Source organism: Arthrobacter pullicola (genome assembly GCF_014836875.1).
GTDB classification, from domain to species: Bacteria; Actinomycetota; Actinomycetes; order Actinomycetales; family Micrococcaceae; genus Arthrobacter_B; species Arthrobacter_B pullicola.
The window spans coordinates 313848-427812 of sequence record NZ_JACSQC010000002.1 but is presented as its reverse complement, the minus strand read 5'-3'; the positions used below and the strand labels follow the sequence as shown (position 1 = coordinate 427812).

Annotated in this window: 107 protein-coding genes, 1 tRNA gene and 1 riboswitch (2 of these 109 only partly in view); of the genes, 60 read left to right on the top strand and 48 right to left on the bottom strand. The window is 65.5% G+C overall.

Features of this window, described 5'->3' with window-relative positions:
- Positions 1-237 carry the 3' portion of an HNH endonuclease gene (locus H9638_RS05265; protein ID WP_191746144.1) on the top strand. It extends 1677 nt beyond the left edge of the window, so the window shows 237 of its 1914 coding nt (coding positions 1678-1914); its start codon lies beyond the left edge, outside the window; the stop codon is at positions 235-237.
- Positions 238-440: 203 nt separating this feature from the next.
- Positions 441-1763 (top strand): cell division protein PerM, encoded by a 1323-nt coding sequence (locus H9638_RS05260; protein ID WP_191746143.1) that lies wholly within the window; start codon positions 441-443, stop codon positions 1761-1763.
- 96 nt (positions 1764-1859) lie between these two features.
- On the opposite strand, the gene H9638_RS05255 is transcribed toward H9638_RS05260, so the two are convergent.
- Complete coding sequence (locus H9638_RS05255; protein WP_191746142.1) at positions 1860-2303, bottom strand: hypothetical protein; 444 nt, start codon at positions 2301-2303, stop codon at positions 1860-1862.
- Positions 2304-2342: 39 nt separating this feature from the next.
- Between H9638_RS05255 and purN the strand changes: the two genes are divergently transcribed.
- Positions 2343-2930: a phosphoribosylglycinamide formyltransferase gene (gene purN / locus H9638_RS05250; protein ID WP_191746141.1), complete on the top strand. Its 588-nt coding sequence runs from the start codon at positions 2343-2345 to the stop codon at positions 2928-2930.
- A gap of 179 nt (positions 2931-3109) precedes the next feature.
- Here the strand turns inward: purN and H9638_RS05245 are convergent, their stop codons facing one another.
- The 9 genes from H9638_RS05245 to H9638_RS05210 all read right to left on the bottom strand — a co-directional run bounded on the left by H9638_RS05245 (position 3110) and on the right by H9638_RS05210 (position 10981).
- A complete protein-coding gene (locus H9638_RS05245) occupies positions 3110-4462 on the bottom strand; it encodes an MFS transporter (protein ID WP_191746140.1) in 1353 nt (450 codons plus the stop codon).
- Positions 4463-4699: 237 nt separating this feature from the next.
- Positions 4700-5704: a helix-hairpin-helix domain-containing protein gene (locus H9638_RS05240; RefSeq protein WP_191746139.1), complete on the bottom strand. Its 1005-nt coding sequence runs from the start codon at positions 5702-5704 to the stop codon at positions 4700-4702.
- Complete coding sequence (locus tag H9638_RS17140) at positions 5704-5913, bottom strand: ComEA family DNA-binding protein (protein WP_404799637.1); 210 nt, start codon at positions 5911-5913, stop codon at positions 5704-5706. Before H9638_RS17140 ends, H9638_RS05240 begins: the two co-directional genes overlap by 1 nt.
- A gap of 26 nt (positions 5914-5939) precedes the next feature.
- Positions 5940-6236, bottom strand: coding sequence for a hypothetical protein (locus tag H9638_RS16790; protein ID WP_225217120.1), 297 nt, complete (start codon positions 6234-6236; stop codon positions 5940-5942).
- Positions 6237-6733: 497 nt separating this feature from the next.
- Entirely contained in the window at positions 6734-7204 is a 471-nt protein-coding gene (locus tag H9638_RS05230) for a hypothetical protein (protein ID WP_191746137.1), read from the bottom strand.
- Positions 7201-8154, bottom strand: coding sequence for a 4Fe-4S single cluster domain-containing protein (locus H9638_RS05225; RefSeq protein ID WP_191746136.1), 954 nt, complete (start codon positions 8152-8154; stop codon positions 7201-7203). Before H9638_RS05225 ends, H9638_RS05230 begins: the two co-directional genes overlap by 4 nt.
- The gene (locus tag H9638_RS05220; protein ID WP_191746135.1) at positions 8135-8347 is read right to left on the bottom strand and encodes a DUF2997 domain-containing protein; all 213 of its coding nucleotides are present in this window, start codon (positions 8345-8347) and stop codon (positions 8135-8137) included. The genes H9638_RS05225 and H9638_RS05220 overlap by 20 nt, the downstream gene beginning before the upstream one ends.
- A gap of 87 nt (positions 8348-8434) precedes the next feature.
- Positions 8435-10066 (bottom strand): AAA family ATPase, encoded by a 1632-nt coding sequence (locus H9638_RS05215; protein ID WP_191746134.1) that lies wholly within the window; start codon positions 10064-10066, stop codon positions 8435-8437.
- Between the two features lie 54 nt (positions 10067-10120).
- Positions 10121-10981 carry a hypothetical protein gene (locus H9638_RS05210; RefSeq protein ID WP_191746133.1) on the bottom strand — a complete coding sequence of 287 codons (861 nt, stop codon included), beginning with the start codon at positions 10979-10981 and terminating at the stop codon, positions 10121-10123.
- A 253-nt stretch (positions 10982-11234) separates the two neighbouring features.
- Between H9638_RS05210 and purH the strand changes: the two genes are divergently transcribed.
- Positions 11235-12848: a bifunctional phosphoribosylaminoimidazolecarboxamide formyltransferase/IMP cyclohydrolase gene (gene purH, locus H9638_RS05205; RefSeq protein ID WP_191746132.1), complete on the top strand. Its 1614-nt coding sequence runs from the start codon at positions 11235-11237 to the stop codon at positions 12846-12848.
- A gap of 169 nt (positions 12849-13017) precedes the next feature.
- Positions 13018-14238, top strand: a complete 1221-nt coding sequence (locus H9638_RS05200; protein ID WP_191746131.1) for an NADP-dependent isocitrate dehydrogenase — start codon at positions 13018-13020, stop codon at positions 14236-14238.
- A 101-nt stretch (positions 14239-14339) separates the two neighbouring features.
- Here H9638_RS05200 and H9638_RS05195 read toward each other — a convergent pair whose 3' ends face one another.
- Together H9638_RS05195 and H9638_RS05190 are read right to left on the bottom strand one after the other, a co-directional pair.
- Complete coding sequence (locus H9638_RS05195; RefSeq protein WP_191746130.1) at positions 14340-14885, bottom strand: Hsp20/alpha crystallin family protein; 546 nt, start codon at positions 14883-14885, stop codon at positions 14340-14342.
- A gap of 237 nt (positions 14886-15122) precedes the next feature.
- Entirely contained in the window at positions 15123-16592 is a 1470-nt protein-coding gene (locus H9638_RS05190) for a glutamate--cysteine ligase (RefSeq protein WP_191746129.1), read from the bottom strand.
- 170 nt (positions 16593-16762) lie between these two features.
- Here H9638_RS05190 and H9638_RS05185 point away from each other — a divergent pair, with 170 nt between their 5' ends.
- Entirely contained in the window at positions 16763-16957 is a 195-nt protein-coding gene (locus tag H9638_RS05185) for a hypothetical protein (protein ID WP_191746128.1), read from the top strand.
- A gap of 41 nt (positions 16958-16998) precedes the next feature.
- Here the strand turns inward: H9638_RS05185 and H9638_RS05180 are convergent, their stop codons facing one another.
- The 5 genes from H9638_RS05180 to purU form a co-directional block, all read right to left on the bottom strand.
- The gene (locus tag H9638_RS05180; RefSeq protein ID WP_191746127.1) at positions 16999-18123 is read right to left on the bottom strand and encodes a Gfo/Idh/MocA family protein; all 1125 of its coding nucleotides are present in this window, start codon (positions 18121-18123) and stop codon (positions 16999-17001) included.
- A 134-nt stretch (positions 18124-18257) separates the two neighbouring features.
- On the bottom strand, positions 18258-19625 hold the full coding sequence (locus H9638_RS05175; protein WP_191746126.1) for an MFS transporter: 1368 nt from the start codon (positions 19623-19625) through the stop codon (positions 18258-18260).
- Between the two features lies 1 nt (position 19626).
- Entirely contained in the window at positions 19627-20283 is a 657-nt protein-coding gene (locus H9638_RS05170) for a winged helix-turn-helix domain-containing protein (RefSeq protein WP_191746125.1), read from the bottom strand.
- 63 nt (positions 20284-20346) lie between these two features.
- A complete protein-coding gene (locus tag H9638_RS05165) occupies positions 20347-20871 on the bottom strand; it encodes a gamma carbonic anhydrase family protein (protein ID WP_191746124.1) in 525 nt (174 codons plus the stop codon).
- A gap of 32 nt (positions 20872-20903) precedes the next feature.
- Complete coding sequence (gene purU, locus H9638_RS05160) at positions 20904-21779, bottom strand: formyltetrahydrofolate deformylase (protein ID WP_225217088.1); 876 nt, start codon at positions 21777-21779, stop codon at positions 20904-20906.
- Positions 21780-21848: 69 nt separating this feature from the next.
- On the opposite strand from purU, the gene H9638_RS05155 reads away from it, so the two are divergent.
- From H9638_RS05155 to H9638_RS05130, 6 genes are all read left to right on the top strand, one after another.
- Positions 21849-22427, top strand: coding sequence for a GNAT family N-acetyltransferase (locus H9638_RS05155; protein ID WP_191746122.1), 579 nt, complete (start codon positions 21849-21851; stop codon positions 22425-22427).
- Between the two features lie 17 nt (positions 22428-22444).
- Positions 22445-22534: riboswitch (ZMP/ZTP riboswitch) on the top strand.
- Between the two features lie 52 nt (positions 22535-22586).
- Positions 22587-23903 carry a serine hydroxymethyltransferase gene (gene glyA, locus H9638_RS05150; RefSeq protein WP_404799636.1) on the top strand — a complete coding sequence of 439 codons (1317 nt, stop codon included), beginning with the start codon at positions 22587-22589 and terminating at the stop codon, positions 23901-23903.
- Positions 23904-23953: 50 nt separating this feature from the next.
- Complete coding sequence (locus H9638_RS05145) at positions 23954-24856, top strand: bifunctional methylenetetrahydrofolate dehydrogenase/methenyltetrahydrofolate cyclohydrolase (RefSeq protein WP_191746356.1); 903 nt, start codon at positions 23954-23956, stop codon at positions 24854-24856.
- A gap of 117 nt (positions 24857-24973) precedes the next feature.
- Positions 24974-25933: an ABC transporter ATP-binding protein gene (locus H9638_RS05140; RefSeq protein ID WP_404799635.1), complete on the top strand. Its 960-nt coding sequence runs from the start codon at positions 24974-24976 to the stop codon at positions 25931-25933.
- Entirely contained in the window at positions 25926-26798 is an 873-nt protein-coding gene (locus tag H9638_RS05135; protein ID WP_225217005.1) for an ABC transporter permease, read from the top strand. The genes H9638_RS05140 and H9638_RS05135 overlap by 8 nt, the downstream gene beginning before the upstream one ends.
- Positions 26799-26893: 95 nt before the next feature.
- Positions 26894-27697, top strand: coding sequence for an ABC transporter permease (locus H9638_RS05130; protein ID WP_191746354.1), 804 nt, complete (start codon positions 26894-26896; stop codon positions 27695-27697).
- A gap of 86 nt (positions 27698-27783) precedes the next feature.
- Here the strand turns inward: H9638_RS05130 and H9638_RS05125 are convergent, their stop codons facing one another.
- Both H9638_RS05125 and H9638_RS05120 read right to left on the bottom strand, forming a co-directional pair.
- On the bottom strand, positions 27784-28431 hold the full coding sequence (locus tag H9638_RS05125; protein ID WP_191746119.1) for a response regulator: 648 nt from the start codon (positions 28429-28431) through the stop codon (positions 27784-27786).
- A complete protein-coding gene (locus tag H9638_RS05120; RefSeq protein ID WP_191746118.1) occupies positions 28428-29723 on the bottom strand; it encodes a sensor histidine kinase in 1296 nt (431 codons plus the stop codon). Before H9638_RS05120 ends, H9638_RS05125 begins: the two co-directional genes overlap by 4 nt.
- A gap of 125 nt (positions 29724-29848) precedes the next feature.
- Here H9638_RS05120 and H9638_RS05115 point away from each other — a divergent pair, with 125 nt between their 5' ends.
- Positions 29849-30715: a GAP family protein gene (locus H9638_RS05115; RefSeq protein WP_191746117.1), complete on the top strand. Its 867-nt coding sequence runs from the start codon at positions 29849-29851 to the stop codon at positions 30713-30715.
- Between the two features lie 28 nt (positions 30716-30743).
- Here the strand turns inward: H9638_RS05115 and H9638_RS05110 are convergent, their stop codons facing one another.
- Positions 30744-31262: an O-acetyl-ADP-ribose deacetylase gene (locus H9638_RS05110; protein ID WP_191746116.1), complete on the bottom strand. Its 519-nt coding sequence runs from the start codon at positions 31260-31262 to the stop codon at positions 30744-30746.
- A 137-nt stretch (positions 31263-31399) separates the two neighbouring features.
- Between H9638_RS05110 and H9638_RS05105 the strand changes: the two genes are divergently transcribed.
- From H9638_RS05105 to H9638_RS05090, 4 genes are all read left to right on the top strand, one after another.
- Positions 31400-31912 carry a hypothetical protein gene (locus H9638_RS05105; protein ID WP_191746115.1) on the top strand — a complete coding sequence of 171 codons (513 nt, stop codon included), beginning with the start codon at positions 31400-31402 and terminating at the stop codon, positions 31910-31912.
- 96 nt (positions 31913-32008) lie between these two features.
- Complete coding sequence (locus H9638_RS05100; protein ID WP_191746353.1) at positions 32009-32857, top strand: exodeoxyribonuclease III; 849 nt, start codon at positions 32009-32011, stop codon at positions 32855-32857.
- 13 nt (positions 32858-32870) lie between these two features.
- Positions 32871-33911 (top strand): tryptophan--tRNA ligase, encoded by a 1041-nt coding sequence (gene trpS, locus H9638_RS05095; protein ID WP_191746114.1) that lies wholly within the window; start codon positions 32871-32873, stop codon positions 33909-33911.
- Between the two features lie 119 nt (positions 33912-34030).
- Positions 34031-34498, top strand: a complete 468-nt coding sequence (locus H9638_RS05090) for a 2'-5' RNA ligase family protein (RefSeq protein WP_225217086.1) — start codon at positions 34031-34033, stop codon at positions 34496-34498.
- On the opposite strand, the gene H9638_RS05085 is transcribed toward H9638_RS05090, so the two are convergent.
- From H9638_RS05085 to sdhC, 5 genes are all read right to left on the bottom strand, one after another.
- A complete protein-coding gene (locus H9638_RS05085; RefSeq protein ID WP_191746112.1) occupies positions 34495-35331 on the bottom strand; it encodes an alpha/beta hydrolase in 837 nt (278 codons plus the stop codon). The two genes, H9638_RS05090 and H9638_RS05085, sit on opposite strands and share 4 nt — an antisense overlap.
- 197 nt (positions 35332-35528) lie before the next feature.
- A complete protein-coding gene (locus H9638_RS05080) occupies positions 35529-36305 on the bottom strand; it encodes a succinate dehydrogenase iron-sulfur subunit (RefSeq protein WP_191746111.1) in 777 nt (258 codons plus the stop codon).
- On the bottom strand, positions 36305-38071 hold the full coding sequence (gene sdhA, locus H9638_RS05075; protein WP_191746110.1) for a succinate dehydrogenase flavoprotein subunit: 1767 nt from the start codon (positions 38069-38071) through the stop codon (positions 36305-36307). Before sdhA ends, H9638_RS05080 begins: the two co-directional genes overlap by 1 nt.
- 63 nt (positions 38072-38134) lie before the next feature.
- Positions 38135-38599: a succinate dehydrogenase hydrophobic membrane anchor subunit gene (locus tag H9638_RS05070; RefSeq protein ID WP_191746109.1), complete on the bottom strand. Its 465-nt coding sequence runs from the start codon at positions 38597-38599 to the stop codon at positions 38135-38137.
- Positions 38600-38602: 3 nt separating this feature from the next.
- Positions 38603-38983: a succinate dehydrogenase, cytochrome b556 subunit gene (gene sdhC, locus H9638_RS05065; RefSeq protein ID WP_066298792.1), complete on the bottom strand. Its 381-nt coding sequence runs from the start codon at positions 38981-38983 to the stop codon at positions 38603-38605.
- Positions 38984-39222: 239 nt separating this feature from the next.
- On the opposite strand from sdhC, the gene H9638_RS05060 reads away from it, so the two are divergent.
- From H9638_RS05060 to H9638_RS04975, 18 genes are all read left to right on the top strand, one after another.
- Complete coding sequence (locus tag H9638_RS05060) at positions 39223-40374, top strand: mannose-1-phosphate guanylyltransferase (RefSeq protein ID WP_191746108.1); 1152 nt, start codon at positions 39223-39225, stop codon at positions 40372-40374.
- A gap of 114 nt (positions 40375-40488) precedes the next feature.
- Complete coding sequence (locus tag H9638_RS05055; RefSeq protein ID WP_225217084.1) at positions 40489-41679, top strand: amidohydrolase; 1191 nt, start codon at positions 40489-40491, stop codon at positions 41677-41679.
- A 239-nt stretch (positions 41680-41918) separates the two neighbouring features.
- Positions 41919-43046, top strand: a complete 1128-nt coding sequence (locus tag H9638_RS05050; RefSeq protein ID WP_404799628.1) for a BMP family lipoprotein — start codon at positions 41919-41921, stop codon at positions 43044-43046.
- A 133-nt stretch (positions 43047-43179) separates the two neighbouring features.
- Entirely contained in the window at positions 43180-44724 is a 1545-nt protein-coding gene (locus H9638_RS05045; protein ID WP_191746105.1) for an ABC transporter ATP-binding protein, read from the top strand.
- Complete coding sequence (locus H9638_RS05040; protein WP_191746104.1) at positions 44721-46076, top strand: ABC transporter permease; 1356 nt, start codon at positions 44721-44723, stop codon at positions 46074-46076. The genes H9638_RS05045 and H9638_RS05040 overlap by 4 nt, the downstream gene beginning before the upstream one ends.
- On the top strand, positions 46073-47362 hold the full coding sequence (locus H9638_RS05035; protein WP_191746103.1) for an ABC transporter permease: 1290 nt from the start codon (positions 46073-46075) through the stop codon (positions 47360-47362). Before H9638_RS05040 ends, H9638_RS05035 begins: the two co-directional genes overlap by 4 nt.
- A 13-nt stretch (positions 47363-47375) precedes the next feature.
- On the top strand, positions 47376-47840 hold the full coding sequence (locus tag H9638_RS05030; RefSeq protein ID WP_191746102.1) for a cytidine deaminase: 465 nt from the start codon (positions 47376-47378) through the stop codon (positions 47838-47840).
- On the top strand, positions 47837-49123 hold the full coding sequence (locus tag H9638_RS05025; RefSeq protein WP_191746101.1) for a thymidine phosphorylase: 1287 nt from the start codon (positions 47837-47839) through the stop codon (positions 49121-49123). Before H9638_RS05030 ends, H9638_RS05025 begins: the two co-directional genes overlap by 4 nt.
- A 202-nt stretch (positions 49124-49325) precedes the next feature.
- Complete coding sequence (locus H9638_RS05020) at positions 49326-49979, top strand: DedA family protein (protein ID WP_191746352.1); 654 nt, start codon at positions 49326-49328, stop codon at positions 49977-49979.
- 33 nt (positions 49980-50012) lie between these two features.
- Positions 50013-51164 carry an adenosine deaminase gene (locus H9638_RS05015; RefSeq protein ID WP_191746100.1) on the top strand — a complete coding sequence of 384 codons (1152 nt, stop codon included), beginning with the start codon at positions 50013-50015 and terminating at the stop codon, positions 51162-51164.
- The gene (locus H9638_RS05010; RefSeq protein WP_318241784.1) at positions 51157-51873 is read left to right on the top strand and encodes a MazG nucleotide pyrophosphohydrolase domain-containing protein; all 717 of its coding nucleotides are present in this window, start codon (positions 51157-51159) and stop codon (positions 51871-51873) included. Before H9638_RS05015 ends, H9638_RS05010 begins: the two co-directional genes overlap by 8 nt.
- A gap of 117 nt (positions 51874-51990) precedes the next feature.
- Positions 51991-53271 carry a phosphopyruvate hydratase gene (gene eno, locus H9638_RS05005; RefSeq protein WP_191746099.1) on the top strand — a complete coding sequence of 427 codons (1281 nt, stop codon included), beginning with the start codon at positions 51991-51993 and terminating at the stop codon, positions 53269-53271.
- A 106-nt stretch (positions 53272-53377) separates the two neighbouring features.
- Positions 53378-54172 (top strand): FtsB family cell division protein, encoded by a 795-nt coding sequence (locus H9638_RS16785; RefSeq protein WP_225217003.1) that lies wholly within the window; start codon positions 53378-53380, stop codon positions 54170-54172.
- A gap of 131 nt (positions 54173-54303) precedes the next feature.
- Positions 54304-55941 (top strand): DUF501 domain-containing protein, encoded by a 1638-nt coding sequence (locus tag H9638_RS17065; protein WP_191746098.1) that lies wholly within the window; start codon positions 54304-54306, stop codon positions 55939-55941.
- On the top strand, positions 55938-57374 hold the full coding sequence (locus tag H9638_RS04990) for a S8 family serine peptidase (protein ID WP_404799627.1): 1437 nt from the start codon (positions 55938-55940) through the stop codon (positions 57372-57374). The genes H9638_RS17065 and H9638_RS04990 overlap by 4 nt, the downstream gene beginning before the upstream one ends.
- Before the next feature lie 77 nt (positions 57375-57451).
- On the top strand, positions 57452-58834 hold the full coding sequence (locus tag H9638_RS04985; protein ID WP_191746097.1) for an NAD(P)/FAD-dependent oxidoreductase: 1383 nt from the start codon (positions 57452-57454) through the stop codon (positions 58832-58834).
- Between the two features lie 165 nt (positions 58835-58999).
- Positions 59000-59072 (top strand) — tRNA-Leu (locus tag H9638_RS04980).
- A 279-nt stretch (positions 59073-59351) separates the two neighbouring features.
- Complete coding sequence (locus H9638_RS04975; RefSeq protein ID WP_191746096.1) at positions 59352-60746, top strand: ABC transporter substrate-binding protein; 1395 nt, start codon at positions 59352-59354, stop codon at positions 60744-60746.
- 401 nt (positions 60747-61147) lie between these two features.
- Here H9638_RS04975 and H9638_RS04970 read toward each other — a convergent pair whose 3' ends face one another.
- The 4 genes from H9638_RS04970 to H9638_RS04955 all read right to left on the bottom strand — a co-directional run bounded on the left by H9638_RS04970 (position 61148) and on the right by H9638_RS04955 (position 65298).
- Positions 61148-61894 (bottom strand): ABC transporter ATP-binding protein, encoded by a 747-nt coding sequence (locus tag H9638_RS04970; RefSeq protein WP_191746095.1) that lies wholly within the window; start codon positions 61892-61894, stop codon positions 61148-61150.
- Complete coding sequence (locus tag H9638_RS04965) at positions 61891-62835, bottom strand: ABC transporter ATP-binding protein (protein WP_191746348.1); 945 nt, start codon at positions 62833-62835, stop codon at positions 61891-61893. The genes H9638_RS04970 and H9638_RS04965 overlap by 4 nt, the downstream gene beginning before the upstream one ends.
- Before the next feature lie 131 nt (positions 62836-62966).
- A complete protein-coding gene (locus H9638_RS04960) occupies positions 62967-63947 on the bottom strand; it encodes a branched-chain amino acid ABC transporter permease (protein WP_191746094.1) in 981 nt (326 codons plus the stop codon).
- Between the two features lie 10 nt (positions 63948-63957).
- Positions 63958-65298 carry a branched-chain amino acid ABC transporter permease gene (locus tag H9638_RS04955; protein ID WP_191746347.1) on the bottom strand — a complete coding sequence of 447 codons (1341 nt, stop codon included), beginning with the start codon at positions 65296-65298 and terminating at the stop codon, positions 63958-63960.
- Positions 65299-65649: 351 nt separating this feature from the next.
- On the opposite strand from H9638_RS04955, the gene H9638_RS04950 reads away from it, so the two are divergent.
- From H9638_RS04950 to H9638_RS04925, 6 genes are all read left to right on the top strand, one after another.
- The gene (locus H9638_RS04950) at positions 65650-66501 is read left to right on the top strand and encodes a Bax inhibitor-1/YccA family protein (protein ID WP_191746093.1); all 852 of its coding nucleotides are present in this window, start codon (positions 65650-65652) and stop codon (positions 66499-66501) included.
- A 150-nt stretch (positions 66502-66651) separates the two neighbouring features.
- Positions 66652-67371, top strand: a complete 720-nt coding sequence (locus H9638_RS04945) for a GAF and ANTAR domain-containing protein (protein ID WP_191746092.1) — start codon at positions 66652-66654, stop codon at positions 67369-67371.
- A gap of 43 nt (positions 67372-67414) precedes the next feature.
- A complete protein-coding gene (locus tag H9638_RS04940) occupies positions 67415-68338 on the top strand; it encodes an aldose 1-epimerase family protein (RefSeq protein ID WP_191746091.1) in 924 nt (307 codons plus the stop codon).
- Positions 68339-68395: 57 nt separating this feature from the next.
- Positions 68396-69661: an AI-2E family transporter gene (locus H9638_RS04935; protein WP_191746090.1), complete on the top strand. Its 1266-nt coding sequence runs from the start codon at positions 68396-68398 to the stop codon at positions 69659-69661.
- Positions 69658-70899 (top strand): threonine ammonia-lyase, encoded by a 1242-nt coding sequence (ilvA, locus tag H9638_RS04930; protein ID WP_191746089.1) that lies wholly within the window; start codon positions 69658-69660, stop codon positions 70897-70899. The genes H9638_RS04935 and ilvA overlap by 4 nt, the downstream gene beginning before the upstream one ends.
- 3 nt (positions 70900-70902) lie before the next feature.
- Positions 70903-71493 carry a rhomboid family intramembrane serine protease gene (locus H9638_RS04925; RefSeq protein ID WP_191746088.1) on the top strand — a complete coding sequence of 197 codons (591 nt, stop codon included), beginning with the start codon at positions 70903-70905 and terminating at the stop codon, positions 71491-71493.
- Between the two features lie 30 nt (positions 71494-71523).
- On the opposite strand, the gene greA is transcribed toward H9638_RS04925, so the two are convergent.
- Together greA and H9638_RS04915 are read right to left on the bottom strand one after the other, a co-directional pair.
- Positions 71524-72036: a transcription elongation factor GreA gene (gene greA, locus H9638_RS04920; RefSeq protein ID WP_191746087.1), complete on the bottom strand. Its 513-nt coding sequence runs from the start codon at positions 72034-72036 to the stop codon at positions 71524-71526.
- A gap of 208 nt (positions 72037-72244) precedes the next feature.
- Positions 72245-72703 (bottom strand): DUF4307 domain-containing protein, encoded by a 459-nt coding sequence (locus H9638_RS04915; protein ID WP_318241783.1) that lies wholly within the window; start codon positions 72701-72703, stop codon positions 72245-72247.
- A 59-nt stretch (positions 72704-72762) separates the two neighbouring features.
- Between H9638_RS04915 and mca the strand changes: the two genes are divergently transcribed.
- From mca to H9638_RS04900, 3 genes are read left to right on the top strand one after another with little or no spacing between them, the layout of a single operon-like run.
- Positions 72763-73674 carry a mycothiol conjugate amidase Mca gene (gene mca, locus H9638_RS04910; protein WP_225217002.1) on the top strand — a complete coding sequence of 304 codons (912 nt, stop codon included), beginning with the start codon at positions 72763-72765 and terminating at the stop codon, positions 73672-73674.
- Positions 73675-73725: 51 nt separating this feature from the next.
- Positions 73726-74076: a hypothetical protein gene (locus tag H9638_RS04905; RefSeq protein WP_191746085.1), complete on the top strand. Its 351-nt coding sequence runs from the start codon at positions 73726-73728 to the stop codon at positions 74074-74076.
- Positions 74077-74081: 5 nt separating this feature from the next.
- Positions 74082-76181, top strand: a complete 2100-nt coding sequence (locus tag H9638_RS04900) for a thioredoxin domain-containing protein (RefSeq protein ID WP_191746084.1) — start codon at positions 74082-74084, stop codon at positions 76179-76181.
- 32 nt (positions 76182-76213) lie between these two features.
- Here the strand turns inward: H9638_RS04900 and trhA are convergent, their stop codons facing one another.
- On the bottom strand, positions 76214-76864 hold the full coding sequence (gene trhA, locus H9638_RS04895; protein WP_318241800.1) for a PAQR family membrane homeostasis protein TrhA: 651 nt from the start codon (positions 76862-76864) through the stop codon (positions 76214-76216).
- 243 nt (positions 76865-77107) lie between these two features.
- On the opposite strand from trhA, the gene H9638_RS04890 reads away from it, so the two are divergent.
- Positions 77108-77869 carry an isoprenyl transferase gene (locus tag H9638_RS04890; protein ID WP_191746082.1) on the top strand — a complete coding sequence of 254 codons (762 nt, stop codon included), beginning with the start codon at positions 77108-77110 and terminating at the stop codon, positions 77867-77869.
- A gap of 234 nt (positions 77870-78103) precedes the next feature.
- The gene (locus tag H9638_RS04885) at positions 78104-79444 is read left to right on the top strand and encodes a PhoH family protein (RefSeq protein ID WP_318241782.1); all 1341 of its coding nucleotides are present in this window, start codon (positions 78104-78106) and stop codon (positions 79442-79444) included.
- Between the two features lie 104 nt (positions 79445-79548).
- Here the strand turns inward: H9638_RS04885 and H9638_RS04880 are convergent, their stop codons facing one another.
- Positions 79549-80868, bottom strand: coding sequence for a hypothetical protein (locus H9638_RS04880; RefSeq protein ID WP_225217001.1), 1320 nt, complete (start codon positions 80866-80868; stop codon positions 79549-79551).
- Positions 80869-81051: 183 nt separating this feature from the next.
- Here H9638_RS04880 and H9638_RS04875 point away from each other — a divergent pair, with 183 nt between their 5' ends.
- A complete protein-coding gene (locus tag H9638_RS04875; protein WP_191746081.1) occupies positions 81052-81564 on the top strand; it encodes a prepilin peptidase in 513 nt (170 codons plus the stop codon).
- Positions 81565-81568: 4 nt separating this feature from the next.
- Positions 81569-82039, top strand: coding sequence for an NUDIX hydrolase (locus tag H9638_RS04870; RefSeq protein ID WP_191746080.1), 471 nt, complete (start codon positions 81569-81571; stop codon positions 82037-82039).
- Between the two features lie 147 nt (positions 82040-82186).
- Here the strand turns inward: H9638_RS04870 and H9638_RS04865 are convergent, their stop codons facing one another.
- From H9638_RS04865 to H9638_RS04845, 5 genes are all read right to left on the bottom strand, one after another.
- A complete protein-coding gene (locus tag H9638_RS04865) occupies positions 82187-83929 on the bottom strand; it encodes an MDR family MFS transporter (protein WP_191746079.1) in 1743 nt (580 codons plus the stop codon).
- Positions 83926-84591 (bottom strand): TetR/AcrR family transcriptional regulator, encoded by a 666-nt coding sequence (locus H9638_RS04860; RefSeq protein ID WP_191746078.1) that lies wholly within the window; start codon positions 84589-84591, stop codon positions 83926-83928. The genes H9638_RS04865 and H9638_RS04860 overlap by 4 nt, the downstream gene beginning before the upstream one ends.
- A gap of 101 nt (positions 84592-84692) precedes the next feature.
- Positions 84693-86114, bottom strand: coding sequence for a class II fumarate hydratase (locus H9638_RS04855; RefSeq protein WP_191746077.1), 1422 nt, complete (start codon positions 86112-86114; stop codon positions 84693-84695).
- 70 nt (positions 86115-86184) lie between these two features.
- Positions 86185-86862: a carbonic anhydrase gene (locus H9638_RS04850; protein ID WP_191746076.1), complete on the bottom strand. Its 678-nt coding sequence runs from the start codon at positions 86860-86862 to the stop codon at positions 86185-86187.
- A gap of 102 nt (positions 86863-86964) precedes the next feature.
- Positions 86965-87561 (bottom strand): DUF4245 domain-containing protein, encoded by a 597-nt coding sequence (locus tag H9638_RS04845; RefSeq protein ID WP_191746075.1) that lies wholly within the window; start codon positions 87559-87561, stop codon positions 86965-86967.
- 211 nt (positions 87562-87772) lie between these two features.
- Between H9638_RS04845 and glpX the strand changes: the two genes are divergently transcribed.
- Entirely contained in the window at positions 87773-88801 is a 1029-nt protein-coding gene (glpX, locus tag H9638_RS04840) for a class II fructose-bisphosphatase (protein WP_404799626.1), read from the top strand.
- A 99-nt stretch (positions 88802-88900) separates the two neighbouring features.
- Here glpX and H9638_RS04835 read toward each other — a convergent pair whose 3' ends face one another.
- Positions 88901-89746, bottom strand: a complete 846-nt coding sequence (locus H9638_RS04835) for a tryptophan-rich sensory protein (RefSeq protein WP_225216999.1) — start codon at positions 89744-89746, stop codon at positions 88901-88903.
- A gap of 109 nt (positions 89747-89855) precedes the next feature.
- Between H9638_RS04835 and H9638_RS04830 the strand changes: the two genes are divergently transcribed.
- A complete protein-coding gene (locus H9638_RS04830) occupies positions 89856-90887 on the top strand; it encodes a lipid II:glycine glycyltransferase FemX (RefSeq protein WP_191746073.1) in 1032 nt (343 codons plus the stop codon).
- Here the strand turns inward: H9638_RS04830 and manA are convergent.
- From manA to H9638_RS04810, 4 genes are all read right to left on the bottom strand, one after another.
- Positions 90884-92209, bottom strand: coding sequence for a mannose-6-phosphate isomerase, class I (manA, locus tag H9638_RS04825; RefSeq protein WP_191746072.1), 1326 nt, complete (start codon positions 92207-92209; stop codon positions 90884-90886). The two genes, H9638_RS04830 and manA, sit on opposite strands and share 4 nt — an antisense overlap.
- 62 nt (positions 92210-92271) lie before the next feature.
- Positions 92272-93894: an LCP family protein gene (locus tag H9638_RS04820; RefSeq protein WP_191746071.1), complete on the bottom strand. Its 1623-nt coding sequence runs from the start codon at positions 93892-93894 to the stop codon at positions 92272-92274.
- Between the two features lie 9 nt (positions 93895-93903).
- A complete protein-coding gene (purE, locus tag H9638_RS04815; RefSeq protein ID WP_191746070.1) occupies positions 93904-94431 on the bottom strand; it encodes a 5-(carboxyamino)imidazole ribonucleotide mutase in 528 nt (175 codons plus the stop codon).
- The gene (locus H9638_RS04810) at positions 94428-95564 is read right to left on the bottom strand and encodes a 5-(carboxyamino)imidazole ribonucleotide synthase (protein WP_404799634.1); all 1137 of its coding nucleotides are present in this window, start codon (positions 95562-95564) and stop codon (positions 94428-94430) included. Before H9638_RS04810 ends, purE begins: the two co-directional genes overlap by 4 nt.
- 225 nt (positions 95565-95789) lie before the next feature.
- Here H9638_RS04810 and H9638_RS04805 point away from each other — a divergent pair, with 225 nt between their 5' ends.
- Positions 95790-96356: a GtrA family protein gene (locus H9638_RS04805; protein WP_191746068.1), complete on the top strand. Its 567-nt coding sequence runs from the start codon at positions 95790-95792 to the stop codon at positions 96354-96356.
- Here the strand turns inward: H9638_RS04805 and H9638_RS04800 are convergent.
- A complete protein-coding gene (locus tag H9638_RS04800; RefSeq protein ID WP_191746067.1) occupies positions 96334-97041 on the bottom strand; it encodes a TIGR03089 family protein in 708 nt (235 codons plus the stop codon). The two genes, H9638_RS04805 and H9638_RS04800, sit on opposite strands and share 23 nt — an antisense overlap.
- A 264-nt stretch (positions 97042-97305) precedes the next feature.
- Here H9638_RS04800 and H9638_RS16935 point away from each other — a divergent pair, with 264 nt between their 5' ends.
- Genes H9638_RS16935 through H9638_RS04785 form a run of 3 tightly spaced genes read left to right on the top strand, consistent with a single transcriptional unit; the run spans position 97306 to position 103363 of the window.
- Positions 97306-97848 (top strand): WhiB family transcriptional regulator, encoded by a 543-nt coding sequence (locus H9638_RS16935; RefSeq protein ID WP_263599407.1) that lies wholly within the window; start codon positions 97306-97308, stop codon positions 97846-97848.
- A 29-nt stretch (positions 97849-97877) separates the two neighbouring features.
- The gene (locus tag H9638_RS04790) at positions 97878-101762 is read left to right on the top strand and encodes a glycosyltransferase (protein WP_191746066.1); all 3885 of its coding nucleotides are present in this window, start codon (positions 97878-97880) and stop codon (positions 101760-101762) included.
- On the top strand, positions 101762-103363 hold the full coding sequence (locus H9638_RS04785) for a DUF5719 family protein (protein WP_191746065.1): 1602 nt from the start codon (positions 101762-101764) through the stop codon (positions 103361-103363). The genes H9638_RS04790 and H9638_RS04785 overlap by 1 nt, the downstream gene beginning before the upstream one ends.
- A 71-nt stretch (positions 103364-103434) precedes the next feature.
- Here H9638_RS04785 and H9638_RS04780 read toward each other — a convergent pair whose 3' ends face one another.
- Positions 103435-103941, bottom strand: coding sequence for a metallopeptidase family protein (locus H9638_RS04780; protein ID WP_191746064.1), 507 nt, complete (start codon positions 103939-103941; stop codon positions 103435-103437).
- A 208-nt stretch (positions 103942-104149) separates the two neighbouring features.
- On the opposite strand from H9638_RS04780, the gene H9638_RS04775 reads away from it, so the two are divergent.
- The 3 genes from H9638_RS04775 to ahcY all read left to right on the top strand — a co-directional run bounded on the left by H9638_RS04775 (position 104150) and on the right by ahcY (position 106361).
- Complete coding sequence (locus H9638_RS04775) at positions 104150-104551, top strand: DUF3499 domain-containing protein (protein WP_191746063.1); 402 nt, start codon at positions 104150-104152, stop codon at positions 104549-104551.
- A gap of 98 nt (positions 104552-104649) precedes the next feature.
- Positions 104650-104880 carry a Trm112 family protein gene (locus tag H9638_RS04770; protein WP_191746062.1) on the top strand — a complete coding sequence of 77 codons (231 nt, stop codon included), beginning with the start codon at positions 104650-104652 and terminating at the stop codon, positions 104878-104880.
- Positions 104877-106361, top strand: coding sequence for an adenosylhomocysteinase (gene ahcY / locus H9638_RS04765; RefSeq protein WP_191746061.1), 1485 nt, complete (start codon positions 104877-104879; stop codon positions 106359-106361). The genes H9638_RS04770 and ahcY overlap by 4 nt, the downstream gene beginning before the upstream one ends.
- 66 nt (positions 106362-106427) lie before the next feature.
- On the opposite strand, the gene H9638_RS04760 is transcribed toward ahcY, so the two are convergent.
- Positions 106428-107234: an RDD family protein gene (locus H9638_RS04760; protein ID WP_191746060.1), complete on the bottom strand. Its 807-nt coding sequence runs from the start codon at positions 107232-107234 to the stop codon at positions 106428-106430.
- Positions 107235-107407: 173 nt separating this feature from the next.
- Here H9638_RS04760 and H9638_RS04755 point away from each other — a divergent pair, with 173 nt between their 5' ends.
- Together H9638_RS04755 and H9638_RS04750 are read left to right on the top strand one after the other, a co-directional pair.
- A complete protein-coding gene (locus H9638_RS04755; protein WP_191746059.1) occupies positions 107408-108403 on the top strand; it encodes a stage II sporulation protein M in 996 nt (331 codons plus the stop codon).
- A gap of 132 nt (positions 108404-108535) precedes the next feature.
- Complete coding sequence (locus H9638_RS04750) at positions 108536-110143, top strand: lipoprotein intramolecular transacylase Lit (RefSeq protein ID WP_225216998.1); 1608 nt, start codon at positions 108536-108538, stop codon at positions 110141-110143.
- A gap of 71 nt (positions 110144-110214) precedes the next feature.
- Here H9638_RS04750 and H9638_RS04745 read toward each other — a convergent pair whose 3' ends face one another.
- Positions 110215-112029 (bottom strand): AMP-dependent synthetase/ligase, encoded by a 1815-nt coding sequence (locus H9638_RS04745; protein WP_191746058.1) that lies wholly within the window; start codon positions 112027-112029, stop codon positions 110215-110217.
- A 44-nt stretch (positions 112030-112073) separates the two neighbouring features.
- On the bottom strand, positions 112074-113750 hold the full coding sequence (locus H9638_RS04740) for a dolichyl-phosphate-mannose--protein mannosyltransferase (RefSeq protein WP_191746057.1): 1677 nt from the start codon (positions 113748-113750) through the stop codon (positions 112074-112076).
- A gap of 70 nt (positions 113751-113820) precedes the next feature.
- On the opposite strand from H9638_RS04740, the gene rsmI reads away from it, so the two are divergent.
- Positions 113821-113965, top strand: the start of a protein-coding gene (gene rsmI / locus H9638_RS04735; protein WP_318241799.1) for a 16S rRNA (cytidine(1402)-2'-O)-methyltransferase. 752 nt of this gene lie beyond the right edge of the window; the window shows 145 of its 897 coding nt (coding positions 1-145); the start codon lies at positions 113821-113823; its stop codon lies beyond the right edge, outside the window.

The following is a 113965-nucleotide window of genomic DNA, read 5'->3' as shown; positions in this document are numbered from 1 at the left end:
TATCTTGGCCGTGAGCCTGCGGGGCCAGGTGCGGGGCCAGGTGCGGGGCCAGATGCGGAGACAGGTGCAGGTGTAGGCGGAGCTGCGGTGACAGGTACAGACGTGGATGCGGGCACAGCTGCAGGTGACGGCCACGCCTCAGGCCTTGGTGCTAGCAACAAACGTGGTGCCTGGGTGAGTGCAGGCACAGGCGCAAGACCTGACGAGCGGGAAGATAACGACCCACCACCGTTTTAAGGTTCGTCTGGAGCCTGGAGCCTGGAGCCTGGAGCCTGGAGCCTGGAGCCTGGAGCCTGGAGTCTGGAGTCTGGAGTCTGGAGCCTGGAGCCTGGTGCCTGGACTTCACCGGAGCCGAGCGCCATGCGCCCCCGACACTATGCGCCGACTCACACCTGGTACCTGAAGGGTGCGCATGGCCCCCAATGGCACGATAGAAGGCGATGAAACTCTTTAAACGCCCGAAGAAGCCGGGTGTGGTGCCCATGCCACTCTGGCTGCAGGGAATGTTCGAACTGGGGCAGGCCGCCGTGCTGTCAGCCCTGGTGGTCATCCTGCCGCTGAGCGGGGTCTGGGCCGCGAACGGATTCTCCGACCGAGACTACGCCTCCCTTGCCCGGTTGAGCGGCCAGGCCTGGCTGCTCCTCCATGGAGTACCGCTGTCCCTGACGTTCCCAGCGGGGACTGTCGGGCCGGATGAGACGGGAGGGCTTCTCTCTCTCATCCCACTGGGCCTGACCCTCATCCCCTTCTTCCTCGCCTGGCGCGCAGGCCGCCGCCTGGCCCGGGCGTCCTACACGGACCAGCTGTGGCAGGCCCTGCTGGGTGCGCTCGGGATCTACGCCCTCGTTGGAACGGCGGCCGCTTACTTTTCGGCGAATGACGATGTCAGAATCTCGCTCGTTGCCGGCGGACTGGTGCCGCTCGTCCCGGCTGGTTTGGGCCTCATTATCGGCGCACGCCGGGAAGCCGGTTCCTGGGTACGGCTGATCGGGGTGGACCTAACCGACTGGATCGCGCGGACCAGCCAGCATTCCCGCTGGGCCGGCTCCTATCTCTGGGCCGCTGTACGCGCCGGCGTTGTGGGAATCAGTGCAGCACTGGGCCTGTCGGCACTGCTGCTGGTCGCAGCGCTGGCACTGAACTGGGCACAGATGGTTGCTATCTATGAACGGCTCGACGCCGGAATCATCGGCGGAGTGGTGCTCACCGTGGCCCAGCTGGGCCTGATCCCCAACTTTGTCGGCTGGACCCTATCCTGGGCCTCGGGTGCTGGCTTCGCCCTCGGTACCGGCAGCACGATCAGCCCGTTGGAGACAACGGTCGGGCCGCTGCCGGCCTTGCCCGTGCTGGCTGCGCTGCCCGGCGGACAGATGGAATTCGCCTACGCCGCACTGCTGATCCCGGTTGCGGCGGGAGTCCTCGCGGGTTGGTGGTTCCTCCGTGAGGGGGAGAACCATTTCGATGAGTGGCTGGCTATCAAGATCCATGCCCGTTGGTTCACCGCCCCGGTCTCGACCATCGCGCTCGGTGGAATCATCGGAATTGCTTCCGGATTGTTTGCCATGGCGGTTGCCTTGATATCCAGGGGATCTCTCGGGGTCGGACGCTTCGCGGAGATCGGCCCGGAACCGCTCTGGACCGGCGTCTGGGTGGCTGCGGAAGTCGCCGTCGGCGCCGTCATTGGCTATGCGGCGGGTCCCTGGCTGGAACACGAAAAGCGGCCCCGTCCGGCGGCATCAGAAGACGTCCTGGACCACGTCTAAGCACTTTCGACACAGCGCCTCCAAAACAAAGCACCTGCCAGACGTCGGCACCGGCTCTGGTAAACCGCCACGGCCCACAGGCCGGCGCTCGGCTGCTTACGGTTCGGGGATCATTCCGCCGAAGGTCATGTAGTCCTGCACGCAGCTCTCCGTAGCCTGGACGGTCAGCGCAGACTGCATGCAGGTTTCGTACTTGGCGGTCATCGGCCACAATGCCACCATGGCGGCGAGCCCCAGGGTCATGAAGGCAGTTGCGGCCAGGCCCATGGACACGAGGACCCGGAGCATCCGGTGCATGCCGAAACGAATGATCTTGACCATGGCCATGATGCCAACCACCAGGGCGGCAACGCCCAGTGCCAGGGGGAGGAGCTTCCACGGCAGGGCCAGTTCGGAGCTGATCAGCATGGCCGCGAGTAGAGCGATAAACACCCACAGGAAGGACCTGGCTTCTTTGGTCTGCGCCTCGGTCGGTTCGGGCTTGCGGGCAGCCGGAGGAAACGGCGGTCGCGCGTTGAGTGGAGGGCCGTCGTTGTTCATGGATTAAGCCTAGGCGACGCTTGGACTTAAGGTTGACACATGCGAATTGTTGTTCTGGTCTCCGGCACCGGCTCTAACCTCCAGGCCGTCATCGACGCCATAGCCGCGGGGGACCTGAACCTCGAGATCGCCGCCGTGGGGGCCGACCGTCCGGATACCTACGGTGTCGAACGGGCCGCTGCGGCAGGATATGAAACCTTCGTCGTGAATTTCCGCGATTATTCCGTCCGCGCTGACTGGAACCGGGCACTGACGGAGAAGGTCGCCTCCTATTCGCCCGACGTCGTTCTGTCCTCGGGGTTCATGCGGATTGTCGACGAGCACTTCATCGACGCTTTTGCCGGCCGCTACATCAACACCCACCCGGCGCTGCTGCCCTCCTTCCCCGGCGCGCACGGCGTCCGCGACGCCCTGGCCTACGGTGTGAAGGTGTCTGGCTGCACGGTGCACATTGCCGACGCCGGCGTGGACACCGGCCCGATCCTGGCACAGGCAGCAGTGGAGGTGCTCGACGGCGACACCGAGGAATCGCTGCACGAACGGATTAAGGTCCAGGAACGCCGGCTGCTGATCGAAACCCTGCGGCAGCTGAGCGCCGCGGGCGTTCCTTCCCTCCCGCAGCGCTGACCACCAGCCTGTGGGACCTCCCGCGGGCACCGGCCGTTGCAGCAGACTTGTTCCGCTGACTGGCGGGCACTGACCGGCCGAACGTTCGATCCCGCGGGTCCTGCCGGTCTTCGCCCCTGCCAGCCGCTGACGCGGAACCGGCCGGAGACACACGTCCCCGGCCGGCACCTGCAGAACGGTTAGTCCAGTGCCGCGCCCCGGGTCTCCGGAGAAAAGCGGGCCATCCACAGCACCGAAGCCAGGACCAGCACGCCAGCAACGGCAAAGGACAGCGGCAGGCCCAGATACGGCCAGAGCACCGACACGAAAAGCAGCGGGCCAAGCCCTGCCCCAACCCGCGACGCCGTGGACGCCCACCCGAAACCGCTGGCACGCAGCCTGGTCGGGTACAACTCGGACACATACGTGTAGAGCACCGGTATGGCCACCTGCACCACGAACCCGTAAATCAGCAGCCAGGTGGTTGCCGCAGCCGGAACATCCACGACGAGTGCCACCACCACCAGGGATGCTGCGGCGGCGGGACCGGTGACGGCGAGCAGCCACTTGCGGCCGACACGTTCCACAAGCAGTGCAGCTGCGATCACGCCCAAGAGACCGACAGCGGCCATGCCCGACGTCGTCAGGAAAGCCTTGTATTCGGCGAACCCGGCATCAACCAGGATCTTCGGCATCCACTGCAGGGCCAGGTAGTAGACCAGCAGGAGGGTCACAAACAACGACCACGCAGTCACTGTCGATTTCGGATTCGAGCGCCACAGTTCCGTCAGCTGGCTGCCCATGGTCTTCAGCGAGAACTTCGCTGCAGGCTCGGGTTCGGGAAGCCGCCATTCGGTCTGGGTCCCGCCGGTGCGCTCGATCAGGTCGTTAATGACCGCCTTGGCCTCTTCCGTGCGGCCCTTGCGGACGAGGAAGAGTGGCGATTCGGGCACTGAGCGGCGCACCCAGAAGACCAGCAGGGCGGGCGCCACCATGATCAGCATGGTCCAGCGCCAGTCCGCGACGGTCGCCATGATCACCGCGGAGGTGATGCCGCACAGTGCAGCGCCGACCGGCCACCAGCCATCCATCGCCGTGAGTACCCGTCCGCGCTGCTTTCGCGGGGTGAACTCACCGACCAGCGCGTAGTCCACCGGCACACAGCCTCCGAGCCCGATGCCGGCGAAGAACCGGAAGACGCAGAACCAGGCGATATCGGGAGCGAATGCACCCAGAACAGTAAAGATCGAAAAGATCAGCAGCGTGGCTGTGAAAGCCCGCTTGCGGCCGATCGCATCGGCGATAGAGCCCCAAAGGAACGCCCCGATCGCCATGCCCAGCAGGTTGGCCGTTCCAATCCAGGCCGCCTGGGCTGGCACCAGGTCCCATTCCTTGGAGAGCAGCGGAATCAGAACGCCGTTCAGCGTGACGTCCCAGGCGTCGAACATAAAACCAAGCCCGCCGATGATGAAGATCCTGCCTTGGACCCGCCAGCGCCAAGGCAGGTTCTGGACTACCTCGTCACCCGCCGGGAGGGTGTGTGTTGTGGTCATGGGGGAGGGCCTTCCGCCGCAGGAGGGGGAGTTATAGTCAATTTCGTCGAAACTCGTGCAACTGTACAACGAATTTGACAGAATCGCCCCCCGACGCCGGAACATCGTGACTTTTTTCGGCTCGCCTCAAGTCCCGGTGCAGAGGTCGACGAAGGGCCAGGCGCAGGGTCGGGCAGAGGCCCCCGCGGAGTTGAGGGGAGGTGGGGCGCGGCCCGGGAGGTGGCTCCGGAGGCCGCCTCAGTAGTCGACCCGGCGCCCTAATCCTGGCTGAACGGAAGCAACCCGGCAGGACAGACGGTTCCGGATGCGCAGGAAAACATGGGGCTGGAGCGCGAGTCTTTCGGCAAATTGCTCGACAGACGCATAGGGCCGTCCCTGCCGCAGACTCACCGCACGGGCCGCCAGCCCGGCGTCAAAACCAGGCAGAGCGGCGAACGCCGCCGCAGAGGCACTGTTGACTTCCACCGGCTCCATTTCAGGACCTGCCCCGGCCGCCAGCGGTTCCCGCTTGGGGGCGGAACCGGGGGCGGCGTTGGGTGCAGATGCGGGTCCAACGCCGCCCGGGGCACGTGGTGACTGGCTGTGTGCGGGGCCGGGGCTGTGTGCCGGGCCGGGGCCAGAGACAGAGTCCTGGACGCTGCTTGCCCCCTGCCATGCGCCGCGTTTGGCCGCCGCAGGGGTACCTGCCTGAGGCTGTGGGGCATGCTGGCGGCTCCCAGGCGGCGTGCTTGCGCCGTCTGGACCCGGTCCCCGCCGATGCGTGGCCGCTCCGGTGCTCACCCTGCCGGAGCCCTGGGGCTTACCCCGTTGCCGGCCCGCCGGGGTGCCGGTGCGGGAGGTCTTCGCTGCTCCACCCCTGGTCCGCCTGGCCGGGATCGACGGTGCCGCGGGGAAGGCGGCGTTGACATCCTTCCGGGCCGCCCACTTGATTCGCAGGTACTCCCGGTTGGCTCCTGCCGCGAAGGCGCTGCCGCCCAGCCAGACGGCCATAAGCAGCCAGTCGGAAGCCTCACGCTGCCAAATGGCAGCACCGCTCAGCCAAACCATGGAAGTAAGGGAGGCAGCAGCCAGCCCAGCGCCGAAGGCCATCCAGGCCGGGCGCCGGGAAGCGACGGCTACATAAAGGATGATCCAGGGTGCCGCCAGTCCGAAGGTACCCACGCACATAAACACCCAAAGACTGTTCCGGATCTTCCACGCGGTGGTGGGCTGCTCGGATTCGCCGGCACTGGCAGCGCTCATCAGTAGTCCACCTTTCGCCCGAATCCGTTGGCCGAGGACCTGCCGGGTCCGTCGCCGAAGCGTACCCGGCCGCGCAGCCGGTCGGTTACCTGAGGTCCAAGATTAAGCCGTTGACCATAATCCTCAAGCGACAGGAAGGGCCCCTCCTGCATACGCAGGCGGACCGTCTGGGCGGCGCGCTGGCGCCCGATCCCCGGAAGCTGCCGCAAATCCCGCTCCGATGCGGCATTAACGTTCAGCAACAGGGCGCCAACGTCAGCGCCGGAATGCGGCGCTCCGGCAGGGACGGCACCCCCGAAACTCCCTGATCCGGGGCGCGCGGATGCGCTCCCCGTACCGCGCGTTCCCGCACCGCGGCCTCCCGTACCGCGCCCTCCCATGGAACCGGAACCGGAACCGGAACCGGCACCGGAGCCGGCACCGACCCGAGCAGAGGCACGGCCACCCGCAGCCTGTCCATCGTTACTCCCAGCGAAAACACCAGCGTCATGGCCACCGGCACCACCATCGGAACCACCGCTTCCAGAAACACTGTCCTCCGAACTGCCGGCGTAGAACGCCCCTGCCTGGATACCGGGATCTGACAGCAGGAGAGCTGCCGGGCTCCCGGGTGGCCCCGCGAGTCCAGCTGCCGGAGCTGTCCCGGCACCCTGATCAGCTCCCGCAGTCTCGCCCCGTGCTTTTCGGGACGAGGACACGGGAGCCGCCCACCAGCATCCGCGCAGCCAAGCCGGAGTGATGATCAGGCAGTGCATGGTCCCAAGGATCCAGATGAGGGTCCGCAGGATAGGCCCAGCGTCCTCGTTCATCAGGAAGGAAACCGCTGCGGCTCCGGTGTAGACAGCACCGGGCCAGAGAAAGTTCGACGCCCTGGCCCGCCAGCCGAGAAGCAGCAGCACCGGTCCCGTGAGCAGTCCCATGGAGAGGACAGGGGCCAGGATCCAGAGACTGCGCCGCAGCATCCATCCGTAGCCCGGGGCTGCGGGAACCGAATCCGCCGGTGGTGCAGACATGGCCGGTGCAGACATGTCAGGCGCGGACGTTCAGGACCAGAGTGACAGTGTTGTCTTCCTCCACCGTTTCGGACTGCAGCTGGAGATTCGCGCCGCCGGCCCGTTCCTTGAGGCGCTGGACCACGGCCGACTGCACCCGGCGGGCATAGGCAGAATCGAGATCCTGGAGGATCGTTTCAGCCTGTTCCAGGCTCGCTTCGGGACCGTCGAAGTGGACTGCCCAAACGCCGTCGTCCCCGCAGGTGAACATGGCTACGTGCTCCTGCCAGGCCGCGGTAATTCGCCCAGGGCCGGCTTTCCGGACGACTCCGCCGGTATCGCCAATGGCAAGCTGCAGCAGGCCGATGTCCTTCATGCGCGTCTGCACACGGAAATGCGCTGTGTCATCAGCGGGATTGACGGCCTTCTCCATGGCTGCGGCGGCAGCTGACATCGCCGCCGGCAGGGCCGCCATAGCCGCGGGAATCAGCAACAGGGATACGCTCATGGTGCCTCTTTCGATGCAGCGCCCGAAGGCACGGTGGGGGATGGGCTGCGGGCGGGAACCGGCCGGTTCAGCCCGTAGAGGAGGTACTCCAGCGCTGCCGTTTCGGCCCAGCCGTTAACGGCGACCGTCCCGTCCGGAGCGACCCGGACTTCCAGCCGGTCACCGCCGTCCGGGGAGCTGGCCGGCGAAGAACTGGGATTGCCGTCCGCACCGGGAATCCTGCCGCGGTACCGGTCGGTGAGAGCCCGCAGGCCCTGGTTCGTCGAGCCGATCCAGGGGCGGATCCGTTCCGGCCGGCCGGCGAGGTACGGTCCGTCAGCGAGCAGGTCGGTAGCTTCCAGCAGCGCCGAGATATCGGGGCGTTCCTGCGCCCACCGCTGCAGGTCCGGATAGGTGTAGCCGGTGAATGTCATCACGCCCAAGCCCGCCCTGCGGAACGCGGAGGCGACGACGGCGGCAGCGGCCGCCTGCTCGAATGGTTCGCCGCCCAGCAGGGTCAGGCCCTCGGCACCTGCCCGGACGGCCTGCTCCACAAACAGCTGGGCTTTCTGTGAGGTATCCGCTTCCTTGCCTCCGCGGGCGCTCCACAGGTGGGGATTGAAGCACCCGGGACAATGGATGGAACAGCCCTGCAGCCACAGCGCAGCCCGTTTGCCTGGTCCCTCCGCCTCCGTGGCGGCAAGGAAGCGGGCATAACGCAGGACGCCGGCGGGGCCGGCTGGGGGAGCGGAGGAATTGTGGGGCGCGGCGATAGTGAGGGGCGCGGAGGAGTACTGGGGCGAAGCTGACTCAAGCAGCGCCGCTGCGTTGCGGGGCGCGGAGGTCTTAAGAGCCTGGGCGGTATCCAGGGGTGCTGCGGAACCGCGAGCCGCATCCCCGCGCAAAGCGCGCCCGGGAGCACCATTACGGTCCCCGGACCCGACCGCCGGGTCAGGAAGCCGAGTGCTCATTGCGCGCCTCCACAACGGCGTCGACTGCCGTGCGCGTGTGGTCCTCCGTATAGCTGCTGGACTCAGTTGTGGCGTCGAGCAGGTCCTCGAGGACAGTGATGTAGTCCAGGCACTCATCACCGTAAATGTTGCGGGTGTCAGCGAAGACGCTGCCATCGGGCCGGACGCTGACGATCAACTGCTTGTTGTGCATTGTTGGCTCCTTACAAAGTCCGGCGAAAAGGGGAAAAGCCAGCCTGGATTCCGGGTAGATCGAGATGCTCCAGCAAGTCGGCAACTCCTAGAAATCGACGGTTCGTCCTCCACGGTCCGGCACCGGTTGTCCGTGAGCGGCCGCGGGAACCGGCTGGGACGCAGCGTGTGCCGCGTCGTCGTCGAGGTCTCCGCTGGCCGTGGCACCCACGGCGCGCAGCCGTGCCCACGAACGGATGCGGCCGATCTCCTCTGCCTGGGTAACCGACAGCGGAATCATGTTCAGTACGGCCCGCTCCAGGTCCGGGACCGTGACCGGGCGGTGTTCGGCGAACGCATCGTAGAGGGCGGCGACCACAGCCTGCTCGATTTCGGCACCGGAGTAACCCTGGCTGGCGGAGATCAGGGGTCCCAGTGCCTCCGGGGCCACGGCCACGGCAGCCAGCCCGTTCGCGGGGGTTGCCCGGCCCTGAAGCTGAAGCTGCCAGATGGCCGTGCGTTCGGCCTCGGTGGGCAGATCGACAAAGAAGATTTCATCGAACCGGCCCTTCCGCAGGAATTCCGGCGGGAGCCGGTCGATGTTGTTGGCCGTGGCCACCACGAACACCGGATGCTTTTTCTCCTGCATCCAGGTGAGAAAGGCAGCGAAGACACGTGAGGCAGTTCCGGAGTCACCGTCTGAGGAGGTTCCGGCGAAACCTTTCTCGATCTCGTCAATCCACAGCACACAGGGGGAAATCGCCTCGGCGGTGGCCAGAGCGCTGCGCATGTTCTGCTCGCTGGAGCCCACCAGCCCGGCGAAGACCCGGCCAATGTCGAAACGCAGCAGCGGCAGGCCCCAGGAGGCAGCTGTCGCCTTGGCCGTCAGGGACTTGCCACAGCCGGGAACCCCGGTGATCAGGGCACCGCGGGGAGACGGCAGGCCGAAGGCCGCTGCCTCTTCCAGCCAGGAACCCTGGCGCCGGGAGAGCCAGCTCTTGAGATTGTTGAGGCCGCCGACCTTGTCCAGATCGATGCCGGCGTCGACGTAGTCCAGCACCCCGGACTTGCGCACCGCCTGCCGCTTTTCCTCCAGCACCGTCTGGATGTCCGCGGCACAGAGCCTGCCGTCGTTGACCATCGCCCGGGCGAAGGCATTTTCGGCCTCGGCCATGGTCAGTCCCAGAGCGGCCTGGACGATGCCCTCATGGTCCGCGGGGCTGAGGTCAACCGTAATGGGACCGCCGTTCTGCGCGATCATGGCGTCCAGCATGGCCGCGAGCTCTGCCCGTCCCGGCAGCGGGAAATCGACGATGGTGAGCGCTTTTTCCAACTCGGGCGGGATCCGCAGCACCGGCCCGGTGACGACCAGTACCCGGGGGTGTACACCGGTCCGGAAACCGGCGGCGACGTCGCGGACCCGGCGGACCACCTCGGCGTCGGCCGGGCGGTGGTCGCTGCCGAAGAACGCGTGCAGGTCACAGAAGAGGTAGATCGCGGCTTCCTGGGTGCCAAGGGCCTCCTCCAGTGCGCGGGCGGGTGCTGCCGTACCTCCCCGACTGCTGCCATCCGGGCGGGTCAGGCCGGTGGCGGCGTTCCAGGTCCACACCGTGCGCGGAGTGCGCTGTGCTTCAGCGATGCGCAGAATCTCGGCCTGCAGCCGGTGTTCCTCATGTGTCTGCACATAAATCACAGGAACACGGGCCTTCAGGGCCTGCTCAAAATTCTCACTAAAAGTCATCTATCCCCCCTACACCACTACTTTAGCCCGGGAGCCGGCGGGCACGGCCTTGAATCAAGCCGCGGGATCAGAGTCCGGCGGGTCGGCAAGGAAAGGCAGGTCGGCCGGGAAAGCCGGGTCGGCCGGGAAAGGCGGGTCGGCCGGGAAAGCCGGGTCGGCCTGGAAAGTCCAGGGTCCGCTCGCGTAGACCTGAAACCAGATGGGTCCGTCCGTGTCCCATTCCAGCCGCCCTTCTTCGTCGGGGACACCCAGGAAATCCGTTCCGGCCGCGGAGTGCGCCAGGACGTAAAGCAGCGGGTCACTGCGGCCGGCGGTGTCGAACCGCCCGGAAGCGGCAGCGCCGTCGTAGCGGAAGATCCCGGACCCGTTGCCCTGCGTGCTTCCGCCCGCCGCAGCCGGAAGGAGCGGAATTTCCGCCTCCACCGTCCACTGGCCGGACGCCTCCACATAGAACCGGTTGTCCTTGACATCCAGCAGCACGAAGGAAGGGTCAGGCGCCCACGTCTGGCCGTCCTCCGGTTCATCTGCGGTGAGGACCGTGCTCGGGTAGGAGGCCCCGGAGGTGGCTTCCAGCATCCGAACGAGCCGCATCAGGCCTTCGGAGGTTCCCTCTAGGAGCACCGGCAGCGGTTCCCCGCTTCCGGCCCGGGCCAGGAGTTCGTCCGGAATATCCAGCTGTGCACTGTCTGATCCCGACCATCGGTAACTGCCGTCTGAGGTCTCTGCGTGCACCAGGGGATCGTTGGTCCCGGGTTCCCACGGCCGCGGCTGCGGAGCCAGGGGAGTTGTCTGCCAGCCCACGGCTGCAGCGGCGGTGGAGAAGGCCGCGTAGGGGGCGGGCAGGAGAAGTACGCCAAGCAGCACCACTGCAACGAGCCCCGACAGCACCGAGAAGATCCTGATGCGCCGCTTCATCTAAGCCCCTGATTCCTGCCCACGGATGGTGATTTCTGCTGCCGTGCCGCGTTCCGGAAGGCAGGCTCCCGGACATCTGCGATGGCACCACAGGAAGGATATCGGTTCGAATGAGTCCGCAGACCCGAGGACTGTTACCCGGGATCGGCGATCGCCGCCGCCCGGAGCATAAACTGGTCCCGGGCCCGCCCGGCCGCCATGCGCGGACGTCACGGCTCGATCTGCCGAAACCACGTCACCTGGAGTGCCTTCCGTGAAACACACCCCCCTCGACCGTGTCCCCATCCGCCGGGCCCTGATCTCGGTTTATGACAAGACCGGACTGACGGAACTGGCCCAGGGCCTCTCCGCTGCCGGCGTCAGCATCGTCTCCACCGGCTCCACCGCCAAGCAGATCGCTGCAGCCGGCGTACCGGTCACCGAGGTCGCAGAGGTCACCGGCTTTGCCGAATGCCTGGATGGCCGGGTCAAAACCCTGCACCCGCGCGTGCACGCCGGCATCCTCGCCGACCGCCGCCGCCAGGACCACCGTGACCAGCTCGAGGAACTCGGCATCGAAGCCTTCGACCTGGTGGTCGTCAACCTCTACCCGTTCGTGGAAACCGTGAAGTCCGGCGCAGCCCAGGATGATGTTGTGGAGCAGATCGACATCGGCGGACCCTCCATGGTCCGCGCCGCGGCGAAGAACCACCCGTCGGTCGCCGTCGTCGTCGACCCGGCCAAGTACGCAGCCGTCACCACGGCCGCCGCTGAAGGCGGTTTTGACCTGAATGAACGACGCCGGCTGGCTGCCGAGGCTTTCGCCCACACCGCCGCGTACGACACCGCCGTAGCCAAGTGGACTGCCGCGCAGTTCGGCGACGGTTCTGAAGAAGGATCCACCTGGCCCGCGTACTCCGGCATGGCACTGGAACGCTCGGAGGTGCTGCGCTACGGCGAAAACCCGCACCAGGCCGCAGCGCTTTACGCTGACCAGGACTCGATGCCCGGCGTTGCCCAGGCAGATCAGCTGCACGGCAAGGCCATGTCCTACAACAACTACGTCGACGCCGATGCCGCCCTGCGCGCCGCGTTCGACTTCGACGAACCCGCTGTCGCCGTCGTCAAGCATGCCAATCCCTGCGGTGTGGCCGTGGCCTCCCCGGGCGCAGCGGACCCCATCGCCAACGCCCACCTGAAGGCGCATGCCTGCGATCCGGTCTCCGCCTACGGTGGAGTGATCGCCGCCAACCGCACCGTCACCGCCGGAATGGCCGAGACCGTGAAGGACATCTTCACCGAGGTGGTCATCGCCCCCGACTTCGAGCCCGAAGCCGTGGAAATCCTGACCCGTAAAAAGAACATCCGCCTGCTGACGCTGCCCGACGGCTACGGCCGCAACCCGGTGGAGTTCCGCCAGGTCTCCGGCGGTGTGCTGATGCAGCAGCCCGACACCGTTGAAGCCGAAGGCGACAACCCCGCCAACTGGACGCTGGCCGCCGGTGAAGCTGCGGACGAAAAGACGCTGGCGGACCTGGTCTTCGCCTGGACCGCGGTCCGCGCCGCCAAGTCCAACGCGATCCTGCTGGCCCGCGACGGCGCTTCCGTCGGCGTCGGCATGGGCCAGGTCAACCGGGTGGACTCCTGCAAGCTGGCCGTTGAGCGCGCCAATACGCTGGCCGGTGCGGACGACGAGCGCGCCCGCGGCGCGGTGGCCGCCTCCGACGCGTTCTTCCCCTTTGCCGACGGCCTGGAGATCCTGCTGAACGCCGGCGTCCGCGCCGTCGTCCAGCCCGGCGGCTCCGTCCGCGATGAAGAGGTCATTGCGGCAGCCAACGCCGCCGGCGTCACCATGTACTTCACCGGCGCCCGCCACTTCTTCCACTAAACCCCTTCCGGCCATGCCGGAGCGCGGGGCGCGTGTTACCGCGCGCGCCCCGCTGTTTATGGGCCCCAAGGGGCGCTGTGGCATAGTTGGACACAGAAATCAGACCCAAAAAGCCGGGTCCCCGCATGTCAAAAGCCATGTCCGGACCCCCATTCCACAAGGAGACCGTGTGGCTGACAAAATCAAGGTTGTGGGCTCTGTCGTAGAGCTCGACGGCGACGAGATGACACGGATCATCTGGCAGTTCATCAAGGACCGCCTGATCAACCCGTACCTCGACGTTGACCTCAAGTACTACGATCTGTCGATCCAGAACCGTGACGCCACGGATGACCAGGTCACCATCGACGCCGCCAATGCCATCAAGGAACACGGTGTGGGCGTCAAGTGCGCCACCATTACTCCGGATGAGGCGCGCGTTGAAGAATTCGGCCTGAAGAAGATGTGGGTTTCCCCGAACGGGACCATCCGCAACATCCTCGGCGGCGTCGTTTTCCGCGAACCGATCATCATCTCCAACATCCCGCGCCTGGTGCCGGGCTGGAACAAGCCGATCATCATTGGCCGCCACGCCCACGGCGACCAGTACAAGGCCACCAACTTCAAGGTTCCCGGTGCCGGCACCCTGACCCTGACCTTCACCCCGGCTGACGGCGGCGAAGAGATCAAGACCCAGGTTGTCACCTACCCCGAAGAGGGCGGTGTGGCCATGGGCATGTACAACTTCAACGAGTCTATCAAGGACTTCGCCCGGGCATCCTTCGCGTACGGCCTGCAGCGCAACTACCCGGTGTACCTCTCCACCAAGAACACGATCCTGAAGGCCTACGACGGCCAGTTCAAGGACCTGTTCCAGGAAGTCTTCGATGCCGAGTTCAAGGACCAGTTCGAAGCAGCCGGCCTCACCTACGAGCACCGCCTGATCGATGACATGGTTGCCTCCGCGATGAAGTGGGAAGGCGGCTACGTCTGGGCCTGCAAGAACTACGACGGCGACGTCCAGTCCGACACCGTTGCGCAGGGCTTCGGCTCGCTTGGCCTGATGACCTCCGTGCTGATGACCCCGGATGGCAAGACCGTCGAGGCTGAAGCTGCGCACGGCACCGTGACCCGTCACTACCGCCAGCACCAGCAGGGCAAGCCCACCTCCACGAACCCGATCGCTTCGATCTTCGCGTGGACCCGTGGCCTGATGCACCGCGGCAAGCTGGACAACACCCCCGAGGTCATCAACTTCGCCGAAACCCTTGAAGACGTTGTCATCAAGACGGTCGAATCCGGCAAGATGACCAAGGACCTGGCAATGCTGGTCGGTCCCGAGCAGTCCTACCTGACCACCGAAGAGTTCCTCGCCGCACTGGATGAGAACCTCAAGGTGCGCCTGGGCTAGAACCCGGTATCACGTACTAAACAAACAGGCAGCCCCGGTCCGACTGGACCGGGGCTGCCTGTTGTTTCGGGCTCTTTCGGGCGTCAAAAATCCCCAGCCAATTAGATGCCTGCGCCGTCCGAATAACCCTGCTGGGCGGAGCCGGAAGAACCGGTTCCGGAACCGGAGCTGCCGGAAGCACCGGTCCCCGATGAGGAACTGACCGGGGCCGACGTGGACTGGCCCTGGATGATGTTTCCGCTGTCCTGGGAAGAGGCCGAGACCTGGATCTTCCGCGGCTTGGCCCGCTCACTGACGGGGATGAAGACGCTCAGCACACCGTTTTCGTACTTCGCGGAAATACCGTCGATATCAATGCCCTGACCAAGGTTCAGCTGCCGCAGGAAGCTGCCGGACTCACGCTCCCGGGTCAGCCACGTGGCGCCTTCAGGAGCCTGGATAGTGCGCTCAGCACGGATCGTCAGGAGCTGGCCGTCAACGTCAACATCGACAGAACCAGGATCGATGCCCGGCAGGTCCGCGTTCATGATGTAGTGGTCACCCTCGCGGTAAAGGTCAATCGGCATCAGCCGCAGCCGCTGCCGGGGATCCAGCAGAGCGCCTGCCACACGGTCCAACTCACGGAAGGGATCGAATTTCATCGCCATTCTCATCAACTCCTTTTCACCGTCCCGCCGGGGCGGGCGGTTGTGTTCGTCACTGATAGAAATAGAACAACCAGAAATGAAAAAACGAAGGGTCGACAACTTGAGCCAACTACGCTCAAGAATGGAATTAGATTAGCACTCTCATGGGGAGAGTGCCAGTGATCACATCGAAACTCCAGCTGGCTGTTTCCAGTGTTCGCCACCGGCCGTGCCCCTGCCTAGCCCGTGCGCCCCTGCCTAGTCCAGCGGCCACAAATGCACCGGTTCGTTGCTGTGCATGTGGTGCCAGTACCGCCTGGTCATCTCCGACAGGGCCGCTGCCCGGCCATAGCCTGCGGCCTCAAGCTTCCCCAGTACCGCGATCTGCCAGGAGGCACCGTTCTGCTCGCTGCGCGCCCGTTCCCCGATGACGCCGAGGTAGCGGGCGATGCAGGCATCGTCCACACCGAGTTCCCGCAGCCCGTCCGCGGCCATCGGCACCAGATGCCGCACAACAAGTTCCGCCACGGGAATATCACCAATACCCGGCCAGTAGACCGCGGCATCCAGTCCCAGGCGGGAACACGCCAGGAAGTTGTCGGTCGCCGTCTTGAACGACATCCTGGTCCACAACGGGCGGTCGGCCGTCCGCAGGGTGTGGAGGAGACCATAGAAGAACGCGGCGTTGGCGGTGACATCCAGGACCGTGGGCCCGGCAGGCAAGGCACGGTTTTCCAGCCGCAGGTTGGGTGTGTCGGTGCCGGGATCATAGATGGGCCGGTTCCAGCGGTAGACAGTGCCGTTGTGCAGGCGAAGTTCCGGCAGCAGCGGGGCGCCGGATGAAGTGGACCCGGAACCCGTTGCGGAAACCTCGGGGAGCAGGGCCGGGAAATAGCGTACGTTTTCCTCGAAAAGGTCGAACATGGAAGTAATCCACCGCTCACCGAACCAGACCCTTGGCCTGACGCCTTGATTCCGCATTTCCGGTGGCCGGGTGTCGATGGCCTGTTTGAACAGTTCAATGCGCGTTTCCTGCCACAGGACGCGCTCCATAAAGACGGGGGAATTGGCGGCGAGCGCCACCTGCGGGCCGGCGATCAGCTGGGCAGCGTTCCACGCCGGTGCGAAATCGGCAGGACTGACTTCCAGGTGAAGCTGCAGCGATGTGCAGGCAGCTTCCGGAGCGATGTTGGCGGCGTACAGGGACAGCGTTTCCACACCGGTGAGGGACAGATGGACATCCTCCCCGCGGGCCTGAAGGACTGAAGTGTTCAGGGCTGCATACCGGGCCCCGGAACTGATCCAGGCGTCTCCGTCGAGGACGGAGGGGGTGAGGGTTGGAAGAATGCCTACCATCAGGATGTTTGCCTCGGCCTTCGCCGCCAGTTCGTCCGCCCGGTTCAGCTGGCGCCGAAGACTCTCCTCCAGCTCCTTCAGGCCCGCGCCCCGGATAGAGAGCGCTGGATGGTTCATCTCGATATTGAAGGCACCCATCTCTGTCTGGAACGCCGGATCGGCGATTTGTTCCAGGACAGAGGCATTGCGCAGGGCAGGGGTGAAGTCATCGTTGGTCAGGTTGAGTTCAAGCTCGACGCCGATGGTGGCGGAGTCAGCGAAATCCGCGGTCCCCAGGAACCCTGCGAATCTATCCAGGTTCTCCAGCAGCCGGGCACGGTAACGGGTCCGCTGTTCGCGGCTGAAGGACTTGGAGGAGACTTCTGCGCCCATGGATGAAGGTAACCACGGCTTCTGGAAGTTGTATAGCCTGCCCGCCGCTGGGCCTGGCTTGATTTGTCCGGGGGCTGTTCTGCGGCAGGTGCGTGTGCTTACCCTCGTGGAAGGGGAGCAGAGGCATGGCCCCTCGAGGCCTGGCGCCACATCACTGTAAGGAGCTGGAGATGCAGATCGGAAAGCAGCAGATTATCGACTTCTTGAAGAGCAAGGGCAGTAATGACCAGGCTAGCCAGGCTGAATCCGAATTGCCGGACCAGGTGGACACGGACAGGGACTCGGGCCTCCTGAGCAAATTCGGAATCAACCCGCAGGATTTGATCGGTAAGTTCTCCGGCGGTCTTGGCGGCCTGGTCGGCTGACAACCACCAGTAAGGAAGCCAGACCCCCTGCCACGGCGAAACTAAGCGGAGCCGGGGAGCTTGCTCAGAGTGTGCAGCGCAGACGGGAGGGCGTCGTCGTTGGGGTAATGAACGCCCAGCTGTGCCCTCACCTCGTCAAAGAGCTGCATGGTCTTGAGCGAATCCGCCCACGGCATGGTGGGGCTCTCCTGCAGCCCTTCCTGAATGCAGCGGGTAACTTCCCGTAGCTCGTAGGTGTAGCCGTTGCCTACCTGCTGGAAACGTTCCACCCGTGCCTGCCCCAGATGCTGCTGGACATGCAGTTCCACGGGGTTGTGCAGTGGTGCCCCGGTGCGGACCCAGCCCTCGCTCCCGGAGATCGTCGCCGTGCGGGGGCCGGAGGACAGCAGGGAAGAGGTCAGCTGGGCCTGGGCTCCGGAAGCGTAATTCAGGGTTAGGGCGTTCTGGGCGTCAACACCGTCCTGGTTCAAGGACCCAGTCGCCTGCACACTGTGCGGGAAGCCCAGTGCCCCGACGGCGAGGGTCAGGGGGTAGACCGTGAGATCCAGGAGCGCCCCTCCGCCGGCTGCCGGATCCCACAACCGGCTCGCCGGGTCGTAGGGTGCCGGAAAACCAAGATCGGCCTGCACCCAGTGGATGGTGCCAAGTTCACCGCTGGACAGAATTTCCCACAGCCGGTTGATGCAGGGGAGGAACCGGGTCCAGACCGCTTCCATCAGGAACACTCCGTTGTGGGCGGCGACCTCCAGCAGGTCGGTCAGCTCGGCAGCGTTGATTGTGATCGACTTTTCGCAGAGCACGTGTTTCCCGGCTTCGAGTGCTTCCCGGGTCAGCTCGTAGTGCTGGGCGTGCGGAGAGGCAATGTAGACGACGTCGACGTCCGGATCATCGAAAAGCTGCCGGTAGCCTTTCCCCCGGACCGGGTCATCGTAGTAGCTGGCCGCGAACCCGAAGCGGTCTGCGAAGTCCACCGCCGTGGACTGGGAGCGCGAACTGACGGCCTGCAGGACAGCGTCCTCGAGGCGGGCGATGTCCTCGGTGACCCGGCCGGCGATGTGCCCGGTGGCTACGACACCCCATCTCAGGATGCGGCCGGTGGCCTGGACCGGGCTGGGCGCCCCTTGAAGGACACACGGCGGTGTGTGAATGTACTGCGGGGCGCTCATAGTCCTCGGCTCTCAATCAGTGACTGAATCAATGGCTTGATCAGTGGCTCAATTAGTGGCTTGGCCAGCTAGTGTCTCGGCAATAGAACTACCTTATGGTCCGCGGGACCTGCTGCCCAGCCCCTGCGGATTACTCAGTGCTGGCCGGGTCCGCCGCCTGGGTGGTCTCCGGGACCGGCGGCCCGGGCTCCGGGTCCGATGGCGTGGTTTCCGGTGCCAGGCGTCTGCGCGGATGCGCGGCGCGGCAGGAGGGGCAGAGTTCCTGCCAGACAGACGACGCTCGTGGTGATGATGAGGGCCCGGTAATCAATCGAACTGATCAGCGCCGCAGCGATCATGTTCGCTCCGACTTGGGGAACGTTTATGAGCATGCTGGTTGCGGCTGAGGTTCTCCCCTGCAGGCGGGCGGGGCTTTCGGTTTGCCGCAGGGTGATAAAAGCAATGACGGTCCAGGTGACGCCGAGTCCGGTCAGGACGGAACCCGTCAGGACGACAGGCACGGACGGTACGGCGGAAGCCAGGACAGCGGCGGCGAGCAGCGTCACTCCGAGGATAATGACGGTGCGGATACCGAATTTTCGAATGAGGATGCTTGCGGTGAACCCTCCGGCGATAGCCATGGCGCCTTGGACGCTGACCAGCACGCTGAGGAATTCGGGTGGCATGCCAAGGCCCTGCTCTACGGTAGCGAAAATAGTGACGTTCAGGATGCCGGTGGCGCCGATGGCGATGCTGAGGCAGAGCATGGCTGGTGCCAGGAGCTGATGGTGGGCCAGGAAACGCAGGCCGGCTGTTGTGCTCTGCCAAAAATTCTCTTCAGCGTTCGCACCGGGGTCGGATTCGTGAACTTTCAGTGTCATGAGGATCAGAGCCGTCACTATGAAGCAGAGGCTGGTCAGCAGTACCACTGCCTGCATGCCCCAGAGGGTGAGCATGCCCGCCCCGATGAGCGGAGAAATAATCCTCAATCCTTGATTGACGCTGCTCAGGAGCCCATTGGCTGGTGCCAGAAGCCGGTCGGTGAGCATATCGCGCAAAAGGCCGGATTGGGCTGCGGTAGTCACGTAGTTTGACGTCGCGTAGGTGAAAATGACGAGGTAGACCAGCCAGAGGTGGGCGGACGTCTGGACGCAGAGGAGAACCAGCACCACGGTTGCCGAACAGAAGTTGTTGATGACCAGCAGGGGCTTCCTCCTGAACCGGTCTGCAAGCTGACCTATCAGGGGTGCCAGGAGCGCCGGGAGGCCGAGGGCCACGAACACAAGTCCAGCTGCCGCGTCACTTCCGGTGAGCTGCTTGACCCAGATGGCCGCCGTCAGGAAGAGGGCCGAGTTGCCGAAGTTGGTGAATACCCAGGCCAGGGTGAGACGGCGGAAGGCAGGGACCCTCAAGGCGTCGCGGTTTGTGCCGACATCCTTTGCTTCCGGTCCCTGGGCTGCCTTGGCCGCCGTCGGGCCAGCAGCGGGTGCTGGGTGCTCTGAGCCCGTGCTGCCGGCAGCCATGTCAGCCCGCTTCCCGATTGGCTTGATGCGCCGGCTGGTCCGGGTCAATGTTGACCACGGCGAAGAGCTGTACGGGCACCGACCCTTCCGGTCGCAGCTCCGGATGCTCCCGCCGTTCGTCGAAACGGCGGGCGAGTTCCCAGACCTCTTCCCGAAACTGGCGGATCTCCTCATGGGTGGCATGGAACCGTGAGCTGGTAATGGTAGAGACATCAATGTCTTCCACCGGCAATTCGGGAGCACGCTGCAGCCACGACTGAATGCGGTCCAGCTGGCGATGGATGAACATACCCGCCATCGCAGAGACAGCGTGCACGGACCCCGGCGCATTCCGGTCAATGACGGAAGATCTGCCGCGGGAAACCACCTTCCACGGTTTTTCCCGCCCTTGCTGGTCAGCCTGCTCGATGTATCCATGTTTGGCCAGCATGCGCAAATGGTAGGAGCAGCTCGCGACGGACTCACCGGTTGCCGCTGCGCATTCCGTCGCGGTGGCTTGCCCTGCGTCGTCCAGATAGTCGAGGAGTTCCAAACGGACGGGGTGGGCAAGTGCACGAATGCGGATGGGATCGCTGATGACCTGCTCGGTGGACGGGCCACGATAAGTGACGCCTTCGGGCGGCAGTGGAGCTGAGGGGCCAGATGGTTCCGGGGACATTGCTAAAGCATTATTGATAAAGAAGTCTTTAGCAAGGTTTCTTTAGGAACAGTCGTGCGGGGGTTAGTGTGCCTCCATGGCTTCCCGGTGGGCGGCAGCTGTTTCCAGATAGTGCGCGGCGTTGCGCTGGACCGAGGCGAATTCCTCATCGGTGAGCGGGCGCCGGACCTTGGCTGGAACTCCGGCCACGAGGGAACGCGGCGGAACCTGGGTGCCCTCGAGGACCACGGCTCCGGCAGCCACCAGCGAGCCGGCGCCGATCACGGCCCCGTTCATGATCGTGGCACTCATGCCAATCAGGCAGTCATCTTCCACCGTGCAGCCGTGGACGACGGCGTTGTGCCCTACGCTGACCCGTTCACCCACTGTCGTGGGGAAACCCGGATCGGCGTGCAGCACCACGTTGTCCTGCAGGTTCGTTCCCGCCCCGACACGGATCGAATTGGAGTCGCCGCGGACACAGGCGCCGTAGAAGGCGCTGGCGCCCTCGCCGAGTTCGACGTCGCCGATCAGTGACGCCGTCGGGGCCAGGAATACGGTGGGAGCGGTGACGGGCGTATTTCCGCGGAAGGTAACAATGTGAGCCATGCGACAACTGTAGCGAGGCGGGCAGCGTGCCCCTAGTTGAAGACGATGGTGCGTCTGCCGTCGAGCAGGACGCGGTGCTCCGCGTGCCACTGCACGGCTTTGACCAGGGTTCGGCCTTCGACACCCGCGCCCAGTGCGGCCAGGCGGGCGGCCGTGCGGGAGTGGTCCACCCGGATGACTTCCTGCTCGATGATCGGGCCCTCGTCCAGATCCGCGGTGACGTAGTGCGCTGTGGCGCCAATCAGCTTCACGCCGCGCGTGTGCGCCTGGTGGTAGGGGCGGGCACCCTTGAAGGAGGGCAGGAACGAATGGTGGATGTTGATGGCGCGGCCGGAAAGGTCGCTGCACAGCTCATTGCTCAGGATCTGCATGTAGCGGGCCAGGACAACCAGTTCGATGTCCAGTTCCTCCATCAGCGCCCGGAGCTGGTCTTCGGCGGCAGGTTTGGTGTCTGGGGTTACCGGGATGTGGTGGAACGGCACGCCGTAGAACTCCGCCAGTCCAGCCAGGTCCTTGTGGTTCGAAACGATCGCCGGAATCTCGATGGGCAGGTTGCCGGCCCGCTGCTGGAACAGCAGGTCATTGAGGCAATGCCCGTCTTTGGAAGCCATGATCAGCGTTCGGACCGGAGCTCCGGCGCGGTGCAGCTCCCATTCCATCCCGAATGCTTCCGCGACCGGTTCCAGGGGAGCGCGCGTTGATTCATAAGAGCCCGGTGCGGTGAAATCGACCCGCATGAAGAAGGAACCGGTGTCCGGGCTGCCATACTGCTGCGATTCGGTAATGTTCCCCGCCGCAGCCGCAAGGGCACCGGAAACGGCATGCACGATTCCCGGGCGGTCCGGGCAAGACAGCGTCAGCGTGTAGGAAGCAGGTCGGGATTCGGCGGCTGAGTCGGTTGCCGGCAGTCCGGCGGAAGCATTTACGGTCACCCTTCCAAGGTTACCGCCCGGGAAGGGCTGGCCTACGCTGGGTGAATGGACGTTACTTTCGCCCCGCTGTCGGACAAGGACGAGGAAGAGCTGGTGCGGTTCCTGACCACCAACCGCTTCCCCTACCACCTCATTACCGAGCCATCCGAAGACCTGGTCCGCAGGCTGCTGCTTGAAGGCAGGTTCGAATCCGACGGCGTGCGCACGTTCTGGGTCTTTGGCGAAAACCAGCGCCTGGGCCTGGTGATCCTGGAGGACCTCGAAAGCGACTGTGCTGTTTTCGACCTGCGGCTGGTCGAGGAGCACCGCGGCGAGGGTAAGGGCGTCCCGGTGCTTCAGGCGCTCACCGGAAAAGTCTTCACGGACTACCCCCGGCTGCGCCGCCTCACGGGTAAAACGCGGGAGGACAACATTGCGATGCGCAAGACGCTGCTGCGCTCCGGATTCGTCAAGGAATCCCACCTCCGCGAGGACTGGCCGCTTGATGACGGGCGGCGGATTGCCTCAGTGACCTACGGACGCCTGCGGACAGACTGGGAATCCGGTGTCGTCACGGATTTCCGCTGGGAAGACCTTGCCTCGCCGGCTCCGGTGTCCTCCCCGGAACCGGAGCCGGGCCAGTGACCATCTGCGCGGTAACATGGTTACGTCGCAACTGGCGTTGGGTGGGTAACCACCAGGAAGCGGCACAAGCAGAGCCAAACCACGGATCGCACGCCTGGGCCGGGGTCACGTAGTCATCTGTCTGTCATGCCCGGAAATCGGGGGTGCCCGGCAGGTAGCCTGACCTATAGCCATCTTTCCCAGGAGATCCACGTGAAACTTTCCACCCAGCCCGTCACCAACGCACCCCTCTCGGAGGTAGATCCCGAGATTGCGGCCGTCCTTGAGGGCGAACTCGCCCGCCAGCGGAACACGCTGGAGATGATCGCCTCCGAGAACTTCGCACCGCGGGCGGTCCTCGAAGCGCAGGGTTCGGTCCTGACCAACAAGTACGCCGAGGGCTACCCGGGCCGCCGCTACTACGGCGGCTGCGAGCAGGTCGACGTCGCCGAGAACCTGGCCATCGAGCGGGTCAAGGCCCTGTTTGGTGCTGAGTTCGCCAACGTCCAGCCGCACTCCGGCGCCCAGGCCAACGCCGCCGCCCTGGCCGCGATGATCAAGCCCGGGGACAAGATCATGGGACTGAACCTCGCCCACGGCGGGCACCTGACCCACGGCATGAAGCTGAACTTCTCCGGCAAGCTGTACGAGGTCGCCGCCTACGGTGTCGACGAGAAGACCTACCGCGTGGACATGGACAAGGTCCGCGAGCAGGCCCTGGCCGAACGTCCGCAGGTCATCATCGCCGGCTGGTCGGCGTACCCGCGCCAGCTGGACTTCGCTGCCTTCCGCTCGATCGCCGATGAGGTCGGCGCCTACCTGTGGACGGACATGGCCCACTTCGCCGGCCTCGTGGCAGCCGGCCTGCACCCGAGCCCGGTTCCATACTCCGACGTCGTTACCTCCACCGTGCACAAGACCCTGGCCGGCCCCCGCTCCGGTGTCATCCTGGCCAAGGAAGAACTTGGCAAGAAGATCAACTCGAGCGTTTTCCCGGGCCAGCAGGGCGGACCCCTGATGCACGTCATCGCGGCCAAGGCCGTCGCCTTCAAGGTGGCTGGCTCTGAGGAGTTCCGCGAACGGCAGGAACGCGTCCTGGAAGGTGCCCGGATCATCGCCGACCGGCTGACCGCGCCGGATGTGGCCGAACACGGTGTCTCCGTCCTGACCGGCGGCACCGACGTGCACCTGATCCTGGTGGACCTGCGTAATTCGGTGCTGGACGGCAAGCAGGCCGAAGACCTGCTGCACTCGGTCGGCATCACCGTGAACCGCAACTCCATCCCGTTCGATCCCCGTCCGCCGATGGTCACCTCCGGCCTGCGCATCGGCACCCCCGCATTGGCCACCCGCGGTTTCGGCGCCCAGGAGTTCACCGAGGTCGCCGAGATCATCGCCGCAGCACTGAAGCCGTCACCCGACGCTGATGACCTGCGCCGCCGTGTCTCGGTCCTTGCCGAGAACTTCCCGCTGTACTCCGGACAGGAAGAATGGTGAGCATGGAACAGGGAACGAACATGGTAGGCAACGTTGAGGCCCCCGAAGAGATGCCGGAAACCGCACAGCGCCTCGACGGCCTGAAGGCAGCCCGGGAAATCAAGGAGGAACTGGCCGAACGCATCCAGGTCCTGGTGGACGAGCACGGCATCACGCCCGGACTCGGAACCGTGCTGGTGGGAGACGATCCGGCCAGCCACTCCTACGTGGGCGGCAAGCACAAGGACTGCGCCCAGGTGGGCATCAACTCCATCCGGCGGGACCTGCCGGAGGACATCAGCCAGGAAGACCTGGAAAAGGTCATCGACGAGCTGAATGCCGATCCGGCGACCACCGGCTACATTGTGCAGCTGCCCCTGCCCAAGCACATCGACACCAACCGGATCCTCGAGCGCATCGCGCCCGAAAAGGACGCCGACGGCCTGCACCCGGTGAACCTCGGACGCCTGGTGCTCAACGTGGCGGACGCGATGTCCTCGCCGCTGCCCTGCACACCGCACGGCATTGTGCAGCTGCTGGTCCGCAACGGCATCAGCCTCAACGGCAAGAACGTTCTTGTCGTTGGCCGTGGCGTCACCGTCGGCCGCCCCCTGGGACTGCTGCTGACCCGCCGACCCATCAACGCCACGGTCACACTGGCCCATACGGGCACCGTGAACCTGCCCGAGCTGCTGCGGGAAGCGGACGTCGTTGTGGCCGCCGCCGGGTTCCCCGGGATGATCAAGGCCGCTGAGCTGAAGCCCGGCGCGATTGTCCTGGATGTGGGCGTCACCCGCGTCACCGACCCGGAAACCGGAAAGACCACTCTCATGGGCGACGTCGATAAGGACGCGGCGGCAGTCGCATCATGGATCTCGCCGAACCCCGGCGGGGTTGGTCCGATGACCCGGGCCATGCTCCTGTCCAACGTGGTTGAAGCCGCTGAACGCCAGGCCGGAATCCTGGTCGAATAAGCCGCCGGCCCACGCACCCAGGCCCGTCCGCCCTCCGGCGGGCGGGCCTGCGCCGTTCTCCGGGCCTGCCTGCACTGGTCCTTGCGGTGCCTGCACTATGATTGCCGGGTGCCGCAGATCACAGCCTCCTCCCCGCCTGCCCAAAAAGCCTTCCAGGGACCCGTCATCACCGCCGCGAACCTGACGAAATCCTATGGAGATTTCACCGCCGTCAACGGCATCAGCTTCGACGTTCCCGCAGGGGAGTCCTTCGGGCTGCTCGGCCCCAACGGTGCCGGCAAATCCACCACCATGAAGATGATCGGCGGCGTCTCCAAACGCACCTCCGGCGAACTGCGGATCATGGGGCTGGACCCGGACCGCAACGGTCCCGAAGTGCGGGCACACCTGGGCGTGGTGCCCCAGCAGGACAACCTGGACGAAGAACTGAGGGTGCGGGACAACCTCCTCGCCTACGGCCGCTATTTCGGCCTGCCCAAAAGCTACCTGCAGCCCAAGGCGGACGAACTGCTGGAATTCGCCCAGCTGACCGATAAGGCCAAGGCCCGCGTTGATGACCTCTCCGGCGGAATGAAACGCCGCCTCACCATCGCCCGGTCCCTGATCAACGATCCCAAGATCCTGCTGCTGGATGAGCCAACCACCGGGCTGGATCCACAGGCCAGGCATATTCTGTGGGACCGCCTGTTCCGGCTCAAGGAGGCCGGTGTGACCCTGATCCTGACCACCCACTACATGGACGAAGCGGAGCAGCTGTGCGACCGGCTGATCGTCGTGGACAAGGGAACCATCATGGCTGAGGGATCGCCGGCGGCGCTGATCCGCGAATATTCCTCCCGGGAAGTAGTGGAACTGCGGTTCGGCTCGGAACGCAACACCACCGTCGCGGCGGAACTGGGCGGGATCGGAGAGCGGATCGAGACGCTGCCGGACCGCGTCCTGATCTACGCGGAGAACGGGGAGCACGCACTCGAGGCGGTCGCCTCCCGCGGTTTGCACCCCATTACCTCACTGGTCCGCCGCTCCTCCCTGGAGGACGTGTTCCTCCGGCTGACGGGAAGAAGCCTCGTTGACTGAGCAGCAGACCCACGCCGTCCTGGGGCTGCGTTCACCCTTGACGCCTGAAGAATCGGCGCGCCGTGCCCGGAGGTTCGGCGCCGTCTATTACGCCGAGCACTGGCTGCGCCGGATGCGCGGTTATGGCTGGACCGTGCTGGTGACGGCGATCGGGACTCCGCTGGTCTACCTCTTCGGCATGGGAGTGGGTCTGGCTTCCCTGGTTGATACCGGGACCAATGCAGCGTTCGACGCCGGTGACGGCACCTCGGTCTCCTACCTGCTGTTCGTCGGGCCGGCCCTGCTGGCGACCGCGGCGATCATGGTCTCCAGCGAAGAGAACACCTACACCGTGATGTCCGGGTTCAAATGGCGGCGGACCTACTACGGCCCCAATGCTTCGCCGTTGAGCAGCGCACAGCTGGTGGACGGACACGTCCTCGGACTGGGAACCCGGCTGCTCATTACCTGCGGGGCCTACTTCGGCTTCCTGCTGCTCTTCGGTGCGGTGGGAAACCCTGCGACCGCCTGGCTGATGGTGCTGACGGCCATCCTAGGTGGACTGGCCTTCGGCCTGCCCCTGATGGCCTACAGCGCCTCGATCACCGAGGACAGAGGCCAGTTCGCAATGGTCCAGCGTTTCATCGTGATGCCGCTGTTCCTTTTTTCGGGAACCTTCTTCCCCCTGGATACCCTGCCGTTGGTGATCCGCTGGATCGGCTGGATCTCACCGCTGTGGCATGCCTCCGAACTGGGCCGGATGGTCAGCTACGGACTGGCTGAACCTGTTGTCCTGACCGTTGCCCATGTGGCGTACCTGCTGCTCCTGGCGGTCGGCGGCTGGCTGCTGACCCGGCGGAACTTCACCCGGAGGCTGGGAAAATGAGCGCCGCTGGGAAAATGCCCGCACGCCGCACCGGGAGCCCGGAGGACACCGTGGCCGAGCAGGAAAGGGAGACCGCGCACCAGAGCACAGCGGTCATGCCCGAGCCTCGGCAGCGTTTCCTCGGTTCCCTGTACGGCCGGAACATCCGGGCCGTCTTTGCCCGCGGGCTCAAAGCTACGTGGGGCACCAACTGGTCCATCATGATCAGCGGGTTCGTTGAACCCGTGCTGTACCTGCTGGCCATGGGCATCGGCCTCGGTTCCCTCATCGGCACGGTGGCCGGACCCGGCGGAGAGCAGATCAGCTACGCGGCCTACATCGCACCGGCGCTGCTCGCGGTTTCCGCCATGAACGGCGCCATCTATGACTCCACCATGAACGTTTTCTTCAAACTCAACTTCGCCCGGCTGTACGAGGGAATGCTCGCGACCTCCCTCGGGCCGCTGGACGTGGCTCTCGGCGAAATTCTCCTTGCCCTGCTGCGCGGCGGAATGTACGCAACCGGGTTCACAGCCGTCATGGCCGCCATGGGGCTGGTCACATCACCGGCCGCGCTGCTGATGATTCCGGCGGCGGTGGTGATTGCCTTTGGCTTCGCGTCCATCGGCATGGCCATCACCAGCTATATGAAGACCTTCCAGCAGCTTGACTGGGTCAGCTTCGTGATGCTCCCAATGTTCCTGTTCTCTGCCACCTTCTACCCGCTCAGCGTCTACCCGCAGGGGATTCAGCTTGTCATCCAGGCGCTGCCGCTGTGGCACGGCGTGGAGATGCTGCGGCAGATCAACGCGGGAGCCTTCGGACTGGATACTGCGGGGCATCTGCTCTACTTCGTGGTGATGATCGCCTTCGGCCTGGTGATCACAACGCGGCGGCTCGAAGCCCTCTTCCAGAAGTAGCAGCGGACTCAAGCGGCACCGTTCTAATGCGGTCCTAAACCTCTAAAGCGGTCCTAAACGGCGGCGTTCCTCATGAGCAGCGTCTCTCAGGTTGAGAGGGCACGTGCTGCCAGGGCGGCCTGCAGCCTGGACTCGACGCCGAGCTTGGCCAGGACATGGGACACGTGCGTTTTCACCGTGGTTTCGGAGATGCCCAGCCGGCGGGCAATCCGGACGTTACTCAGTCCTTCGCCCAGGCAGTCCAGGACTTCGCTTTCACGGACGGTGAGCTCCACCGCGGGAGGGGGAGGGACCGCACCGGAGGCTTGCCGGCTGACCGCCGCGGCGACCAGACGGCCGGCGACCTCGGGGGCAATGACAGTGCCGCCCTCGTGGACGCGGCGCAGCGCCGTCGTGATTTCTGCCGGTTCGGCGGTTTTCAGCAGGAACCCGGCGGCTCCTGCGGCCAGAACCCCAAAGAGGTAGGAGTCATGGTCGAAGGTGGTCAGGGCCACCACCTTCGCCAGACCCTCCGCAATGATGGTTCCGGTTGCTTCCACTCCGTCCATCACCGGCATCCGCAGGTCCATCAGGACGACGTCGGGCCGCAGGGCCCGGGCCATGGAAACGGCGGTGGCGCCGTCGCCTGCCTCGCCGGCTACTTCAAAGCCAGGTTCCACCTCGATGACCATCCGCATTCCCAGCCGGATCGCCGCGTGGTCATCGGCCAGCAGGATCCTGAGTGCTCCGCTCATGCTTCGGTACCCCCGCGGGCTGCGGAGTCGGCGCTGGCCTGGAACGTCAGGGGCGGCCCGCCGGCCAGCAGGGGAGTGTCCGGCAGAACTGCCTCCACAGCCCAGCCGCTTCCCCGCGGCTCTGCGGACGCCCATCCGCCAAGCTGTTCGGCCCGGGCCAGCATGCTGGGGATGCCGGTGCCGGTACCGCCGCCACGGCCCGCCGCGGAGAGGGACACGGCGGTGGCGGACCCACCAGCGGTGCGCACACCACTACCTTCGCCGCCGTCGTCCTCAACAAGCAGGCGGACCCCGGACGGAGCGGGTTCCAGCGACACCCGGACGGCTGCACCCGGCGCATGGCGGCCCACGTTGAGGAGCGCTTCCGTGACGATCCGGTAGAGGGCAGCCTGCACCGGCCCGGGGAGCCCGGTTCCGCCGTCGGGCAGGGCATTGATCCACCCGATCTCCAGCCCGGCAGTCCGGTGCCCTTCCACCACGGCGTCCAGATCCATGACGTTCCCCGCCAGCGGGCGGGGCTCACCGGTGCTGAGCATCCGGATCATGCCGTTGAGTTCTTCCAAACCTTCCACACTTTCCCGCCGCACATGCGAGAGGACCTGCCGTGCCAGCCCATCGTCAGGACTGCGAAGCGCCGCGCCGGACTGCAGTGCAATGGCCGAGAGGCGGGACGAAAGGACGTCATGGAGTTCGCGGGCCATGTCCTGGCGTTCCGCTGCCAGCGCCAGCTCGTGCTCCCGGGAGGCGAGGCTGGCCTGGTCGCGGGCTGCCTGCCGGATCGCCGCCGCCCGGGCAGACTCACTTTCGGCCAGCTGGCCTGCCTTGCGCAGGTTGCCTGCCCACTCGGCGGGCAGCAGCAGGATCATGCCGGTGAACAGAAGCGCTACGACGCCGTCGCTGAGGTTCCGGGCCGCGGCCCAGGCCGCGAGCCCCGAGGCAGCGCTCAGGACGAGCACCGTGATTTCAGCAGCTCTGGCCGCTTTGGCTGACCCGAAAAGCACCAGGGAAAAGACGGCTTCGAAGGCCAGGAACAGTCCGGCGGCGCTGCCCGCGAGCACAAGAGCCACTGCCAGGACTGCACTGGCAGTTACCATCAATGCCGTCCGGGTGCGGCGCAGCACCACGGCACCGCACCCCGCCGCCGTAAGGACAGGCCACCAGGGTTCGAGCCAGGCAACCAGGGGCTGGCCGGTGGCGGTGATATCCACGGAGTGCAGCAGCACAGCCAGTGCCGCATAGCCCAGGGCCAGCACCACGTCCTCGCGGCGGATCCGGCCCGAAGAAGAGTTCATACCTCCATCCTGAAGGCCCGGACCACCGCAGCCAAGCAGGCCGCACCGGCCTGAGACGAAAGGATGAGGCCCCGCTCCTCCGACTGCCGGATGCCCGCTGCCGGGACACCCGGAAGAGTGAGGTCATGACCTTGGAACTCCTGGCCCAGCTGGCCATTCTCGCGCTCATCGACAGCACCAGCATCGGCACATTGGTCATCCCTGTGTGGCTGCTCCTTCGCCCGGGCGCCCGCCGGACCGGCGGGAAGGTTGCCGTGTACCTGGGTGCGGTCGGAGTGTTCTATTTCCTGGTGGGGCTTGTCCTGCTGTCAGGGGCCACCGGGATCGCCGGTGTCCTGGGCGGCGGCAGCATCGGGTCAGTGCTGGAGTTGCCGGCGGTGCAGGCCGTGATGGTGGCGGCCGGGGCAGGCATGCTGATCTGGTCTTTCAAGGACTCAATCGGCCTCGCCAAACCCAGCCGCACAAAGGTCCCAGCGGCAGGCAGCGCCACAGTCGCAGCCACCGGCACCCCACCCACCGCCAGCCCAACCGCGGTTTCGGGAAGCCCGGCCGTGGCCAGCGGATCAAAAGCAGCAGCAGCCGAGCGCTCCGAAGCCACCGAACGCCGGTGGCAGCATCGGATCGGCAGGGCACTGGACACCCGCGGTGGGCTGCTTGGCCTGGCTGTGCTCGCCGGTCTCCTCGAGCTGCCGACCATGCTGCCCTACCTCGCGGCTGTAGGCCTGCTGACCGGTTCCGGCACGGAGTGGCAGGCATCTGCCGGACTCCTGGGACTCTACTGCCTGGTGATGCTACTGCCGGCAGGACTCCTGCTGACGGGCCGGCTGCTGCTGGGACGGCTGCTGGATTCTCCGCTGGAACGGCTTGGCGCCTGGCTGTCCAGGGTCTCCGGGGAGGCGGTGCTGTGGGTGGTGGGAATCGTCGGTTTCCTCATCCTGCGGGCTGGGCTTTCCGGGCTTTTTCCAGGGGCGGCCTGGAACCCGTTCGGCTAAGCCCCGTTCACCGCCCAGTAAACGTTCATCAGTCTCCAGCGTCCAGCGCCGAGCGGAAGACCCGGGTTACGGCGTCGTTGAACAGGACGAACTCGACCGTGTGGATCCCCGTCCCGGGATGCTTCCGGATGGTCCGGACCGCAATCTCCGCCACGGTTGCGGGCTCCCACCCGTAGACACCGGCGCTGATGGCCGGGAAGGCAACGGATGCCGCCCCCAGAGAGACCGCCATGTCCAGGCTGTTGCGGAACGCCGCTTCGAGCAGGCCGGGATCTGTTTGGCCGGCGTGCGCATTGGGGCCAACGGTGTGGATCACCCAGCGCGCCGGTAAGGCAAAACCCTCCGTGGCGACAGCCTGGCCTACTGCCAGTCCGTCCCGGTAGGCGCCCGCCCGCAGGGCCCGGCACGCCTCGAGCAGTTCCGGTCCGGCGGCCCTGTGGATCGCACCGTCGACACCGCCGCCCCCAAGCAGGGAGGAGTTCGCCGCGTTGACAATGGCGTCCACGGACCGCCGGGTGATGTCACCGGTGACTACGTGGATCTCCATGGCATCAGCCTCCCCGCCTGGTCCGCCGCCGGCCGCCGCAGGGCCTGCGCAACCGTAATCACACCATTCCACGGCTCCCGGTTTCGCCGTGGGGGTAAGCGGAATCGATCCGCATGAATTTTTGAGAGAATATATCCATGCAGTCCATCCCTAACGGCAAAACGCCGCCAGCATCCAGCCCCGGCAGGGGAATCAGCCGCAAGATGGCCACCATCGGCACCACTCTTATGGTGTTTGTGTTCATCGTGGCCGTGATCTTCGCCGCCAATGAGAACGACGTCGTTGGCTGGCTGGTGGTGATTATATCCCTCGGATGGCTGCTCCTGTTCGCCTTTGTGGTCTTCAGCATCCGCGGCGCGGCCCGGAAGGCCGGCGCGAAGCTGGCAGAAGCCCAGGACTCGCTGAACCGTGCAGCTGGCGGAGCTCCGTCTGTACAGGTGATGGATGAGGCAACCACCATGCGCGACCAGAAGCTGGACCACAGCTTCAAGATCATCCAGGTGCAGTCCCGGGTGATCCGCGAGAACCTCGGCAGTGACGAGGGCCAGGTGGAGAGGGCGATCGAGACGATCGAAATCACCGCGCACAATGCCCGCGGCATGATGAAGAAGGACGACGGCGGCCCGGTCGAGGGCACGCTCGTCGACTGATCCGCGCATTACTCATCCTGGCCGCATGCCCTTTGGCGGGGCATACCGGCAGGATGAACCCGAAAGCTACCGAGGGGTATGGTTATTGGCGTGAGCATGGCATCTGCAGGGGAGCCCAGCCCCGCATCGGCACTGGGAACACTGAGAATCGCGACGGTCAACGTCAACGGAATCCGCGCCGCGTACAAGCGCGGCATGGCCGATTGGCTGGCGGAGCGGAACATCGACATCCTCTGCCTGCAGGAGGTGCGTGCGCCGGACAAGATTGTCCGTGAGCTGCTCGGCGGCGAATGGCACATCCTCCATGCCGAAGCCGAGGCCAAGGGCCGTGCCGGCGTGGCGATTGCTTCCCGGCAGGAGCCGGTTGCCGTACGCGAACACATCGGCGACGAGTACTTCGCCCTGTCCGGACGCTGGGTGGAAGCAGACTTCAAGGTGCCGGTGGACGGCGAGGAGAAACTGCTGACGGTGGTAAGCGCCTACGTGCACTCGGGCGAAGCCGGAACCCCCAAACAGGAGGATAAGTACCGCTTCCTGGATGTGATGGCGGCGCGGCTGCCCGTACTGGCCGCCACCAGCGATTACGCGCTGATCGTCGGCGACCTGAACGTGGGTCACACCACCCTGGACATCAAGAACTGGAAGGGCAACGTCAAGCGCGCCGGCTTCCTGCCGGAGGAACGCGCCTACTTCGACCGGTTCCTCGGCGAGGAGATCGGCTACGTCGACGTCGCCCGGAAGCTTGCCGGCGAGGTCGCCGGGCCGTACACCTGGTGGTCCTGGCGAGGCCAGGCCTTCGACAACGACGCCGGCTGGCGCATTGATTACCACATGGCCACCCCCGGTCTTGCGGAGCGTGCCGTTCACGCCGTCGTCGACCGTGCCGCCACCTACGATGCCCGATTCTCGGACCACGCCCCCGTTGTGGTCGACTACCAGTTCTAAGGTTTGAGAACAAATGACTGAAGCTCCCTCCACACCTGCAGCCCCCCAGCGCATCCTCTCCGGCATGCAGCCCTCCGCGGATTCCCTGCACCTGGGCAACTACCTTGGCGCCCTTGTGAACTGGGTCCGGCTGCAGGAGCAGTACGACGCCTACTTCTTCATCCCGGACCTGCACGCCATTACCGTCCCGCAGGATCCCGAGGACCTGCGCAAACGGACCCGGGTCACCGCCGCGCAGTACATCGCCGGGGGAGTGGACACGGACCGCGCCACCCTTTTTGTCCAGTCGCAGGTTCCGGAGCACGCGCAGCTGGCCTGGGTGCTGAACTGCCTGACCGGTTTTGGCGAAGCCTCCCGGATGACGCAGTTCAAGGACAAGCAGCAGCGCTTCGGCGCGGACGCCGCTTCCGTGGGCCTGTTCACCTATCCGATCCTGCAGGTCGCGGACATCCTGCTCTACCAGCCGCACGGTGTGCCGGTAGGCGAGGACCAGCGCCAGCACGTTGAACTCAGCAGGGACCTGGCCAAACGGTTCAACAGCCGCTACGGGGAAACCTTCACGGTCCCCGAGGTCTTCATCCAGAAGGACTCCGCCAAGATCTACGACCTGCAGAATCCTGCCGCGAAGATGTCCAAGTCCGCAGCCTCGCCCGCGGGCCTCATCAACCTGCTGGACCCGGATAAGGTCATCGCCAAGCGGATCAAGTCAGCCGTCACCGATGACGGCACCGAGATCCGGTTTGACCGCGAGGCCAAGCCGGGCATCTCCAACCTGCTCTCCATCTATTCACTCATCACCGGACGAAGCGTGGACACGCTGGTGAAGGAGTATGAAGGGAAGATGTACGGGCATCTCAAGGTAGACCTCGCCGAGGCTGTCACCGAGCACATCCGCCCCATCCGTGAACGGGCGCTCGAGCTGCTGGACGATCCGTCGGAGCTGGACCGGCTTCTTGCCCATGGCGCACTGAAAGCGCGGGAAACGGCGTCGGCTACACTGGCCGATGTGTACGAGAAGATTGGTTTCCTCCCACTGGGTTCCACCGCCCGCTAGATCCTATGGGCTACTCGAACTCGACGGTGCAGATTTCAACCGGTGCTACGCGCGCCGGGAGCGGCAGGCCGCCCGAAACGCCGTGCCAGGTCGGGATCGTGATCCCGGTTCCTGAACCGATGGCCTCCGAACTGAGGCGGGCCCGTGCGTCCTTTGGGGATCCGATGGCTTCCGTGATTCCGGCCCACATCACCCTTGTGACCACCACTCCGGCGTCGGACTGGCCGTCTGCGCTCCGCCACGTCCGGCAGGTCACCGCGGCGCACCGCCCTTTCACCGTGACCCTGCGCGGCACCTCCTCGTTCCGGCCGGTCACACCCGTTGTGTACCTCAACGTGGCGGAAGGGTTCGAGGAATGCTCACTCCTGCACCGCGAGCTGCAGCGCGGGCCGTTGGAGCACAAAACTCCCTACCCCTACCACCCGCACGTCACGGTGGCCCACGATGTCAGTGAAGCGGGCATGGATGAAGCCCTTACCTCGCTTAGCGGATATGAGGCGAGTTTCACGGTGGACCGGATCGGAGTCTTCGAACACGACGCGCAGGGGCTCTGGATCCTCCGCGAAGAACTGGCACTCGGAGGCTAGGCGTCTCCGCCTGAGCCTTCCGTCCCTGCCTCCGCCGCCCGGCTGCCCTTGCCCGGCTGACCCGTCCCTGCCTGCTGCAGATAGATGCGTGACCATGCCGCGATGATGTCTGCGGCGCGGGTTGTCTGCTCCCGGTCCGGCATCAGATGGTTCGCTCCCTCGAGGGATACGAAACTCCGCGGCGAACGGGCTGCCAGAAAGATCTCGGCAGCATTCTCCACGTCCACTGTCCCATCCTGTGGCGAATGCATGACCAGCAGCGGAACGCCGAGGCCGCTGATACAACCGGCCAGATCATGGCTGCGCAGGTCTTCCACGAGTTCCTGGCGGATGGTCAGGGTACGCCCGCCCAGTACGACGGCTGCGTGCCCCTGACGGGCAATAGTCTCCAGCTCGTCTTCGAAGAGGTGCAGCACGTGGGCGGGGCGGAACGGCGCCGCAATCGTCACCAGGGCGGCAAGTTCCGGGATGTTGGCGGCTGCGGCCAGTGCAGCTGCTCCGCCGAGGGAATGGCCCAGCAGGAGGGTGGGGGAGCGGTCCCGTGACCTCAGGTAGTCCACTGCGTTGAGAAGGTCCGCGACCTTGGTGCTGAAGGATCCGTCTTCCCAGGTGCCGGTTGAGCGGCCGAGCCCAGCGGCGTCATAACGCAGGACACCGATGCCCAACTCCGACAGCCTTTTGGAGATGCGGGAAGCAGCCGCGCTGTTTTTCCCCAGGGCGAAGCCGTGGCAGAACACTGCCCAGCCAAGGGCGGCACCATCCGGGATGTCCAGTGTTCCGGCCAGCGTGGTGCCGTTGGCACCGGGAAAGGAAACGGATTCGAACTCGGGCATGAATAAACCCTAGCCGTTCGGCTTAGGGGTGCAGAAAAGCGGGCGCAGGGGGCGGAAAGCACCCGGCGAAGAGCGGCTGGACAGCGGAAAAGCAAAAGACAGGGGAAAGCAAAAAGACAGCGGAAAGCAAAAAGACAGCGGCCCCGGAAGAATACCGGGGCCGCTGTCTTTGGTTGCTGCTGGCTTAGCTGTGCCGCTTAGATGGAGCGGTTCAGGATGGCCTGCTTGACCTCTGAGATCGCCTTCGTGACCTGGATGCCGCGCGGGCATGCTTCCGAACAGTTGAAGGTGGTGCGGCAGCGCCACACACCTTCCTTGTCGTTCAGGATCTCCAGGCGCATGTCACCGGCGTCGTCACGCGAGTCGAAGATGAAGCGGTGAGCGTTCACAATGGCCGCCGGACCGAAGTACTGGCCATCAGTCCAGAACACCGGGCAGGAGGACGTGCACGCAGCGCACAGGATGCACTTGGTGGTGTCATCGAACCGCTCACGGTCCTCAGCGGACTGCAGGCGCTCCTTCGTCGGCTCGTGGCCCTTGGACACGAGGAAGGGCATGATCTCGCGGTAGGACTGGAAGAACGGTTCCATGTCCACGATCAGGTCCTTCTCCACGGGGAGGCCCTTGATGGGTTCCACCAGGATGGGCTTGGACGTGTCCAGGTCCTTGAGCAGCGTTTTGCAGGCCAGGCGGTTGCGGCCGTTGATGCGCATGGCATCGGACCCGCAGACGCCGTGGGCGCAGGAGCGGCGGAAGGAGACGGAGCCGTCGTGCTCCCACTTGACCTTGTGCAGTGCGTCGAGCACGCGGTCGGTGCCGTACATGGTGAGGACCCACTCATCCCAGTGCGCCTCATCGGAGACCTCGGGGTTGTAGCGGCGCACCTTCAGCGTGATGTCGAAGGAGGGGATTTCGTTGGCGCTGGATTCGGCCAGATCGACCTTCGAGGCCGGCTCGGCAATTTCCGTTGACATTAGTACTTCCTCACCATCGGCTCGTAGCGCGTGAAAATAACCGGCTTGGTATCGAGCCGGATGCCGGCGGTGTGCTCGGCGTTGTCCGCTTCATCGACCTTGTAGGCCATGGAGTGCAGCATGAACTTCTCGTCATTGCGCTCCGGGAAGTCCTCACGGAAGTGACCGCCGCGCGATTCCTCGCGGTGCAGTGCCGCAACCGTCATGACCTTGGCCAGTTCGAGCAGGAAGCCCAGCTCCACGGCCTCGAGCAGGTCAAGGTTGAAGCGCTTGCCCTTGTCCTGGACGTTGATCTTCTTGTAGCGCTCTTCGAGGTCCGCGATGTCGGAAAGCACCTGGTTGATGGTCTCCGCCGTACGGAACACCTGCATGTTCGCGTCCATGGTGTTCTGAAGGTCGCGGCGGATCTCCGAGACCCGCTCGGTTCCCTCGGAATTGCGGACGACGTCGAGCAGGGCGATGGTGTCAGCTTCCGGGTCCTCCGGCAGGTCGACGAAGTCGGCCTGCAGTGCGTACTCGGCGGCGTAGATGCCTGCACGCTTGCCGAAGACGTTGATGTCCAGCAGCGAGTTGGTGCCCAGGCGGTTGGAGCCGTGGACGGATACGCAGGCGACCTCGCCGGCAGCGTAGAGGCCCGGGATAACGGTCTCGTTGTCCTGGAGGACCTCGGCCTTGATGTTGGTCGGGATACCGCCCATGACGTAGTGCGCGGTCGGGAAGACGGGGACCGGCTCGGTGTACGGTTCCACGCCCAGGTAGGTCCGGGCGAACTCCGTGATGTCCGGAAGCTTGGCATCGATGTGTGCCGGCTCCAGGTGGGTCAGGTCCAGGAGGACGTAATCCTTGTTCGGGCCGCAGCCGCGGCCTTCACGGACCTCGTTCGCCATCGAGCGGGCCACGATGTCACGCGGCGCCAGGTCTTTAATGGTCGGGGCGTAGCGCTCCATGAAGCGCTCACCTTCGGAGTTGCGCAGGATGGCGCCTTCGCCGCGGGCTGCCTCGGAGAGCAGGATGCCCAGACCGGCCAGGCCGGTCGGGTGGAACTGGATGAATTCCATGTCTTCCAGGGGGATGCCCTTGCGGAAGGCGATTCCCATGCCGTCACCGGTGAGGGTGTGGGCGTTGGAAGTCGTCTTGAAGACCTTGCCGGCACCACCGGAGGCGAAGACCACCGACTTGGCCTGGAAAACGTGCAGTTCGCCGGTGGCGAGGTCGTAGGAGACGACGCCGGCCACGCGCTTCTGCCCGAAGGCGTCGGTGACAGTCAGGAGGTCCAGAACGTAGTACTCGTTGTAGAACTCAACGTTGTGCTTGACGCAGTTTTGGTACAGCGTCTGCAGGATCATGTGTCCGGTGCGGTCGGCTGCATAGCAGGCACGGCGGACCGGAGCCTTGCCATGGTCACGGGTGTGGCCGCCGAAACGGCGCTGGTCAATGCGGCCTTCGGGCGTGCGGTTGAACGGCAGGCCCATCTTTTCCAGGTCCAGCACCGCGTCAATGGCCTCCTTGGCCATAACCTCGGCTGCGTCCTGGTCAACCAGGTAGTCGCCGCCCTTGACCGTGTCAAAGGTGTGCCATTCCCAGTTGTCTTCTTCTACGTTGGCCAGTGCTGCGCACATGCCGCCCTGTGCCGCGCCCGTGTGGGAGCGGGTCGGGTACAGCTTGGTCAGTACCGCCGTCCGCGCGCGCTGCCCGGATTCGATGGCGGCACGCATACCGGCGCCGCCGGCGCCGACAATGACGACGTCGTACTTATGGACCTGCATACCAGATGCTCTTTCTGTTGAAACTGTGTGTTACTCAGGGGAGTGCTGCGGTGCCGCTCCGGGCTACGGGGCCGGGCAGAAGGACGGCAGCTGGTCCAGTGTGGCGTTGGCCGGGCACGGATCGAACGTGAAGATGACGAGTGTGCCGAGGACGATGATGACAACCGTGGCGGCGTAGAGGACCGTCTTAAGCCACATCCGGGTGGAGTTCTTCTCGGCGTAATCGTTGATGATCGTCCGGACACCGTTGGTTCCGTGGAGCATGGCGAGCCACAGCATGACCAGGTCCCAGACCTGCCACAGCGGAGAGGCCCACTTGCCGGCAACGAAGCCGAAGTCGATGGCCTTGATGCCGTCACCGAGAACCAGGTTCATGATGAGGTGGGTGAAGATCAGGACCACGAGGAGTGCACCGGAAATGCGCATGAACAGCCATGCGAACATCTCGAAGTTGCCCTTCCCCGACTTGCTGCGGGTGTACTTGGGTGAAATGCGTCCGGCCCGGGGGGCTTCAATAGGCGTGCTCATGGTTTAGTGACCCCCGAGAATGATGGGAATGTGGCGAATGGAGAAGCCGATCATGGTCACAGCCCACAGGCCGACCACGCCCCACAGCAGCTGACGCTGGTACTTGGGGCCCTTCTTCCAGAAGTCGATAAGAATGACCCGGATGCCGTTAAAGGCGTGGAACACGATGGCGGCGACCAGGCCGAGCTCACCGATACCCATAATGGGGTTCTTGTACGCTCCGATGACCACGTTGTAGGCCTCGGGTGAAACGCGCACCAACGAGGTATCCAAGACATGGACCAAAAGGAAGAAGAAGATCACCACGCCAGTAATCCGATGGGCAACCCAGGACCACTGGCCTTCGCGGCCGCGGTAGAGCGTGCCTGCTGGTAACTTCGACACTGAATTTTCCTCCCTGCAACGCAGCGGCGCTAGCGCGTCTTCCACGCAGTGATGACGCCGGTGCGAGAGCACTTATAGGCTCAAGCATAATCTAGGTCCCGGCAGGACCGGGATCAATTTAGGTTCCCCTATTGTGTGACCTGGCTTACACTGTCCGGTGCCCTGGCCAGGATGCCCGTGCGCGCTTAAAGGTGCGGCTTCGACGGGCGAAGGGGAACGTTCAGCTAACCTTGGCACTGATGAGTACTGAAACGAAAAATGTGAACCCGGGATCTGCTCCGGACCCGGGCGTCTTCAAACGCTTCTACGGAGTTATCCCGGCCGGCGGCGTCGGAACCCGGCTCTGGCCGCTGTCGCGGGCTGCTGCCCCCAAGTTCCTGCATGACCTGACCGGCTCCGGGTCCACACTGATCCGCGCCACCTACGACCGTCTGAAAGAACTCAGCGAAGACCGGGTCATGGTCGTCACCGGCCAGCTCCACCGGGCGGCCGTGCTGGCCCAGCTGCCGGAGATCCAGCAGGAGAACCTGGTGCTGGAGAGCGAACCCAAGGATTCCGCTGCCGCCATCGGGCTGGCAGCAGCCATCCTCTACCAGCGCGATCCGTCCATCATCATGGGTTCCTTCGCCGCGGACCAGGTCATCACGCCGGTTGAGGTCTTCCAGGAAACCGTTCGGGAAGCCATCCACACCGCCGCCCAGGGCTACATCGTGACCATCGGCATCCATCCGACCCATCCGTCCACGGGATTCGGCTACATCCGCGCGGGTGAAGCGCTGGATATTGCCGGCGCCCCCAGTGCGCACGCCGTCGTCGAGTTCGTTGAGAAGCCATCCGAAGACACGGCCCGCACCTACCTGCGCAGCGGTAATTACAGCTGGAACGCAGGTATGTTCGTTGCGCCGGTGGCCCTGATGCTCAAGCATCTGCAGGCCAATGAACCTGACCTCCATGCCGGGATCATGGAGATCGCAGAGGCCTGGGACACGCCGAACCGCCGTGAAGTCGTTCTCCGGGTCTGGCCCACACTGCCTAAGACCGCCATTGACTACGCGGTCGCCGAACCGGCTGCCGCGGCCGGAGACGTGGCAATGATTCCCGGGATTTTCAGCTGGGACGACGTTGGTGACTTCGCCGCGATCGGCCGGCTGAATCCGGCCGAGCAGAACTCGGAGCTGACCGTCATGGGGGAGGGCGCCAGGGTCTACTCCGAGGATGCATCGGGCATTGTTGTCTCCGACACCAAACGAGTGATTGCGCTCATTGGTATTGAGGACGTCGTCATTGTTGACACGCCCGATGCGCTGCTGGTGACCACCAAGGATCATGCGCAGGCCGTGAAGAAGGCTGTGGAGCACCTCAAGGCAAGCGGCGATACGGACGTTCTGTAAGCCGCTGAACCGCCTGCAGTATCAGAGTTATCTGCGTTCATGAAGTCTTAAAGCCAACAGGTTCCCGCAAGCCAGCGGAGGTTGGCTAACCTTGAACATGTGCAGACAACCTCGCTGAGCAACTCACCCGTCCCGTCAATCAGGGGCAGTGTTGCTCCGATTCTGGGTGAGTTGATCGATTTCCGGCGGGATCTCCATTCCCACCCGGAACTCTCGCACAAGGAATTCCGCACCACCGACCGGATTATCGAAGCGCTCGAAGCCGCAGGCCTGCAGCCCAAGCGGCTGTCCGGCACGGGCGCCTACGTCGATATCGGCGATGGTCCGATTCAGCTTGGCCTGCGGGCAGACATTGATGCGCTCCCCGTGCTCGAGGAGACCGGGCTGCCGTACGCATCCGTCAACACCGGCATCACCCACGCCTGCGGGCACGATATCCACACGACCGTGATGCTGGGGGCCGCCAGGGTGCTTGCCGGCCTGGAGGCTGAAGGCAGCCTTGGCGGCCGCATCCGCGTCATCTTCCAGCCGGCCGAAGAGGTGATGCCCGGCGGCGCACTCTCCGTCATTGAACAGGGAATCCTTGAGGGGGTGCCGCGGATCCTGGCGCTGCACTGCGACCCGCGGGTCGACGTAGGCCAGGTGGGCACCCGCATCGGCGCCATCACTTCGGCCTCCGACACGATCCGGATTGAACTCTCCGGACGGGGCGGCCATACCTCCCGCCCGCACCTGACCGAAGACCTGGTCTTCGCACTGGGGCAGATTGCGGTCAGCGTTCCGGCTGTCCTGTCCCGCCGCATCGATGTGCGCAGCGGTGTTTCCGTTGTGTGGGGGCAGATCCACGCCGGTTCGGCGCCCAACGCGATCCCGGGGCATGGCTTCATGGCCGGAACCATGCGCTGCCTCGACGCAGAGGCCTGGTACGCGGCCGGGCAGCTGCTCGACGACGTCGTCCGGGAGGTTGCTGCGCCCTACGGCGTGGAGGTTGCACTCGAGCACACACGGGGGGTTCCTCCAGTGATCAACTCCGAGACAGAGACCGGCCTGATCGAGGCCTCCGCGCGCGCGGAACTCGGTGAAGATGCCGTAGTGCTCACCCCGCAGTCCATGGGAGGGGAGGACTTCGCCTGGATGACCCAGGCCGTACCCGGTGCCATGATGCGGCTGGGAACCCGCACCCCGGGCGGGGAAACCTACGACCTGCACCGGGGGGACTACAACCCCGATGAACTGGCCATCAGCTGTGGTGTTTCGGTGATGGCCGCGGCAGCGGTCCGGGCGGCGCGGGGCCTGCGCCACTAATCCATCCAAGCCCCATCCGGGGGCGGCCGGTGCCGCAATATTGATAACAAGATTCAAACGATGTTCTTTAGTGCTCCCAGATCGTAGGTGGTTTGCGCCACATACCACTATGGTTGGGTCTGCTGCGCTCCGCTGAGGTAAGGAGCGCGCGCCACACGCGCCTGCGCGCGAGGCCGTTCAACCGGATGGCCGTGCTGCAGACTCCAACGGGTGGACCCCTTTTCTTTTCTGGAGGAACATTGAAGAACTTTCCGCGCAGCATAAAGCGCAATGCCGGTATTTCGGCCGCCATGCTGGGCGCTTCGGCGCTTCTGCTGGCCGGCTGTGGCGCAGCTCCCGAGGAGGACGCCGCATCCTCTGATACGGCCAGCAGCAGCGGCACCAGTGCCAGCGGCGACTTCCTGGCCTGTATGGTTTCGGACTCCGGCGGGTTCGATGACCGTTCGTTCAACCAGTCCAGCTTTGAGGGCCTGCAGGCCGCGGAGAAGGACCTTGGCATTGAGATCAAGACCGCCGAGTCCCAGTCCGAGACCGACTTCCTGCCGAACCTGGACTCCATGGTCGTGCAGAACGGCTGCGACATCACCGTCACGGTTGGGTTCCTCCTGGCGGACGCCACGAAGGAAGTGGCCACCGCCAACCCGGAGAGCAACTTTGCGATCGTCGATGACAACAGCATCGAACTCGATAACGTGAAGCCGATCATCTACGACACGGCGCAGGCTGCCTTCCTGGCCGGTTACGTCGCTGCCGGGACCTCCGAATCCGGCAAGGTTGCCACCTACGGCGGCATCAACATCCCGACCGTCACCATCTTCATGGACGGCTTCGCGGACGGCGTGGAGTACTACAACGAGCAGAACAGCGCCAACGTCGAACTGCTCGGCTGGAACAAGGCAGACCAGACCGGCTCCTTCATCGGCAACTTCACCGACACCGGTGCAGGCAAGACCACCACGCAGAACTTCCTCAATGAGGGCGCGGACATCATCATGCCCGTTGCCGGACCGGTCGGGACCGGCACGCTGGATGCCGTGGTCGAAGCCAATGCCAACGGCGGCAGCAACAAGGTGGTCTGGGTCGACTCCGATGGTTTCGAGACCGCAGGCACCGGCCAGGAATTCATCCTCACTTCGGTCATGAAGCTCATGGGCGACGCCGTGGAAACCGTCATCTCCTCCGACGTTGACGGCAACTTCGACGCCACCCCGTACGTGGGAACCCTGGAGAACGGCGGAGTTGCCCTGGCTCCGTACCACGACCAGGAAAGCGCCGTACCGGCGGACGTGAAGACGGCCGTGGACGAAATCAAGGCAAAGATCATCTCCGGTGAGATCACCGTGGAATCCGCTGCCAGCCCCAAGTAACCCGGGCCAGCAGTAACTTGAACCGCCGTCCGCCCCCGCTGCACCGCCGCGGGGCGGGCGGCGGGTTTTGCGGTCCCGGGAGTCTTCCTCCGGGGCACATAAACGCATCGACTCAAACAGATTGGTTGGGGTTGTGAAACTCGAACTCAGGGGCATCACCAAACGCTTCGGCACGCTGGTGGCCAACGACCACATTGACCTGGTGATCGAACCGGGGCAGGTGCACAGCCTGCTCGGGGAAAACGGTGCGGGCAAGTCGACGTTGATGAACGTCCTGTACGGCCTCTATGAACCCACCGAGGGCGAAATCCTGGTCAATGACAAGCCGGTCGTCTTCTCGGGGCCCGGTGACGCCATGGCCGCCGGAATCGGTATGGTCCACCAGCACTTTATGCTGGTGCCTGTTTTCACCGTGGCGGAGAACGTGGCGCTGGGGCATGAAAGCACCACATTCGGCGGCACCCTGAACCTGGAAACCACCAAGACCCGCATCCGGCAGATCTCCGACCAGTACGGGTTCGACGTCGACCCCGATGCAGTCGTGGAAGACCTGCCGGTGGGCGTGCAGCAGCGGGTGGAAATCATCAAAGCCCTGATCCGGGACGCTGAAGTCCTGATCCTGGACGAACCCACCGCCGTCCTTACCCCGCGCGAGACGGATGAACTGCTCGCCATCATGCGCCAGCTGACCGAGGACGGAAAATCCGTGGTCTTCATTTCCCACAAGCTGCGCGAGGTTAAAGCCGTCTCCGACGTGATCACGGTGATCCGCCGGGGCAAGGTTGTCGGAGATGCGCCGCCCACTGCCAGCACTACGGAACTGGCGGCCATGATGGTTGGCCGTTCCGTCAGCCTGACCCTGGAAAAGGCGCCTGCCGAACCCGGTGCAACCACGTTCGCGGTCCGGGACCTGGTGGTACTCACCGACTCCGGCCAGGCCGTGGTGGACCACGTGAGCTTCGAGATCGCCAAGGGCGAGATCCTTGCAGTGGCTGGCGTCCAGGGAAACGGACAGACAGAACTGACCGAGGCCGTGATGGGCCTGCAGAACCATGTGACCGGGTCCATCCAGCTCGACGGTGAGGAACTCGTGGGGCGGCGCGTAGACCAGATCATCGATGCAGGCGTCGGCTTTGTGCCTGAGGACCGCAGCGTCGACGGGCTGGTCGGTCCCTTTACCGTGGCGGAAAACCTGATTCTGAACCGCTATAACAAGGCACCGTTCGCGCGCGGGCTGTCGATGCGCCCCGCGGTTGTTGCCGCCAACGCCGCGGAAAAGATCAGCGAGTTCGACATCCGCACGCAGTCGGCGGAATCAGCTGCGGGAACACTCTCCGGCGGCAATCAGCAGAAGGTCGTGATGGCCCGCGAACTCTCGCGGCCGCTTTCCCTTTTCATTGCCTCCCAGCCGACCCGCGGCGTCGACGTCGGCTCCATCGAATTCCTGCACAAGCGGATCGTGGCAGAGCGCGACGGCGGCACTCCGGTCCTGATTGTGTCCACCGAACTGGACGAGGTCCTGGAGCTGGCTGACCGGATTGCCGTGCTCTATGGCGGCAGGCTCATGGGGATTGTCCCCGGCAACACCCCGCGCGACGTCCTTGGCCTGATGATGGCCGGGATGGGCGCCGACGAAGCACTTTCGCACCACAGCCAGACCGAGGGAGGGACTCAGTGAGCCCGGACGAAAAGAACGGCCAACCGGGCGATGCCCGCAGCAAGGAAACGGCAGCTGCTGAAGACACCCGGCTGCTGACCGCTGCGGAAACGGCCGGCGGCGCCCTGCCGCCCCCTGCCGTACCGGTTTCCAGTGCTGAACTCCGCCCGGAAGACGGCCACGAATCGGTTCTGCACCGGATCCTCACGGGCAATGCGCTGGTCTCAGTGCTGGCAGTCCTGATGGCGCTTATTCTTGGTGGCCTGCTCATCGCCGTGACCGATGAAGCGGTCGCCAACTCGGCGGGATACTTCTTCAGCCGTCCAACGGACCTGCTGGGAGCCGCCTGGTCAGCTGCTTCAGGAGCCTATGTGGCCCTGTTCCAGGGAGCGGTCTTCAACTTTGAAGCCGACACTTTCTCCCGGATGATCTACCCGCTGACCCAGACCCTGACGGTCGCGACCCCGCTGATCTGCGCCGGACTCGGAGTGGCCCTGGCCTTCCGGGCAGGGATGTTCAACATCGGTGCCCAGGGGCAGATCATCATTGGCGCCACGCTGGCGGCCTGGGTCGGGTTCAGCTGGCATCTGCCGGTGGGAGTGCACCTGCTGGTTGTTGTGCTTGCCGGAGCAGTCGGCGGCGCGCTCTGGGGCGGGATCGCAGGCCTCCTGAAAGCGCGGACCGGCGCACACGAGGTCATTGTGACCATCATGCTTAACTACATCGCCATCCAGCTGGTGCTCTTCCTGCTCACCACTCCCGGCTTCCAGCGGCCGGGCTCCACCAACCCGATCAGCCCCCAGATCGACAGCACCGCGTTGTTCCCGCCCCTGCTGGGCGACGGTTTCCGCCTGCACTGGGGCTTTGTTATGGCCATCGCCGCAACGGTGTTCATCTGGTGGCTGCTGAACCGTTCCACCGTCGGCTTTGAACTGCGGGCTGTGGGCGCCAACCCGGCGGCCGCACGGAACGCGGGCATCAGCACCACCAAGGGCTATGTGATCGTGATGCTGATCGCCGGAGCCCTCGCCGGCCTGGCCGGCGTCGCGCAGGTCTCCGGCACGGAAAAGGTCCTCACCTCAGGGGTGGCGGCCAGCTTCGGCTTCGATGCCATCACCGTCGCGCTGCTCGGGCGCTCATCGCCATGGGGAACGTTCGCCGCGGGCCTGCTCTTCGGAGCCTTCCGCGCCGGAGGCGTCACCATGCAGACCAGCACCGGAACCAGCATTGATATTGTCCTGGTGGTCCAGTCGCTGATCGTCCTGTTCATCGCTGCACCCCCGCTGGTCCGGTCCATCTTTAGGATTCCACCGCCGGGTGCCTTCAAGACAAAGCGCACCACCACCAACGCCGCAGCCGGAGGAGCAGCATGAGCACCGCAACCACCCTGGCCTCCGCTGACCGGCCGGCGGCCGTCCAGGCTATCCGCAGCTGGAAGATCCCGATCATCCTCGGTGCACTGGCCCTCCTGAGCTTCTTCATCTTCGCGCTCGGTTCCCCGGCGAGCGAGGTGACGTTCCGCCTCACCCAGGAAAACGCCGCTATCCAGCTGCCGGACGTGGTGGTTTCGGCCACGGTGGTCGGCTGGGTCTCCTCGGTGATCCTGCTCCTCTCCGCGGCGTACGCCGCCTTCCTGGTGAGCCGTTACCAGCATGTTCCCGGCTGGCTGATCGCCGTGTTCGCGGTGTTCTTCATCGCCGCGTTCCTGACCTGGTCCGTGGGCAGCGCGCGCAGCCCCAGCGTGGCCCTGTACGGCCTGCTCGCGGGATCCTTCACCTTGGCATTCCCGCTGATCTTCGGTTCGCTCTCCGGCGTGCTCTGCGAACGTTCCGGAGTGGTGAACATCGCCATTGAGGGCCAGCTGCTCTTCGGCGCCTTCGCCGCAGCCGTAGCGGGGTCGCTCTCCGGCAACGCTTTCGTAGGCCTTTTCGCTGCGGCAGTGGCCGGTGTCCTGGTTTCCCTGGTGCTGGCGGTGTTCAGCATCAAGTACATCGTGAACCAGGTGATCGTCGGCGTCGTCCTGAACGTGCTGGTGTCCGGCCTGACCGGATTCCTCTTCTCCACTGTGCTCAGCGCCGACTCGGCCAAGTGGAACTCCCCGCCGCGCCTGCCCTCCATCCGGATCCCGCTGCTGGCGGACATTCCGATCATCGGCCCGATCCTCTTTGACCAGTCAGTGATCGGCTACCTGATGTACGTGGCCGTGGCCGCAATCTACTTCGGCCTCTTCCACACCAAATGGGGGCTCCGCACCCGGGCCGTAGGCGAGCACCCCAAGGCTGCCGACACCCTGGGTGTGAACGTCAACCGCACCCGGTTCTACAACGTGCTGCTGGCCGGATCGGTCGCCGGCGTGGGTGGAGCGTTCTTCACCCTGGTCTCGGTGTCCTCCTTCAACCGGGACATGACCTCGGGCCAGGGGTACATTGCCCTGGCTGCCCTCATCCTGGGCCGCTGGAACCCGATCGGCGCCCTCTTCGCCGCCCTGCTCTTCGGCTTCGCGTCGAACCTGCAGTCGGTGCTGAGCCTGCTCGGCACCCCCGTCCCCAACCAGTTCCTGGCCATGCTGCCCTACGTGGTGACCATCTTCGCCGTCGCCGGTGTGGTCGGTAAATCGCGTGCCCCGGCAGCCAGCGGCATTCCATATATCAAGGGTTAGGCGGTACCAACCGATGCAGGGAAACACTTTCAACGCAGCAGCCGGCGCTTCCGGAGGCACCTCCGGCGAGGCGGCCCCGGAGATCGACTGGGACGTCCTGCAGGACGCCGCCCGCGCCGCCATGGCCCACGCCTACGTCCCGTACTCCCGGTACCCGGTCGGCGCCGCGGCCCTGACCGACGACGGACGGATCGTCTCGGGCTGCAACATCGAAAACGCCTCCTATGGCCTGACGCTGTGCGCCGAATGCTCCATGATCAGCCAGCTCCGGATGACCGGCGGCGGGCGGCTGGTGGCCTTTACCTGCGTCGACGGTGAAGGCCAGACCCTGATGCCGTGCGGACGCTGCCGCCAGCTGCTCTATGAATTCCGGGCGCCCGGCATGGCACTGCTGACCGTCAGCGGCATCAAGACGATGGACGAAGTGCTTCCGGACGCCTTCGGCCCCCAGCACCTGGAAGGGCAGAAAAACCAATGAGTTCTGAAAAGTTCGACACCGTTGACATCATCCGCACGAAGCGGGACCGCGGCACGCTCACGCCGGAGCAGATCGACTGGACGATCGACGCCTACACCCGCGGCGCCATCGCCGACGAACAGATGGCGGCCCTGAACATGGCGATCCTGCTCAACGGTATGAACCGGGAGGAGATCTCCCGGTGGACCGCCGCCATGATCGCGTCGGGGGAGCGGATGGATTTCTCCGCCCTGGGTAAACCGACATCCGACAAGCACTCCACCGGTGGCGTGGGGGATAAGATCACGCTCCCGCTGGCACCCCTGGTGGCCGTTTTCGGAGTCGCTGTGCCGCAGCTTTCCGGCCGCGGGCTGGGACACACCGGCGGAACGCTCGACAAGCTCGAAGCCATCCCCGGCTGGCGGGCGGATCTGAGCAACGCGGAGATGATGGCCCAGCTGGCCGAAGTCGGAGCGGTGATCTGTGCGGCAGGCGCCGGGCTGGCTCCCGCCGACAAGAAGCTCTACGCGCTGCGGGACGTCACCGGAACGGTGGAGGCAATTCCGCTGATCGCCTCCTCCATCATGAGCAAAAAGATCGCTGAAGGCACGGGCTCCCTGGTCCTGGACGTCAAGGTTGGGTCCGGTGCGTTCATGAAGAACGAGGATGATGCCCGGGAACTGGCCCGCACCATGGTCACACTCGGTAAAGATGCCGGTGTGAACACTGTGGCCTTGCTCACGAATATGGCCACCCCGCTGGGTCTGACGGCAGGCAACGCCATCGAGGTCCAGGAGTCCGTGGAGGTCCTCGCCGGCGGCGGCCCGTCCGACGTCGTCGATCTGACGGTTGCCCTGGCCCGGGAAATGCTCACCGCAGCCGGACGCCCGGACGCCGACCCGGAGGCCGCACTGAAGGACGGCCGGGCCATGGATGTGTGGCGCCGGATGATCTCCGCGCAGGGCGGCGACCCGGACGCCCAGCTGCCGGTGGCGCGGGAATCGGAGACCATCCTGGCCCCGGCTGACGGTGTGCTGACCGAACTCGATGCCCTGGCCGTTGGCGTTGCCGCCTGGCGGCTGGGAGCCGGCAGGGCACGGAAGGAAGACGCCGTGCAGGCCGGAGCCGGCGTCCGGCTGCATGCCAAACCCGGAGACACCGTCACAGCCGGCAGCCCTCTGATGACGCTGCTGACTGACACCCCGGAGAAGTTCGAGCGGGCCAGGGAAGCCCTCGCGGACGCCGTCACGGTGTCCCCGCGTCCCGTCGGGACGGCCCCGCTGATCATCGACCGCATCAGCTGATACCGGGAGCGGGAGCGGAGCAGGAGGACAGGCAAAGCTGCGCTCCTGTTCCGCCACGACGCAGGTCAGGGGCAACCCCTGAGCAGGTTCAGGGTGTTATTAGGGCGATACCCGATACCGGGCACTCTTTTGAAGGTGGCATCGTTGTAGCTACAGATACCGATTCGAGGAGTGCCGCCCATTGGACGTGCTAGACGCCGTAATGGACAACATCAACAGCTTCGTCCTGACCTACTCAGGAGCTCCCTGGGTTTATCTGGTGCTATTCGCCTGTTGCCTGCTGGACGGATTTTTTCCCCCGATTCCCAGCGAATCGCTGGTAGTGGGGCTCTCCGCACTGATCTTCACGGCGTCCGGTCCCAACGTCTGGCTGATTCTCCTGGCCGCTGCCGCCGGGGCGTTTATCGGTGACAACATCGCCTACGCCCTCGGCCGGACGCTCCGGACGGACCGGTTCCGCTGGATGCGGGGCGCACGGATGCAGCGAGGCTTCGTCTGGGCCCGGAAAGAGCTGGACAAACGCGCGGTTTCCCTGATCCTGATCGCCCGGTTCATTCCGGTTGGACGCGTGGTGGTAAACCTGACCGCCGGGGCAACGCGTTATCCCCGGCGGATGTTTGTCGCGCTGACCGGACTGTCAGCGGTGTTGTGGGCAGCCTATTCCGTGGCTATCGGGGCTCTCGCAGGGGCCTGGTTCCAGGAGCACCACCTTCTCGCCGTCGTCGTTGCCGTAGCGGTGGCGCTGGTCCTGGGCCTCATCATCGACCGGATCATCAACAAGCTCCGCGGACCCACCCCAATGCACCCGGGAGAGCCTGCAGGTCAGCCGGTCCAGGAGAAGTCCCGGCCCCAGTGACCTGCCGTGGCGCGGCTCACGTAGAGTTGGCGTGTGACTGAGCCTATTACGCATCCCGCTGCCCTTTCCCGCTTCGACATCCGCGTCCTGCCCAAGGTTTCCCTGCATGACCACCTCGACGGCGGGCTGCGCCCGGCCACGATCGTGGAGCTCGCTGAGGCCGCCGGCCACACCCTCCCGTCCACGGATCCGGTGGCCCTGGAGGAATGGTTCCGCGAATCAGCGAACTCCGGGTCCCTGGTGCGCTACCTCGAGACCTTCGACCACACCATTGCCGTGATGCAGACCCGTGAAGGCCTCACGCGCGTCGCCCGCGAATTCGTCGAAGACCTGGTCGAAGACGGCGTTGTCTACGCCGAAATCCGCTGGGCACCCGAGCAGCACCTGCGCGCCGGCCTGAGCCTGGACGAGGCCGTGGAGGCAGTGCAGGCAGGCTTGGAAGCCGGCGTCGCCGAAGCCGGGGAAAACGGATACCTGATCCAGGTGGGCCAGCTGATCACCGCAATGCGCCACGGGGACCGGGGCCTGGAAATCGCCGAACTGGCCGTGCGCCACCGGGGCCGGGGAGCCGTGGGCTTCGACATTGCCGGTGCCGAGGATGGGTTCCCGCCCTCGCGTTTCAAGGACGCCTTCACCTATCTTGCCGAGCAGATGTTCCCTGTCACGGTCCACGCCGGTGAAGCCGCCGGGGTAGAGAGCATCGTTGAGGCGCTGGTCCACGGCCGGGCGCTGCGCCTGGGCCACGGCGTGCGCATCGCCGAGGACATCGAGGTCGATTTCGAGGACGAAGACGCCCCGGGAGCAGGGGCGGACACCGCCGTCGGCATGGTCACCCTGGGTGAGACCGCCGCCTGGGTGCGGGACCGCGGCATCCCGCTGGAACTCTGCCCGTCCTCGAACCTGCAGACCGGAGCCGTGGAATCCTTCGGCGGGGACATCGAATCCCACCCGATCGATCTGCTGTTCCAGACCGGCTTCGTCGTCACCGTCAACACGGACAACCGCCTGATGAGCGGCGTCAGCCTCACCGATGAATTCGAGCTGCTGGTGCAGACGTTCGACTACGACCTGGATGACATCCTGGAGCTGACCATGAACGCGGCCAACGCTGCGTTCCTGCCGCTCGAAGAGCGGGCAGTCCTGGCCGAATACATCACCGAAGGCTTCAACCGCGTCCGTGGCTAGCCCGGAGCCCGGAAACGATGACTTGGGCCAGGCATTTAGCCGCCTGGCCCAAGTCATCGCGCTGCTGCGTGAACGCTGCGCCTGGACCGCCGCGCTAACCCATGAGGCCCTGCTGGAGTATCTGCTCGAGGAAGCCTATGAGGTCATCGAGGCGGTGGAAACAGGCCATACCCGGGCCGAGGACGCCGCAGAGCTCAGCGGGGAGCTGGGCGATGTGCTGCTCCAGGTCCTGCTGCACGCCAGGCTTCAGGAGGAAACGGGAAACTTCTCGATCCTGGACGTGGTGGAGGGACTGACCGCCAAAATGGTCCGCCGGAACCCGCATGTTTTCCATCCGGACGGAACCCTGGCGGAATCCACTACCGGGGATCCCGCCGAGATCGAGCGGGCCTGGGACGCCGCCAAGAAAGTCGAAAAACCCCGGCGCGGCAGTCCCTTCGAAGGCATTCCCGTGTCCCTGCCTGCCCTTGCCCTCGCCGCGAAGACACAGAACCGGGCCCGGCGTGCCGGCGTCGCGGTCCCCGCTGCGGAGACCGGTTCCGGTGCTTCCTACGGCGCAGCCGTGCCCGGCTGGGACGGCGAGAAGGAACTCGGAGACCTGCTGTTTGAGACGGTGCGGCAGGCAACCGAACGCGGCATCGACCCGGAGGCAGCCCTGCGGGGAGCCATCCGCCGGTTCACAGCCGCCGCGTCTCCCATGACCGATTGACGCACCCGGTCCTTACTACCTGACGGGATTCCACTAGGCTTGGATCAGGCAGCGTGGCTCCCGATTCAGGCCTGGCTGCACTTTCCATCCCAAGTTCCAACGAACAGGAGCATTCCCATGGCCATCATTGATGCCATCCACGCCCGTGAAATCCTTGACTCGCGCGGCAACCCGACCGTCGAGGTCGAGGTCCTGCTCGACGACGACACCTTCGGCCGCGCGGCGGTTCCCTCCGGTGCCTCCACCGGAGCCTTCGAAGCCAACGAACGCCGCGACGGCGAAAAGGACCGCTACCAGGGCAAGGGTGTGCTCCAGGCCGTTGAGGCCGTCATCGACCAGATCCAGCCCGCCCTGCTGGGCTTCGATGCTGCCGACCAGCGTGCCATCGACCAGGCGATGATGGACCTGGACGGCACCGAGAACAAGTCCGGTCTGGGCGCCAACGCCATCCTGGGTGTCTCCCTGGCCGTGGCCCGTGCCGCCGCCGAATCCGCAGCACTGCCGCTGTACCGCTACCTGGGCGGCCCGAACGCCCACATCCTGCCGGTCCCGCTGATGAACATCCTCAACGGCGGCTCCCATGCCGACTCCGACGTCGACATCCAGGAATTCATGATTGTTCCGCTGGGTGCCGAAACCTACTCGGAGGGCCTGCGCTGGGGCGTGGAGGTCTACCACAACCTCAAGTCCGTGCTGAAGGAAAAGGGCCTCTCCACCGGCCTGGGCGACGAAGGCGGCTTTGCCCCGAACCTGCCCTCCAACCGTGCAGCCCTGGACCTGATCCTGGAAGCCATCACGCGCGCCGGCTACACCCCGGGCACCGACATTGCCCTGGCACTCGACGTCGCTTCCTCCGAGTTCTTCAAGGACGGCGCCTACGTCTTCGAAGGCGAGAACCGGACTGCCGCGGAAATGTCCGCGTACTACGAGGAACTGGTCCGCGACTACCCGCTGGTCTCCATCGAGGACCCGCTGGATGAGAACGACTGGGAAGGCTGGAAGGCCCTCACCGCGAGCCTGGGCGACAAGGTGCAGCTGGTGGGCGACGACCTCTTCGTCACCAACCCGGCCCGCCTCGAGACCGGCATCAAGGAAAACGCCGCCAACTCGCTGCTTGTGAAGGTCAATCAGATCGGCACCCTGTCCGAGACCCTCGACGCGATCACCATGGCGCAGCGCGCCGGGTTCACCACGATCACCTCGCACCGCTCCGGCGAAACCGAAGACACCACGATCGCGGACATCTGCGTTGCCACCAACGCAGGCCAGATCAAGACCGGCGCCCCGGCCCGTTCCGAGCGCGTGGCTAAGTACAACCAGCTGCTGCGCATCGAGGAAGAGCTCGACGACGCCGCACGCTACGCAGGCCGCAGCGCCTTCCCGCGTTTCACGGCGTAGTTCAGCACCCTCCGGTGGGTACCCTCGAATAGGGGGTGCCCACCGGCGGCATTTCCACAGGGAAACGGCGCCGTAGAAACCGAGAGTCAGTCAGACGAGGAGCAGCATGTCCACCCGACGACCCAAGGTGCCGAAACCGGCAGCGGACGGGCTTCCGGCGGGAGCTCCGCGCCGGGCAGCGCCAAAGACCCAGGGCGTGGAAAAAAACCGGGCAGCTGCTGCACCGGGTACTGGAACAGCTGCTGCCGCATCCAAGGGTGCTGCCACACCTAAGGGGGCTGCCGCTTCCAAGGGCGCTGGCACTCCTCAGGGGGCTGCCGCTTCCAAGGGTGCTGACCCGGCCGCGGGCGGCTCCAGGAAACCCCGGCAGCCCAAACCTGCAAAGACAGCCAAGCCCGAGAGTCCGTCTGCGGCGCGGGCCGCGGCACGGCAGGAGCTGGCAGGAGAGATCCGCCGCGATGTGACGGCCGGCACGGCCGGCCCCGGCGCATCTGCCAAAACCGAACCTGCGCTGAAACCCGTCCCGGCCAAGTCTTTTTCCGGCAGGCTGCTTGCCCTCGGAATCGTTATGGTCGTGATCACGGTCCTGCTGGCCCCCTCCGTCCGCACCTACCTGCAGCAGCGGTCCGAAATTGCGGCCCTGGAGGCTGACATCGTGCAGGCAGAGCAGGCCGGAGAGGAACTGCAGGAGACCCTGGACCGCTGGGAAGACCCGGCGTACATCAAGGCGCAGGCACGTGAGCGGATTTTCCTGGTGATGCCCGGCGAAACCCGGTACCTGGTCAAGGGAGAAGACGGGGTCGAGGAAGTCGAGGAACAGGCTGCCGCCGAGGCCCCGCAGGACCTCGAATGGGTGGATGCCCTCTGGGATTCCGTGGTCCGTTCCGCTACCGCGCCCTGACGCTGAAACGTTCCGCCGCTGCCCCGGGTGGAAGGGGAACGGGCACCTGTGCCCCCGGCGGCACAGTACGCTGGACTATTGAAACATCACCACTCCGGGTCCGCAGCGGACCCCCAGGAAGGACCTCCGGCATGATCCAGGATCAGCTCACACCGACCCAGGAAGACCTGGAGACCCTGAGCCGGCAGCTCGGACGGCCGGTCCGCGACGTCGTCGAAATCGGCGCCCGCTGCGTCTGCGGCAACCCGCTGGTCGCTACCACCGCGCCCCGGCTGGGCAACGGAATTCCGTTCCCCACCACGTACTACCTGACCCACCCGGTCATCACCTCGGCCGTCTCCCGCCTCGAGGCGGCAGGCGTTATGGCGGAAATGACGGCCCGGCTGGAACAGGACCCGGAACTTGCCCGCCGCTATGAGCAGGCACACGAGGCGTACCTGCAGGTCCGCGACGAAATCGGCGAACGCACCGGCACCGGTCCGGTCCCGGAAATCGCAGGGGTCTCCGCCGGCGGCATGCCAACCCGCGTCAAATGCCTCCATGTCCTGGTGGGACATTCCCTCGCCGCCGGTCCAGGAGTGAACCCGCTCGGGGACGAAGCCCTGGACGGCATCGCCGAATGGTGGACCCGTGAGCGCTGCTACTGTGAGGGCGCGTGGCCGACGGACGGGCCCGCCCCGGCACGGGACCTGAGCCGCCACACCAAGACACAGGGGCTGTCGGCCCAGGAGCTGGACCGGAAACGGGCGGCCCGCCGGGCTGCGCTGGAGGCTGAACAAGGGGGACAGGCACCAACCATGGAGACCAACGAAAACACAAAGACCCGGGTGGCCGCGGTCGACTGCGGCACCAATTCAATCCGCCTCCTGATCGCGGACGTGCAGACGCGCGGCGGCGTCACCGAACTGACCGACGTCGTGCGCCTGATGCGCGTGGTCCGGCTGGGGGAGGGCGTCGACGCCACCGGACGCCTCTCGCCCGCCGCTCTGGAGCGCACGTTTGCCGCGGCGGACGAGTACGCGGCGCTGATCCGTGAACACGGAGCCGAGAAGGTCCGGTTCGTGGCCACTTCAGCTATGCGCGACGCGGAGAACAGCGAAGAATTCAGTGCCGGTATCCGGCAGCGCCTGGGCGTTACCCCGGAGATCATCTCCGGCGACGAGGAAGCCGGGCTCTCCTTCGCCGGTGCCACCAGCGTGCTGGGCAGCAGCGACGGCACGCGTACGCTCGTCGTCGACCTCGGCGGCGGATCCACCGAATTTGTCCTGGGTACCTCCGACGGTGTGCTGGCGGCGCGGAGCACCGACATGGGCTGCGTGCGGTTCACTGAGCGGCACCTGGTTTCAGACCCGCCCACCGAAGCGGAAACCGCAGTCGCACGGGGAGACGTTCTGGACATGATCGCGCAGGTACTGGAAACGGTGCCGCTGGCTGAGGCCGACCGCCTGGTGGGCGTTGCCGGAACCATCACCACGGTGACGGCCCACGCCCTGAGGCTGCCTGAGTACTCCTCCGAGGCCATCCACGGCACGGAGCTGAGCGTGGCGGCGATTGACGATGCGACCCGTTCCCTGCTCCAGATGACCCGCAGCGAACGCGCGGCCCTGCCGTACATGCATCCCGGCCGCGTCGACGTCATCGGTGCAGGGGCCCTGATCTGGCAGACCATCGTGGACCGCATGGCGGAACTGACTGACGGCCGCATCGACTCCGCCATTACTTCAGAGCACGACATCCTCGACGGCATCGCGCTGAGCGCGGTCCGGTGAGCGCGCGCGTGGACCGGCTCCGCCGGGGCACGGCGGTGAAGCGTGCCTCCGCTGCGGGTGCCCTCTCGCTGGCGGCCGTGCTGATGTTCCAGCTGGCCGCGCCCAGTCCTGCGTACGCCGATGAATGGCGGGACAGAGAATACTGGCTGGCCGATTACGGGATCACCGAAGCCTGGAAAAAAACCCAGGGTGAGGGGGTCAAAGTAGCGGTTATCGACACTGGCATCGACACGAGCCATCCGGACCTGGCCGGTGCCGTCAGCGGAGGAACCGACGTTTCCGGCGCCGGCGATCCGCGCGGTGCCCGGGGCCTGGGCGTCAACCCGGAACACGGGACGCTGGTGGCTACCCTGCTTGCCGGGCGCGGCCACACTGCCGAAGCCAGCGACGCCGGTGACGGCGAAGGCGCTGAGAAGGACAAAGACAAAGAGAAGTACGACGGCCCGGGAAACGGTCCTGACGGTATCATCGGCGTCGCGCCTAAGGCTGAACTGCTTTCGGTCTCCGCCTGGATTGGCGGGTCCAACCCCGGCGGAATCCCCATCGATGACCAGCTGCCCAACGCCGTGCGCTGGGCTGTGGACAGCGGCGCCAAGGTCATCAACATGTCGCTGGGATCTTCCTCCACCGCCTGGCCGGAAAGCTGGGATGACGCGTTCCTCTACGCGGAACAGAACGACGTCGTGATTGTGGCCGCCGCAGGCAACCGCGGAGTGGGAATGATCCAGGTAGGTGCCCCCGCCACCATCCCCGGGGTCCTGACGGTTGCCGGTCTGGACCGCCAGGGCAAGGCCAGCTGGGATTCCTCCTCCGAAGGAATCAGCATCGGCGTTGCAGCTCCCGCGGAAAACCTCGTGGGCGGCCTGCCGAATGGCCCGGCCCGCTACGCCGAATGGTCCGGAACATCAGCGGCCGCGCCGCTGGTCTCCGGCGTGGCAGCCCTGATCCGTTCGGCCCATCCTGAACTCAGTGCCGCCCAGGTGATTAACCGCATCATCACTACGGCAAAAGACGGGGGAGCGCCCGGACGCGACACCCTCTACGGATACGGAATCGTAGACGCCAACGCCGCGGTCAACTCCGACGTTGCGGCCGTTGCCGGAAACCCGCTGGGGACTATTGAGGAATGGATCCGCATCCACCGGCGCGGTGAGGCCCCGGCTGCCCCGGAAAGCGATGACCCGCCCGCTGGTCCAGCGGTTCCGGACATCCCCGAACCGCAGGTGCCCGTAGCCGCAGAACCATATCTGGAAGAGGATCCGGTCCCGGCAGCCCTGGTCCTGGGCTTTGGCGGTCTGATCCTGCTGGTGGGAACGGCAGGGACCATAGCCGTCCTGCGGATCCGGCGCTCCGGGCGGACGGTTCCGGAGCCCGGGGCAGAGGGGCCGCCAGGGGACGGGGAGCGCGAAAAGGAACCTGCCGGGCGGATGTAGCAGACCCTTCCACCCGGGCGGAAACAGAGTTCGGAACACTTCGTGAAGACTTTCACAAGTCGGGTAGGATATGTGCCATGGCAACGCACACACAATTTTCTGATCGTCCCCGCGTCCTGGTGGTTGGCGGTGGCTACGTCGGTTTGTACGTAGCCAAGAACCTTCAAAAGAAGGTCAAGGCCAATGGCGGGATCGTTACGGTAGTGGACCCGCTGCCGTACATGACCTACCAGCCCTTCCTCCCGGAAGTGGCCGCCGGCACCATCCAGGCCCGCAACGCCGTCGTATCGCACCGGATGCACCTGAAGGACTCCGAGCTGATCGCCGGCAAGGTAACCGCCATCAACCACGCGACGCACACCGCCACCGTGGAACCCGCAGACGGCAGCGAGCCCTTCGAGCTCAGCTACCGCGACGTGGTTCTCTCCGCCGGTTCCGTCACCCGTACCTTCCCGATTCCCGGCCTGGCCGAAGCGGGCATCGGTATGAAGACCATCGAAGAAGCCGTGGAGATGCGCAACAAGGTGCTCGAGCGCATCGAGACCGCATCCCTGATGACCGACCAGGCAGCCCGCGCCCGTGCCCTGACCTTCGTCGTCGTCGGCGGCGGCTTCGCCGGCATCGAAACCATCACCGAGATCGAGGACATGGCCCGCGGCGCCGTGCGCGCGAACAGCCGGCTCAAGCGCGAAGACCTCCGCTTCGTGATGATCGAAGCCATGGGACGCGTTATGCCCGAGGTCAAGCCCGACCAGGCCGAGTGGGTTGTCTCCAGCATGCGTGAGCGCGGCATCGAGGTGCTGCTGAACACCTCCCTGGCCAGTGCAGAAGGCGGCCTGCTGAAGCTGATCAACATGGCTGATAAGTCCCCGGCCGGCGAATTCGAAGCCGACACCCTGATCTGGACCGCCGGCGTGCAGGCCAACCCGATGGTCCGCGCCACCGATTTCCCGATTGACGACCGCGGCCGCGTGCGCGCCAACGCCGAACTGCGGATCACCGGCGACGACGGCCCCCTGGAAGGTGCCTGGGCAGCCGGCGACGTTTCCGCTGTCCCCGACCTGACCGGCGGCGGCGTCGGCGGCTTCTGCGTCCCGAACGCCCAGCACGCCGTCCGCCAGGCCAAGCGCCTGTCGAAGAACCTGCTGGCCGCCCGCTACGGCCAGGGCGCGGTGAAGGAATACCGTCACAAGAACCTCGGCGCCGTAGCCGGCATGGGCCAGTACAAGGGTGTCGCCAACATCATGGGCTTCGGTATGAAGGGCCTCCCGGCCTGGCTGGCACACCGCGGCTACCACGGCATGGCCATGCCGATGTTCGAGCGCAAGTTCCGGGTTGTCTCCGGCTGGGCAGCGAACTTCTGGTTCGGCCGTGACTTCACCCAGCTGCTGAACCTGAAGAACCCGCGCAAGGCGTTCGTCGAAGCAGCAACCCCTGCCAAGAAGCCTGCCGGTAAGTAAACCTGCGGCTTTAGAGCGCACAGCAACCTGCCATCCGACGGCGGCCAACGGAGCACCCTCCGGCGGCCGCCGTTGGCGGTTAAGGCGTTTCTCCCGGCACCTGCCGCTCAAGTAGGCTTGTCTTTGCCCCTGGACCGCCGGTGCCTGTGCCGGGTTCCGGGGCATGCCCCAGTAGCCCAATGGCAGAGGCAACCGACTTAAAATCGGTGTGTTGTCGGTTCGAGTCCGACCTGGGGTACCTGATGGCCGGTGGGCACGCAGGCTGCGGCGGCAGCCGGGCGTTGTCCCGGCCCTTCGATGTCTGGTTGAGGGCGGCTCCCCGCCGAGCACAGAATGACCTCCCAGGAAGCACAGACTTAGGCACGATGTAATATTGGCGTCCCAGCTGTGATTAGTGTTACAAGGCTGTAACCGGAAGCCCTTATCTTCGTCACATTATTCAACTAGCTTTTCTTCCACCAGGAACACCTGGTCACAGCGTCAAAGGCACCCGCCTTTCGATCGGGGAGAAAAGTACATGACTGCACTTCGCAATACCGGGCCGCTTGGCCTCGGGGATGGGTATGGCCGCGCCGCAAAGATCGCAGCTTTGGGCATGGGCATCGCCCTGTTCGCATCGGCCTGTGCCAGCGGCGGCGACTCCGGAACGGAGTCCTCACCGTCTGAAGAATCTTCATCACCGGCTGCCAGCTCGGTACTGAGCTGCCCGCCCAGCCAGGGCGGCACCGGCGAGGACCCCGGAGAAAAGGGCGACCCCGCAGCCGTTCCGGCCTCCACCGGCACCACCGACGCTCCGCTGAAACTCGGCACGCTGCTGCCGACCACCGGCGCACTGGCCTTCCTGGGCCCGCCGGAAATCGCCGGCGTTGACCTGGCTGTCCAGGAAGTCAATGCTGCCGGCGGCGTGCTGGGCCAGCCGGTCGAGGTAGTCCACCGGGACTCCGGTGACACCACCACCGACATCGCCACCCAGTCCGTAACCGACCTGCTGGGCCAGGATGTCAGCGCCATTATCGGTGCTGCTTCCTCAGGCGTCTCCAAGACGGTCATCAACCAGATCACCGGCGCCGGCGTCATCCAGTTCTCCCCGGCTAACACCTCGCCCGACTTCACCGACTGGGACGACAACGGACTGTACTGGCGTACCGCGCCCTCCGACGTTCTCCAGGGCCGCACCCTGGGCAACTACATTATGGAGTGCGGTGCCCAGACCGTCGGCATGATCGTCCTCAATGACGCCTACGGAACCGGGCTGCAGTCCAATATCAAGAGCTCCGTCGAGTCCGCAGGCGGCCAGGTTGTCTCGGAAGCGATGTTCAACGAAGGCGATTCCCAGTTCAGCAGCCAGGTTGATGCCGTGACCGGCGCCAACCCGGACGCGATCGTGGTCATCAGCTTCGACCAGGCCAAGAGCATCGCGCCCCTGCTGACCGGAAAGGGTGTGGACCCGTCGCAGATCTTCTTCGTGGACGGCAACACCTCCGACTACAGCGAGGACCTGGAAGCCGGCACGCTTGAAGGAGCCCAGGGCACTATTCCGGGGCCGTTCGCCTCGGAGAACTTCAAGAATGCCCTGCTGGAAGTTGATCCGGCGCTCAAGGACTGGGCCTATGCTGGCGAGAGCTTTGACGCCGTGACCCTGCTGGCGCTGGCCGCTGAAGCTGCGGGCAGCACGGATGGACAGGCAATGGCTGCAGAGCTTCAGGGTGTTTCCCAGGACGGCGAGAAGTGCTTCGACTACGCCAGCTGCGTCACGATCCTCCGCGGCGGGGGAGACATCGACTACGACGGCTACTCGGGCCCGGTGAGCTTCGACGAGAACGGCGACCCGACCGAGGCATTCATCGGCATCTACCAGTTCGACGCCGACAACAAGCCGGTGCCGAGCCGCTCCGAAGTGGGCAAGCTGTAAGCACGGACAGCCGCACCTAATATTCACCGCACCAACAATTCACCGCACCAAAGAAAGGGCTCCCGCCGCGGCGGGAGCCCTTTCCTGTGCTGGGTTGCTTGAAGCTGCTTGGGTGGCAGCGTGCTGGGGCTGCGTTCTTGGGCGGTCCGCTGGGAAGCGACACAGCAGGCTGTCCCGCCCTCCCGCCAGGCCTGTCGATCCCCAACTCATCGGTGGCGCATGCCGCTGGCGTGGCCGGCGCGAGGAACGTTTTTCCTCCGGTTTGGGTCTCTCCTGCCGGTTTGGGATTCTCCTGCCGCGGCGCTGCCTGCCGCGGCCCTGCCTGCCGCGGCGCTCCGGCAGGAAAGTCCCAATCCCGCAGGGTTGTCCCGGAACGGAGGGAAACCCCGGCCGGGCCTCCGCTAGGCGGTATCGGCCAGGGTGCCAAGGTAGAGCTGGATGACCTTGGGATCCTTCATCAGTTCCCGGCCGGTGCCGGTGTAGGCGTCCTTGCCCTGGTCCAGTACATAGGCGCGGTCACATATCTGCAGGCAGCGCCGCGCGTTCTGCTCCACCATGATCACCGAGACGCCGGCGCGGTTGATTTCGTGCACACGCAGGAAGGTTTCGTCCTGCTTCACGGGGGACAGCCCGGCGGAGGGTTCGTCCAGGAGCAGCACCGCCGGTTCCATCATCAGTGCCCGTCCCATCGCGACCATCTGCCGTTCGCCACCGGAGAGTGATCCTGCCCGCTGGCTCCGGCGTTTCTTCAGCTCCGGAAACAGGTCCGCGACGAACTCGAAGCGTTCCCGAAAGTTCTTCGGCTGCTGGTAGAGGCCCATCTGCAGGTTCTCTTCGATGGTCAGCGACGCGAAGACGTTGTTGTTCTGCGGGACAAACCCGACACCCCGGGTCACCAGCTTGTTCGCCTTCAGCCCGGTCAGGTCCTGGCCACGGACCATCACCGTGCCCGAATGCACCTTGACCAGGCCGAACATTGCCTTCAGCAGCGTGGACTTGCCGGCACCATTGGGCCCGATGATGCCAATGAGTTCGCCCCTGCGGGCCTCGATGGAACAGCCGTTCAGGATATTGACGCCCGGAATGTAGCCGGCCACCAGGTCGGTAACCTTGACGACGGAGTCACCTTCGAAACTTTCTGCGCTCATGCCAGGTCCTTCCGTTCGTGGATTGTGGGACTGGACAGCTCATCTTCGGGCCGGATGTCCGACTCCGGGTCCTTTTCCAGCACGGCCTCGAGTTTTTCGAAACCTTCGGAATCACCCAGGTCGACGTCGTGATGAGCTCCCAGATAAGCGTCGATCACGGCCTGGTCCTTCATGACCTCGCCGGGCGGGCCTTCGGCCACGACTTTGCCTTCGGCCATCACGATGACCCAATCGGCAATGTGGCGGACCATGTGCATGTCGTGTTCCACAAAGAGGACCGTCATGCCTTCGGCTTTCAGGTTTTTGATGTGGTCCAGCAATGACTGGGTCAGGGCTGGATTCACCCCGGCCATCGGCTCGTCAAGCATCACCAGCCGGGGATTGACCATCAGCGCGCGGGCCATCTCCAGCAGCTTGCGCTGCCCCCCGGACAGCGACGCCGCATACTCCGTGCGCTTGGTGTCCAGTTTGAACTTTGCCAGCAGGCGGTCCGCCTGTTCGGTGATTTCGTCCTCGCGGCCCTTCCACAAAGGACGGAACAGGGCCCGGCGCAGCGCCTCGCCCGGCTGCTTGTTGGCGCCAAGCCTCATGTTCTCCAGGACGGTCAGCTTTCCCATCACCTTGGTCAGCTGAAAGGTGCGCACCATGCCCAGCCGTGCAACCTTGTAGGCAGATACGCCGGCCAGGTCCCGGTCCTCGAACCGCCACTCTCCGGACTGCGGGGTGTCGAATCCGGTCAGGAGGTTAAAGAGGGTGGTTTTGCCGGCGCCGTTGGGCCCAATCAGCGCCGTGATCTTGTGCCGCGGAATTTCCACGTGCTCGACGTTGACGGCGTGGATGCCGCCGTAGGTGCGGGTCACGTTGGAGGCCACCAGGATAGGATCGCGCTTGCGGCAGCCTGGCAGCGCGGCGTCGGTGGAGATCGGACGGTCATCGGTCATGTACTGGTTGCCTGCCCAGCTTTCCTCCGGACTGGAGTCTGCCGGTGGCTCCGCCGGATGCGCCTCCGCGGCAGGAACGGCTGCGTGTGCGCCGTAGCGGCGTTTTGGCCGGGGGCTTTGTGCTTCGTGGCTCATGCGAATGACAGCTCCTTCTTGTTGCCCAGCACGCCCTGCGGCCGGAAAATCATCAGCAGCATCAGGGCCACACCCACAAGGATGTACCGCAGCTGGCCGGCCTGGGTAGTGGTCAGGAAAGTGATGAACCCGGACTCAATGGCACCGTAGAGCAGGCCCTGGGTCAGGGAGAGCACTGCCCAGAAAATCATGGCGCCGATCACCGGCCCGAGCACGGTGGACATTCCGCCCAGGAGCAGTGCCGTATAGAGGAAGAACGTAAGTTCCGTACCGTAGTTGGCCGGCTGGACTGCGCCACGGGGGAGAGTGAAGATGATGCCCGCCAATGAACCGAGCAGGCCGCCGATGATCAGGGCCTGCATCTTGTAGGCGTACACATTCTTGCCGAGCGAGCGCACCGCATTCTCGTCTTCGCGGATGCCCTTCACCACGCGGCCCCAGGGGCTGCGGACCAGGAGCCAGACCACCAGGCAGGCCAGGGCGACGACGCCCCAGGCCACCACCCGGATCCAGAGGTCCCGCTCATTGAGGCTGAACGGCCCCAATGTGTAGACGCCCTGGGGGAACGGGTTCAGTGCATAAAAGCCGCCTTCGAAGGAGGCCAGGCCGTTGGCCGAACCGGTGACTTCCGTCAGCCCGTTCGTGGTGACGATATAACGGACGATTTCTGCGGCGGCGATGGTCACGATTGCCAGGTAGTCCGCCCGCAGCCGCAGGGTTGGCAGGCCCAGGATCACGGCGAACGCCACGGACGCCAGCATGGCGATCAGCAGGGCCACCGGCAGAGGGGCATTAAAGCTCAGTGTGGGGATGGCGAAGCCGTAGGCGCCGATCGCCATAAATCCGGCCTGGCCGAAGTTGAGCAGCCCGGTGTAGCCGAAGTGCACCGCCAGCCCCAGTGCGGCCAGTGCGTAGGCCGCCGTGGTGGGTGTGAAGAATTCGTTGACTGCGCCCAGCAGTATGTTTCCGAAGTCCATATCGAAGCCCCTAACCTATGCGCTCTCGGCGGCCCAGGATGCCCTGCGGCCGGACCAGGAGGACGAGAATCATGATGAGCAGCGCACCGACGTATTTCAGGTCCGCCTCGAGCCAGAGCGTGGAGATCTCGACGAAGAGTCCCACGATGATGGAACCGATCAGCGCACCGAAGACAGTGCCGAGGCCGCCGAGCGTCACAGAGGCAAAGATCAGCAGCAGGATCTGCTGCCCCATGTTGAAGGAGACACCCGGGCGGTAGTAGGCCCACAGAATTCCGCCCAGCGCGGCCAGCGCTCCGCCGGCCATCCAGACGATCCGGATGACCCGGTCGACGTCGATGCCGGAGGCGGCGGCCAGCGGCGGGTTGTCAGCGACGGCCCGCGTGGCTTTGCCGATCCTGGTCCGCAGCAGCAGGGCCGCGACCACAAGGATGACGGCGAGGGAGACGCACAGGGACACCAGATTGTTCCGGGAGATGGAAACCGGCCCCAGTTCGAGCATCGGACTCTGGGAGTCGGGCAGCTGCTGGGTTGCCCCGCCGAAGAAGAAGAGGATCGTGTAGCGCAGGGCCAGTGCCAGTCCGATGCTGACGATCATCATCGGGACCAGTCCGGTGCCACGCATCCGCAGCCGCTTCCACAATCCGGCATCCTGCACGTAGCCGAGTCCCGCACCGCCAGCCACCGCGAGTATGAGGGCCAGCCACAGCGGCAGTCCCGCAGCAGAGAAGGCGAAGGCCAGCACCGCCCCGAAGGTGACCATTTCACCGTGCGCAAAGTTGGTGAGTCCGGTGGTGCCGAAGATCAGTGAGAGCCCGACGGCGCTGAGGGCGAGCAGGAGCCCGAAGCTGAGTCCGGCGACGGCCCGCTCCACGAGCTTGGTGCCGAAGCTGTCTCCCTGAAGCACGATGCCCTCACCCAGGAGGAAGAGGGTGGTGATGTTGGAGGTGCCCGCGAACGTTACCGTGCGGGGGTTCTCCTGTCCGTCTGCCAGGCCGAGGCCGTCGGGAAGGGTGGACTCGTCGAGTTCCACCTCGTAGGCACCCTGTTCCGGGACCCCGATCGACCAGGAACCGTTGTCAGCTGTCTGCGTCTGCGCTTCATAGCCGTTGGCGCTCGCCTTGATCGTCACCCCCGCGACAGGGGAGCCCGCGTTCCGCAGGACACCGCTGATGCGGTCCTGGTATTCAGCTCCGTCCGTGACGGTGCCGCCGGGACTCTCGGATTCTTCGGTGCCTGTCTGCGGTGCGGGGCTTTCTGCTGCCGAGGGTGGAGCTGTCGTTGCATGCGCGGCAGGGGCAGCGAGCAGGAGACCGGCAAAGATGCCGACCACCGCCGCGAGTGTCCCCATATACCGGGCGAGTGCCGATATTCGTCCCAAAGTGAATAACCTCCGCCGGGGGTATTAGTGCACCGGTTTTCGGCGCACTTTTTGTGTGACAAATGTGATCCATGTCACGGGTGTGGATCATGCTACCCGGCGGATGTTTCAGTGGGGTGACCGGACGAGTGAGCTTTTGTCGCGATCGTGTAACGACTCCGCTGGGGGTGCTTCATTATGGGAGCCGAAGGCGGGATGCGGGACCAATGGTGCCAAACCGTTATCAACCGATTTTTGCCCCTGTGGAATCTTCCGGTGCCGCCGTGCGTTCTGGTTGATAGGCTCATTTACAACCAAGCCCCCAAGATGGAGGACATTTTCATGGCACAAGGCGGTAACCCGGTTTTCAACGGAAAGAATTTCCGTTCCCAGACCCGTGGCGGAGCAGCCACAGTACCGGCCAGTGGACCGTTTGCAGGGCAGGACCCCATGAGCCCGCAGCAGCTCCAGGACCTGTACGCCGCGCCCTCGGCCGGACCCGCCCAGACCGGCCGGATGACATATGACGACGTCATCATGAAGACTCTGGGCTGCCTGGCAGTCGTACTGCTCGGCGCAGCCATTCCGGTCTTCGTCCTCCCCGGCGCAGCCGGCCTGCTGATGATCGTGGGTGCACTGGGTGGTTTCGCCCTCGGCCTGGTCAACTCCTTCAAGCGGGAACCGGTTCCGGCCCTGATTCTTGGCTACGCGCTCCTTGAGGGCATGTTCCTCGGCGCCCTGACCCAGGTCCTCGACGCCATGTACCCGGGCATCGGCCTGCAGGCAGTGCTTGGCACCCTGGCCGTCTTCGGCGTGACCCTGGTGCTCTTCAAGAGCGGCAAGGTCCGTGCCACTCCGAAGGCCATGCGCTTCTTTATGATCGCCATGATCGGCTACCTGGTGTTCTCCCTGATGAACATGGGCTTGATGATCTTCGGTGTTGTGGATGACCCGTGGGGCGTGCGCGGTGTGGAAATCGCCGGCATCCCGCTGGGTGTCATCATTGGCCTGCTCGCCGTGGGCCTGGCCGCCTTCTCGCTGATCATGGACTTCACCTCGATCGAGCAGGGCGTCAAGGCCGGTGCCCCGCAGCGTTACTCCTGGACCGCTGCCTTCGGCCTGACCGTCACTCTCGTCTGGCTCTACGTGGAGATCATCCGCATCCTCGCTATTCTGCGCGCCAGCGCCGAATAGCGTTCAGCCACCGGGGCATCAACCGCGGGACCGCAGCTGCCAAGCTGCGGTCCCGCGGTTCTTTAACCCGCGGGTTCTTTAAACGGGAACTACGCTTCTGCCCAGCATCGGTCAACCGTACTATCGGGGCCACTGACCGAGGGGGGACGGGTGACCGAAGAGTTTACCGACCATGCTGCGCTCTTCCAGGACCTGCTGCTGGGTGCGGAGGAACTGGAGGCATTCCTGGCCGGGCTGGCCGGGCTGGCGGCCGCCATCCTGGGGGCAGACGAAGTGCGCGGCTGTTCGCTGGTTATTGAGCGGGCGCGGCGTGCCAGGGCTGCTGCGGACAGCGATGAACGGTCGGCGCGCATGGCCGTGGCCGTCTTCGGCAGCGGGGGGCCAGGGCTGGCGGCCCTGGTCGAAAACCAGTCCGTGGCAATCCCTGACGCCTGGTCTGAAACCCGCTGGCGCGGATTCCCGGGGCCGGCTGCCGCCGAAGGAATCCGCTCCCTGGCTGCCATTCCGCTGGCGCTGGAGGGGACCACCCGCGGCGCGCTCTGCACTTACTCTCCGCTCCCGCACCTCTTCCAGCCCCAGATGCTTCGAACCGTCGAAAAGGTTGCAGAAGAAGCTTCACGGACCCTGCGGCTGGCCCTGCGGGCCGACGCCCACCTCCACCGCGCACGCAACCTCCAGGCGGCATTGGAATCCCGGACCGTTGTGGACCTCGCCGTCGGCATCATCATGGGACAGAACGGCTGCAGCCAGCAGGCCGCTGTTGAGATCCTGCGCAGCGTGTCCAATACCCGGAACGTCAAAATCCGGAGCGTCGCTGCCGGTGTGGTTGCCGCAGTCAGCGAACGGGTCAGTACGCACTTTGACGAGTAGCCGGGGCAGCCGCCGAGCCGGCCCCCGGGACTAGTCTGGAACCATGACAACCGTGAACAACATGCTCCAGCCTGCTACCGGTGAACAATTCCGGCTCACCCAGGGCAGCGCCGCCGTCGTCGTGGCGTCCCTGGCCGGGGCCCTGCGCAGCTACACGGTCGGCGGGACGCAGCTGGTGGAAACCTACCCTGACGACGCTGTCCCGCCGTCGGCAGCCGGAATCCTCCTGGCCCCCTGGCCCAACCGCGTCGCGGGTGGCAGGTGGGAACTCGACGGGCAGCGGCAGCAGCTTGATATCACCGATCCGGCCCACGGCAATGCGATCCATGGCCTGCTGCGGAACACCGGCTACGCCGCGGTGGAGAAGACGGAGAGCAGCGTCAGGCTGGCCGCAGTCATCTACCCCCAGCACGGGTACCCCTTTCACCTGGTTCACGAGGTCCGCTACAGCCTCGATGCGGACGGAGGGCTGCGGGTCCGCCAGTCACTCACCAACCTCTCCGGCTCCCGTGCCCCCTTCGCCCTCGGTGCACACCCCTTCCTCCGGCTGGGCGAGGTCCCCACCGAGGAACTGGCGCTGCAGGTTGAAGGTGCCGTGACCCTCACGACGGACGCATCGATGATCCCCACCGGGCAGGTTCCTGTGAGCGGCAGCCGCGATCTGCGCAAGCCAAGGAAGATCGGCTCACTCGCACTCGACGCGGCCTACACCGGCCTCACCGAACACGGCGGCCAATATTGGCACACGCTCTCGGCCGAAGACGGGCGCAGGGTGCAGCTGTGGTCGGACACAGCCTTCGGCTATGTGCACGTCTTCGTGACGGATAACTTCCCCGGACGCACCTGCGCCGTGGCGCTGGAACCCATGACCGCACCGGCCAACGCGCTCAATTCCGGGGAAGGGCTGCGCTGGCTGGAGCCGGGCGGAAACTTCAGCGCCGAGTGGGGAATCCGGGCGGAGCTGTAAAAGTCCTGAACGCGTAAAGGTCAGGGACTGTCCATCCAAATATGGAAAGATGACCCCATGAGACCCCATGCCCGACGGGTAGCCGCGCCCAAGGCCGTCCAGGCTGCAGCCGTGCGCTCCAGCCGTGCCGGCGACGATGTTCCGTACGCGCTGCGCGTCAGTGCCTCCTGGGCCTGGCGGCTCGGCGTCGTACTGGTAGTCAGCGGCGGACTGCTCTGGATCCTCAGCCACTTCTCCCTGCTCATCATTCCGCTGATGGTCGCGGCGCTGCTGGCAGGCCTGCTCTCACCGATCAGTTCCTGGCTGCGCCGCAACAAGGTGCCCTCCGGCCTGGCCGTGGCGGTGACGATCGTCTCCTTCCTCGGGCTGATCGTCGCTGCCCTCACCCTGGTAGGCAGGCAGCTCGCCCTGGGATTCCGGGACCTCTGGGACGAGGTGCTCACCGGTTTTGACCAGGTCCAGGAATGGCTGGCAGCCGGACCGCTCAGGGTCACCTCGACGCAGATAGACAGCCTGCTCGGTGAGGCCACATCGGCGCTGCAGCAGAACTCCGCCAGCATCCTCTCCGGGGCGCTGAGCGTTGGCAGCAGTGCCGGACACTTCGCGGCCGGAGTCCTGCTGACGCTTTTTGCCCTGGTGTTCTTCCTGCTGGACGGGCGCCGGATCTGGCGCTTTCTCGCGGGCTTGATGCCGCGCCGGGCGCAGGCTGCTGCCTATGGGGCGGGGATCCGCGGCTGGGAATCCATGACCAGCTACGTCCGGGTGCAGCTGCTCGTAGCATTCATCGACGCCGTCGGAATCGGCGTTGGCGCAGCCATCATCGGTGTACCGCTGGCACTGCCGCTGTCCGTGCTGGTTTTCCTTGGTTCCTTCATTCCGCTCATTGGTGCATTTGTCTCCGGGTCAATCGCCATCCTGCTGGCGCTGGTCGCCAACGGCTGGGTCAATGCGGTGATCATGCTTGGAATTGTCCTGCTGGTCCAGCAGATCGAATCGCACATCCTGCAGCCGCTGATCATGGGCCGGGCAGTAGCCCTGCACCCGCTTGCCGTGATCCTGGCCGTGACCGGCGGCACCCTGGTGGCCGGGATTGCCGGAGCTCTCTTTTCCGTGCCCCTCCTCGCGATCCTCAACTCGATGATCCGCTACGTTGCAGCCCGCCGCTGGGAACAGGACCCGTTGCTGGCCCGTGACAATACTTTCGGGCCGCCGGGAACATCGCCGCCGGACCTCGAGAACGAAGACAACGATTTGGATGAACCCCGCTCCGGCAGCGGGACCGCCGAACAAGCCACAGCAAACGAAGAAGAGAACCGACGTTGACAGATTTTCCCCAGCTGCCCGTAACACTCGATGACATCCAGGCAGCCGCCAAGCTGCTGGACGGCGTCATTGCCCACACCCCGATCGAACAGTCCCGGGCGCTGGGAAGGATCACCGGATCCGACGTCTACCTCAAGTGTGAGAACCTGCAGCGTGCCGGCTCCTTCAAGGTCCGCGGCGCTTATGTCCGCATGGCCAAACTGAGCGAAGAGCAAAAAGCCAGCGGCGTGGTAGCGGCCTCGGCCGGCAACCACGCACAGGGTGTGGCGGTTGCCGCGGCGCGGCTGGGCATCAAGGCCCGGATCTTCATGCCGCTGGGGGTTGCACTGCCTAAGCTTGCAGCTACGCAGGGCCACGGAGCCGAAGTGGTGCTGCACGGCCACAATGTCGACGAGGCCCTGGCAGAGGCACAGCGCTACGCCGATGAGACCGGGGCTGTCTTCGTCCACCCCTTCGACAACGTCGACATCATTGCGGGACAGGGAACGCTGGGACTGGAGCTGCTGGAGCAGATCCCCACCCTTGACACCGTCCTGATGGGAGTTGGCGGGGGAGGGCTCCTGGCCGGAGTCGCCGTCGCCATCAAGGCACGGGCCAAGGAACTCGGCCGCGAGGTCCGGATCATCGGGGTCCAGGCCGAGAACGCCGCCGCCTACCCGCCGTCGCTGGCCGCTGACGCCCTGGTCCCGCTGAGCAAGGTCTCAACGATTGCCGACGGCATTGCCGTCGGGCGGCCGGGGCAGCTGCCGTTCTCCATCATCCGTGAACTGGTGGACGACGTCGTCACCGTCAGCGAAGACGCGCTGGCCCGGGCCCTGATCTTCCTGCTGGAACGCGCCAAACTGGTCGTCGAACCGGCCGGCGCAGTGGGTGTTGCCGCCATCATGGAGGGCAAAATCGAGAATCCGGGGAACACCGCGGTGATCCTCTCGGGCGGAAACGTGGATCCGATGCTTATGCTGAAGGTGATCCAGCGCGGCCTCGCGGCCGCCGGACGGTACCTCGTGGTACGGATCCTGCTGGATGACCGTCCCGGTTCGCTGGCCACGATTTCGCGGATCATCGCCGAATCCGATGCCAACGTCACCGGTGTGGACCACACGAGGGTTGGAGGATCGATCAGCATGGGAGACGTCGCCATCACCATCAACATGGAAACCAAGGGCCACGAGCACGGCGAACAGGTGCTGCAGAACCTGCGGGCTGAAGGCTTCCACCCCGTCGTCCTGCACGGCTAGCCGATGCTGGCCCAGCGAGCCAAGAGTGCGCTGCTGGTTTCCGCCTGCCTGACGGCCGGAATCTGGCTGGTGTACTTCCTCACGCTGCCCTTCCAGGCCACCCTGCTGCCGCTGCTGGGGATCCTTCCCCGGCAGCTCGATGGGCTGGACGGAATACTGTTCGCGCCGCTGCTGCATGCTGGAGCCGGACACCTGTTGAGCAACAGCCTGCCGCTGCTGGCTTTCGCGTTCCTGGTGCTCCTGGAAGGCATCCGGAGGTTTGCCGCAGTTGCGGCGATCTGCTGGCTCTCGTCCGGGATCGGCGTCTGGCTGTTAGGCGGCGGACTCACCATCGGGATTTCCGGCGTCGTCTTTGGCCTGTTCGCGTACCTGATGGTGCGGGGATTTTACAACCGCGACCTGCTGCAGATCCTGATCGGGGGAGTCCTGTTCCTGATCTACGGTTCACTGCTGTGGGGGATTCTGCCGACCGCGGCCGGGATTTCGTGGCAGGCGCATCTCTTTGGGGCCGCCGGAGGAGTTGCAGCCGCCATGGTGCTGCGCCGGCGCGGAGAGGCAGACCGGATCCGGACGCAGAAACGGGCCCGCCCATAGGCGGACCCGCTGCGAACCATTCGTGAAAAACTACCCGGCGTAGGGCTTAGCCGAAACGATCTCGACTGAGATGCTCTTGCCGTTGGGAGCGGTGTAGTGCGTGGTGTCGCCGGTCTTCAAGCCGGAGATGGCTGCGCCGAGCGGTGACTTCTCGCTGTAGACATCAATGTCGCTGTCCCCGGCGATTTCGCGGCTGCCGAGCAGGAAGCGCTCCAGGTCTCCGGCGATCCTGGCTTCGACCAGCATGCCCGGTTCCACGACGCCGTCGTCAGCCGGAGCCTCGCCGACCTGTGCGTCGCGAAGGAGCTGGGTCAGCTGGCGGATTCGGGCCTCAGCCTTGCCCTGCTCCTCCTTGGCAGCGTGGTAACCGCCGTTCTCCTTCAAATCGCCTTCGGACCGTGCCTGTTCAATACGTGCAACGATTTCGGTACGGCCGGGGCCCGAAAGATGGTCCAGTTCCGCCTTCAGGCGGTCGTAAGACTCCTGCGTGAGCCAGGCGACAGATGCGCTGTTGGTAGACACGGGTCTCTCCTTATATGACATCCGAATCCAGATTCGGCTTGGCTGAAATTGCTGTGCGGCCTGGGTGGCCTGACAAGCAAAGACCCCGCCGGACGGTGACCGGTTGCTCTGGCTGGTGTTCCGGCAGTCACCTGGGCGGGGCGTTACGTAGCCTCCATACTAGTCAGCCGGACGGACAAACCCAAGACATCGGCACGGGTTTCGCTTTCCGGCTAATTGTGCCTGGAAGCTAGAGCTGTGCGCCCTCGACCAGCCAGCAGGCGTTTACCCCGCCGGTGACACCGAGCGAATCGGTGCGCAGGCTAACGCGCTGGGATACGGTTTCTTTTTCCGCCGGGCCAATTCGAACGGTCTTCCAACCGACCACCGCATAGCTGTCGTTGAGCACCTGGAGGGCACATTCGACGGTGGCATCCGCGGGCTTGGTGACGTTGAAGTCCACGACCGCGGTGGACGCATCGGGAATCGAGAAGCCAACGTCTTTGGGCGTGATGGTTCCGGACCCGGACGGGACCGCCATAAAAGCGACGACGACGACAGCGGCCAGTCCAGCAACGGACCCCAGGACCACTTTGGTGCGCCGGCCGAGGCCTGGCTTGGGGGTGCCGTAGCGATTGGCTAACCTTGGGGTGGATGACAATCCGTCCGCGGGGCGCTCTGGAACCGGCAGACCTTCCTCAGTGCTCACCACTTCATTTTACCGAACATTCTTGTCGGCGCTTTCCGCCGACCGTCAGGAGTACCGCGTTGTCCACCGAACCGAGCTTTGCACCCGACGGCGAACTCCGCCTGCTGGCCGTCCATGCCCACCCCGATGACGAGGCCAGCAAGGGAGCCGCCACCATGGCGTCCTACGCCGCTTCCGGAGTGAAAGTCATGGTGGCCACGTGCACCGGAGGCGAACGCGGTGACGTACTGAACCCCGCTGCGGAGGACGAACCCTCGGCCAAGCGTGACCTGGCCGGACTGCGGCGCAGCGAAATGGCGGCCTCACAGGCAGCCCTGGGGATCGAGCACCGCTGGCTCGGGTTTATGGACTCCGGTTTGCCCGAAGGTGATCCGCTCCCGGAGCTTCCGGCAGGCTGCTTCGCCCTCCGTCCGCTGCAGACCGCGGCGGCACCGATGGTCAAGCTCGTGCGTGAGTTCCGTCCGCACGTGATCATCAGCTACGACGAAAACGGCGGCTATCCGCACCCTGACCACATCATGGCCCACCGGGTTGCGGTCGAAGCGTTCCACGCCGCCGGAGATCCGCTGGCCTACCCGGGAACCGGGGCACCCTGGGAGCCACTGAAGCTGTACTATGACCGCGGCTTCAACCCTGAACGCTTCCGTGCCCTGCACGAAGCCCTGACCCGGGCGGGGCTGGAGTCCCCTTACGCCGAACGGCTGGCAGCCTGGCTTGAGACGGAACCCGACGGCCACCAGCCCCCGGCTCCGCTGCACCCGACCACCACCCAGGTGGAATGCGGGGACTTCTTCCCGGTGCGTGACGCCGCCCTCAAGGCTCACCGCACCCAGGTGGATCCGGAGGGATTCTTCTTCGCTGTGAGCACCGACCTGCAGCGGGAGGTCTGGCCCTGGGAAGACTATTCACTGATCGAATCCCGCGTCCCGTCCTCCGTACCTGAAACCGACCTCTTCGCTGGCATACGATAGAGGGTAGATACGGCGTTTGTGCGCCGGCTTCTGCCAAGAGAGAGATACTTCGTGAACCTGCTGTACAGCGTGTACCTGACGGTCAACCCCGCCCCGATCGAGGGAGACCTTAAGCCGGGCCTGGAAGAGGGGGACATTACCCCGGGGCTCCTGGGCTTCCTGGCGACCCTGTTCCTTGCCCTGTGCGTGGTGTTCCTGATCCGCGACATGGTCAAGCGGATCCGCCGGGTGCGTTACCGGTCCCAAGCGGCAGAAGCCCAGCTGGCAGCTGCCGGGGACGGTACCACGGGAGTCCCCGCGGCTGATGCTGCCGATGAAGACGCGGAGGACGCCGCCGCTGCCTCTTTCGAAACAGGCGAAGCACGCGAAGCTGCAGGTAAGCGTCCGGGAACCGACGGATAAACCGCATGGCGGAGAGGCTGGAGAACCAAGCGTCCGCCTATCTCCGCCAGCACGCCGGCAACCCGGTTGACTGGTGGCCCTTCGGAGACGAAGCGTTCGCTGAGGCCCGCCGCAGGGACGTTCCTGTTTTCATCTCAATTGGCTACGCCGCGTGCCACTGGTGCCATGTCATGGCCCACGAGTCATTCGAGGATCCGGAGATTGCCCGGGTGCTGAACGGTAACTTTGTCAGCATCAAGGTGGACCGGGAAGAACGCCCCGATGTCGACGCGGCGTATATGGCCGCCACGCAGGCCCTCACCGGGCAGGGCGGCTGGCCGATGAGCGTCTTCACGCTTCCGGACGGACGAACCTACTACGCCGGCACGTACTTTCCGCCGCAGCCGCTGCAGGGAACTCCCTCCTTCGGGCAGGTGCTTGACGCCGTGCTCACCGCCTGGACCGGGCGCCGGGAAGACGTTGAGGCAAGCGCCGCCCAGATCGCCGCGCATCTGGCTGCCGGGCAGCTCGCAAACCGGCACCTGCTGGGAGACCTTGACGGCGGAGTCGTTCCAGAGACCCCGGATGAGGGCTGGGCAGCCGAAGCGCTGAGCGCCGCCGTCGGCGTCCTGTCCCAAAACGAAGACCCTGATTTCGGCGGATTCGGGGGAGCCCCGAAGTTCCCGCCGTCGCCCGTTCTGCGTTTCCTGCTGGCTCACGGACACAGCGGCGCTGACACCCGTCCCGCCGCGGCCAGGCTGGCTGCCCGCACCCTGGGCGCCATGGCACTTGGCGGCCTGTATGACCAGGTCGAAGGCGGATTTGCCAGATACGCGGTGGACCGCCGCTGGCAGGTCCCGCACTTCGAGAAAATGCTCTACGACAACGCGCAGCTGCTCCGGCTGTATGCACACTATTCCCGGGCAGAAACAGATCCGGATCACCGCCGCCTCGCCCTGCGGGTCACGCGGGAGACCGCACAGTGGCTGACCAACCGGATGCTGCTTCCCGGCGGTGCCTTCGCGTCCTCGCTGGACGCCGACACCGAGGTGAACGGCCGCCGCGTCGAGGGTGCGACGTACGTGTTCACCCGTGCCGAACTTGAAGCCACCCTCGGGCCCGGCAGTCCCGCCCTGGAGCTGCTGGATACGGATGAAGACGACGGCGCGTCCCACGGGCTGCCCGGCAGTACCCTCCGCCTGGCGGCTGTCCCGGATGCAGACCAGAGCGCTGTGTGGGAGGAAGCCAGGACGGCCCTGGCCCGGGTCCGGGAGCAGCGTCCGCAGCCGGACCGGGATGAGAAGGTGGTGGCCGGCTGGAATGGCCTGGTCATAGCCGGCCTGGCCGATGCAGCCACGGCCCTGGCCGGTACACCGGAACCGTGGATTCTGCGTGCGGCGGAAGCAGCGGGGGAGTACCTCCTGGGCGTTCATTGGAAGGGACAGATCCTGTACCGGGTCTCCCACCACGGCGCCGCACAGGGGATCGAAGGTCTGCTGGAGGATTACGCCGGGGCCGCCGAAGGACTTTTCGCGCTGTACGCAGCCACCGGAGACCCGCGCTGGTACGAAGGCGCCGAGTCCCTGGTGACGAAAGCCTGCAGCCGGTTCCTGACCGGCGGGACGCTTTCGGATACCGCGGCCGAGCCGGCTGAGATCAGGCAGGCCCAGGGAGGTGTTGCCGCCGCCAACCCGCTGGATGATGCAGTTCCCAGCGGTGCGGCCCTGTTCGCCGGGGTGCTGCTGACGTCTTCGGCGTACAGCGGAGCGGTGCACCACCGTGCCCTGGCCGAAGCGCTGACCGCACATGTGCGGCGTGCCGGCCCCGCCGCGCCCCAAGCAGTGGGCTGGGCTCTGTCCGTGCAGCAGGCGCTGACGGGCGGACCCCTGGAGCTGGCCGTCACAGGCTCCGACCCCGCGGCAGTGGCCCGGCTGCTCGCCGCCGGACGAAGCGCGGGCGGTCCGTCGCTGGTCATCGCCCATGGGCCTGCCGACGGAGTCCCGCTGCTGGCCGGACGGGACACTCAGGCTCCGGCACTGGCCTACGTCTGCCGGGCTATGGTGTGCCGCCGGCCGGTTAGCACAGCGGCGGAACTGCTCGGGCAGCTCCAAAATCCGGCGGGGTAAAGCCGGTGCGGGCCAGCTGGTCTGAACGCCAGCTACCCCTGAACGGAGAGCACGGCGATCAGGATGGCGGCGTAGTGGCAGGCAAATCCCACCAGCGTGAAGGCATGGAAAATCTCGTGGAAACCAAACCAGGTTACCGACGGGTTGGGGCGCTTCAGTGCATAGATGATGGCACCGGCGATGTAGGCCGCCCCGCCGGTTATCACCAGGATGGCGACAGCGGCGTTGACTGACCAAAAGTCCGGAATGTAGAAAACCGCGGCCAGCCCCAAGGCAATATAAACGGGCGTATACAGCCAGCGGGGAGCATTCAGCCAGAGCAGGCGGAATCCCACGCCTGCGACGGCACCGGACCAGATAATCCACAGCAGCACCACCGCTGTGTCCCGGGGCAGCAGCGACCACGCCAGCGGTGTGTAGGAGCCGGCAATGACCAGCATGATGTTGGTGTGGTCCAGGCGCTTAAGGATCCGCTTCACGGGCGGGCTCCAGTTGCCCCGGTGATAGACCGCCGAGACACCAAACAGCAGGATTCCGGTCAGGGCGTAGACCGCGGAGGCAATGCGTGTCCCCGTCGTTGGCGCCAGAACCACCAGGACGATGCCCGCTGCCAGGGCGAAGGGTGCCGCTCCGGCATGGAGCCAGCCGCGCAGGCGGGGTTTGATGTCCAGTGCATCGGCCACCGATTCGACTGCCGATTCGAGGGGTCCCGGGGTGGGACGGGAGTCCGGATCCTGCTGGACCGGTCCGCGCCGCGAGGAGAAAGTCATGCTCATAATCCTAACTTACGACCCGGTAGGTTACTAAGCGGTAGGGAGGTTCGCGATCACTGCTGCACGGCAGCGGCGGAGTCGCGCGGTAGCCTTGAAAAAGCAGATTCCGCGTTCTGGCGGATCCCCGACATACAAGAGGCAGGTGACGCACCCGTGCGGTTTCCCGGCGTGGTCTACGCCTATTACGAGCGGAAGCTCCGGCGCAGCCTGGCTAAGGACAGCATCCCCGAGCATATTGGGGTGATGGTTGACGGGAACCGCCGCTGGGCGAAACTTGCCGGCGCGCCTACCGCTGACGGGCATCAGGCGGGCGCGGACAAGATTCTTGAATTCCTGGGCTGGTGCGAGGAACTCGGGGTGCGGGTGGTCACGCTCTACATGCTCTCCACGGACAACCTTAACCGCGACCCGGATGAACTGGAACCGCTGCTGGGCATCATTGCAAACACCTTGGACCGGCTGGGCGAGAAGGGGGACCTGCGGGTCCAGCCCGTGGGCGCCCTGGAAATTCTTCCTCCAGAGCTCTCGGACCAGCTCGGGAGACTGGGTGAGAGCACGGCCTCGGCTACGGGACTGCATGTCAACGTGGCAATCGGATACGGTGGCCGGCGGGAAATTGTCGACGCCGTCAAGGAGCTGCTGCGCGATGCCCAGAAACAGGGCAAGCCCATCGAAGAGATCACCGAAGACCTGTGCGATGCCCAGATTTCCGAGTACCTCTACACCCGCGGCCAGCCGGATCCCGAACTGGTCATTCGAACATCCGGTGAACAGCGTTTGTCCGGCTTCCTGATGTGGCAAAGTGCCTACAGCGAGTTCTATTTCTGCGAAGCGCTGTGGCCCGACTTCCGCCGGGTGGACTTCCTGCGGGCCCTGCGGGACTACGCGAGCCGCCAGCGCCGGTTCGGTTCATAGTTTCAGCGGCTGGTCCGCTGAACGAACAGTGCACTAACTGCTCCGTGTCCCTGTGTTCCGCGGAGCAAGGCCTGACGTAGCTTGGACCTACCGATCAGTCCCATGCTGACGGAACCGGAGGCCGGATGTTCGCACTTTGTGTGTTGAGGAGGCCGCAGCCGGCCTCCTGTGCCGGCCTGCGGATAACCACGCTTCTAGCTAATCGGGGCCCTTGGTCCCGGACTGGAGTTCCAAGTGGCCGTTTCCAAGACATCATCTCCCGCTTACGCCGGCCCGCAGGCGCAGCCGCTCGGGTTTGTGCTGGACACCTCCGTCCTGCTCTCGGATCCGAAGGCGATCCTGCGTTTCGCCGAGCACGAGGTCATTCTGCCCCTGGTGGTTATCAGCGAACTGGAAAGCAAACGCAGTGATCCGGAACTGGGGTTCTTTGCCAGGGCCGCGCTAAGACTCCTGGATGACCTGCGGATCGAGCACGGCGGCCTGGACCGGCCGGTGCCGATCGGCGGATCAGGCGGCACCTTGCGGGTGGAAGTCAATCACGTCTCCTTGGACGTGCTGCCGATGGGGATCCGTGGGACGGACAATGACAACCGGATTCTCGCCGTGGCCCGCAGCCTGGCCGACGAGGGGCGCCGGATCACGGTGGTGTCCAAGGACCTGCCGCTGCGGGTGAAGGCGGCAGCTGTGGGACTTACGGCGGACGAGTACCGGAACGAGCTGGTCCGAGATACCGGATGGACCGGGATGGTGGAACTGGAGGTTGGTGACGCCGAGGTCAATGCCCTGTACGACCATGAACCCGTCTTCCTTCCGGAAGCTGCGGAGCTCCCGGTCAACACAGGCCTGGTGCTGCTCGCCGGACGCTCATCCGCCTTGGGCCGGGTGGGTGCGGACAAGCAGGTGCGGCTGGTCCGGGGTGACCGCGACGTTTTCGGATTGCACGGGCGGTCAGCCGAGCAGCGGCTGGCAATTGACCTGCTGATGGATCCCGACGTCGGAATCGTCTCCCTGGGCGGACGTGCCGGTACCGGAAAGTCGGCTCTGGCGCTGTGCGCCGGCCTGGAAGCGGTACTGGAGCGGCGCGAACACCGGAAGGTTGTGGTCTTCCGTCCCCTTTACGCCGTGGGCGGCCAGGAACTGGGGTACCTCCCCGGCAGCGAGTCAGACAAGATGGGACCCTGGGGGCAGGCGGTCTTCGACACGCTGGAGGCCCTGGTCTCCCGGGAGGTGGTTGAGGAGGTCCTGGACCGGGGCATGCTGGAAGTCCTGCCGCTGACCCACATCCGCGGACGCTCACTCCACGATTCCTTCGTGATCGTGGATGAAGCCCAGTCGCTGGAGAAGAACGTCCTGCTGACCGTGCTCTCGCGCATCGGGCAGAACTCCAAAGTGGTCCTGACACACGACGTCGCCCAGCGGGACAATCTCCGGGTGGGACGCCATGACGGTATTGCCGCCGTGGTGGAGACCCTCAAAGGCCATCCCCTGTTTGGCCACATGACGCTGACCCGGTCCGAGCGTTCTCCGATCGCGGCCCTGGTCACCGAACTCCTCGAGGACGGCCAGATCATCTGAGGAGCCAGGGTGGAGCCGAAGGGCTCCCTGGACCAGGCCACGCGCCCGGCCGCGCCGGCCTTGATGCAGACGGCGCGGCCGGGTCACCTTACTGGTCCCGGCGCCTATCCTTTGTGTGCGTGTCCGGAGGCTTCTGCATCGCCGGTCACAACCGTGAGTTCAACGGGCGTCTCGGGAAGATCGAAGCTGGACAGGACGGTACCGGCAGCGACATCGACCACATGCAGCTTTTTGGCGGCAGGCTCAGTGACATAGGCGAATCCGTCAGCGCCGACTTTCACCGCCGGTGCGGGCGACTGCCATTCCTTCGGCTCCTCCCAGGGTTCGACGACCTTGACCTCATGGATGATCTGACCGGTTTCCTCGTCGAGGATGTTCAGCTCACCGTCGCCGGTCAGGACCATGGCTTCGCCCGCCATTCCCCGGGCGAGCGATCGGAACCAGTACGCCGACCCCAGATCAACCGTGGTCATGGAGTTGGTGCGGGTATCGATCAGTCCGATGCGGGTGGGCCGTTCCTGTTCCGCGTCGGGATCAGACTTGTAGTCGGCCAGGACGATAGGTGACCCGTGACTGCCGGCCTGGTTGCCTGAACGCTGATAAGCCTCCGCCACCGGCACCTTGTGGAAGGCGCCGTTCCGGTAAATCACCGGCCCGTTCTCGCATCCCAGGGAAATGACATCCCCTTCGGGCGTGGGCATCGCGGCAGCTTCCCCGTGCACGCCCGGACAGTCCGCCGTTTCAGCGAGTACTTCACCTCTGGGCGAGAGAACCTGGATCGTATGGCGCGATTCCTCCGTGCCCTGAGTCAGCAGCAGGTCACCGCTGCTGAGGGGGACGGCAACACCGTGGTGCGCAGCATCGGCGGAATGTTCCTCAACTTCGTCCGCCGTAATTTTTCCGTCGCTGAAGGCAGCGGAGTCGAGCACGGTGATGGTTCCGGTGCCATCGGCAAAGAGGGAAGTCCTGCCTTCATGCGCGACGACGTGCCCGGCTTCGGCGGCCTCGACGCCAGAGCCGGTCAGTGCCGGAGCCTGCTTATAGTAGTGGTGGTGATCGCCGTGCCCGTCAACAATCAAACCGCTGTCGAACAGGCGGAACTCCTGGCCTGCACTGACCAGGACGTGCCGCCCGTCGCCGGCGTTGTTGAGCCGCAGGAAGCCTTCCGCCTCGGTGCTGGTCACCTCGCCGGTCCCGGTGTCCACGGTCATCAGGCCGCCGTCGTACGTCAGGACAGCGCGCGGGGACAATGCGTTGACTTCCCGGCGGTCAGGGGCCTCGGCCGTGTCTTGGGCAGCGGCCGGGGAGGTGATCGTTGACTGGCTGGCATCAGGCTCGGCCGATCCGGCGGCGGAACAGGCAGACAGGGCCAGGGCGGCCATCATGGCGGAGGGCAGGGACAGGGATCTCGGAGATAGCGACATGCCCACAGACTAAATGCAAATGGTTCTCATTATCAATTATGTCGTGTGTCTCCTGCGGCGCCGGCGGTATCTTCCTCGGGGGATGGGCTTGCTGCTGCTGCCCGCGGGCGGAGCCCATCGGTATTGTCCACAGGGCTGCCCGGCCCGTGCCCCGCTCCGGCCCGATGCCGTACGGTGTTGCCCATGTGGGGGATCGTGGGGGACTACTGGCTCCAGGAGCGGGCAGCGGCCTGGCTGCTCCTGGCCGCTCTGGGGTATCTGTCCGGGCTGTCGGTCCTGCTCGCGGTGGAAGACATCCGCAGCCGCAGGCTGCCCGACCGCCTGGTGCTCCCGGCCTACCCGGCAGCGGTCCTGCTGCTTTCCTCAGCTGCGCTGGCGGCCGGAGATCCTGGCCGCCTGGCGGGAATGGCCGGAGGCGGGCTGGCAATGCTGGCCGGGTATTTCCTGCTGCGGCTGATCAGTCCGGCCGGGCTGGGCCTGGGGGATGTGAAGCTGGCCGGAGTTCTCGGGATCTTCCTGGGGTACGCAGGCTGGACGCACGTGGTTGCCGGCACGGCGGCGGGGTTCGTACTGGGCGGGCTCTGGGGGCTGGGCCTGATCCTGACGGGGCGTGGAACGGGGAAAACCAGGATCGCCTTCGGGCCCTTTATGCTCGCTGGTGCCGCCGTGGTACTGCTCGCCCCTGGCCTACAGTAGGAGGATGCCCACGCCCGACTTCGTCCTGTCCCTGCGCGAAAAGGTAGGCCATGAGCTGCTCTGGCTGCCCGGTGTCGCGGCCGTCGTCTTCAACGATGCCTCTGAGGTTCTTCTTTGCCGCCGGGCGGACAACGGCCGGTGGACCATCATCACCGGCATGCTGGATCCGGGGGAGGAGCCCGGTCCCGGACTGCTCCGGGAAGTAGAGGAAGAGACCGGAGTGCAGGCCAGGCTGGAGCATCTTATCCATGTTGGCGCCACCGACCCGGTGACGTTCCCCAATCAGGACCGCTGCCAGTTCCTGAACCTCGTATTCCGGTGTGCCTATGTCGCCGGGACCGCCCGGGTGAACGACGACGAGTCCACCGAGGTGCGCTGGTTCGCCCTTGACGCGCTGCCGGAACTGAATGCCCGGCACCGGATGCTGATAGAGCTTGCCCGCACCTCCACGGGTGTTCCGGTCTTTGAAACCTAGGGTTTTGAAAAGGGCTTCGAAACCCATACGTCTTGGAAACGCGTTGTTCAAGGCTCAGTCGGGTTCACGGCCTTAACGGCCGGAGGGCCGGCACCGATGGTGGTGCCGGCCCTCCGCCGCCCTGGGATGCACTGTGGCATTGATTCCCTAGCGCGGAAGTCCGTCTGCCTGCTGTGCCTGCTCAGCGGAACCGTTATCCGGGCCAGAGGCGCCATCCGGGCCAGAGGCATCATCCGGGCCAGCATCCGCTGCTGGCCGGGTTCCCTCAACCGGCGTTTCACCGCGGAGGGCCGCTTCACGCTCAGCTTCAAGCCGGACAGCTTCCTGGCCGCCGATGGCCTCGCCCCGGGCCACCATGCCGGCAACGTCAGAGAGCGGAATCTCCTTGAGGAAGAGGGCCAGGACCAGCGCTATGGCCAGGAACGGAATCAGGTACCAGAACACCGGAGCCAGCGCATCGGCGTACGCCGTGACGATGCCATCCCGGACCGGTTCAGGCAGAGCTTCCAGTGCCGCCGGCTGCAAAGTGGCAGTGGCCTCGCCGGCCGCTGCCGCGTCCATGCCCGCTCCGGAGAAGACACCCATGAGGTTTTCGGAAAGCCGGGTGGTGAACATGGCTCCGAAGATTGCCACGCCCAGGGACGCACCAACCTCACGGAAGTAGTTGTTGGATGAGGTCGCGGTGCCGATCTGGTCCACCGGGACGGAGTTCTGCACCACCAGGACCACCACCTGCATGATCAGGCCCAGGCCCGCACCGAAGACGAACAGCTGAACGCAGATGATCCAGACCGGGGTGGCAGCGGCGAGTGTGGTCAGCCAGAGCATGGCAGCAATCACCAGGATGGCACCCGCGATCGGGTATTTCTTGTACTTGCCGGACTTGGTGATGGCCAGCCCGGACCAGATAGAGGTGCCCATCATGCCGACCATCATGGGAAGCATCAGCAGGCCGGATACGGCCGCTGAGGTCCCCGTGGACATCTGCAGGAACGTAGGCACAAACGCAATGGCGGCGAACATGCCCATGCCAAGGGTGAAGCCAATGGCCGTGCTGTTGACGAAGATCGGGTTCCTGAACAGGCTCAGCGGAATGATTGGATCCTGTGCCCGGCGCTCCGTAAGCACAAAGGCAAAGGCTGCCAGCAGCATGCCGGCACCGAAGGCCAGGGTAGCCGGGTCGGTCCAGCCGTGGTCCGCACGGCCGCCGAAGTCGGTGAAGAAAATCAGGCAGGTCGTGGCGATGGAGAGCAGCAGGACACCGCCGAAGTCGATCCGCTTCTCAGCCTTCTTGCTGGGCAGGGTCAGGGTGAAGAAGGCAATCAGGAACGCGATGATGCCGATCGGAATGTTGATGTAGAAGGCCCACTGCCACGTCATGTGGTCCACGAAGAAACCGCCCAGGAGCGGGCCGGCCACGGCGGAGAGACCGAAGATGCCGCCCAGCGGACCGAGGTATTTGCCGCGCTCGTTGGCAGGAACAATGTCAGCGATGATCGCCTGGGAAAGGATCATGAGGCCGCCGCCGCCCAGGCCCTGGATGGCACGGAAGATCACGAAGCCCCAGAAATCGGTGGCGAAGGCACAGCCGACGGATGCCAGCGTGAACAGGGCGATGGCGAAGAGGAAGAGATTGCGCCGCCCCAGGACGTCACCGAATTTGCCGTAGATCGGCATCACGATGGTGGTGGCGAGCAGATAGGCGGTGGTAACCCAGGTCTGATGCTCGACGCCGCCGAGTTCGCCCACGATGGTGGGCATGGCGGTGGAAACGATGGTCTGATCGAGGCTGGAGAGCAGCATGCCTGCGATCAGTGCGGAAAAGATGATCCAGATGCGCTTCTGGGTCAGCAGCAGCGGCCCGGAGGGGCGTGCGGCAGTCGTGGTCATTCAGTGTCCTCAGATGGGTAGGAAAGAGGGGAGGAAAGGGCAAAGACCTCGCGGGCAGAATTCACTGCATCCACGAGGAGGCGCCGGTAGGAGACGGTGTTCTCCGGGGCAAAGAACTTTGGGCCGGTGACCTGTACCAGGGCTCCGAAGACCGTGATGGCTGCCCGGATCCGGGGGTCCCCGGTCGGCAGCGACTCCCGGGCCGAGAGCATCGAGGCGAATACTTCTTCCGCCGCCTGTGAGCCATGCATGGCTTTCTGGAGCAGCCGGGGCTCGGCGGCAATGGCGTTCTTGAGCATGATCATTTCGCTGCGGGAGATGGCCATGCGGTCCACCATCCCTACAGCAAGATCCACGAAGTCAGCCAGCAATGTGGTCGAGAGCTCACCAGACGGTGAGCCCTTGCCGCCGTCAACAAACCGCTGAACCAGGTCCTCGGGAAGATCATCCACGGGCGAACCCAGAATGGCGTCTTCCTTGGCCGGGAAGTAGTTGAAGAAGGTGCGGCGCGATATGCCGACCTCCTCGCACAGCTCCTCAACGGTGAAGCCGTTTACGCCGTGCGCGGCGGTCAGGGTCCTTGCCGCCGTCGTGATGGCGATCCGGGTGGCGGTGCGTTTGCGTTCCCGCAGCCCGCCCGATTCTGTTGCACTATTTGTCACAGAGTGAAGTTTTGCACTCTGGGCTGGTAAGTGCAAACCGTGGGCACAGGAAAGGGCGCCCGGCCGCGGCCCGGGCGCCCTTTCCTCGGTGTACCTGCTGGCTAGGCCTGCGGCGGCTTCGTCATGGACAGCACGTCCAGGGCGGAATCCAGCTGCTCCTCGGTGACCTCGCCGCGCTCCAGGAAGCCGAGTTCAATGACGGCTTGGCGGATGGTCTTGCCCTCCTTGACCGCGAACTTGGCGATCTTGGCGGCGTTCTCGTAGCCGATGTACTTGTTCAGCGGGGTCACGATCGAGGGAGAGGCCTCGGCTAGGTAGCGGGCGCGCTCCACGTTGGCTTCGATGCCGTCGATCATCTTGTCCGCCATGATCACCGAGGAGTTGGCGAGCAGGCGGATGGACTCCAGCAGGTTCGAGGCGATGACGGGGATGCCGACGTTCAGCTCGAAGTAGCCGAAGGTGCCGGCCCAGGCGATGGCGGCGTCGTTGCCCACAACCTGCGCGGCAACCTGCATCACGGCCTCGGAGATGACCGGGTTGACCTTGCCCGGCATGATCGAGGAGCCCGGCTGCAGGTCGGGGATGGCGATTTCGCCGAGTCCCGTGTTGGGGCCGGAGCCCATCCAGCGCAGGTCATTGGCGATCTTGGAGAAGGACACTGCGATGGTGCGCAGCATGCCGGAGACCTCAACGAGGGCGTCGCGGTTGGCCTGGGATTCAAAGTGATCGCGGGCTTCGGTCAGCGGCAGGCCGGTGTCTGCAGCGAGCAGTTCAATCACGCGCTGCGGGAAGCCTGCCGGAGTGTTGATGCCGGTGCCGACGGCGGTGCCGCCCAGCGGGACCTCGGCTACGCGGGGGAGGGACGCCTGGATGCGTTCGATGCCGTAGCGGACCTGTGCTGCGTAGCCGCCGAACTCCTGGCCCAGCGTTACCGGGGTGGCGTCCATGAGGTGGGTGCGGCCGGACTTGACGACGTCCTTGAACTCTTCGGACTTGCGCTCCAGTGAGGCAGCCAGATGCTCCAGGGCCGGGATCAGGTTGTTGATCAGGGCGGACGTGGCGGCGACGTGGACCGAGGTGGGGAAGACGTCATTGGAGGACTGCGACGCGTTGACGTGATCGTTGGGGTGGACCGTGGTCTCGCTGCCGGCAGCCTTCAGGGCGCGGGAGGCGAGTTCGGCCAGGACCTCGTTGGTGTTCATGTTCGAGGACGTGCCGGAACCGGTCTGGAACACATCGATCGGGAACTGATCGTTGTGCTTGCCCGCCGCAACTTCCTCTGCGGCGGAGGCGATCGCCTTGGCGCGCTCGTCGTCGAGCACTCCCAGTTCGGCGTTCGCGAGGGCTGCAGCCTTCTTGATGCTTGCCAGCGCCTGCACATGCGCGTCATCGAGGGTTTTGCCGGAAATCGGGAAGTTCTCGACGGCGCGCTGGGTCTGGGCCCGGTAAAGGGCGTTTACCGGGACCCGGACCTCACCCATCGTGTCATGTTCAATGCGGTATTCAGCGGTGTTCGAAGTCATGGCTCCCAGCCTAGTGGGCCGGGGTGCCGGGGCTGAAACGCGTGTCGAAAAAAGGGGCGGCTGCGGAACCCTAGCCGGCCGCCAGGCCAGGAGCCCCTGGGTTTCCGCCACCCAGATCGCCGATGCTGGAGACCAGGTCCGCCCGGCCCTCGGCAAGGCGGTAGGAGAGGCCGATGACGGCCGTGCTTCCGGAGGCCACGGCATCGGAAATCATGCGGGAGCTCTCCACCAGCCGTTCGGCGGTCTGCCGGGTGTGTTCCACCACCATGTCGTTGACTTCCGTGAGTCCGTTCCGCTGGGCGGCGAGGACGGACGGCGTGATGCGCTCAACCAGGGTGCGCACATGCCCGGCGGGCATGGATCCGGTGTCGACGGTGTGCTTGGCCGCCGTCACGGCGCCGCAGCTGTCATGGCCCAGGACAACGATCAGCGGAACACCCAACACGCCGACACTGTATTCCAGGGAGCCGAGGACGGCGTCGTCTGTCACCTGGCCGGCGGTACGGACCACGAAAACATCCCCGAGACCGAGGTCAAAGATAATTTCTGCGGCGAGCCGGGAGTCGGAGCAGCCAAAGATCACAGCGAAGGGATCCTGATGGTTGACCAGGGAGCTGCGCCGCGGGGCGTCCTGGTTGGGGTGCCGGGAGTGGCCGGAGACAAAACGTTCATTTCCGTCGCGGAGGCGTTGCCAGGCCTCTGCCGGAGTGACGGGACTACTAAGGGGGCTGTTGATTTCAGTCACCATTCCACAATAATGCCCCGCAGCCGCAGCGGATGTTCTGTTACTGCCATGTGGCACCGGTTCCGGGCCGAATGAGCCGAATGCCGGGGGCTGGGGTTGCTGCGGCTACCTCTGGGAGGTTTCCCCGAGGTCCCGCAGGACTGCCTCTGCGAGCACGTCCACCGTGGCCAGGTCAGCGTCAGAGCTCAGGACCACGGTCATTCCTTCGACCTCTGCCACAAAATGGGCCTCGCCGTCGGCACCGTCCCGCAGCTGCCAGGTGGTTCCACCCGTCACCCGTTCTCCGGAAACCACGGAATCTCCGGTGGTCTGGGAAATCCAGGTCGGGTTCGCCGAGGCCGTCTGCGTGAGCCGGATGAAGTCCCAGTCCGGAGTGAGATATCCCACTTCCCAGACCGGGACGCCGGAATTGACTCCGGAATCCCAACGGGCGTAATTGGAGGTCCAGCCGTCCGGCAGTTCGGGAGCAAGCGGATCGTAGCCGGCATCCGCCGCCGCCTCGGAGGCGATGGCCTGGACATCGACGTCGCGCACCTGGGGCTTCTGGTACGGGTTCAGCAGTACCGGAAGCAGCACGATCGCCAGGGTGATTCCTGTGGCAATGAGCATGCCAATCACCGTCGCGTTGGCGCGTTTGGCCTGCTTGGCGGTCAGGGTGGGGGTAACTACGGGCTCATCGGGCTGCTGCTGCTGATCACTCACCCTTCCATAATCGCCTATATGGCACGGCAAGTCCTATTCCGGACGGGTTCCGCTGACGCCCGCTGCCATGGCCTGAGGGCGTAAAAAGGTGGCGGCTGCGGCGCGCTGAACCGGTTGGCGACTATGATCAAACCAAGGATCAGCCAGCGGGTGGCTGCAAGGTGTCACTCACCGAACGGCCCCAACCCGAATTTCAAAGATGAGGTTAAACGTGTCCCAAGGTGCCCAGTACTCAACGCTCTCACCCGCCCTGGCAGTCGGAGACGACGAGCCGGACCGGAACCTCGCGCTCGAACTGGTGCGGGTCACTGAGGCCGCGGCGATCGCCGGAGGCCACTGGGTCGGTTTCGGTGACAAGAACGCCGCAGACGGCGCTGCCGTTGACGCAATGCGTTCGCTGATTTCCTCTGTGCACTTCAACGGCGTCGTAGTCATCGGTGAGGGGGAGAAGGACGAAGCCCCCATGCTTTACAACGGTGAGCACGTCGGTGACGGCACCGGGGCCCTGTGCGACGTCGCGGTGGATCCGATCGACGGCACACGCCTGACGGCCATGGGCATCAACAACGCGCTGGCGGTACTCGCCGTGGCCGAACGGGGAACGATGTTCGACCCTTCGGCCGTGTTCTACATGGAGAAGCTGGTCACCGGGCCTGAAGCCGCTGACATGGTCGACCTTCGCCTTCCGGTCAAGCAGAACCTGCACCTGATCGCCAAGGCCAAGGGTAAGAAGATCAATCAGCTCAACGTGATGATCCTGGACCGGGACCGGCACAAGCCGCTGGTGCAGGAGATCCGTGACGCCGGCGCCCGCACCCGGATGCTGATGGACGGCGACGTTGCCGGCGGAATCGCCGCAGCACGCGAAGGCACCGACGTCGACGCCTTGATGGGAATCGGCGGAACCCCCGAAGGCATCATTACCGCGTGCGCCATCAAGACCCTGGGCGGCGTCATCCAGGGCCGCCTGTGGCCGACCTCGGATGAAGAAAAGCAGAAGGCGATCGACGCCGGCCATGACCTGGACCGCGTGATGTCCACCAACGACCTGGTTACCAGCGACAACTGCTACTTCGCCGCCACCGGCATCACCGACGGCGACCTGCTGCGCGGCGTGCGCTACAAGAAGGACCGGGTCCTGACCCAGTCGATCGTGATGCGTTCCAAGTCCGGGACCATCCGCGTGGTTGAGGGCGAGCACCAGTCACACAAGTGGGAGTCCTACGCCCGCCTGCGCTAGGAGCCTGGCGGCAACGCCAAAAACGCAAAAGGGGAGCAGTTCACAAGGAACTGCTCCCCTTTTTGGTGGTCAGTGTCTTTTGGGTGGTCAGTGTCCGGGCTAGCTCCGGCGGACCTCCGCCACCCGGGCACCAACTGTTGCGATAACAACCACCGCGGCGGCCACAGCGGCCATAACCGCCGTTTCAGTGGAGAGCAGTTCGCCGTTGACACGGGACACCGCGATCCAGGACAGGCCCCAGGCCAGGGAGGCAGCCGGAGCCAGCCGGCCACGGCCGTAAAGGGCCAGGCCGACGCCGACGGCGGCAGCTGCCGCGAGCACAGCACCCGCCCACACCACCGGGTCCAGACCAAAACCGTCGAACCCGCCGGAGGTCAGGGCTGATGCGATGTTGGCGCAGATGGCCACGCAGACCCAGCCCAGATACAGACCCAGTGTGCCGTCCACCACCACAGCGCCCAGCCAGTTGTCCGGCCGGGTGCGTGCGCAGCGCTTGAAAATCAGGGCCAGGACCACCAGCAGAGCCGCAATCACCACCACGGAGAGTGGAATGGAGCCGGCCTGCACACTCAGGATCCACGCGGCGTTGAGGAGCAGTGAAGCGGCCACGAGCCAGCCGAGACGGCGCTGGCGGACTGAACTGCGCTGCGCGGGCAGCCACTGGTAGATGGTGTACGCGCCGAGTCCGGCGTAGATCACGGACCAGATGGAGAAAGCCGGGCTGGCCGGGGCCAGATACGTGGCATCGGCGCTGAGCGCCCCGCCGGCGGCCTCCGCAATCGGAGTTCCGCCAAAGACGCCGACGCCGATCACGGAACCGGCGATGCACAGGACAAAGGAGACGGTGACGGTCAGCTGGCGGATCAGGTCACTGCGCTGAGGGCCAGTGCCGGCGCGATTCCCCGGGTCGGATGGATTGTCGGTGCTGCGGGTTGAAGTGGCCATGTTCGAGCGTAACAAAGGCTGCTTGACAGTACTCCGGTGCCGGCCGGCCGTTCTGCTGCCGGCACCCGCGGATTCGAGCGCACCCGGGCTTGCACGTAGGCTTGTTGGCATGACACTGAGCGTTACTCCCTGCACTGATCCGTCCGCCTGGGACGAGTATGTCAACCGGTTCAACGGACACCCGCAGCAGCTGTGGGGCTGGGGGAAAACGAAGGCTGACCACGGCTGGCGCGCTGACCGCCTGCTGATTTCCGACGGCGGTGAGGTGGTGGGCAGCGCCCAGCTGCTCATCCGCCCGCTGCCGTTCCCCTTCCGGGCGCTGGCCTACATTCCCCGTGGACCGCAGGGTGAGCCGGGCCGGGAAATCCAGCTGCTTGACGCCGTCGCCGCCTACGCAAAAGAAGCCCACCGCGCCGTGGCCCTGACGATCGAACCGGACTGGGGCACTGCCGCCGGGACCACGGTGCAGCTGCCCGGTGCAGGGTTCCGGCACAGCACCAACACCATCCTCATTCCGCGCACCCTCATCCTGGACCTCGCGCTCAGCGAAGACGACCTCCTGGCCGGGATGAGCAAGAAGCACCGGCAGTACATCCGCAAGTCCGGCCGCGAGGACCTGGAATACCGTGCGGTGACCCGCGAGGAGATTCCGCAGTGCCTGGCCGTGTACCAGCAGACCGCGGAGCGGGCCGGGTTCGGCATCCACGAAGATCGCTATTACCAGGACATCTTCGAGAACCTTGGAGCAGGTTCCCCGGTCTATGCAGCCTTCAAGGGCAGCGACGTGGTGGCCTTCCTCTGGCTCTCCGCCAGCGGGCACACCGCCTTCGAGCTGTACGGCGGCATGACGGAGGAAGGTGAACGCCTCCGGGCCAACTACGCGCTGAAATGGCTGGCCATCCGGGAAATGAAGGAACGCGGCATTATCCGGTACGACTTCAACGGGCTGCTCAACGACGGCGTGTCCAGGTTCAAGATGGGCTGGGCTCAGCACGAGGACCTGCTGGCCGGAACATGGGACAAACCGCTCTCCCCGCTGTACCCCGTTTTCACGACGGCGCTGCCCCTGGCCAAGACCACGCTCCGCAAGGCCCGCGGCGCCCTGGCCGGACTCCGCGGCCGGCTCCGGGGCCGCCGCTAAATCTCCAGCTGCGGTTCGTCCGTAGCCTCGGCCGCCGGAGCCGCTCCGGTGGTCACCGCGAAGGCCAGCGCGCCGTCGTCGTGCTGCGCTGAGTGGGCCGCCAGCTTGGCGATCACCGGGGCCTCATCCGCCGGAATGAACGCGCAGTCCCCGGGATTCAGGATCAGGTCCTGCTTGGGCGTATCCAGGACCAGTGAGCCGCGCAGGGCGATCACCAGGGTGGGGCCGTTCTGCAGCACCGGGACGTCGGCGGCAGACATGCTGGGCGCGGCCTCGGCCTGGTCCAGCTCCAGCCGCTGCAGGCAGAACTCACTGAATGGGGGCTGGTAGATCTCCTGGCCCAAACCGGTGAACCCGGCCTTCAGGCGCGGAATTCCCAGCGGCCGGAAATCAACTGTCTTCAGCAGCTCGGGAATGTCCACGTGCTTGGGTGTCAGGCCGCCGCGGAGCACGTTGTCCGAGGATGCCATGACCTCGACGCCCAGGCCGCTGAGGTAGGCGTGGATGTTACCGGCCGGCAGATAGATGGCTTCCCCTGGCCGCAGCGAGGCACGGTTGAGCAGCAGGGAGATCAGCACCCCCGGATCAGCCGGGTAATAACCGTCCAGCTCACCAATGGCCGCGAGGGCCGGATCCAGATCGGCGGGCGGTTCGCTGCCGAGGCCACGGACCGTTTCCGCGGCGGCCGTAACGGCGTCCCGGACTTCCTCTCCGCCGCTGATCAGGCGCCGGAAGACCTTCTCGAGTTTTTCTGCCTCAGGCCGTCCCGAGTCCAGATCCGACACCGTCTCGGCCAGCAGGGTGGGGGAGGGGCGGCCGGATGCCTCGATCAGCCGGGCCAGGGCCCGGAACAGCCCGGCGGCCTCGGCGGGCGTGCGGAAACCACACAGCGCCTCGAACGGGGTCAGCGCGAAAATCATCTCGGGCTTGTGGTTCGCATCCTTGTAATTGCGGTCGGAGGCGGACCGGTCGACGCCGGCGGCATCCTCCGCGGCGAAGCCCGCTTTAGCCTGTTCCCTGGTGGGGTGCACCTGCAGGGACAGGGGGGAGCCCGCCGCGAGCAGCTTGGCCAGGAAGGGAAGGGCCGGCCCGTGCTCAGCCACGGTTCTGCGGCCGAGTGCGGCTTCCGGGTCCGCGGCGATGAGCTCATCAAGGGTCTCTGCGGAGCCCTGAGGATCAACGATCCGCGACGGGGCGCCGGGATGGGCGCCAAACCAGAGTTCGGCCTCGGGCTCCCCGCTGGGGTCCCGGCCGAAAAGCTCGGCCATGGCGGTCATCGATCCCCACGCGTAGGGGCGGAGATTTCCGGCGAGCAGATACATGGTCCTCTTTCAAATACACCGCACCTGCGGGTGCGGCCGCAGTGGTATGCCGCGAACGTCGGTTAGCCGGCGCTGCAGTCGCCGTTGTTGTCCAGCAGCATGCCAAGCGTGGCGGTGTCACCGATCGTAGCAAGCTCCTGCAGATACTCCTCAGTGATTTCCGGGCCGGCCGGCGCCGCGGTCTCGGGTTCGGTGGCAGGCGCAGCCGCCGGGGGTGTATCGGCGGCGGCGCCGTCGTCCTCCGCTGGGGCCGCGGGGGCGGGAGTATCCCCGGCTTCAGCGCCTGTTTCCCCGGGCTCCTCGGCCGCGGCCGAAGACTCGGCAAGCATTGTCTGCACCCGGCTGTGGATGAGCTCGAAGTCCGGGTAGGTGACGAAATTATCGGCCGCCGTGCCGAAATCAGGCGGGCCGATGGTCATGCGCTGCACGTCGTGGTCCTTGGACTTCAGGGCAAGGTCGACAAAGCTGCCCAGCTGGTCCTGGGGGATGTCCGTGTGCACCACCTGTTCGCCAGCCGAGGCAATGGCCTGGAAACGGGTGAGCAGGGTTGCCGGATCCAGCTGCGCCACCATGGCCTGCTGGACGCACTGCTGGCGGGCGATCCGGTGATAGTCGGTCACGAATTCCCGTGACCGGGCATACCAGAGGGCGGTGTAGCCGTCCATCGTCTGGACCCCGGGCGCGATCCACCCGTCCGGCGGGTAGTGCAGGTTGGTGCCGGGGATTTCCGCTGCCGTGATGGGAACCCAGCCGCCGGCGTTGATCTTGACCCCGCCCATGGCATCGATCAGGGTGGAGAAGCCTTCCATGTCCACGATCACGTAGGACTGGACTTCAAGGCCAAGAATTCCTCCGGCAGCATCCATCATGGCTTCGGCACCCGGATCCGTGGAGTCCGGGTAAAGGTCGGAGTGGTTGTCGGTGACGACCTGGTAGAGGCTGTTCAGGATGCAGTCGTCCCCGCAGTTATAGCCTTCGGGGTATACCTGCCAGAGCGGCGAATCCTCGGTAAAGAGAGCGTTCTGGAAGTTACGGGGGAGGCCGAAGGTGACAATCTGGCCGGTCTTCGCATCCACGCTGAAAACAGACATGCTGTCAGGGCGGAGGCCCGTGCGGTCTGCTCCGGCGTCGCCGCCCATCAGCAGGAAGTTGTAGCGGCCGTCCACCGGTTCAAACGCGGGACCGGAGGCGAAAATGCTGCTGAATGTCTGGCGGCTGACGTTCAGCAGCCAGGCGCCGTAGGCCAGGCCGCCGCTGGTGAGGACCATCAGTGCCACCAAGGCACCGGCAACCGCGGGGCGGACGCTGCGCTGAAGCAGCGGTGGCCGGATGATGCGGAAAGTGTTCAGGAAGAGCAGTGCCCAGCCAACGGCCAGCAACGCCAGGGCTGCCATGAGCAGAAACGAACTCCACCCGCTGGTGAAGATGTTCACCAGCAGGATGCGGTTGGTGAAAGCCAGGACCAGCACCGCGATGACGGCGGCCCAGACGGTAAAGGTGACCTGGAGGGCACGCCGTCCCAGCCGGCGGTCGCCGGCGACAACCTGTGCCGACCCAGGCAGGAGCAGGGTCAGCAGCAGGAGGACAAACGCACGCTTGGTGCGTACCTGCGGGGATGCGGACTGCGGATAGCGGACCGGATCCGTGAAGACTGCTCCTGAGGCTCTCGTCTCTGTCCTGCCCATCCGCAGTCCTTAGGCGCTTTCCGTGACCGAAGTCCGCAGGCGTGCACCCTTGGCCATGGCACTCTGGCGGAGTTCACCGGCAAAGTCGATGAGCTGCTGCTGGAGTTTCGCGGCCAGCGGGTCCGTACCCGAGGCCAGCATCCGGACCGCCAGCAGTCCGGCATTGCGGGCACCGCCGATGGAGACGGTTGCTACGGGGACTCCTGCCGGCATCTGGACGATCGAAAGGAGGGAATCCATGCCGTCAAGGTACTTCAGCGGGACCGGAACGCCGATCACCGGGAGCGGGGTAACCGCGGCCAGCATGCCGGGGAGGTGCGCAGCCCCGCCGGCGCCGGCGATGAGGATCCGCAGCCCGCGGGTGTGGGCTTCCTGGCCGTAGGCAATCATCTCGGCGGGCATCCGGTGAGCGGAGACAACATCCGCCTCGAAGGGGATGCCGAATTCAGCCAGGGCTGCCGCCGCGGCATCCATCACCGGCCAGTCCGAATCGGACCCCATGACCAGGCCGACCAGCGGCGTCTTGGCGGTGCTCATGACAACTCCTCGTTCTGTACGGGGTTAGGTTCACGGCCGTCGCGGATGATGGCCGCAGCCCGTTCCGCGCTGCGCCGGACGGAGGGCAGATCCGCGGCGGTGGCTCCCACAACGTTGACGTGACCGATCTTCCGGCCCGGACGCACCGACTTGCCGTAATTATGTACCTTCACAGCCGGTTCGGCCGCCATTGCGAGTCTTGTGCCGCTGAAAAGGTCTGGGTTGTCCCCACCCAGGAAATTCTTCATCACGGTGACGCCGCCCAGCAGATCGGCAGCGCCCAGCGGAAGGTCAAGGACAGCTCGCAGATGCTGCTCGAACTGTCCGGTGACGGAGCCGTCCATGGTCCAGTGGCCGGAGTTGTGCGGGCGCATGGCCAGTTCATTGACCAGGAAGCCCGGGCCGCGGCCGGGGGTTTCAAAGAGTTCTGCAGCCATAACGCCGGTGACGCCAAGTTCGTCCGCCAGCCGGAGCGCAGCGGCCGAGGCGGCCGCTGCAGTGGCCGGGTCCAGGTCCTGCGCCGGAGCGATGACTTCGTCACACACGCCACTGACCTGGATCGAATGGACCACCGGCCAGGCCGCACTCTCGCCGCCCGGCGTCCGTGCGATCAAGGCGGACAGCTCGCGGGTGAAGGGAACCTTCTCCTCAGCGAGCAGGGGAGAGCCAATGAACCAGTCGGCTGCCCCGGCAGCGCCGGAGGCGTCCTCGATGATGCGCACGCCCTTGCCGTCATAACCTCCGCGGGGAGTCTTCAACACCACCGGCCATCCGGCTGCCTTGCCGAAATCGACCAGGTCCTCAACGGTTGACACGGCCGCCCAGCGCGGGTTGGGCAAACCCAAACGGTCTACGGCGGCACGCATCACCAGTTTGTCCTGGGCATGGCGCAGGGCGTCGGGGCCCGGCTGGACGTTGATGCCTTCAGCCAGCAGTGCCCGCAGATGATCCCCCGGGACGTGTTCATGGTCGAAAGTCAGGACATCCACACCCTGGGCGAAAGCCAGGAGCGTCCCGTAATCGGTGTAATCGCCTACGACGGCGTTGGACACTGCAGCTACGGCGGATACGTCCGGACCCTCTGCCAGGACACGCAGCTCAAAACCAAGCTCCGTGGCCGCGGGAGCCATCATCCGGGCCAGCTGGCCACCGCCGACAACGCCAATAATTGGAAATCTCACCTCTACAGGTTACCGAAACCAGCGGCCTTTCCTGCTCCGCGTCATGCTGCCCAAGCTTTGATACCCGGCGAATTCACACGAAGGGCAGGTAAAGTATGTTCTTTCCGCCCTGCCCTGCACGGCGGCAGTTCCGTCCGGCCGGCATATCCGCCCGGACATGTTTGGCCGCGGAGGGTCATGATCACAACATTTATTTCCTGGCTTAGGGGACTGGCGTCTGCATTCTGGCGCGAGGTTGCGAAGTTCGGCACGGTCGGTGCCGTCGCATTCGTGGTGGACAACGGCCTGACCTGGGTCTTTATGCACTCCATCATGGAAGGCAGCCCGGCAAAAGCACGGTTTGCGGGAGCCACCATAGCGACGCTCTTTTCCTGGGTGGCGAACCGGTGGTGGACGTTCCGCCACCGCAGGCAAAGCAACGTGGCCCGTGAGTTTGTGCAGTTCATCCTGATCAACGGGATCGGCATCTTCATCTCCACCGGCTTCACCTGGATTGCCCGCCACCCCATGGGCATCACGGACAACGGCACCCTCTTTATGGCCGGTGTTATCGGCATTGCGGTAGCGACCGTCGTCCGGTTCTTTGCCTACCGCTACTGGGTCTTCAACAGTTCGGCGGAAGACGAGGCACGGGAACTGGCCATGGAAATGACCTTGGACCCTTCCAAGGAACTCGACGCGGCCCCTGCATCAGACGCCGCGGCAGAGGCCCCCAAGCAACTCAAACCCCAAGCCGAGCAGTAACCCGCTCAGCCGCCAGCGTCCTGGCCGGCACCTCTACGCCGTCGCCCGAAAGGATGACTGTGCCCCCGGTGGACCAAGTGTCCAGTGCTGCCCCCAGGACCTTGGTGAGGCCGGCCTCTGCCGGCGCGAGCAGGACCTGCGGTCCGCCGGCGGCAGGCGCCATGAGGTCGCTGAACGGAACGGCCGTTCCCCCGGGGCCGGCGGCCAGGGCATCCCCGGCCCCTGCGGGGGCAGCCGGCCCGGTGTAGACGTCCGCGAAGGACCGGACTTCTGCCGTGTAGTCCACGGCGCCGGCCGGGAGGCTCCCCGGCCATGCCATCGCCAGGGCGGGCAGCGCCACCGCAACCACCAGCTCGCCCGGTGCGGTCGCTTGAGGTTCTGCCGCGGTTACCCTAACGCCGGCCTGTGCTGCGGCCGATAGGGAGAGTAGGCAGCCGGTTTGCCAGGCAGCAAGGGCCCAGACCAGGCTCTTCCAGTGCACCGGCATGTCCAGCTGCACGGTGGTACCCGGTTCCACATCCAGTTCTTCGATGGCAAAATTCGAGGTTTTGGCAACCCAGTTGTCCAGGACCCGTCCCGAAAGCTCGACACGTTCTCCGTCCGGCCCATACCAGATCAGGGCAGGTGAGGTTGCCTGCTCTGTCCGCAGCGTGGACAGTATGGATGGGACCGGGTTTTCCGTCATGGGTTTCGCTTTCGTGGGGCGGATGTTCTGTTTGGCGGACCGCGACATGCCGTGTTGGGCAAAATTTACGGCGTGGCGCGCCACCGCGGGACGGTTCAGACTCTATAGGATGCCGAAACAGCTTGACGGGATCGTATTACACGCGTGTAATTAGGGAACGGATTGTTCCAGCAAACCATTACCGACACGCATACACAGCAAGCTGATTGTCGCTTGGGTGAATCCAGATATCCGCTGTTGGAGCATTTACACCGGGAGGACTCCATGGGGCAAGCAGAAATGAAGCAGGACCGGCCGGACGTCGCCGCGCAGGCTTCCACGAGCTACGGCTCGCGGGGAGTGCCTGTCGACTGGTATGTCGATCCCGCGGACCCAGACGCCGCGGACCGTTACCGGGAAGGCGCCGGGGGGAACCTTGAGTCTGCTGCCACGGCTTTCCTCGCGGCTCATGAGGCATTGGCCGGGGGCGCCCCGGACGACGATCCGTTGGACCCGCCGGTCTCCCTGTTCCAGGCCCCTGCAGAAACAGAGGAACGGAAAATCTGGATCGGGCTTCCGGGTCTGGGCGACGGGTATGCGGACGAGGGCGAGCTCGGCTGGCAGGCGGACGCACTTTGTGCACAGACAGATCCCGAAGCGTTCTTCCCGGAAAAGGGCGGATCCACCCGCGATGCGAAAAAAGTCTGCGCCGCGTGCAACGTGCGGTCCCAGTGCCTGGAGTATGCACTGGCCAATGACGAACGCTTCGGTATTTGGGGCGGGCTGTCCGAGCGGGAACGCCGGCGTCTTCGGAAGCAGGCAGTCTAATTCCTTCGCACGTCCGCGTATGTGCCGTTGTGGTTGCCCACAACGGCGCCGAGTACCTTCCCGAAACGCTTTCCGCCCTGGCAGCCCAGACCCGTCCGGCAGACTTTTGCCTTGGCGTCGACGCAGGCTCCGCTGATGCATCCGCTTCGCTTCTTCAGCTCGGACTGCCGGTTGGCAGCCCGGTAACCGGCGCACCGTCCCGCGCCGGGTTCGGCGCCGCCGTCAAGGCGGCCTTGTCGCAGCTGCCGGCCCGCCCGGACAGCGACGTGGCTCAGGAATGGCTCTGGCTGCTGCACGACGATTCGGCACCGGACCCCGACGCCTTGGCGCAGCTGCTCCGGGCCGTTGAAGTGGCGCCGTCGGTGACCATTGCCGGCGCCAAGCAGGTGGAATGGGAGAACCCGCGCAAGCTCGTGGACGTAGGCGTCTCCGTGAGCCGGTGGGCGGAGCGCCTGACCATGATCGATGCTGATGAGCTCGACCAGGGCCAATACGATTCCCGCAGCGATATTTTCGCAGTGAACTCCGCCGGAATGCTGATTCGGCGTGATGTCTGGGAACGCCTCGGAGGGTTTGACCCGGCGCTGCCCGGCACCGGAGACGACATTGACCTCTGCTGGCGGAACCGGCTGGCCGGCAACCGCGTAGTCGTGGTGCCCTCGGCACGGGTCCGCCACGCTGGAAACCGGACCAATACGGCCGCCAGCGCCGGCGCTGCCCGGAAAGCGGAGATCTTCCTTCGCCTCAAACACGCCCCCGGATGGCAGGTCCCGTTCCTGGCGCTGGGCGCAGTGCTGGGCGGCTTGGGCAGGTTCTTCCTGGGGATGCTCGCGAAGGATCCCGGGTATGCAGCCGGGGCGCTGGTTTCAAGCATTGCCGGAGTCCTTCGGCCAGTGGATCTCTACCGCTCCCGCAAGGCTGCCGCTGCGACGCGCAGGCTGCCGCGCAGCACCGTCCGCGCCCTGGTCACAGGGCCGCGTGAAGTACGTGAATACCGCCGCTCCGTCCATGAATCCGAGGCAGCGGCTAAGGCCCACCCGGCTGACGACACGCCTGCCGTCGATTCCTACGTTCCAACCGGTGACGCGAACGATGACTTCGCCGCCCTGGCCGGTCCCGCCCGCAGCTGGGTCGGTGCCGGTGCCCTCGCGGCTGTGGCGCTGCTGACGGTGGCCTCGTTGACCGGTCTGCACCGGTTGATTGGAGCGCCTGCCCTCACCGGCGGCGCTCTGCTGCCTGTTTCCGGGACGCTGGGCGAGATCTGGGCCAACGCCAGCGGCTGGTGGGCAGAAACCGGCGCCGGCTATCCCGGACACGGTGATCCCTTCGACTATGTGCTCTGGCTGCTCGGTGCCGCAGGCTTCGGCAACGCCAACGCCGCCGTCGTCGTCGCCGTGATCTTTGCCATGCCGCTTGCCGGGCTCAGCGCCTGGTTCGCGTCCGGGGCGGTCACCCGCCGCAGCGGCCTGCGTTTCTGGGCCGCCATGTTCTGGGGTGCCCTGCCCGCACTCCAGACGGCCCTTGGCGAGGGACGGCTCGGCGCGCTCCTGGCCCACATCCTGCTTCCCCTGACTGCCCTGGCGATGTCCCGGGCCCTCGGGCTGGGCCAGGCCGAAGATGAATCCCATCCGCAGCGGGAGTCCGGCGCGCAGCCCCGCAAGCCCGGCGTGAACGGCATGCCGAGCTGGACCGCGGCCGCAGCAGCAGGCCTGCTGCTCGCCATCCTCACTGCCAGTGCACCCCTGCTCTTTGTCCTCGGAACACTCAGCGTCCTGGTCCTGTCAATCCGGCTGCGTGCCCGTGCCCGCACCCTGTGGTGGTGCCTGCTCCCCTCCGCCGCCCTGCTCCTGCCCGTGATCCTCTCCGCGTCGGACAACCTGCGCGCTGCCGCTGCTGATCCCGGAGTGCCGCTGGGCTTCGAACCGGCGGCCCTGTGGCAGCAGCTGCTTGGATATCCGGCCGCGTTTGCTGCCGCTGATCCGGTGGCCGGCCTGGACTTCCTTCCCCCGGGGCCCTGGGCACTGGTCCTGGCACTGCTGGTCGGAGCGCCGGTCGTGGCAGTCTCCGCAGCGGCGCTCTTCACCACCCGCCACTCGGGCGCCGCCCGTCTGGCCTGGCTCCTCAGCATCAGCGCGCTTCTGCTCGGCGGAGCCTCCGCGTACCTGGCCACCGGCAGCTCAGCGACGGCCCTGGTGACGCCCTTCCCCGGCCCGCTCGTCTCGGCGGCTGTCTTTGGACAGCTGTGCTCGGCGCTGCTGGCCATGGACGCCTTGCTGGCCCGCCGCCGGACCGCTGACGGGTCCAAGCGCAAACCGGTCGCCGCCGGCGTCGTCATCATCGGAATCCTGCTGGGCGCTGGTCCGGCAATCAGCCTGGCCCCATGGACCATTCCGCAGGCGGCCGGTGCCGTATCCGAAGCCGGGACGGGCGGTGTGCAGCCCGGGACACGCCTCGCCGTACGTGCCACCGATCCCCGTATTCTTCCCGCGACGGCGGCAGACCGGGGCAACAGTCCGGATCAGACCCGCGCACTCGTGCTTTCCATGGGGCCGGGCGATGATGTCACTGCCACCCTGATGCGCTCCGGGGGAAGCACCCTTGACGGATTGAATGCCTCCTATTCTGCACGGGCTGTGCAGGGAGAACCCGGCCGGGAGAACATTGTCCCGGACGACGAAGCAACCGCCGGGCTGCGCAGCGCCGTCGCCGTGATCACTGCAGGCACCGGAGTAGACCCGAGGCCGGAACTGGCGCGGCTTGGGGTCGGCTTCGTGGTCCTGCAAACCTCCGATACTGCTGCAGAACTGCTGGCAGACCGCATGGACGCTGTCCCGGGCCTGACCGCCGTGGGGCAGACCGGCTCGGGCTGGCTGTGGCGCGTAGTGGGAACCCTGGACGCACAGGGCACCGAATCCGTCGCCGGACAGACTGCCCGCGTCCGGATCCAGGATGCGGCGGGTGAGACGGTGGCGCTCGTTCCGTCGGAGAGCACGGCTGTCAGCGCCGATATACCCGACGGCGAAGAAGGCAGGAAGCTGGTGCTGGCCGAACGTGCCAACACCGGATGGCAGGCCAGCCTTAACGGAACCCGGCTTGAGCCGGCAACCGATGGATGGGCGCAGGCGTTCATCCTGCCGGCCGAGGGCGGCACCCTGACTGTGGACTACCGCAGTGTCTGGGAACCGTATACCGAAATCGTGCAGGTAATCGTTTTCGGACTCACCCTTCTCCTGGCCGTACCCACGCCGGTGCGTTCCGGTGTGATCCGTCTGCCCGGGAAACAGCGTCCCGCACGGGCAGGTGCCGGAACGTCCGGGCCTGGAACATCCGGCACCGGACCGGACGAGGGGCCGGAACCAGGTTCCGCGGATACCGCAGTTTCGGGGGCTTCCCCGGGGCCGGCAGGGACGTCGCGGCGCAGCGCCAGCCGCAGGACGAACCAGGCGCCGGCGGCGGAGACCGGGAGTAAGGCTGCCGGTACCAGCAAGGCCGCCGGAAACAAGGCCGAGGCCAAAGCCAAGGCCAGGGCGGCGAAGCTGCGGACCAAGGAAGAATCAAAAGCCCAGGCCAAGGCGGCGAAGCTGCGGACCAAGGAAGAATCAAAAGCCCAGGCCAAGGCGGGGAACCGGCGGGCAAAGCCAGTCTCCGGAGAACCCGCGCAGGCCGCCGACGCCGGGAAATCAGCCGGCGCAGGTAAGTCAGCCGGCGCAGGGGCATCAGCTGACGCAGGAACGGCAGCCGGCCCTGACAAAGCTGGTGAGGCCGGGAAATCAGCTGGTACCGGGAGGGCGGCCAGCCCTGAAAAGTCTCCTGTCACCGGAAAAACAGCTGACGCCGGAGCGGCGGCCAGCCCCGAAAAAGCTGCCGGCGCCGGGAGCGCATCCGCGAAAAGTTCACACGAAGGAGTCCGCTGATGGAGCGTTCCGGTGAAGACACCCGGTCCGCAGCACGAGGCCGCCGCCAGACCCGTCGGAAAACGGCCTACACCGTCTCCTCCGGCGTCGTGCTTATGGCAGCCGCCGGTGCTCTGATTACAGCCGGTGCGGTGGCTGCGCCGGCCGGGTCAGGCATCGCCGTCCAGCCTCCGGCCACCGAGGTTCCTGCGGGTGCGCTGACCGCAGTGTGCCCCCAGCCGCTGCGTCTGCTGGCAGGAAATGTCTCCGGCACCGACGCTGAGTACAGCCCGGTCTCCGAATCGGCTGCCACCGCGGTCAGCCTGGTCGTGCTCGGCGCGGCAGGCTCGTCCCTCCCCGCCGCGGACCTCAGTGAGCTGGACGGCGGAAAAGCCCTGGCAGGACTTAAGGCAGGAGAAACGGCGCCGCTGGCCGGGACCCGGCTTGCCGGTGTGCTGCAGAACCAGTCGGTCGGCACTGTTACGGCCCTGGAGGCGGAACCGAGCGGAAAGACCCCGGCCACGGCGAACGCAGTTCTTGGCTATTCAGCCACAGATGGCGACCTGGCCGGGCTGGCCGCCGCCAACTGCCAGACGCCGGGCAACGACATGTGGCTTCTCGGCGCACGGACCACAGTTGGCGCCACCGCGGTGCTGCGGCTCTCCAACCCTTCGGTAACGCCGGCAACAGTTGACTTGGATCTGCACGGTTCAACGGGGCGGATCGAGACCGGCGGCAGCCGCGGGATAGTCATCGCGCCGGGCGAAACACGCTCCATCATCCTGGCCGGCCTCGCCGCCAACGAAGAGGCCGCCGCCGTCCGCGTACGCAGCTCCGGCGGACCGGTCACAGCGGTCATTGAGCAGAGCATCCTGCGCGGGCTGACCCCCGGCGGTGTGGAAATCATTGAGCCCACGGCCGCCCCGTCGCCGCGCCAGGTCATTACCGGTGTAGCCCTCCAATCACCGGAAACCATCCGGAAGCTGGCCGAACAGGACGGTCACGGCTCCGTGGCGTCCGTGCTGAACGTGGCCGTTCCGGGCAGTACGGACGCAGTGGTCCATCTGCGGGTCTTCGGTTCCAACGGGGAAGTCCAGATCCCCGGTGGCGGAGTCTTCAGCGTTCCCGCCGGAACCGTGGGCAAAATTCCGCTGGCGGACCTTCCGGAAGGCACCTATTCCCTGGACCTGTCCTCCGATGTTGCCTTCACCGCAGCGGCGGTTTTCAGCCGCGGCACGGAACCCGGGGAGCGGGTGGAACTTGCGGTGGCCCCCGCAGACGCGCGCCTGGGCAGTGAACACCTGGCCGTTGCCGTCCCCGGCAGCAGCTCCGCACTGGTGTTGACTGCCCCCGACGGCGCCGCTGAAGTCCGGCTCCGGGCGATCGGAGCTGATGGGAACCTGCAGCCGGAGAAAGTTGTGGCAGTACCCGCAGGGCGCACCCTGACCCTGAAGTCCGCGGACATCGGCTCCGGGGAGGTTGCCGGTGTCCTGGTCACAGCGGTGGGTGAAGCCGTCTATGGTGCGCAGCTGGTCACGGGGGAGGGACCGGGCATTTCGGTGCTGCCCCTCCCGGAAGGAAGCGCCGGCAGCAGAAGCGCCCAAATCGGCATCGGCTACTAGGCAGTCCGGGAGCTTCCGGTGTTGCTGTCCGTACCCCGCTGGCAGCGGGGTACGGCTCCTGCGGAGGGCTGCTAGAGCGGGCGGAACCGCCCGTAGGTGGGATCAATCGACTCAGGGTCCATGCCCTTGAGAGCGGCCAGCTGTTCCACCACAACGTCATGGATCAACTCGCTGACGGGCACAAGTCCCCGGGCGGTCCACTCGACCGGGCGCCGGTAAACCGTAATAACCGGCGGCTTGGGTCCCTTGCCCGGAGCAGAGGAGGCCAAGGGAATGGAACCGCCCCGGCGCACCAGCTCTTCAAGGCCATCCGGGATTTCCTGGACAACGAACTGATAGGACTGGATGTCTTCGCCCCAGAGGCGTTCCAGCCGCTGCGCGGACTCCATGACCCACTCATCGAAGCGTTCCGCCCGGGTGCGGGATCCAGCAAGGTGGGCCGGAAGCAGCTCGCCGCGAAGACCCCGGCCGTGGCGGTTGCGCCTGCGCTGGTGGAAAGGACGCGGCGATACGGGATCCGCGGCGCCGGCGCCGGATCCACCATCGAGCCTTATCCGAAAGGACGATCCTGGGGACATGCCCCTACTCTAGTCCGGAGGGCGCCGCCGGGGGAGTTCGCCGCGTTCCAGCAAGCTCAGTGCTCCAGCAAGCTCAGCGCTCCGGCCGGCTCAGTGCTCCGGCAAGCTCAGCGCTCCGGCCGGCTCAGTGATCCCGGGTGATCATGGTCTGGAGGCGGTGCGGCGTGGCTGCACGCTGCCGGCAGGCGCAAGGGTAAAGTGTTCCTCCGTGGGATCCTTACGTCTTTGTTCACGTTCAGCGTGCCGGCAGGCCGCCGTCGCTACCCTGACGTACGTTTATGCCGATTCCACCGCAGTCCTGGGCCCGCTGGCAACCTACGCGGAGCCGCACTGCTATGACCTCTGTGAGCTGCATGCCCAGCGCCTGACCGCACCGCGGGGCTGGGAAGTCCTCCGGCTGGATCTCGGCAACCAGCCACGCACCCCGGGTCCCGACGAACTCTCCGCCCTGGTCGATGCTGTCCGCGAAGCCGAGGCAGAAGAGCCGGAAGCGGATGACGAGCCGGCCCGGCGAAGCGGCAGGCACGCCCTGGAGCCACCGGCGGACCTCTCCACGGGCCGCCGGTCCCACCTGCGGGTATTACGCGAAGATGTCCGCGAACAGAGCTGATCCTGCCTCGCAGTCCGATCACCATTAGGCTGGAATCATCAGCCGGGAGAACCACGGCCGGCGCATCATCAACCGTTTCGCAAGGAAGTGCTGTACCCATGGCTAACCTGACCGTCGATCTTCTGGACACGCTGCGTTGCCCGCAGACTCATTCGCCGCTTAAACAGGCTGGCGATGAACTGATCTCCACCGCCCCGGGGCCCGATGGCCAGCCGGTCCGCTACCGCATTGAAGAGGGCATTCCCGTGCTGCTGGTGCCGGCCGAAGAAACAGCTGCAGCCAACCCTGCAGCCGAGAACACCACCAGGAACGAGGAACACCGCCAGTGAGCATCGATTACAAAGTAGCTGACCTGTCCCTGGCCGAAGCCGGCCGCCACCAGATCCGGCTGGCCGAACACGAGATGCCCGGGCTGATGGCCCTGCGGCGCGAATTCGGCCCGAGCCAGCCACTGGCCGGAGCCCGGATTGCCGGTTCCCTGCACATGACGGTCCAGACCGCAGTGCTGATCGAAACCCTGACCGCCCTGGGCGCCGAGGTCCGCTGGGCTTCCTGCAACATCTTCTCCACCCAGGATGAGGCCGCGGCGGCCGTGGTCGTCGGCAGCGGCACCCCGGAAGATCCGCAGGGTGTGCCCGTCTTCGCCTGGAAGAACGAGACGCTTGAGGAGTACTGGTGGACCGCTGAGCAGATCCTCACCTGGCCGGAAGGCTCGGGTGGCCCGAACATGATCCTGGACGACGGCGGCGATGCCACCCTGCTGCTGCACAAGGGTGTGGAGTTCGAAGCTGCCGGTGCGGTTCCGGCCAACCCGTCCGAGGACGATCCGGACTATTCCCACGAGTACACGATCATCCTGGACACCCTGCGCCGGTCGCTGGCCGAGGCACCGGGGAAGTGGACGGAAATCGCCAAGGGCATCCGCGGCGTCACGGAAGAGACCACCACCGGGGTACTCCGCCTCTACCAGCTGGCCGCTGACGGCCAGCTGCTCTTCCCGGCCATCAACGTCAACGACTCGGTCACCAAGTCCAAGTTCGACAACAAGTACGGCATCCGGCACTCCCTCCCGGACGGCCTGAACCGTGCCACCGATACGCTGATCGGCGGCAAGGTCGCCGTGGTCTGCGGCTACGGCGACGTCGGCAAGGGCGCAGCCGAGGCGCTGCGCGGGCAGGGGGCCAGGGTGATCGTGACCGAAATCGACCCGATCTGCGCGCTGCAGGCTGCCATGGACGGCTACCAGGTGGCGAGGCTGGAATCCGTTGTGGGCCAGGGGGACATCTTCATCACCACCACTGGCAACAAGGACATCATCATGGCGTCCCACATGGCGCAGATGAAACACCAGGCGATTGTGGGCAACGTCGGGCACTTCGACAATGAAATCGACATGGCCGGGCTGGCCCGCGTGCCGGGCATCCGCAAGGTCGAGATCAAGCCGCAGGTCCACGAGTGGATCTTCGATGAGGGCACTGACAACCAGCGCAGCATCATCGTGCTCTCAGAAGGCCGGCTGCTGAACCTTGGCAACGCCACCGGGCACCCGTCCTTCGTGATGTCGAACTCCTTTGCGAACCAGACCATTGCCCAGATCGAACTGTTCACCAAGTACGGACAGACCAAGGAAGACGGCAGCCCGGAGTACGCCAAGGAGGTGTACGTGCTGCCCAAGATCCTGGATGAGAAGGTTGCGCGCCTCCACCTGGCAGCCCTCGGCGTCGAGCTCAGCGAACTCACCAAGAGCCAGGCCGAATACCTGGGTGTGGACGTGGCCGGACCGTACAAGCCGGACCACTACCGCTACTAAGCAGCCCGGTAACGCCCAAAAACACCTGCGGCGCAGCGGATATACCCGCGGCGCCGCAGGTGCTTTTTAACGGTCAGCGAACGGGAGCCGGTGCAGCCGCTCCGCGACCTGGCCTGAGCGCACGCGCTGGGCGCTGAGCCGGGCGAAGTCGCGGTCACGCCGCTGCGCCATCACCGCCCGCAGGTAGGATTCCGGGACAGTTCCGGGCGGGGGAGGCGGAGAAACGAACGCTGACACTTCGGTGGCCAGCGATGTGCCCATGGCAGTGCGTGCCGGGGGTGTCATCCGTTCAGCCTGAGCCAGGAACCGGGCCGCCCGCCGGGATAATGGGTCCGGAAGGCGGCCGATGTCCGCCAGCGCGGCCCAGGGGATCAGTTCAGCCGGCATCACGGTGACGGGTGGCGGGGCAGCCTTCACCCGCTCACGCATGGCGTAGGTGCCGGCGAGCATGTCGCCGAGGCGCTTGGACTTTTCATTGAAGACTGCCACGAGAAAAGCCAGCGAGCCGGCCAGCATGTAGATTTCCAGGACTGCCAGGATCCCGCGGGTGAACGCCTGCCGGAACCGCACAGCGCCGCCGTCGTCGCGTACGATCCGCAGGCCCATGACCAGCCGGCCCAGCGACTTCCCGCGGGTCAGCGTCTCGACAGCGACCGGGACCACCAGGATCACCAGCACGACGGCGGCCAGCAGAAGTGCGCGGGTCAGCGCCGGATCAAGGGCGCCGTCCAAGGTGTTTCCGACCAGGTAAAAGAGCAGGAAGAGCAGCAGCAGCTGGGAGATCACGTCGATGAGCGTGCTCAGGGCGCGGGCCGCGAACGACGCCGCGCGCAGTTCCAGGACTACGGCCTCACCGGTCACGACCGTACTCATACCAGCCTCATGCTTCCCCCATGCTTCTCCGCTGTCCCGTTTGGGCTGCGGCCCGTTCGCAGTCCACTCTACCCAGCAGGGGCGTCTCCGGGCGGAGAAGGCGCTGCCGGAACCTTCTCCGATCACGCGTGGCTGTGGATCGGGGCTGGCCCTGTTCCCGCTAGGGTGGAGGCGTGGACATGGATGCCTTCGCCGCCGTGCACCGGGAAGACTGGCAGCGGCTTGACGAGCTCACCGCACGGCGCCGGCTCACCGGTGCGGAAGCTGACGAACTGCTGCTGCTGTATCAGCGCGCGTCGACACACCTGTCGGTGATTCGTTCCACCGCGCCCGAGGGGGCTTACTCCGCAGCGCTGTCCATGCGGCTCTCCCGTGCCCGGACGCGTTTCACCGGAGCCCGGTCCAATTTCCTGGAAGACGTTGCCGGATTCTTTGTTTATTCACTCCCGGCGGCCTTCTACCGTGTCCGGTGGATGACCGTGGTGATCGGGGTGCTCTTCCTTGCGGTCGCCTCGCTGGCTGGATACTGGGTCGTGAATACACCCGGAGTGCTCGCCGCCATGGGGACGGACGCCGAGCTTCGCCGCTACGTGGAGTCGGACTTCGCAAACTACTACTCCGAGAACCCGGCAGCGTCGTTTGCCGGCATGGTGTGGACCAATAATGCGTGGATCGCTCTGCAGGCGGTCGCCTTCGGTGTCACCGGAATCTGGGGGCCATACGTCATCTACCAGAACGCCATCGGTGTCGGCACAGCCGGCGGGACGATGGCCTCTTTTGGGGAGCTGGACACGTTCTTCAGCTATATCCTGCCGCATGGGCTGATGGAGCTGACCGCCATTTTCGTCGCCGCCGCCGCAGGCCTGCAGATTTTCTGGGCGCTCGTTGCGCCTGGGACGCGAACCCGGGTGACCGCCCTGGCACAGGAAGGCCGGTCCCTGATGACTGTTGCCCTGGGCCTGGTGGTGGTCCTCTTTATCTCCGGGCTGGTGGAGGGCTTCGTGACTCCCAGCGCCTTGCCGGCATGGCTGCGGATAGGCATCGGGGCGCTGGTGCTCGCCGGGTACTGGGCCTACACGCTGGTCCTGGGGAAGCGGGCCTATGCGGCCGGGTACCGGGGCGACCTGCTCGCCCGTGACGCCGGTGAAGCCGCGGTCCGGGCCGCCTGAAGTTCCACGGCCCCGCCCAAGCGGCCTGCCACGATTCGGGGTGGCACCCGGAATCGGGGGGTGCGGCCCGGTAGTGTCTAAGAAGGACGGAACCGGAACCCCCACCACCGGTGACTTCACAACAGGATTGGGATGAGAGACAAAGCAGTGGCAAGCCAGGACCAAGACCCCACAATGGAACCCGCGGCTGCCGGTGAAGCCCCTGCGGGAAAGGACGCCGGCCCAAGCGACGCCAGCGAAACTATCGTCAGCGGCAGCCACGCCGCGGGAACTTCGGCCAGTGCCCGCCCATCCGATGCCATCCCCGCTGAGCACGAAGCCTGGGAGGCGGAATTCGCGGGGCTGTCCAGCTCCAACGCGGCTGACTCCGATACCCCCGCTGCCGGCACCGGGTCCAGCTCCAAAGCCGCTGACCCTGCCGTTGCTGACACCGCCGATCCTGCAGACCAGACGGCAGCCGGTTCGCCGGTGGCCCCAGCTGACAGGCGTCCAGCCACAGGGAAAGCTGCCGCGGACAAAAACGAGGTTCCCGGCGGCCATCCCTCCGTGGCGCAGCGCAGTACCCTCCCGATGCGTGCCGCCAGCACCATGCCGAACCTGAGCCGCTACGACTCCGCCGCATCTGTCAGCCCTGCCGACGACGGCAAGGCGGCTGCCCCTGTAGCTGGTGGTGCCGCAGCGGCAGCCGAGGGGACCGGCGACCGGAACGCCGCTGACGCCAGTAGAACCGTTGACGCCGAAACCAGCCGTGACGCCGAAATCAGCCGTGACGCCGAAACCAGCCGTAGCGCCGAAATCAGCCGTGACACCGGCGTCGCCCGGGATGCAGGAGCGAGCGGCACTGAAGCTGAAAATGCGGACGCGGACCGCGGCCCCTGGTATGCCTCAGGGGCCGGGCATCCCGAAACCGATCCCGATACCGGAAGCGGGACCGGGCCGGACGCCGAGGCCGAGGGCATCCAGGACGAGGAAGCCCAGCGCCGGTCCTTGGAACGGGAACGCGCTGCGGCGGCCAAGCCGGTACTGGCCCGCGTCATCCAGGTAATGATTGCTGTCTTTTTCCCGGTAATGCTGCTGGCGGCAGCCATCCGGGCTGTCGCGACCCCGATGTTCCTCTGGATCGAGTACCACCGTCCGGGGTTCCCGGCGGACAGCTTCGGGTTCTCAGCGGAAGACCGGATGACCTACGGCTCCTACGCCGTCGACTACCTGCTGAACTTTGCCTCGCCGCGCTACCTTGGCGATCTGGTGACCCCGGATGGGGATCCCCTGTATCTGGCTTCCGAAGTCTCGCACATGGCGGACGTCAAGATGGTCCTGGGAATTGCGTTCCTGAGCGCCGTGGGCATGGCACTGCTGAGCATCGCGGGTGGGATCTACCTCGCCCGGCGCTGCCCCGGAGGCATCCGCCGGGCGCTGTTCGCGGGCGCGGCGGCTACGCTGGCGCTGATCGTTGCGCTCCTGGTGGCGGCTGTCCTGGCCTGGGAGCAGTTCTTCACACAGGTCCACAGCATTTTCTTCTCGCAGGGCAACTGGACGTTCCGGCTGGATGACACCCTGATCCGGCTCTTCCCGTCCCAGTTCTGGATGGACTCAGGCGGAACCGTTGCGGGCATCGTGCTTCTGGCAAGCCTCATCGTGCTGATCTTCACCTGGCCGACCAAACGCCGGCGCGAGCGTTCCCGCCTGGCGCGCGAAGCTGCGCGCCGCAGGTATCTTGAATCGCTCGAGTCCTTTTAGGGGCTCAGCACCGCTGAAACACGTAAGGTCCGCCCCGGCTCGGGGCGGACCTTACGTGTTACCGGGCGGAGCTACTTGATGTAGAGCTTGTCCACTTCGGCCGAGAAATCCGCCATGACTGCCTGGCGCCGAAGTTTCAGCGTGGGGGTGACATGGCCGGCTTCGAGCGAGAAATCGCGGGGCAGGACCGTGAAGCGGCGGATTTGTTCGGCCCGGGAGACGGTTGCGTTGGCAGCGTCCACCGCCTCCTGCACCTGGGCCAGCACCACCGGATGATCCCCCGCTGCCACATCCTGGAGACTGTGGCCCTGCTCGCGGGCCCATACCGCCAGGGCTTCTTCATCGAGGGTAACCAGCGCACCCACGAAGGGACGCCCTTCCCCGACGACGACGACCTGCGAGACCAGACGGTGCTCCCGGATCTTCTCCTCCAGGGGGCCTGGAGCCACATTCTTGCCGCCTGCAGTGACCAAGAGGTCCTTTTTCCGTCCCGTGATGGTGAGGAACCCGTCATCATCCAGCGTGCCGACGTCTCCGGTATGGAACCATCCGTCAGTGAACGCTTCGGCGTTCGCGGCTGGATTCCGGTGATAGCCGGTGAAGACACCCACACCCTTGACCAAAACCTCTCCGTCTGCGGCAATCCGGACCGCATTTCCGGGCATCGGCAGGCCTACCGTGCCGACCCGGGTCAGCGGCACTGTATTGACTGAGGCAGGGGCGGTAGTTTCTGTCAGGCCGTAGCCTTCCTGGACGGCGATTCCGGCGCCGCGGAAAAAGTGGCACAGCTGGGGGCTGAGCGGGCTGGCTCCGGAAATAGCGATCGACAGCTGTCCGCCAAAGACGTTCCGGACCTTCGGGTACAGGAGTGCGTCGAAGATCCTGTGCCGCAGGCGCAGCGGCAGCGAGGGGCCTTTTCCACCCCGGCCGGCACGGTCCACGGCTTCGGAGAAGGCGACGGCGGTTGCTGCGGCGGAGGCAAAAAGCCGGCCCTTGCCCGCGGCCTCAGCACTTTCCTGGGCGCCGGTGTAGATCTTCTCGAAAATCCGCGGGACCGCGAGCAGGAAGGTGGGCTGGAACGTTTTCATATCGCCGACCAGGGCAGATGCGCTGGCACTGTGGCCCAACTGCACGCCCGCGGCCAGGCAGCCAACCTGGACGGCACGCGCCAGGACGTGGGCCAGGGGCAGGAACATCAGGGTCCGGGCTCCGGGAGCCTTCAGCATTTCGGGAAGGAGTTCGATGACGTTGACGCCGAAGACAGCAAAGTTGCCGTGCGTGATTTCGCATCCCTTGGGGCGCCCGGTGGTGCCCGAAGTGTAGACCAGGGACGCGGTGTCCTGGAGCCCGCGGACCGAACGGGCGGCCTCGAGCTCGGCGTCGCTGACCGTTGATCCGGAAGCCGCCAGTGCGCGCAGGTCCGTTCCGCCGTCGACGTCGGTGAGGTGCCACAGGGGAACGTCAAGACCGGCGGCACCGGCACCTGCCGCGATGACACCGGCCTTGGCATCGTCCTCAGCGAAGACGAGTTTGGCCGCGGAGTCCTCCAGGATCCATTGGACCTGGCTTGCGGAGGAGGTCTCATAGATCGGGACCGTTACGGCGCCGGCGAACCAGATGGCCAGGTCCACGACAGTCCACTCATAGCGGGTGCTGGACATCACGGCTACGCAGTCTCCGGGGCGGATGCCCTGCCGGATCAGTCCCTTGGCGGCCGCGGAAACCGTTTCAAGGAACCCTGCGGCGGTGATGTCTTCCCATCCCGCCTCGGACTGGCGGGCGTAGAGCGGCAGATCCGGTGACCGTTCGGTCAGCCCGAGAAGGAGATCGGTGATGTTGGAGTCGGCCGGGAGCTCGACAAACAAGTCCGTGGAGGATTCGCGCACTGCGCCACTCTCTTTTCCGTGCTTGTGGCACATTGCGTTGAGACCTAGATCCAGCTCGGCATCCACATTCGGAGCCGCCAATCAGAATAGGGGATGTTCTCTGCAGTCCATACCGGATAGAAGAAGGCGGAGACAAGAATAACAGCGAGCAGGAAGCATCCGACGCCGATCGCGCCGCGCTGCCGGCGCAGGGCGGTAGCCTGACCTGTGTCCTCGCCCAGCATCAGGCCCAGGACGTAGGTCAGAGCCAGGATGAGGAAGGGCTCGAAAGACACTGCATAAAAGAAGAACATGGTGCGGTCGGGGAAAGCGAACCAGGGAAGATATCCGGCGGCGATCCCGGCGAGAATGGCACCTGCCCGCCAGTCCCTGCGGCCGATCCAGTAGGCCAGCAGCACGCCGAGGCTGAGGAGACCAGCCCACCAGATCAGCGGATTGCCAACGGAGGTGATTGCCGAGGTGCAGGATTGGAAATTGCACCCCGGACTCCCTGGATCCGGCGACTCATAGAAAAAAGAGGTTGGCCGGCCCAGGAACAACCAGGTCCAGGCGTTGGCCATATAGGAATGTTCCGAGGTCAGGCCGTTGTGGAATTCGTATGCGCTGCGGTGGTATTCCGCCAGCGACCGAAGGGAATCCGGCAGCCAGCCGAAAGCTTCCGACGGATTGGTTTCTGCCCAGTGCCGTCCATAGGAGTCTGATGCGCGGAACCAGCCTGCCCAGGTTGCGGTGTAAGTGGCCAGGGCAGTGGGAATGAGAGTGAAGAAGGCCGGAAGGCCGTCCTTCAGCAGTGCGAGGGGCCAGCGGCGGATCCCGGCGACACGCCTGGCGCTCACATCCCAGAGCACGGTCATCAGACCGAAGACGGCGATGAATGCCAGCGCGGACCACTTTGTGCCGACCGCGAGTCCGAGACAGACACCGGCTGCGAGGCGCCACGGCCGCCATAGGAGCCAAGGCCCTGTGGTTAGAGCGGCGCGCGGCGGCGCACTGCCGGGTGGTGCCGCGAGTTTGCGCGCCAGCCTTCTCCTGCCGTCGTCGCGGTCCAGCAGCAGGGCACCGAAGGCGGCCAGCACCCAGAAGGCTAGGAAAATATCGAGCAGGGAGGTGCGGGACTGGACCAGATGGTGTCCGTCGACTGCCAGCAGGAGGCCAGCTGCAGCGCCGAGAAGCGGCGAACGGAAGAGCCGGTACGCAATCAACGCCAGCATAAGGACCATCAGCGTGCCGGCCACGGCAGCGGAGAAACGCCAGCCAAAGCTCGATTCCGGGCCGAAAAGCGCCATCCCGAAGGCAATCATCCATTTGCCCACCGGCGGATGAACCACGTACTCCGGTTCCTCCAGCAGCCCGCCGGGCTGGCCGGCGGCAAAGGAATCGTTGGCATTCTCCGGCCAGGCACGCTCGTAGCCTGACACCAGGTAGGAGTAGGCGTCCTTGACGTAGTAGGTCTCGTCGAACACCAGGGTGTCAGGCTCACCAAGCCGGATAAAGCGCAGAACACCGGCCAGCAGAGCAGCGCCCAGTGCGGCAGCCCAGGCCCAGGCAGGCGCGGGAAGCGCCGCACCGAGCAACCTTCCCCGCAGTGCCTCGATGGAGAACGCGCGTCCCGGATCCAGTACGGGAGGCGCCTGTTCCCGGGGAGGTGTGGGGGTCAGGGACAGGGTCACGCGCTCAACTCTATAGCCTGTCGCGTAGGGTTGAGGGGTGGACTCAAGCATCGATGGACCCCCGCAGGCTGCAGGCACCGACGGCACCGGGGACGGCACTCAAGCCGGTGCCGAAGACGCTGTGCCGGAGTTTCGCTCCGGGGCAGCGGGACAGATCGTGCTGGCCGCCACCCCGATTGGAAACATGGGAGACGCCACCGTCCGCCTGATCAACCTCCTCCAGCATGCCGATGTTATTGCCGCCGAGGACACCCGGCGGCTGCACC

Excerpts from the sequence above, each read along its gene's own strand:
- H9638_RS05180 (WP_191746127.1), bottom strand. The coding sequence starts at position 18,123 with ATGAGCGCCCCGCAGTACATTCACACACCGCCGTGTGTCCTTCAAGGG.
- H9638_RS04785 (WP_191746065.1), top strand. The coding sequence starts at position 101,762 with ATGGAGCGTTCCGGTGAAGACACCCGGTCCGCAGCACGAGGCCGCCGC.
- H9638_RS04970 (WP_191746095.1), bottom strand. The coding sequence starts at position 61,894 with ATGAGCGCAGAAAGTTTCGAAGGTGACTCCGTCGTCAAGGTTACCGAC.
- H9638_RS05020 (WP_191746352.1), top strand. The coding sequence starts at position 49,326 with ATGGACAACATCAACAGCTTCGTCCTGACCTACTCAGGAGCTCCCTGG.
- H9638_RS04810 (WP_404799634.1), bottom strand. The coding sequence starts at position 95,564 with ATGATGGCTCCCGCGGCCACGGAGCTTGGTTTTGAGCTGCGTGTCCTG.
- H9638_RS04875 (WP_191746081.1), top strand. The coding sequence starts at position 81,052 with ATGTGGGGGATCGTGGGGGACTACTGGCTCCAGGAGCGGGCAGCGGCC.
- H9638_RS05080 (WP_191746111.1), bottom strand. The coding sequence starts at position 36,305 with ATGTCAACGGAAATTGCCGAGCCGGCCTCGAAGGTCGATCTGGCCGAA.
- H9638_RS05035 (WP_191746103.1), top strand. The coding sequence starts at position 46,073 with ATGAGCACCGCAACCACCCTGGCCTCCGCTGACCGGCCGGCGGCCGTC.
- H9638_RS05240 (WP_191746139.1), bottom strand. The coding sequence starts at position 5,704 with ATGAGCGCTGCCAGTGCCGGCGAATCCGAGCAGCCCACCACCGCGTGG.
- H9638_RS05225 (WP_191746136.1), bottom strand. The coding sequence starts at position 8,154 with ATGAGCACTCGGCTTCCTGACCCGGCGGTCGGGTCCGGGGACCGTAAT.
- H9638_RS04940 (WP_191746091.1), top strand. The coding sequence starts at position 67,415 with ATGACAACCGTGAACAACATGCTCCAGCCTGCTACCGGTGAACAATTC.
- H9638_RS04925 (WP_191746088.1), top strand. The coding sequence starts at position 70,903 with ATGCTGGCCCAGCGAGCCAAGAGTGCGCTGCTGGTTTCCGCCTGCCTG.
- H9638_RS05085 (WP_191746112.1), bottom strand. The coding sequence starts at position 35,331 with ATGCCCGAGTTCGAATCCGTTTCCTTTCCCGGTGCCAACGGCACCACG.
- sdhA (WP_191746110.1), bottom strand. The coding sequence starts at position 38,071 with ATGCAGGTCCATAAGTACGACGTCGTCATTGTCGGCGCCGGCGGCGCC.
- H9638_RS04760 (WP_191746060.1), bottom strand. The coding sequence starts at position 107,234 with ATGAGTACGGTCGTGACCGGTGAGGCCGTAGTCCTGGAACTGCGCGCG.
- H9638_RS04955 (WP_191746347.1), bottom strand. The coding sequence starts at position 65,298 with ATGGGGACACTCGCGGCGGTGGTCGGCATCTTTGCCGGTCTCCTGCTC.
- H9638_RS16785 (WP_225217003.1), top strand. The coding sequence starts at position 53,378 with ATGTCCACCCGACGACCCAAGGTGCCGAAACCGGCAGCGGACGGGCTT.
- H9638_RS04740 (WP_191746057.1), bottom strand. The coding sequence starts at position 113,750 with ATGCTTGAGTCCACCCCTCAACCCTACGCGACAGGCTATAGAGTTGAG.
- H9638_RS05105 (WP_191746115.1), top strand. The coding sequence starts at position 31,400 with ATGCAGTCCATCCCTAACGGCAAAACGCCGCCAGCATCCAGCCCCGGC.
- H9638_RS04805 (WP_191746068.1), top strand. The coding sequence starts at position 95,790 with ATGATCACAACATTTATTTCCTGGCTTAGGGGACTGGCGTCTGCATTC.
- H9638_RS05165 (WP_191746124.1), bottom strand. The coding sequence starts at position 20,871 with ATGGCTCACATTGTTACCTTCCGCGGAAATACGCCCGTCACCGCTCCC.
- H9638_RS05190 (WP_191746129.1), bottom strand. The coding sequence starts at position 16,592 with ATGGGCGCAGAAGTCTCCTCCAAGTCCTTCAGCCGCGAACAGCGGACC.
- H9638_RS05260 (WP_191746143.1), top strand. The coding sequence starts at position 441 with ATGAAACTCTTTAAACGCCCGAAGAAGCCGGGTGTGGTGCCCATGCCA.
- H9638_RS05245 (WP_191746140.1), bottom strand. The coding sequence starts at position 4,462 with ATGACCACAACACACACCCTCCCGGCGGGTGACGAGGTAGTCCAGAAC.
- greA (WP_191746087.1), bottom strand. The coding sequence starts at position 72,036 with ATGTCATATAAGGAGAGACCCGTGTCTACCAACAGCGCATCTGTCGCC.
- H9638_RS05210 (WP_191746133.1), bottom strand. The coding sequence starts at position 10,981 with ATGAAGCGGCGCATCAGGATCTTCTCGGTGCTGTCGGGGCTCGTTGCA.
- H9638_RS05145 (WP_191746356.1), top strand. The coding sequence starts at position 23,954 with ATGCCGGAAACCGCACAGCGCCTCGACGGCCTGAAGGCAGCCCGGGAA.
- H9638_RS05195 (WP_191746130.1), bottom strand. The coding sequence starts at position 14,885 with ATGGCGATGAAATTCGATCCCTTCCGTGAGTTGGACCGTGTGGCAGGC.
- H9638_RS05110 (WP_191746116.1), bottom strand. The coding sequence starts at position 31,262 with ATGGAGATCCACGTAGTCACCGGTGACATCACCCGGCGGTCCGTGGAC.
- H9638_RS05070 (WP_191746109.1), bottom strand. The coding sequence starts at position 38,599 with ATGAGCACGCCTATTGAAGCCCCCCGGGCCGGACGCATTTCACCCAAG.
- H9638_RS04750 (WP_225216998.1), top strand. The coding sequence starts at position 108,536 with ATGAGAGACAAAGCAGTGGCAAGCCAGGACCAAGACCCCACAATGGAA.
- H9638_RS04960 (WP_191746094.1), bottom strand. The coding sequence starts at position 63,947 with ATGGACTTCGGAAACATACTGCTGGGCGCAGTCAACGAATTCTTCACA.
- H9638_RS05030 (WP_191746102.1), top strand. The coding sequence starts at position 47,376 with ATGCAGGGAAACACTTTCAACGCAGCAGCCGGCGCTTCCGGAGGCACC.
- H9638_RS04985 (WP_191746097.1), top strand. The coding sequence starts at position 57,452 with ATGGCAACGCACACACAATTTTCTGATCGTCCCCGCGTCCTGGTGGTT.
- H9638_RS04865 (WP_191746079.1), bottom strand. The coding sequence starts at position 83,929 with ATGACCACGACTGCCGCACGCCCCTCCGGGCCGCTGCTGCTGACCCAG.
- trpS (WP_191746114.1), top strand. The coding sequence starts at position 32,871 with ATGACTGAAGCTCCCTCCACACCTGCAGCCCCCCAGCGCATCCTCTCC.
- H9638_RS04870 (WP_191746080.1), top strand. The coding sequence starts at position 81,569 with ATGCCCACGCCCGACTTCGTCCTGTCCCTGCGCGAAAAGGTAGGCCAT.
- H9638_RS05130 (WP_191746354.1), top strand. The coding sequence starts at position 26,894 with ATGCCCGAGCCTCGGCAGCGTTTCCTCGGTTCCCTGTACGGCCGGAAC.
- H9638_RS05115 (WP_191746117.1), top strand. The coding sequence starts at position 29,849 with ATGACCTTGGAACTCCTGGCCCAGCTGGCCATTCTCGCGCTCATCGAC.
- H9638_RS05090 (WP_225217086.1), top strand. The coding sequence starts at position 34,031 with ATGGCCTCCGAACTGAGGCGGGCCCGTGCGTCCTTTGGGGATCCGATG.
- H9638_RS05170 (WP_191746125.1), bottom strand. The coding sequence starts at position 20,283 with ATGTCCCCGGAACCATCTGGCCCCTCAGCTCCACTGCCGCCCGAAGGC.
- H9638_RS04975 (WP_191746096.1), top strand. The coding sequence starts at position 59,352 with ATGACTGCACTTCGCAATACCGGGCCGCTTGGCCTCGGGGATGGGTAT.
- H9638_RS05100 (WP_191746353.1), top strand. The coding sequence starts at position 32,009 with ATGGCATCTGCAGGGGAGCCCAGCCCCGCATCGGCACTGGGAACACTG.
- H9638_RS04900 (WP_191746084.1), top strand. The coding sequence starts at position 74,082 with ATGGCGGAGAGGCTGGAGAACCAAGCGTCCGCCTATCTCCGCCAGCAC.
- H9638_RS04950 (WP_191746093.1), top strand. The coding sequence starts at position 65,650 with ATGGCACAAGGCGGTAACCCGGTTTTCAACGGAAAGAATTTCCGTTCC.
- H9638_RS05215 (WP_191746134.1), bottom strand. The coding sequence starts at position 10,066 with ATGACTTTTAGTGAGAATTTTGAGCAGGCCCTGAAGGCCCGTGTTCCT.
- H9638_RS04850 (WP_191746076.1), bottom strand. The coding sequence starts at position 86,862 with ATGGTGACTGAAATCAACAGCCCCCTTAGTAGTCCCGTCACTCCGGCA.
- H9638_RS17065 (WP_191746098.1), top strand. The coding sequence starts at position 54,304 with ATGATCCAGGATCAGCTCACACCGACCCAGGAAGACCTGGAGACCCTG.
- H9638_RS16935 (WP_263599407.1), top strand. The coding sequence starts at position 97,306 with ATGGGGCAAGCAGAAATGAAGCAGGACCGGCCGGACGTCGCCGCGCAG.
- H9638_RS04855 (WP_191746077.1), bottom strand. The coding sequence starts at position 86,114 with ATGACTTCGAACACCGCTGAATACCGCATTGAACATGACACGATGGGT.
- eno (WP_191746099.1), top strand. The coding sequence starts at position 51,991 with ATGGCCATCATTGATGCCATCCACGCCCGTGAAATCCTTGACTCGCGC.
- H9638_RS05255 (WP_191746142.1), bottom strand. The coding sequence starts at position 2,303 with ATGAACAACGACGGCCCTCCACTCAACGCGCGACCGCCGTTTCCTCCG.
- purE (WP_191746070.1), bottom strand. The coding sequence starts at position 94,431 with ATGAGCACCGCCAAGACGCCGCTGGTCGGCCTGGTCATGGGGTCCGAT.
- H9638_RS05060 (WP_191746108.1), top strand. The coding sequence starts at position 39,223 with ATGAGTACTGAAACGAAAAATGTGAACCCGGGATCTGCTCCGGACCCG.
- H9638_RS05230 (WP_191746137.1), bottom strand. The coding sequence starts at position 7,204 with ATGAGCGTATCCCTGTTGCTGATTCCCGCGGCTATGGCGGCCCTGCCG.
- H9638_RS05025 (WP_191746101.1), top strand. The coding sequence starts at position 47,837 with ATGAGTTCTGAAAAGTTCGACACCGTTGACATCATCCGCACGAAGCGG.
- purN (WP_191746141.1), top strand. The coding sequence starts at position 2,343 with ATGCGAATTGTTGTTCTGGTCTCCGGCACCGGCTCTAACCTCCAGGCC.
- H9638_RS04880 (WP_225217001.1), bottom strand. The coding sequence starts at position 80,868 with ATGTCGCTATCTCCGAGATCCCTGTCCCTGCCCTCCGCCATGATGGCC.
- H9638_RS04770 (WP_191746062.1), top strand. The coding sequence starts at position 104,650 with ATGGCTAACCTGACCGTCGATCTTCTGGACACGCTGCGTTGCCCGCAG.
- H9638_RS04830 (WP_191746073.1), top strand. The coding sequence starts at position 89,856 with ATGACACTGAGCGTTACTCCCTGCACTGATCCGTCCGCCTGGGACGAG.
- H9638_RS04835 (WP_225216999.1), bottom strand. The coding sequence starts at position 89,746 with ATGGCCACTTCAACCCGCAGCACCGACAATCCATCCGACCCGGGGAAT.
- H9638_RS05185 (WP_191746128.1), top strand. The coding sequence starts at position 16,763 with ATGCAGATCGGAAAGCAGCAGATTATCGACTTCTTGAAGAGCAAGGGC.
- H9638_RS04965 (WP_191746348.1), bottom strand. The coding sequence starts at position 62,835 with ATGACCGATGACCGTCCGATCTCCACCGACGCCGCGCTGCCAGGCTGC.
- H9638_RS05220 (WP_191746135.1), bottom strand. The coding sequence starts at position 8,347 with ATGCACAACAAGCAGTTGATCGTCAGCGTCCGGCCCGATGGCAGCGTC.
- H9638_RS05175 (WP_191746126.1), bottom strand. The coding sequence starts at position 19,625 with ATGGCTGCCGGCAGCACGGGCTCAGAGCACCCAGCACCCGCTGCTGGC.
- manA (WP_191746072.1), bottom strand. The coding sequence starts at position 92,209 with ATGTATCTGCTCGCCGGAAATCTCCGCCCCTACGCGTGGGGATCGATG.
- H9638_RS05125 (WP_191746119.1), bottom strand. The coding sequence starts at position 28,431 with ATGAGCGGAGCACTCAGGATCCTGCTGGCCGATGACCACGCGGCGATC.
- H9638_RS04820 (WP_191746071.1), bottom strand. The coding sequence starts at position 93,894 with ATGGGCAGGACAGAGACGAGAGCCTCAGGAGCAGTCTTCACGGATCCG.
- H9638_RS04935 (WP_191746090.1), top strand. The coding sequence starts at position 68,396 with ATGAGACCCCATGCCCGACGGGTAGCCGCGCCCAAGGCCGTCCAGGCT.
- H9638_RS04800 (WP_191746067.1), bottom strand. The coding sequence starts at position 97,041 with ATGACGGAAAACCCGGTCCCATCCATACTGTCCACGCTGCGGACAGAG.
- H9638_RS05155 (WP_191746122.1), top strand. The coding sequence starts at position 21,849 with ATGGACGTTACTTTCGCCCCGCTGTCGGACAAGGACGAGGAAGAGCTG.
- H9638_RS05120 (WP_191746118.1), bottom strand. The coding sequence starts at position 29,723 with ATGAACTCTTCTTCGGGCCGGATCCGCCGCGAGGACGTGGTGCTGGCC.
- H9638_RS04780 (WP_191746064.1), bottom strand. The coding sequence starts at position 103,941 with ATGTCCCCAGGATCGTCCTTTCGGATAAGGCTCGATGGTGGATCCGGC.